Source organism: Halomonas campaniensis (assembly GCF_002211105.1).
In the GTDB taxonomy this organism is placed as follows: Bacteria; Pseudomonadota; Gammaproteobacteria; order Pseudomonadales; family Halomonadaceae; genus Vreelandella; species Vreelandella campaniensis_A.
Window position 1 is genome coordinate 1 of record NZ_JPUA01000003.1, and the last position, 112,486, is coordinate 112,486.

General features: G+C 54.2%; 114 protein-coding genes (1 of these 114 cut by a window edge). 60 read left to right on the forward strand and 54 right to left on the reverse strand.

All coding sequences use genetic code 11. The features are described from left to right. Positions 1-498: 498 nt before the first annotated feature. From JI62_RS23160 to JI62_RS01170, 4 genes are read left to right on the forward strand one after another with little or no spacing between them, the layout of a single operon-like run. On the forward strand, positions 499-798 hold the full coding sequence (locus JI62_RS23160; protein WP_088698643.1) for a DUF4236 domain-containing protein: 300 nt from the start codon (positions 499-501) through the stop codon (positions 796-798). Between the two features lie 56 nt (positions 799-854). Next, positions 855-1,187: a hypothetical protein gene (locus JI62_RS01160; RefSeq protein WP_088698408.1), complete on the forward strand. Its 333-nt coding sequence runs from the start codon at positions 855-857 to the stop codon at positions 1,185-1,187. A 19-nt stretch (positions 1,188-1,206) separates the two neighbouring features. Beyond that, entirely contained in the window at positions 1,207-1,524 is a 318-nt protein-coding gene (locus JI62_RS01165; RefSeq protein ID WP_088698409.1) for a hypothetical protein, read from the forward strand. Between the two features lie 58 nt (positions 1,525-1,582). Continuing rightward, entirely contained in the window at positions 1,583-1,927 is a 345-nt protein-coding gene (locus tag JI62_RS01170) for a helix-turn-helix domain-containing protein (protein WP_088698410.1), read from the forward strand. Between the two features lie 859 nt (positions 1,928-2,786). Here the strand turns inward: JI62_RS01170 and JI62_RS22545 are convergent. The 3 genes from JI62_RS22545 to JI62_RS01185 all read right to left on the reverse strand — a co-directional run bounded on the left by JI62_RS22545 (position 2,787) and on the right by JI62_RS01185 (position 4,068). Beyond that, entirely contained in the window at positions 2,787-2,996 is a 210-nt protein-coding gene (locus tag JI62_RS22545) for a helix-turn-helix transcriptional regulator (RefSeq protein WP_170938454.1), read from the reverse strand. A gap of 393 nt (positions 2,997-3,389) precedes the next feature. After that, a complete protein-coding gene (locus JI62_RS01180; RefSeq protein WP_205737474.1) occupies positions 3,390-3,614 on the reverse strand; it encodes a superinfection immunity protein in 225 nt (74 codons plus the stop codon). A 64-nt stretch (positions 3,615-3,678) separates the two neighbouring features. Next, positions 3,679-4,068: a hypothetical protein gene (locus JI62_RS01185; protein ID WP_088698412.1), complete on the reverse strand. Its 390-nt coding sequence runs from the start codon at positions 4,066-4,068 to the stop codon at positions 3,679-3,681. A gap of 104 nt (positions 4,069-4,172) precedes the next feature. Here JI62_RS01185 and JI62_RS01190 point away from each other — a divergent pair, with 104 nt between their 5' ends. The 4 genes from JI62_RS01190 (at position 4,173) to JI62_RS01205 (ending at position 8,315) form a co-directional block, all read left to right on the forward strand. Then, positions 4,173-4,352: a hypothetical protein gene (locus JI62_RS01190; protein ID WP_088698413.1), complete on the forward strand. Its 180-nt coding sequence runs from the start codon at positions 4,173-4,175 to the stop codon at positions 4,350-4,352. After that, positions 4,349-4,561 (forward strand): hypothetical protein, encoded by a 213-nt coding sequence (locus tag JI62_RS01195; protein ID WP_088698414.1) that lies wholly within the window; start codon positions 4,349-4,351, stop codon positions 4,559-4,561. Before JI62_RS01190 ends, JI62_RS01195 begins: the two co-directional genes overlap by 4 nt. A 97-nt stretch (positions 4,562-4,658) precedes the next feature. Next, entirely contained in the window at positions 4,659-6,776 is a 2,118-nt protein-coding gene (locus tag JI62_RS01200) for a hypothetical protein (RefSeq protein ID WP_141101291.1), read from the forward strand. A gap of 882 nt (positions 6,777-7,658) precedes the next feature. Next, the gene (locus tag JI62_RS01205; protein WP_088698416.1) at positions 7,659-8,315 is read left to right on the forward strand and encodes a hypothetical protein; all 657 of its coding nucleotides are present in this window, start codon (positions 7,659-7,661) and stop codon (positions 8,313-8,315) included. Between the two features lie 543 nt (positions 8,316-8,858). Here JI62_RS01205 and JI62_RS01215 read toward each other — a convergent pair. Continuing rightward, positions 8,859-9,182 carry a helix-turn-helix domain-containing protein gene (locus tag JI62_RS01215; RefSeq protein ID WP_088698418.1) on the reverse strand — a complete coding sequence of 108 codons (324 nt, stop codon included), beginning with the start codon at positions 9,180-9,182 and terminating at the stop codon, positions 8,859-8,861. On the opposite strand from JI62_RS01215, the gene JI62_RS01220 reads away from it, so the two are divergent. Beyond that, the gene (locus JI62_RS01220; protein WP_088698419.1) at positions 9,181-9,372 is read left to right on the forward strand and encodes a hypothetical protein; all 192 of its coding nucleotides are present in this window, start codon (positions 9,181-9,183) and stop codon (positions 9,370-9,372) included. The two genes, JI62_RS01215 and JI62_RS01220, sit on opposite strands and share 2 nt — an antisense overlap. On the opposite strand, the gene JI62_RS23165 is transcribed toward JI62_RS01220, so the two are convergent. Further along, entirely contained in the window at positions 9,287-9,475 is a 189-nt protein-coding gene (locus JI62_RS23165) for a helix-turn-helix transcriptional regulator (RefSeq protein ID WP_430750707.1), read from the reverse strand. The two genes, JI62_RS01220 and JI62_RS23165, sit on opposite strands and share 86 nt — an antisense overlap. Positions 9,476-10,203: 728 nt before the next feature. Here JI62_RS23165 and JI62_RS01230 point away from each other — a divergent pair. The 4 genes from JI62_RS01230 to JI62_RS01245 all read left to right on the forward strand — a co-directional run bounded on the left by JI62_RS01230 (position 10,204) and on the right by JI62_RS01245 (position 13,295). Continuing rightward, a complete protein-coding gene (locus JI62_RS01230) occupies positions 10,204-11,145 on the forward strand; it encodes a DnaJ C-terminal domain-containing protein (protein WP_088698421.1) in 942 nt (313 codons plus the stop codon). Positions 11,146-11,148: 3 nt separating this feature from the next. Continuing rightward, positions 11,149-11,472, forward strand: coding sequence for a chaperone modulator CbpM (locus JI62_RS01235; RefSeq protein WP_088698422.1), 324 nt, complete (start codon positions 11,149-11,151; stop codon positions 11,470-11,472). Between the two features lie 269 nt (positions 11,473-11,741). Beyond that, complete coding sequence (locus tag JI62_RS01240; protein ID WP_088698423.1) at positions 11,742-12,227, forward strand: hypothetical protein; 486 nt, start codon at positions 11,742-11,744, stop codon at positions 12,225-12,227. A gap of 66 nt (positions 12,228-12,293) precedes the next feature. Further along, complete coding sequence (locus JI62_RS01245; protein WP_088698424.1) at positions 12,294-13,295, forward strand: GGDEF domain-containing protein; 1,002 nt, start codon at positions 12,294-12,296, stop codon at positions 13,293-13,295. A 27-nt stretch (positions 13,296-13,322) separates the two neighbouring features. On the opposite strand, the gene JI62_RS01250 is transcribed toward JI62_RS01245, so the two are convergent. Together JI62_RS01250 and JI62_RS01255 are read right to left on the reverse strand one after the other, a co-directional pair. Beyond that, entirely contained in the window at positions 13,323-13,649 is a 327-nt protein-coding gene (locus tag JI62_RS01250) for a TraR/DksA family transcriptional regulator (RefSeq protein ID WP_170938456.1), read from the reverse strand. Between the two features lie 148 nt (positions 13,650-13,797). Beyond that, positions 13,798-14,382, reverse strand: coding sequence for a hypothetical protein (locus tag JI62_RS01255; protein WP_240513093.1), 585 nt, complete (start codon positions 14,380-14,382; stop codon positions 13,798-13,800). A gap of 327 nt (positions 14,383-14,709) precedes the next feature. Here JI62_RS01255 and JI62_RS01260 point away from each other — a divergent pair, with 327 nt between their 5' ends. Next, entirely contained in the window at positions 14,710-16,320 is a 1,611-nt protein-coding gene (locus tag JI62_RS01260) for a GNAT family N-acetyltransferase (RefSeq protein WP_088698425.1), read from the forward strand. A gap of 181 nt (positions 16,321-16,501) precedes the next feature. Here JI62_RS01260 and JI62_RS01265 read toward each other — a convergent pair whose 3' ends face one another. After that, positions 16,502-17,203 carry a helix-turn-helix domain-containing protein gene (locus JI62_RS01265; protein WP_088698426.1) on the reverse strand — a complete coding sequence of 234 codons (702 nt, stop codon included), beginning with the start codon at positions 17,201-17,203 and terminating at the stop codon, positions 16,502-16,504. 885 nt (positions 17,204-18,088) lie between these two features. Here JI62_RS01265 and hutC point away from each other — a divergent pair. Continuing rightward, positions 18,089-18,802: a histidine utilization repressor gene (hutC, locus tag JI62_RS01275; RefSeq protein ID WP_088698428.1), complete on the forward strand. Its 714-nt coding sequence runs from the start codon at positions 18,089-18,091 to the stop codon at positions 18,800-18,802. 65 nt (positions 18,803-18,867) lie between these two features. Here hutC and JI62_RS01280 read toward each other — a convergent pair whose 3' ends face one another. Further along, positions 18,868-19,764, reverse strand: coding sequence for a YjiH family protein (locus JI62_RS01280; RefSeq protein ID WP_346425896.1), 897 nt, complete (start codon positions 19,762-19,764; stop codon positions 18,868-18,870). Further along, a complete protein-coding gene (locus JI62_RS22800) occupies positions 19,646-20,203 on the reverse strand; it encodes a hypothetical protein (RefSeq protein WP_240513094.1) in 558 nt (185 codons plus the stop codon). The genes JI62_RS01280 and JI62_RS22800 overlap by 119 nt, the downstream gene beginning before the upstream one ends. Positions 20,204-20,511: 308 nt before the next feature. Between JI62_RS22800 and hutI the strand changes: the two genes are divergently transcribed. From hutI to hisD, 6 genes are all read left to right on the forward strand, one after another. After that, complete coding sequence (hutI, locus tag JI62_RS01285) at positions 20,512-21,726, forward strand: imidazolonepropionase (RefSeq protein ID WP_088698429.1); 1,215 nt, start codon at positions 20,512-20,514, stop codon at positions 21,724-21,726. Beyond that, positions 21,716-22,690 carry a formimidoylglutamase gene (gene hutG / locus JI62_RS01290; RefSeq protein WP_088698430.1) on the forward strand — a complete coding sequence of 325 codons (975 nt, stop codon included), beginning with the start codon at positions 21,716-21,718 and terminating at the stop codon, positions 22,688-22,690. The genes hutI and hutG overlap by 11 nt, the downstream gene beginning before the upstream one ends. A gap of 96 nt (positions 22,691-22,786) precedes the next feature. After that, positions 22,787-24,466: a urocanate hydratase gene (gene hutU / locus JI62_RS01295; protein WP_088698431.1), complete on the forward strand. Its 1,680-nt coding sequence runs from the start codon at positions 22,787-22,789 to the stop codon at positions 24,464-24,466. A 31-nt stretch (positions 24,467-24,497) separates the two neighbouring features. Continuing rightward, on the forward strand, positions 24,498-26,036 hold the full coding sequence (hutH, locus tag JI62_RS01300) for a histidine ammonia-lyase (protein ID WP_088698432.1): 1,539 nt from the start codon (positions 24,498-24,500) through the stop codon (positions 26,034-26,036). A gap of 388 nt (positions 26,037-26,424) precedes the next feature. Continuing rightward, positions 26,425-27,762: a Na+/H+ antiporter family protein gene (locus JI62_RS01305; protein ID WP_205737475.1), complete on the forward strand. Its 1,338-nt coding sequence runs from the start codon at positions 26,425-26,427 to the stop codon at positions 27,760-27,762. A 95-nt stretch (positions 27,763-27,857) separates the two neighbouring features. Then, positions 27,858-29,198, forward strand: coding sequence for a histidinol dehydrogenase (hisD, locus tag JI62_RS01310; RefSeq protein WP_088698434.1), 1,341 nt, complete (start codon positions 27,858-27,860; stop codon positions 29,196-29,198). Between the two features lie 397 nt (positions 29,199-29,595). Here hisD and JI62_RS01315 read toward each other — a convergent pair whose 3' ends face one another. After that, positions 29,596-29,751 carry an IS3 family transposase gene (locus JI62_RS01315; protein WP_088698647.1) on the reverse strand — a complete coding sequence of 52 codons (156 nt, stop codon included), beginning with the start codon at positions 29,749-29,751 and terminating at the stop codon, positions 29,596-29,598. A 156-nt stretch (positions 29,752-29,907) separates the two neighbouring features. Between JI62_RS01315 and JI62_RS01320 the strand changes: the two genes are divergently transcribed. After that, positions 29,908-30,399, forward strand: a complete 492-nt coding sequence (locus JI62_RS01320; RefSeq protein ID WP_088698435.1) for a CreA family protein — start codon at positions 29,908-29,910, stop codon at positions 30,397-30,399. Positions 30,400-30,410: 11 nt separating this feature from the next. Here the strand turns inward: JI62_RS01320 and JI62_RS01325 are convergent, their stop codons facing one another. From JI62_RS01325 to JI62_RS01335, 3 genes are all read right to left on the reverse strand, one after another. Next, the gene (locus JI62_RS01325; protein WP_240513095.1) at positions 30,411-30,974 is read right to left on the reverse strand and encodes a CAP domain-containing protein; all 564 of its coding nucleotides are present in this window, start codon (positions 30,972-30,974) and stop codon (positions 30,411-30,413) included. Continuing rightward, positions 30,967-31,455 carry a pyridoxamine 5'-phosphate oxidase family protein gene (locus JI62_RS01330; RefSeq protein WP_088698437.1) on the reverse strand — a complete coding sequence of 163 codons (489 nt, stop codon included), beginning with the start codon at positions 31,453-31,455 and terminating at the stop codon, positions 30,967-30,969. Before JI62_RS01330 ends, JI62_RS01325 begins: the two co-directional genes overlap by 8 nt. A 141-nt stretch (positions 31,456-31,596) precedes the next feature. Continuing rightward, positions 31,597-31,986: a lysozyme inhibitor LprI family protein gene (locus tag JI62_RS01335; protein ID WP_088698438.1), complete on the reverse strand. Its 390-nt coding sequence runs from the start codon at positions 31,984-31,986 to the stop codon at positions 31,597-31,599. Between the two features lie 126 nt (positions 31,987-32,112). Between JI62_RS01335 and JI62_RS01340 the strand changes: the two genes are divergently transcribed. Then, positions 32,113-32,373, forward strand: a complete 261-nt coding sequence (locus tag JI62_RS01340) for a putative hemolysin (RefSeq protein WP_240513096.1) — start codon at positions 32,113-32,115, stop codon at positions 32,371-32,373. Here the strand turns inward: JI62_RS01340 and JI62_RS01345 are convergent. The 7 genes from JI62_RS01345 to JI62_RS01375 all read right to left on the reverse strand — a co-directional run bounded on the left by JI62_RS01345 (position 32,370) and on the right by JI62_RS01375 (position 38,677). Beyond that, positions 32,370-32,702, reverse strand: coding sequence for a hypothetical protein (locus JI62_RS01345; RefSeq protein ID WP_088698439.1), 333 nt, complete (start codon positions 32,700-32,702; stop codon positions 32,370-32,372). The genes JI62_RS01340 and JI62_RS01345 overlap by 4 nt on opposite strands. Before the next feature lie 102 nt (positions 32,703-32,804). Then, positions 32,805-33,086 (reverse strand): amphi-Trp domain-containing protein, encoded by a 282-nt coding sequence (locus JI62_RS01350; protein ID WP_088698440.1) that lies wholly within the window; start codon positions 33,084-33,086, stop codon positions 32,805-32,807. Next, positions 33,087-34,418, reverse strand: a complete 1,332-nt coding sequence (locus JI62_RS01355; protein WP_170938457.1) for a metallophosphoesterase — start codon at positions 34,416-34,418, stop codon at positions 33,087-33,089. A gap of 27 nt (positions 34,419-34,445) precedes the next feature. Continuing rightward, the gene (locus tag JI62_RS01360) at positions 34,446-35,135 is read right to left on the reverse strand and encodes a histidine phosphatase family protein (RefSeq protein WP_088698442.1); all 690 of its coding nucleotides are present in this window, start codon (positions 35,133-35,135) and stop codon (positions 34,446-34,448) included. Then, positions 35,135-36,244: an HprK-related kinase B gene (locus JI62_RS01365; protein WP_088698443.1), complete on the reverse strand. Its 1,110-nt coding sequence runs from the start codon at positions 36,242-36,244 to the stop codon at positions 35,135-35,137. Before JI62_RS01365 ends, JI62_RS01360 begins: the two co-directional genes overlap by 1 nt. Then, positions 36,244-37,158 carry a GAK system ATP-grasp enzyme gene (locus JI62_RS01370; protein WP_088698444.1) on the reverse strand — a complete coding sequence of 305 codons (915 nt, stop codon included), beginning with the start codon at positions 37,156-37,158 and terminating at the stop codon, positions 36,244-36,246. Before JI62_RS01370 ends, JI62_RS01365 begins: the two co-directional genes overlap by 1 nt. Next, positions 37,151-38,677, reverse strand: a complete 1,527-nt coding sequence (locus JI62_RS01375; protein ID WP_141101292.1) for an aminoglycoside phosphotransferase family protein — start codon at positions 38,675-38,677, stop codon at positions 37,151-37,153. The genes JI62_RS01370 and JI62_RS01375 overlap by 8 nt, the downstream gene beginning before the upstream one ends. A 264-nt stretch (positions 38,678-38,941) precedes the next feature. On the opposite strand from JI62_RS01375, the gene JI62_RS01380 reads away from it, so the two are divergent. The 3 genes from JI62_RS01380 to JI62_RS01390 all read left to right on the forward strand — a co-directional run bounded on the left by JI62_RS01380 (position 38,942) and on the right by JI62_RS01390 (position 42,225). Then, positions 38,942-40,105, forward strand: a complete 1,164-nt coding sequence (locus tag JI62_RS01380) for a GAK system CofD-like protein (protein ID WP_240513097.1) — start codon at positions 38,942-38,944, stop codon at positions 40,103-40,105. 33 nt (positions 40,106-40,138) lie between these two features. Next, entirely contained in the window at positions 40,139-41,119 is a 981-nt protein-coding gene (locus tag JI62_RS01385) for a GlxA family transcriptional regulator (protein WP_088698447.1), read from the forward strand. 107 nt (positions 41,120-41,226) lie between these two features. After that, the gene (locus JI62_RS01390) at positions 41,227-42,225 is read left to right on the forward strand and encodes an ABC transporter substrate-binding protein (RefSeq protein ID WP_088698448.1); all 999 of its coding nucleotides are present in this window, start codon (positions 41,227-41,229) and stop codon (positions 42,223-42,225) included. Between the two features lie 26 nt (positions 42,226-42,251). On the opposite strand, the gene JI62_RS01395 is transcribed toward JI62_RS01390, so the two are convergent. From JI62_RS01395 to JI62_RS01410, 4 genes are read right to left on the reverse strand one after another with little or no spacing between them, the layout of a single operon-like run. Then, complete coding sequence (locus JI62_RS01395; RefSeq protein ID WP_088698449.1) at positions 42,252-43,073, reverse strand: alpha/beta hydrolase; 822 nt, start codon at positions 43,071-43,073, stop codon at positions 42,252-42,254. Between the two features lie 14 nt (positions 43,074-43,087). After that, positions 43,088-43,543, reverse strand: a complete 456-nt coding sequence (locus JI62_RS01400; RefSeq protein ID WP_088698450.1) for a thioesterase family protein — start codon at positions 43,541-43,543, stop codon at positions 43,088-43,090. After that, positions 43,543-44,496: an L-carnitine dehydrogenase gene (locus JI62_RS01405; protein ID WP_088698451.1), complete on the reverse strand. Its 954-nt coding sequence runs from the start codon at positions 44,494-44,496 to the stop codon at positions 43,543-43,545. Before JI62_RS01405 ends, JI62_RS01400 begins: the two co-directional genes overlap by 1 nt. Beyond that, the gene (locus JI62_RS01410) at positions 44,493-45,401 is read right to left on the reverse strand and encodes a 3-keto-5-aminohexanoate cleavage protein (protein WP_088698452.1); all 909 of its coding nucleotides are present in this window, start codon (positions 45,399-45,401) and stop codon (positions 44,493-44,495) included. The genes JI62_RS01405 and JI62_RS01410 overlap by 4 nt, the downstream gene beginning before the upstream one ends. Before the next feature lie 252 nt (positions 45,402-45,653). Here JI62_RS01410 and JI62_RS01415 point away from each other — a divergent pair, with 252 nt between their 5' ends. Together JI62_RS01415 and JI62_RS01420 are read left to right on the forward strand one after the other, a co-directional pair. After that, positions 45,654-46,931, forward strand: a complete 1,278-nt coding sequence (locus JI62_RS01415; protein ID WP_088698453.1) for a PQQ-dependent sugar dehydrogenase — start codon at positions 45,654-45,656, stop codon at positions 46,929-46,931. Positions 46,932-47,032: 101 nt separating this feature from the next. Beyond that, positions 47,033-47,350, forward strand: coding sequence for a c-type cytochrome (locus JI62_RS01420; protein ID WP_088698454.1), 318 nt, complete (start codon positions 47,033-47,035; stop codon positions 47,348-47,350). 62 nt (positions 47,351-47,412) lie between these two features. Here JI62_RS01420 and JI62_RS01425 read toward each other — a convergent pair whose 3' ends face one another. The 4 genes from JI62_RS01425 to JI62_RS01440 are packed head-to-tail and all read right to left on the reverse strand — an operon-like array spanning position 47,413 to position 53,373. Continuing rightward, positions 47,413-48,603 (reverse strand): lipocalin-like domain-containing protein, encoded by a 1,191-nt coding sequence (locus JI62_RS01425; protein WP_088698455.1) that lies wholly within the window; start codon positions 48,601-48,603, stop codon positions 47,413-47,415. Further along, positions 48,600-51,101, reverse strand: a complete 2,502-nt coding sequence (locus tag JI62_RS01430) for an FtsX-like permease family protein (RefSeq protein ID WP_088698456.1) — start codon at positions 51,099-51,101, stop codon at positions 48,600-48,602. Before JI62_RS01430 ends, JI62_RS01425 begins: the two co-directional genes overlap by 4 nt. Then, the gene (locus tag JI62_RS01435) at positions 51,098-51,763 is read right to left on the reverse strand and encodes an ABC transporter ATP-binding protein (protein WP_088698457.1); all 666 of its coding nucleotides are present in this window, start codon (positions 51,761-51,763) and stop codon (positions 51,098-51,100) included. The genes JI62_RS01430 and JI62_RS01435 overlap by 4 nt, the downstream gene beginning before the upstream one ends. Positions 51,764-51,813: 50 nt before the next feature. Next, positions 51,814-53,373, reverse strand: coding sequence for a sensor domain-containing diguanylate cyclase (locus JI62_RS01440; RefSeq protein ID WP_088698458.1), 1,560 nt, complete (start codon positions 53,371-53,373; stop codon positions 51,814-51,816). Between the two features lie 355 nt (positions 53,374-53,728). Here JI62_RS01440 and JI62_RS01445 point away from each other — a divergent pair, with 355 nt between their 5' ends. The 11 genes from JI62_RS01445 to JI62_RS01490 all read left to right on the forward strand — a co-directional run bounded on the left by JI62_RS01445 (position 53,729) and on the right by JI62_RS01490 (position 64,328). Then, positions 53,729-54,460, forward strand: a complete 732-nt coding sequence (locus JI62_RS01445) for a GntR family transcriptional regulator (RefSeq protein WP_088698459.1) — start codon at positions 53,729-53,731, stop codon at positions 54,458-54,460. Positions 54,461-54,567: 107 nt separating this feature from the next. After that, complete coding sequence (locus JI62_RS01450; protein ID WP_088698460.1) at positions 54,568-55,527, forward strand: C4-dicarboxylate TRAP transporter substrate-binding protein; 960 nt, start codon at positions 54,568-54,570, stop codon at positions 55,525-55,527. Positions 55,528-55,624: 97 nt separating this feature from the next. After that, positions 55,625-56,119 carry a TRAP transporter small permease gene (locus tag JI62_RS01455; protein ID WP_088698461.1) on the forward strand — a complete coding sequence of 165 codons (495 nt, stop codon included), beginning with the start codon at positions 55,625-55,627 and terminating at the stop codon, positions 56,117-56,119. After that, the gene (locus JI62_RS01460) at positions 56,116-57,405 is read left to right on the forward strand and encodes a TRAP transporter large permease (protein ID WP_088698462.1); all 1,290 of its coding nucleotides are present in this window, start codon (positions 56,116-56,118) and stop codon (positions 57,403-57,405) included. Before JI62_RS01455 ends, JI62_RS01460 begins: the two co-directional genes overlap by 4 nt. A gap of 36 nt (positions 57,406-57,441) precedes the next feature. Then, a complete protein-coding gene (locus tag JI62_RS22550) occupies positions 57,442-57,582 on the forward strand; it encodes a hypothetical protein (RefSeq protein WP_170938458.1) in 141 nt (46 codons plus the stop codon). 30 nt (positions 57,583-57,612) lie between these two features. After that, complete coding sequence (gene manD, locus JI62_RS01465) at positions 57,613-58,824, forward strand: D-mannonate dehydratase ManD (RefSeq protein ID WP_088698463.1); 1,212 nt, start codon at positions 57,613-57,615, stop codon at positions 58,822-58,824. Positions 58,825-58,838: 14 nt separating this feature from the next. Beyond that, positions 58,839-59,861 (forward strand): Zn-dependent oxidoreductase, encoded by a 1,023-nt coding sequence (locus JI62_RS01470; RefSeq protein WP_088698464.1) that lies wholly within the window; start codon positions 58,839-58,841, stop codon positions 59,859-59,861. Positions 59,862-59,937: 76 nt separating this feature from the next. Further along, positions 59,938-60,906, forward strand: coding sequence for a TRAP transporter substrate-binding protein (locus JI62_RS01475; RefSeq protein WP_088698465.1), 969 nt, complete (start codon positions 59,938-59,940; stop codon positions 60,904-60,906). Between the two features lie 93 nt (positions 60,907-60,999). After that, a complete protein-coding gene (locus JI62_RS01480; protein ID WP_088698466.1) occupies positions 61,000-61,578 on the forward strand; it encodes a TRAP transporter small permease in 579 nt (192 codons plus the stop codon). A gap of 2 nt (positions 61,579-61,580) precedes the next feature. Continuing rightward, positions 61,581-62,861, forward strand: a complete 1,281-nt coding sequence (locus JI62_RS01485) for a TRAP transporter large permease (RefSeq protein ID WP_088698467.1) — start codon at positions 61,581-61,583, stop codon at positions 62,859-62,861. Positions 62,862-62,864: 3 nt separating this feature from the next. Further along, positions 62,865-64,328: a mannitol dehydrogenase family protein gene (locus JI62_RS01490; protein WP_088698468.1), complete on the forward strand. Its 1,464-nt coding sequence runs from the start codon at positions 62,865-62,867 to the stop codon at positions 64,326-64,328. A 98-nt stretch (positions 64,329-64,426) separates the two neighbouring features. Here JI62_RS01490 and JI62_RS01495 read toward each other — a convergent pair whose 3' ends face one another. From JI62_RS01495 to JI62_RS01510, 4 genes are all read right to left on the reverse strand, one after another. Then, positions 64,427-65,926, reverse strand: a complete 1,500-nt coding sequence (locus JI62_RS01495; RefSeq protein WP_088698469.1) for a sodium:solute symporter family protein — start codon at positions 65,924-65,926, stop codon at positions 64,427-64,429. A 248-nt stretch (positions 65,927-66,174) separates the two neighbouring features. Then, entirely contained in the window at positions 66,175-66,567 is a 393-nt protein-coding gene (locus JI62_RS01500) for a RidA family protein (RefSeq protein WP_088698470.1), read from the reverse strand. Next, the gene (locus JI62_RS01505) at positions 66,564-68,051 is read right to left on the reverse strand and encodes an N-acyl-D-amino-acid deacylase family protein (RefSeq protein WP_088698471.1); all 1,488 of its coding nucleotides are present in this window, start codon (positions 68,049-68,051) and stop codon (positions 66,564-66,566) included. The genes JI62_RS01500 and JI62_RS01505 overlap by 4 nt, the downstream gene beginning before the upstream one ends. 1 nt (position 68,052) lies before the next feature. Continuing rightward, entirely contained in the window at positions 68,053-68,916 is an 864-nt protein-coding gene (locus JI62_RS01510; protein WP_088698472.1) for a MurR/RpiR family transcriptional regulator, read from the reverse strand. A 113-nt stretch (positions 68,917-69,029) separates the two neighbouring features. Between JI62_RS01510 and JI62_RS01515 the strand changes: the two genes are divergently transcribed. Then, positions 69,030-70,253, forward strand: coding sequence for an amino acid deaminase (locus JI62_RS01515; protein ID WP_088698473.1), 1,224 nt, complete (start codon positions 69,030-69,032; stop codon positions 70,251-70,253). Positions 70,254-70,292: 39 nt separating this feature from the next. Here the strand turns inward: JI62_RS01515 and JI62_RS01520 are convergent, their stop codons facing one another. From JI62_RS01520 to JI62_RS01570, 11 genes are all read right to left on the reverse strand, one after another. Next, positions 70,293-71,087, reverse strand: a complete 795-nt coding sequence (locus JI62_RS01520) for an IclR family transcriptional regulator (RefSeq protein ID WP_088698474.1) — start codon at positions 71,085-71,087, stop codon at positions 70,293-70,295. Positions 71,088-71,148: 61 nt separating this feature from the next. Beyond that, on the reverse strand, positions 71,149-71,901 hold the full coding sequence (kduD, locus tag JI62_RS01525) for a 2-dehydro-3-deoxy-D-gluconate 5-dehydrogenase KduD (protein WP_088698475.1): 753 nt from the start codon (positions 71,899-71,901) through the stop codon (positions 71,149-71,151). A 24-nt stretch (positions 71,902-71,925) separates the two neighbouring features. Continuing rightward, positions 71,926-72,756: a 5-dehydro-4-deoxy-D-glucuronate isomerase gene (gene kduI, locus JI62_RS01530; RefSeq protein WP_088698476.1), complete on the reverse strand. Its 831-nt coding sequence runs from the start codon at positions 72,754-72,756 to the stop codon at positions 71,926-71,928. A 33-nt stretch (positions 72,757-72,789) separates the two neighbouring features. Further along, complete coding sequence (locus JI62_RS01535) at positions 72,790-74,064, reverse strand: TRAP transporter large permease (RefSeq protein WP_088698477.1); 1,275 nt, start codon at positions 74,062-74,064, stop codon at positions 72,790-72,792. Beyond that, entirely contained in the window at positions 74,061-74,603 is a 543-nt protein-coding gene (locus JI62_RS01540) for a TRAP transporter small permease (RefSeq protein ID WP_088698478.1), read from the reverse strand. Before JI62_RS01540 ends, JI62_RS01535 begins: the two co-directional genes overlap by 4 nt. Continuing rightward, positions 74,603-75,601, reverse strand: a complete 999-nt coding sequence (locus JI62_RS01545) for a TRAP transporter substrate-binding protein (protein WP_088698479.1) — start codon at positions 75,599-75,601, stop codon at positions 74,603-74,605. Before JI62_RS01545 ends, JI62_RS01540 begins: the two co-directional genes overlap by 1 nt. A 318-nt stretch (positions 75,602-75,919) precedes the next feature. Beyond that, a complete protein-coding gene (locus JI62_RS01550; protein ID WP_240513098.1) occupies positions 75,920-76,597 on the reverse strand; it encodes an HAD family hydrolase in 678 nt (225 codons plus the stop codon). Then, entirely contained in the window at positions 76,594-77,568 is a 975-nt protein-coding gene (locus JI62_RS01555; protein ID WP_088698480.1) for a 2-hydroxyacid dehydrogenase, read from the reverse strand. Before JI62_RS01555 ends, JI62_RS01550 begins: the two co-directional genes overlap by 4 nt. A 62-nt stretch (positions 77,569-77,630) precedes the next feature. Continuing rightward, entirely contained in the window at positions 77,631-78,614 is a 984-nt protein-coding gene (locus JI62_RS01560) for a sugar kinase (protein WP_088698481.1), read from the reverse strand. 86 nt (positions 78,615-78,700) lie between these two features. Further along, complete coding sequence (locus JI62_RS01565; RefSeq protein ID WP_088698482.1) at positions 78,701-79,717, reverse strand: LacI family DNA-binding transcriptional regulator; 1,017 nt, start codon at positions 79,715-79,717, stop codon at positions 78,701-78,703. A 100-nt stretch (positions 79,718-79,817) separates the two neighbouring features. Further along, positions 79,818-81,548 (reverse strand): HD domain-containing phosphohydrolase, encoded by a 1,731-nt coding sequence (locus JI62_RS01570; protein ID WP_088698483.1) that lies wholly within the window; start codon positions 81,546-81,548, stop codon positions 79,818-79,820. Positions 81,549-81,910: 362 nt separating this feature from the next. Between JI62_RS01570 and JI62_RS01575 the strand changes: the two genes are divergently transcribed. From JI62_RS01575 to JI62_RS01590, 4 genes are all read left to right on the forward strand, one after another. Then, the gene (locus JI62_RS01575; RefSeq protein ID WP_088698484.1) at positions 81,911-83,428 is read left to right on the forward strand and encodes an amidase; all 1,518 of its coding nucleotides are present in this window, start codon (positions 81,911-81,913) and stop codon (positions 83,426-83,428) included. A gap of 35 nt (positions 83,429-83,463) precedes the next feature. Further along, on the forward strand, positions 83,464-84,303 hold the full coding sequence (locus tag JI62_RS01580; protein ID WP_088698485.1) for a methyltransferase domain-containing protein: 840 nt from the start codon (positions 83,464-83,466) through the stop codon (positions 84,301-84,303). Beyond that, the gene (locus tag JI62_RS01585) at positions 84,300-85,304 is read left to right on the forward strand and encodes a methyltransferase (protein WP_088698486.1); all 1,005 of its coding nucleotides are present in this window, start codon (positions 84,300-84,302) and stop codon (positions 85,302-85,304) included. The genes JI62_RS01580 and JI62_RS01585 overlap by 4 nt, the downstream gene beginning before the upstream one ends. Before the next feature lie 120 nt (positions 85,305-85,424). Beyond that, positions 85,425-86,153, forward strand: a complete 729-nt coding sequence (locus JI62_RS01590) for an SIMPL domain-containing protein (RefSeq protein ID WP_088698487.1) — start codon at positions 85,425-85,427, stop codon at positions 86,151-86,153. An 11-nt stretch (positions 86,154-86,164) separates the two neighbouring features. Here JI62_RS01590 and greB read toward each other — a convergent pair whose 3' ends face one another. Further along, complete coding sequence (gene greB / locus JI62_RS01595) at positions 86,165-86,695, reverse strand: transcription elongation factor GreB (RefSeq protein WP_088698488.1); 531 nt, start codon at positions 86,693-86,695, stop codon at positions 86,165-86,167. Between the two features lie 183 nt (positions 86,696-86,878). Here greB and JI62_RS01600 point away from each other — a divergent pair, with 183 nt between their 5' ends. From JI62_RS01600 to JI62_RS01630, 7 genes are all read left to right on the forward strand, one after another. Further along, on the forward strand, positions 86,879-87,538 hold the full coding sequence (locus JI62_RS01600) for a hypothetical protein (RefSeq protein WP_088698489.1): 660 nt from the start codon (positions 86,879-86,881) through the stop codon (positions 87,536-87,538). A 72-nt stretch (positions 87,539-87,610) separates the two neighbouring features. Continuing rightward, the gene (locus tag JI62_RS01605) at positions 87,611-88,345 is read left to right on the forward strand and encodes an NUDIX domain-containing protein (protein ID WP_088698490.1); all 735 of its coding nucleotides are present in this window, start codon (positions 87,611-87,613) and stop codon (positions 88,343-88,345) included. A 2-nt stretch (positions 88,346-88,347) separates the two neighbouring features. After that, entirely contained in the window at positions 88,348-88,794 is a 447-nt protein-coding gene (locus tag JI62_RS01610; protein ID WP_088698491.1) for a DUF1249 domain-containing protein, read from the forward strand. Then, positions 88,794-89,558 (forward strand): phosphodiesterase, encoded by a 765-nt coding sequence (locus JI62_RS01615; protein ID WP_088698492.1) that lies wholly within the window; start codon positions 88,794-88,796, stop codon positions 89,556-89,558. Before JI62_RS01610 ends, JI62_RS01615 begins: the two co-directional genes overlap by 1 nt. Positions 89,559-89,719: 161 nt before the next feature. Next, positions 89,720-90,712 (forward strand): sulfate adenylyltransferase subunit CysD, encoded by a 993-nt coding sequence (gene cysD, locus JI62_RS01620; protein WP_088698493.1) that lies wholly within the window; start codon positions 89,720-89,722, stop codon positions 90,710-90,712. 1 nt (position 90,713) lies between these two features. Continuing rightward, complete coding sequence (gene cysN / locus JI62_RS01625; protein ID WP_088698494.1) at positions 90,714-92,165, forward strand: sulfate adenylyltransferase subunit CysN; 1,452 nt, start codon at positions 90,714-90,716, stop codon at positions 92,163-92,165. Between the two features lie 71 nt (positions 92,166-92,236). After that, positions 92,237-93,199 (forward strand): Rpn family recombination-promoting nuclease/putative transposase, encoded by a 963-nt coding sequence (locus tag JI62_RS01630; protein ID WP_088698495.1) that lies wholly within the window; start codon positions 92,237-92,239, stop codon positions 93,197-93,199. Positions 93,200-93,280: 81 nt separating this feature from the next. Here JI62_RS01630 and JI62_RS01635 read toward each other — a convergent pair whose 3' ends face one another. From JI62_RS01635 to JI62_RS01645, 3 genes are read right to left on the reverse strand one after another with little or no spacing between them, the layout of a single operon-like run. Then, positions 93,281-94,090: a substrate-binding domain-containing protein gene (locus tag JI62_RS01635; protein WP_088698496.1), complete on the reverse strand. Its 810-nt coding sequence runs from the start codon at positions 94,088-94,090 to the stop codon at positions 93,281-93,283. Between the two features lie 44 nt (positions 94,091-94,134). Next, entirely contained in the window at positions 94,135-94,866 is a 732-nt protein-coding gene (locus JI62_RS01640; RefSeq protein WP_088698497.1) for an ATP-binding cassette domain-containing protein, read from the reverse strand. Then, positions 94,863-95,567 (reverse strand): ABC transporter permease, encoded by a 705-nt coding sequence (locus tag JI62_RS01645; RefSeq protein ID WP_088698498.1) that lies wholly within the window; start codon positions 95,565-95,567, stop codon positions 94,863-94,865. Before JI62_RS01645 ends, JI62_RS01640 begins: the two co-directional genes overlap by 4 nt. 157 nt (positions 95,568-95,724) lie before the next feature. Between JI62_RS01645 and JI62_RS01650 the strand changes: the two genes are divergently transcribed. The 4 genes from JI62_RS01650 (at position 95,725) to JI62_RS01665 (ending at position 99,249) form a co-directional block, all read left to right on the forward strand. Further along, on the forward strand, positions 95,725-96,639 hold the full coding sequence (locus tag JI62_RS01650; RefSeq protein ID WP_240513099.1) for a helix-turn-helix transcriptional regulator: 915 nt from the start codon (positions 95,725-95,727) through the stop codon (positions 96,637-96,639). Positions 96,640-96,748: 109 nt separating this feature from the next. Then, on the forward strand, positions 96,749-97,312 hold the full coding sequence (locus tag JI62_RS01655) for a type 1 glutamine amidotransferase domain-containing protein (protein WP_088698499.1): 564 nt from the start codon (positions 96,749-96,751) through the stop codon (positions 97,310-97,312). Then, complete coding sequence (locus tag JI62_RS01660; protein ID WP_088698500.1) at positions 97,312-98,430, forward strand: App1 family protein; 1,119 nt, start codon at positions 97,312-97,314, stop codon at positions 98,428-98,430. The genes JI62_RS01655 and JI62_RS01660 overlap by 1 nt, the downstream gene beginning before the upstream one ends. Positions 98,431-98,574: 144 nt before the next feature. After that, positions 98,575-99,249, forward strand: a complete 675-nt coding sequence (locus JI62_RS01665; RefSeq protein WP_088698501.1) for a zinc metallopeptidase — start codon at positions 98,575-98,577, stop codon at positions 99,247-99,249. A gap of 19 nt (positions 99,250-99,268) precedes the next feature. On the opposite strand, the gene cmoB is transcribed toward JI62_RS01665, so the two are convergent. Next, a complete protein-coding gene (cmoB, locus tag JI62_RS01670) occupies positions 99,269-100,279 on the reverse strand; it encodes a tRNA 5-methoxyuridine(34)/uridine 5-oxyacetic acid(34) synthase CmoB (RefSeq protein WP_088698502.1) in 1,011 nt (336 codons plus the stop codon). 2 nt (positions 100,280-100,281) lie between these two features. Then, entirely contained in the window at positions 100,282-101,025 is a 744-nt protein-coding gene (gene cmoA / locus JI62_RS01675; RefSeq protein WP_088698503.1) for a carboxy-S-adenosyl-L-methionine synthase CmoA, read from the reverse strand. Positions 101,026-101,166: 141 nt separating this feature from the next. Here cmoA and pgi point away from each other — a divergent pair, with 141 nt between their 5' ends. The 5 genes from pgi (at position 101,167) to serB (ending at position 110,239) form a co-directional block, all read left to right on the forward strand. Next, positions 101,167-102,849, forward strand: coding sequence for a glucose-6-phosphate isomerase (gene pgi, locus JI62_RS01680; RefSeq protein WP_088698504.1), 1,683 nt, complete (start codon positions 101,167-101,169; stop codon positions 102,847-102,849). A 147-nt stretch (positions 102,850-102,996) separates the two neighbouring features. Continuing rightward, positions 102,997-104,892 carry a DNA topoisomerase IV subunit B gene (parE, locus tag JI62_RS01685; RefSeq protein ID WP_088698505.1) on the forward strand — a complete coding sequence of 632 codons (1,896 nt, stop codon included), beginning with the start codon at positions 102,997-102,999 and terminating at the stop codon, positions 104,890-104,892. Positions 104,893-105,003: 111 nt separating this feature from the next. Next, on the forward strand, positions 105,004-106,968 hold the full coding sequence (locus JI62_RS01690) for a methyl-accepting chemotaxis protein (protein ID WP_240513100.1): 1,965 nt from the start codon (positions 105,004-105,006) through the stop codon (positions 106,966-106,968). 74 nt (positions 106,969-107,042) lie between these two features. Further along, a complete protein-coding gene (parC, locus tag JI62_RS01695) occupies positions 107,043-109,298 on the forward strand; it encodes a DNA topoisomerase IV subunit A (RefSeq protein WP_240513101.1) in 2,256 nt (751 codons plus the stop codon). 20 nt (positions 109,299-109,318) lie between these two features. Continuing rightward, on the forward strand, positions 109,319-110,239 hold the full coding sequence (gene serB / locus JI62_RS01700; RefSeq protein ID WP_088698507.1) for a phosphoserine phosphatase SerB: 921 nt from the start codon (positions 109,319-109,321) through the stop codon (positions 110,237-110,239). A gap of 50 nt (positions 110,240-110,289) precedes the next feature. Here the strand turns inward: serB and JI62_RS01705 are convergent, their stop codons facing one another. The 4 genes from JI62_RS01705 to JI62_RS01720 form a co-directional block, all read right to left on the reverse strand. Next, complete coding sequence (locus tag JI62_RS01705) at positions 110,290-110,676, reverse strand: Na+/H+ antiporter subunit G (RefSeq protein ID WP_088698652.1); 387 nt, start codon at positions 110,674-110,676, stop codon at positions 110,290-110,292. Positions 110,677-110,743: 67 nt separating this feature from the next. Further along, complete coding sequence (locus tag JI62_RS01710) at positions 110,744-111,013, reverse strand: K+/H+ antiporter subunit F (protein WP_008958594.1); 270 nt, start codon at positions 111,011-111,013, stop codon at positions 110,744-110,746. Continuing rightward, positions 111,007-111,504, reverse strand: a complete 498-nt coding sequence (locus JI62_RS01715) for a Na+/H+ antiporter subunit E (RefSeq protein ID WP_088698508.1) — start codon at positions 111,502-111,504, stop codon at positions 111,007-111,009. The genes JI62_RS01710 and JI62_RS01715 overlap by 7 nt, the downstream gene beginning before the upstream one ends. After that, positions 111,501-112,486: the 3' portion of a monovalent cation/H+ antiporter subunit D gene (locus JI62_RS01720; protein ID WP_088698509.1), read on the reverse strand. The gene runs 529 nt beyond the window's last position; only the last 986 of its 1,515 coding nucleotides appear in the window; the start codon falls outside the window, past its right edge; its stop codon occupies positions 111,501-111,503. The genes JI62_RS01715 and JI62_RS01720 overlap by 4 nt, the downstream gene beginning before the upstream one ends.

The window sequence follows — 112,486 nt, forward strand, 5'->3', positions numbered from 1 at the left end:
TGTTCTTAGGTGAATACTCAAGAGCACTAGAAACCGCAGGTGCTGCACTTATTAGTTGAATTCAGGGATCCAGCCAAAGACCCCGAGATGGTTGAGATAATGAATAAGCACCTAAAGCCGGTGGGTATTAGGCTAGGGTGAGCTAAACCCCATGAGGGGGTGATAAAAGTTGGTATTGAGAGGGTGATTTCTGTCGATTAGATGAAGATTTTTGTGCAGTCGTTACGCGAGTAGAGTCATTAAGGTTGATGATTTGCCGACACCTTGTCGCGTGAGCAATATTTTCAGTCTGATGATTTTCGGATCAGTACGCGCGCGTACAAGCATGGGCCCTTGAGGCAAGGTCGGCGAGCGTAAAGAGGCTGCACTCTTAACGGAACGGCACCAAAAAAGATGTTATTCAACACAAGTCCTATGGCTAGCAATTAACTTGTAACGCTAAGATAGATTAGAGCGCTCATAGCGGCGCATAACAAAAAGATTCAAGGGGAAATGATCATGGGCCTAAAATTTCGAAAGTCAGTAAAGGTCGCTCCGGGAGTGCGAGTCAACTTTGGCAAGAAAAGCTCTAGCGTGAGTATTGGCAATAAGTACGGTGGCTACAACATCGGCTCAAAAGGCACGCGAGCACGAGTTAGCGCCCCAGGGACTGGGCTTTCTTACTCAGATCGCATTGATAAGCCTAGGTCGCAGCGCGCACCACAAAAGCAAAAGCATTACTCGGGTGCTGAGTGGGCTGTGGCTGTAGTCGTCGGCGTGGTCTTTTTCTTTCTTCTAATCTGGTTGTTCGGTTGGTAGTGGCAGCGAGGTGCTTACATAAAGCTTTTACTCTGATTATCAATAAAGGTGGAAAGATGAGGCTAATTATCGCGGCGGCACTGGCGCTATGTGCAACTACGGCAAGCGCGCAGGAAGATATTTCTTATCACTTTGGCTATGCGCTGCAAGCGGCTGGTATGTGCCCTGGCTTGCAAGTGCGCGTTGATACTGAGCGTAAAGTGGATGCCAGGTTTGGAGTGGCTGTGCGTGATGGCGCCCAGTATATGGATGGCCTATACGCTGCTATGGATGATGCAAGTAATGCCTGTGATATCGCCTGGCGACGTTATGGCTGTAATGGGAATACTGAGCCACGCCTTATCCAAACTAGCAGCAGGGCTCCCAGCACTGTGCTTTGCGAGTATTGACACAAAGGGGCAGCACAACATGAAGCGCAGTTTTATGATAGCCATAGCAGTTACCCTGATAGTTTTCTCAAGCAATGCCCAGGCCCGTCAATTTAACGGCAATGGCCAACCGGCTTGCCTTACCGAAAACCTACTTGATCAAATAATCGATGCTGCCGTAAGTCGAAACACAGCCGGTATTGAGTATCTGCTTAATAATGGATGCGTTGTGCCGCGCTCTGGTATTCAGGTATCAGTAATCGATACTAAGATTTTGAGGGGTAAAGTTAAGGTACGCGCCTTCATTGGAGGCCAACCTGTAGAGCTGTGGACGACGATAGAAGCTTTATCGCGGTAGCATGTTAAACCAAATCCAAGACCCGCTACGGCGGATTTTCCTATACGAGGAAGCGCAAATGAAAGCGCTGGTTACGTACCGCGAAGCCGCCGAAATGCTCAGTGTTTCCCACTGGACTGTTCGCCAGATGGTACGCGATGGGCGACTTAACGTCGCGGGCGAAGGGAAAGGCCGGCGCGTCACTATGGGAAGTATTTTAAGGCTCGGTGAACTCGACTCTCGTGCCTTTGAGGAAACCAGTCACACCGCATCTACCGCACCTGATACGCATAATCGAGGAAAAGCTGCACGTCACCACGTACAAGGCAATTCTCGCAGCGAGAATCACGCCAGTGCGGCAAGCCAAGCATCTAATAGTCTGGATGAGCTGCTGAAGACGCTAACGACTGCTCCAAAAAAATAATTGCTGGTAGTGAAAAGTCACGCTTCATAAGCGAATCGCGTTGCGCTTAGAACCTCATAAAACCTCAAGTGGGCGTAGTGTTTTCTCTACACCTTTCTAGCTCTATTGCTGGTGGTTTCCATCAGCAAGTTTCCACGCTGGTTTCCACCAGATCGCCAGTATCCACTTGCTGGTATCCAGGGCGGTATCCACCAGATGGCTAGTGCTGGTAACCAACAACTAACCAGTAAAGGTAATCACTTTGAGATGGTAACCAGATGAAGGTACGAATTTTGGCACGAGCGATTGGTACGAATTGGTACGCAGCTTGGTGCGCACGATAGGTGCGCAATCAGAAGTGCGCACTGGTGGTAAGTTCGCATCATGGTTCGCAGCAAAAGTTCGCATTCGTCAGTATGAGCCAACTCAAGGCGTGTATTTGAAGCCATATTCAAATTGGAAATAATGCGCATTATGTCCAATTTGAGCTTTACGTATGGAAAGCGCGTCGTCCAGCTTTCACGCACTATCTTCACGCAGCGCATTTGCTCAGGAATGCTCAGGTTTAAGCTGTGATTCAAGAGCGCATGAAAGCGCCAGCTAGCTCTATCTCAAAAGAGGTTATGCGGTTTGAAACCTCGAAACCTTATAGACGCGAAACTGCTCACTCTAGTTTGTTCCCGCCTGTTCCCGGTGAATAATAAGCAGTGGGAACAGAAAACATCATATCAATCAACATTGTTCCCGCTGTTCCCACTGTTCCCGGTCAAAATCAACAGGCGCGGGTTAGGCGCTGCTCTGAGGTTCACACTCTGCGCTAAGCGTCTCAAACAGTAATCGGCGAAAAGCTGCGCCCGTTGGCGATGCTATCTCCGTAGCATCACTTTGATTGGTTAAGCTCTTCAATGGCTTCCTTCATGCGATCCTGCATCCACTGCTCAATGTAAGATTGCAGGTAGCCAGTACGGCCGATACTGAAACGTGCTGGCGGCGCAATCATTTTGTACTTCGCGTGCATGCGCCAGAGTGTCGTGCGATCTACGCCCAGCATCTTGGCTGCTTCACCTACATTTAGAATATTTTCTTTCATGGCAGGCCTCATTACTTGGTTGAGATAAGAATGAGTCAGGCTGACATTATTGATTAGAGCGTATAGAGCGTATAGAGCGTATAGAGCGTATAGAGCGTATAGAGCAGTTCTAGACAGCGATACACTCAACGCTAGGCGAGCACCTGCAAAGATCGAGAAACGGCTTAAAGAATGCTCACATGGCGATTATGGATAGAGGATGGCGGGATGGTTTTCTAGCTTTGGGGCGACTGGCGTTGGCATACCGCCTGTTGGGTATGGATGTGCGAAAGGCTGCCGGGGTATAACTTTTAAACCCCATGAGAAGCTAAGAGCGGCTAAGGTAATGCATAAATAAAGGCCGGGATTTCGGCCTCATCTTTCGTGTTCGAGACATGAATGGATATGAAAGCTTCACTCTTCCTTCTTGGGTTCAGGCTTGTCCATGCACGCCCAAACCAAAGCAACTACCCAGCCTACGAATGTCCAGCCGGCTACTACGGTCAAAACACTGATAGCCACGGCATGCCGCATATTACGAACGGCAGCAATGATTATCGGCAGGAAGTAGACCGCGATCACGATAGCCATTAACAGCATTGGGTGTATCGGCAGATTGTAGGCCATGTTCACGTCCATAAGTGAAATCCTAATTTCATCGTACAAGCCCCTAGTTATTCAGATCAGAGAGTTAACGTAGCAGCTAATCATGCTCATTAGGAGCGCTAATCTCGCGTTCAAAGCGATCTAGGTTGCCAGACTGCGTCTTGACGAAATCTAATAGCACCGGGTTTTGTTTCAACGCCTCTGCTCCTAATTCAGGTGTATAGGCAGGTGTTTCACCATTCACGCCCACGTCTTCCCAATCCTTGAGCATCCCTAGGGCGATGGCCTCGCAATGCATAGCCATTCGCTGATCTGCTGTTAACTCATTGCAGTATTTCCGGCTGTATTTCTTCTCTACCTCCATGAGGTGATCCAGGTACTCAGCGTTCCCTTTGTAAGCCACTTTCAGCCGGCTTGTGCCTTCTATGGTAACCCACTTACCAGATGCAAATTTCTCGTGCTCGTACTTATCAATTCTATAAGTCATGCCTTTCTCCTGTTATTAATTACACCCTGATATAAAACCAGTATATGAGCTATTATATTGCTTGTAAGCGTAATTTTGTGGAATTTAATTTCTAGGAAACTCAAATGAACAGAGCAAAAGGGAAGCGCGGTCTCAACCGGCGCCCGGGAAAAGGCGCTATTGATCAATGCTGGCTGACACTGCGTAAGGCTGCGGATAGTGGCGACGTGATTGCCGCTGCCAAGCTGATTGAGCTGGACTACATGCTTAGCGTCAGCCATGAACGCCAGGAGGTTCGCGCATGATTGGCCAAGATATCAACGCGATGGTGCTCTCTTTGGAATGGATGCGAGATACCGGGAGTCAGGAGCTTGACGAGATGCGAGAGGCAACTGCTGGGATGGTGAGAGCAATGGCTAATATGCAACTAAAGATGGGCCAAATGAATCATGCCGACCATCGTGACCTATTGAAGCGTGCGGAAGGGTTGCTCCCTTCGCGGCTGGATAACTGAGGGCTAGGCTATGGGAAGCAGTTCAAGGCTTGAACTTATAATCAGTAGCCGCAATGCCGAGCAAAGCCTCAATAGAATGGAAAAAAGGCTGAGTGAGGTGGACCGCGCCGGTGATGACGCCGCTGATTCTATGACGAACATGCAGCGGCGCCTGGCGGGAGTTGAGAGGTTCGCCACGGTCGCGGGTGGTGCGATAATGGGTCTGAGTGCTGGAGCTGGGGTGTTCACTGCTATCGCCCATTCAGCGTCACAATCAGCCGCAGAGATCGACAACTTATCACGCCTGGCTAACACCAACGTCGAGGATTTTCAGCGCCTATCCTTCGCCTCGCGTGCTTATGGGGTGGAACAAGACAAGCTAGCCGATATTCTCAAGGATACCAACGATCGTGTTGGCGACTTCCTGAGTACCGGCGGCGGTGAGATGAAGGATTTTTTCGAGCAGATAGCGCCACAAATTGGCGTGACTGCCGAGGAGTTCCGCAACCTTTCCGGGCCCCAGGCGCTGCAAAAGTATTATGACGGCTTGCAGGCGGCGAACCTCAGCCAAGCAGAGATGACGTTTTACATGGAAAGCGTCGCTGATGAGGCAACCGCCCTGATCCCGCTGTTACGTGATGGCGGTGCCGAGATGAGGCGGCTCGGGCAAGAGGCAGACGACCTAAGTGCCATACTGAGCCAAATGGAGATCCAGCGCCTAAAGGATATTCGCGGCGAGTTTGGCCAGTTAGGGCAGCAACTAAGCACTGAAACAATGCGCGCCGTCTCGCAATTCGATGACCTCATGAAATCGTCTCTGGAAGGCATTAGCTACGGCATTAATAACGTGGCTCGGGGCTTCAACGTCTTTATGGATTCGTTCCGTGATGGCGAGGCTAAGCGCTCGATTGCAGGCATAGACGCCGAGCTAAACGCCCTTTTTGATACTAAGGCGCGGCTTGAGCAGCGCATCGATATGTTTGGGGCGGACGCACCTCAGGCGCAAGACTCTATCGTAGCCCTTGGCGAGCTAAGAGGGGAATACACCGCCCTGATCGACCGCAAAAAAGAGCTGCAACAAGCTGGCTTGCCAGTCACCGAGCCGGAAATAGTGCAGCTAGATCGCGCTGTCATTTCAGCCGATGAACTGGCTAAGGCTCAAAAGGACGCCCAAAAAGAAGCCGACCTATTCTCTGATTCGCTCCAATCCATACAAGATCGATTATTCCCGCTGGAAGCCTCGCAGCGAAGCTATCGCGACGATCAAGAATTGCTAACCATGGCATGGGCTAAGGGCGAGATGGGCGTTATGCGCTACCTAGAGGCGCTTAATCGGCTGCAGCAAGCCCAAATGAGCACGCAAACGGCAGCCGATGCCTACGGTGGCGGCGGTGGCTTTGGCTCTGAGATCGGCAGCCGTGGCGGAGTGGGCGCGCCGACTGATCCCATGGCGGACGTGGTCGGCAATCAGGGTCAGGATTATTGGGGCAAGTGGCTCGAATCCGCTGAAACGGCTTTTACTGACTTCGACCAGATGGCTGCTAATACCGCCGAATCATTCCAGCAAGGGTTTGGTACCGCGTTTGAGCGAATGGTCTTCGATAGCCAGACAGCCCGTGAAGCAGCACAAAACCTATTTGAGGGCATGGGGCGTACGGCGATCAATACGCTGGGACAAATGGCGGGGCAGTGGGCTGCCTATCATGGTGTGCAGTTGGCTTTAGGTAAGAGCACTGAGGCGACTGCCATCGGCTCAGCCATTGCCACCGGCTCATCGATTGCAGCGGCTTACGCACCGGCAGCGGCTGCGGCGTCCCTTGCGTCATTCGGTGCCAACTCAGTACCGGCCATGGCGGGCATGTCATCGGCTTACGGGCTAAGTAGCACTTTAGCCCTTACTGGTATGGCCCACGATGGTATCGACCGCATTCCCCGAGAAGGCACCTGGCTTCTAGATAAGGGCGAGCGGGTACTCAATGCACCCCAAGCTGATCGCCTTGATAACTATATTGCACGGGAAGAGCGCGGCGGCGAGGGAGGTGGTGCCGGGCCTATCAACGTCGATGTCCAGGTGATTAACAACGGCAAGCCACAACAAGCATCCGCCGCCGTGGAGCAAAGAAACCAGCGAGATTTTATTGTCAAGGTGATGCTAAACGACCTGAACAGCGGCAGCTCAAGGTCATATACAGAGCAATTGGCGTCAACTTTCGGAATGTCACGCCGAGGCAGGTAGCCCGCAGCCCTGGCTAACGCCGGGGTTCTAATTGTGAGCCTGGATCACTTTTCGATGTGAGATTATCCCACTTCAAGCCGTGGTCAAATCGACCACCCTGCACGGTCACACTGACCGGCCAGCCTGATATGACTCTGAGTCACTTCTAGGTGTACCCGGTCTAGGTGCGCCCACAACGCCAAATTGGCGGGCTCGGCTCAACAGGAAGCCACACGCTCACGCTTCGTGGACAGTTGGCGAGGTTTCCACAATGATGATTATTGGAGCCCACAAAAGGGCGATTGAAAAACAATCAACGGCTTTCAAAGTGCCGACATAGGTGCCAGATGGACGATCAGGCAGGGTTAAGGAGGCGGTAAAAGGCGTGGTGCAAAGCGCAAAGGCAAGGGATACACCTACCGTATGATCAAGACTTGCATGAGCTTCATTGCGGCGCTATGACGGGAGCAGGTACGCCCTGCAAGCGTCGTGACGTAGGTGTCGGGTGCATGGCGGGCTGCCCACAGGGCCTAAGGAAGATCGTGCAGCCTGCTGAGCCATAGCAACCATACAACCTCGAGCATAACCAGGCGCTTTTAGACCTTCTTGATCGTCAGTTTAGAACCGTGAGAGATTAAACCCCCACGAAGGGGGGATAAAAGCATAGGTTGAGAGTGCGTTTTCGGGCGGGCGGCGTCGCACATGCCAGTGTCGGCATTGATAGTTTTCGGAGCAGTAACGTGCTCGCAGCAACGTCATGTTTTTTGTAAATGAAGTAATTCCCCACAAGTACGATAGCTAGTGGGTGGCATAAAACGCTAGGATGGTTTAGTGCATCTTAGGTGTATATGAGATTAAAAAAGCCCCTTTGATGGGGCTACTCTAATAAGCAAGGGATATAGAATGAAAAAAGCGATTTTTGTTTTACTAAGCCTCATTTCTCTAACGGGCTGTACAACAGTTTCCTACAATGGGGGGGAAGAGCTGGTTAATCGGGTGAGTTATCCTGAGATCGGTGAAGTTATGACCGTGGGCGTGGGAGAGCACATGGTTGAGAAAGGCTCGATGGTTGAGGTGGGCGTTCTCCGAGTAAACCAAATGATTGATGGGGCTATGTATGACATCCCTAATAGAACCTATCGTCAGATTGGGCACGATACGGAAAATGATTTTTATGAACCTACAGGCGTGGTCAGAGGAGCCTTTGCTGATCCAATTCAAGCGCTAGCAGTTGCCAAAAAAGACGATGCTGAAATATGTGTAATAACTACTTTTGGAGGTAGTGCTTGCTATGCTGGTGCCTACACAAAGGCGAAAAGACTATCTGAGCAAGAAGACAGCTTTCAGCAGACACTCATATACAATGGTCGCATTGGGGATAAGATCAACATTGGTTATAGAGAGTTTAGCTCAAGCCTCGCCAGACCAGCTTTCAATAATGAAGTAGAATATGATTTAAGTACCTCCGACGAGATAAGTTACAAAGGAGCCTCTTTAGAGGTAATTGAAGCTGGAAACACTGGTATTACCTACAAGTTAATCCGAAACTTTCCTGATTGATGCAACTGTCACCTTCGAACCCGCCGCAACGGCGGGTTTTGCGGAGGGGAGGAGGGATGGAAAAACCTCTATACACTTAACAAGAAGCCGCTTACCTGCTCGGAGTTTCTCGCTGAATCGTCCGACGCTGAGTGCAGCTCAATCGACTGTCAGTCACAGGTAATGGCGGTGATCGCTGAGTTACTTAAATTTATACCCAGGTTTCCATTCAGGTTTTCAGCAGGAAGCACTCATCCATTAGCAGGTATCCACCAAAAGCACACATTGTCGGTGCAGGCTGATACTTGAATAATAATGTCAAAGGGGTCGCAAATTGCGTCGGCCTATCGCAACGATCAAGGCCACAAAACGCAACGCCCAGCCAAGAAGCCGCTAGTATTAGCCTAATCATATACCTGCTTATCCTCCCAAGCCTTGAGGTCACTTTCGCGCCAGCGTGATTCTGCGCCGTGGCCACCCTGGATTACAGGCTTGGGAAAGCTTTTGCTTTTCTGCCAACGAAGCATAGTATTGCGGCTGCGGTCATAGCGATTGCAAAGCTCACTAGTCGACACGTAACGTTCTTGCATGCTGTGACTCCAGCTTCTCTTTCCTCTTTTGGTCTAGGAGCGCTTTGATATCCGCTGCAGTGACATGCTTGCGGGATGTTGAGCCTGCTGAAGCCCCTACTCGTGCTTCCCACTTGCTGTGCTGGTCTGGTAGTGGGCTCCTTTTACAACTTGCAATATATGCCTCAACAGCTTCAACTTCGAAACGGATATTGCCCTCGATTTGGACATAGCCAATAACTCTCTTCAGTGAGTAAGCTTTGCGCTGGCTGATTGACAGTTTTTTGGCAACATCCTTGGCGGTAAGAAGATTCGCCATGATGACTCCTGTGCCAGGTTATAATGTTGAGCGTAAAGAAATTTATAGAGCTATTGCTGCAGTGCGTATGGTGAAAGCGCTTAAGCGGAAACCTGTGCTATTTATTATCCATCGTCCATCCGCTTTTCTTCCCATGCCTGAATATCGCTTTCACGCCATCGAGATTCCGATCCATTGCCTCCAGGAATAAGAGGTTTCGGGAACCCTATGGTTCTTTGCCAGCGGTATATGGTTCGCGATGAACGGCCGTAGCGTTCGCATAGCTGGCTGGTGCTTACGTATTGGTGTTGCATTGTATATCCCCCTGCAAAAAAAACCGCTATGAAAAGGTAGATGGCTTTCCAATGGCAGGGTAGTAGAAAAGGGCCTACCAAATTACAAATGGTATGCGGTAAGGTATGCGAAGTATTTTTATAATTAGTATTTTTGTTTTTTATCAATCATTTGAGAGTTAAGTTGTACTCCTGCCAGGGACGCCAACTGGGGTTCTTTACAAGTCCTGGGAAGGCATAAAAAAGAGTAAAATACTCTGAAATACATGGTTTTTTAGCTCTCCGTTGTTCCTCGCTGTTCCTTCCAGATCCCGCTGCCAAGTGGCATACAGTCCGGTATAAGCCTCCATGGCACGAACCGCTCTACAGATAAACTCAACCAAACCGAGCACGAAAATTTTAGCCCTCAACGATGGCCAAGGATTAGAACTTATAATCTGGCCCAATGCAGCCAACCCCGGCACCGCTGCGCGCTGCTTTCGCGGGTGCGCCTTAGGCTTACCACGCGCTACGAGAACCCATCGTTCCAGCTTCGTGCACATCCCGTAGCGCGTGGTAACGAGAAAGCGAGTTCAGCGAGCGTTTGAGGCACCCGCGGGAGGCGTCGGCACGACGCCCAGTGGCTCCCGACCAAACTTGTAAGCATGCAAGGTGAACCTCGACTATCCTTGAGTCATTTACTGCTTGTTACCCGGGATACTTGGCGGAACAGTGCCTGGAGCCCATTCCGACTGCGGGAGGCTCTTAACATGGAGTTTAAGGATTATTATCAGATGCTCGGCGTGGAGAAGTCCGCAACGTCCGAGGAGATTAAAAAAGCCTACCGCAAGCTGGCTCGTAAGTTTCATCCCGATGTGAGCAAAGAGCCGGATGCCGAGCAGCGTATGCAGGAAATCAATGAGGCCAAGGCAGTGCTGTCTGATCCCGAGAAGCGTCTCGCCTATGACCAACTGGCTGAGCAGTATGACGCTGGCCAGGATTTCCATCCCCCTCCGGACTGGGATGCAGGTTTTGAGTTCAGCGGCCGTGGCTTCGAGGAGGCTGACCTCGGTGAATTCAGTGATTTCTTTGCGAATATTTTCGGCCATGCGCGCCGCCCAAGAAGAGGCGCCGGCGGCTATCAAATGCGTGGCGAAGATCGTCACGCCAAGGTAGTTATTGATCTCGAAGATGCCTACCTCGGTGCTACCCGGCCGATCACGTTGCTTGTGCCACAGGCCGATGCCCAAGGTCGCGTCAGTTCTAAAGAACATACCCTCAACGTGCGCATACCCAAAGGCGTTAAAGCGGGCCAGCATATCCGTCTTACGGGGCAGGGCGGCCCCGGTGTCAGCGGGGGATCTCCGGGGGATCTGTTCCTTGAGATCCACTTTACCCCCAACTCGCTTTACCGTGTTGAAGGGCGTGATGTGCATCAGACGGTACCGGTCACGCCCTGGGAGGCTGCGTTAGGTGCCAGCATTGAAATCCCTACCCCTTCCGGGGGTGTGAAACTAAAGGTGCCTCCTGGCTCTCAAACAGGGCGCCGGTTGCGCTTGAAGGGGCGTGGTATTCCTGGGCCTGAGCCGGGCGATCTGTATGTGGAATTAGAGGTCGTACTGCCCCCAGCCAATAGCGATAAGGCACGGAAACTCTATGAAACCATGGCGCGGGAAATGGCTTTTAATCCGCGCCAACGCAAGGGAGGCTAAGCCATGGTACAGCGGGCTACTATTAGCGGTGATCTAATTGATGAGGCGACCCTGTCCCTTGAAGAGTTGGCGCGTGCCTGCTCAGTGGAAACCTCCTGGGTCATCGAGCGTATTGAGCGTGGCTTACTGGCTGATGGCTCGCCTTTTGTGGCGAGCTGGCGTTTCACCAGCTTTGATTTGATCCGTGCCCGGCGGATGCATCAGTTGGAACGCGATTTTGAGGCCGTGCCCGAACTTGCCGCACTAACGGCCGACCTAATTGAGGAAAACCAGAGACTTAAAGATCGATTGCGCGCTGCTGGGCTTTGCGGAAATCCTGCCCGATAGGGGGCGCAGGCAGTGGTGTCGCCCGTGCTACTTAGTGCTTTTGTTTATGCGAAAATGCAATATTAGCATTAATACGATAATCCTAATCTTGTTGAAAGCAAACAATAAAAAATTAAGGGTGGTGGTTGGGCCTTTTTAATTGGTTTTTTGTATATTTTTAACCGCGATATAAAAGTTGACCTATGTCATAGAAAGCTGGCTTTTATCCACTCTAGTATGCACCCGTGGGTACCACTTTGTCTCTTTCTCATTACCCAAAGGTCGTAAACATGAATAATCTAGCAGCTCTTTCTCTTCTGCCTCAAGAGCAGTTAAATTTAGCCTATTCTAATGAAGCTAGTGAGCTAAAACGCTATAAATGGCTAGCCCTTACTTTTCTGCCTTTTGATTCATCGGTTAGTCGCTTGATGACGGCGATTAGCATGGAGTGTGTGCACCGCCTTTGTAATTTACAAGAGGTGGCTAGGAAAATGGATCTCTGTGCTTGCGTTAATACTGAGGCGTTAGAAAAAAGCCCTTTGCTCAATACAAAAGAACCGCATTTTTTTGTAGTGGATGATCAAATGGGAGATCAACTTCTTGCCCGCGCTGAAGAGGCTGCTAAACTTTCGTGTACTTTTTTTGGCTGGTTGCTAGAGACCAATGCCACTCCTGAGCTACATAATACTTTATTCGAATTTGTAACGCAGAAGAGTAATGAGTTTCGCATCATACAGGAGTGTCGCGAACAGCGGGCTATAGGTTTTTATAAGTAGCTTGTTGCATTCAAATCTGAAATAGAGTTTTGTACATATAGGTGCTCATATCCGTGAGGTGTGTTCATGCTTTCTTCAGTATGTAATAAACCGGATTTTTTTAGCTGTTTTGATTGCGATTTTAATTCAGTGGCTAAAAGCCTTTGGGAGTGTTTCCCTAAAGAGATGATGATCGTACGTGTTACTGAACGAAATCACTATATCATTGAAGAGATTAAGCATCTGCAACCTGCTGAATTTAGCAATCATCTAATAAGTGTGGGTAAACCTTTCCGAAATCTACTTCCATCACCTCTAGCTGAGGAGTTGATCGTAAACTGCACACGCTGCGTAAAAGGGGGAGTGCCTGTTAATTTTGAAGTGGCGGGTGGGTGCTTCAATACAGGGGGTAACCAGCGCAGCTTTAGGCTTCTTCTATTTCCTATCATGCACCAACCAGGGGTAGTGTCGCATCTGCTCTGTATCGTCTTGAACTCAGATATGACCAGCATGACGCAGATTGCGACATACTCCGAGCAAGAAGTGGAGCGCCGGGTTATAGAGCGTACCGCTGAGTTGGTAGCTACCAATTTGCATCTGACCTACCTGGCTACCCATGATGGCCTCACGCAAACTTATAATCGGCGCCATCTCCTTGATTTGGCTAACACTGAGTTCAAGCGGGCTGCTCGTTATGGCTTATCGCTCTGTGTGATGATGTTGGATATTGACCACTTTAAGACTATCAATGATGAGCAGGGGCACGCGGCGGGTGATCATATGCTGAAAACGCTTGCCCATGCGATGCGCTCTACGGTGCGCGATTGGGATTTGGTGGGTCGGTACGGCGGGGACGAATTTATCATCATCTTACCTGAAACAGATATCCAAGGCGCCCAGGTGATAGCAGAGCGACTGAGTAACACTCTGCAGAGTGCCAGGCTATCTGTCAGCATTGGCATTGCCACGCTTGAACTGAATGATCGCTGCATTGATGATTTGATCAACCGTGCCGATCACTTGCTACTGAATGCCAAGCGAAACGGCCGCAACCGTATTGAATGTACTTCTTATGCGCTCACAGCCTGATAAGTACTGAATTAATAGCGCATCACTTTATAAAATGGCGCACTCGTTGCAACGCGTCGCGTAAGGTAAGGCCTGGAGGCGGTGAATGTCGATTACTTCGCCACACACCTCACAGAGCTCTCCCTCGTGGGCGTCAATACGAGAGATAGCTTTTTCGATTTGCGTAAGCTCAGCATGCGCTTCATTTTCCAAAAGGTCGACGATATCATCACTCTGAATTTCGGACGCCTGTTCTTCCAAATCTTTATCTAAGGCATCCCTTCTCTGGTGCTGATGTGCTTCGTAGCGTTGTATACGTTCGAGCGTTTCTACCCGGAGTTCTACAAGCGCTCTTCTTCTTTCATTTGTAATCATGGTACACCCTTAGTGCTTAATGAAAAGCAAAGTAATCTTCACTTTATTTTGTGTCATTGTCTAATGTCCATGTATTGGGCAGAAATTATTTTAATGCAAGGTTAGCTTTGTTAATTTATAAAACTCGTGAGTACCTTTATTTAGAGTGCTAAAGATCTTCAAGCTCTTGCGCGTCACGAACTATGCGCATTGCTTCGTGCTGTTCAAGAGTGAGGAGGTTGTTCAGTAGCTCATTTGCAACTACTGACTCTGCACGTAGCGCCAAATAGCGATAAAGCTCTATGATTTTGTTATGTATGGTGACGATTGAGCGCATGATTTCTGCGAAGGTCATGTTGCTGTAGTCAATGTTGTCGAGGGCGATAGCGTGCTTGTCGAAGTACTCAATACACCATGTGTGAATGGCAGCTGACTGGGCATCTTGCTCGCTCAGTGCCAAGACACGGCTCAGCTCTTTTTCATGTAGTGATAGATAATCAAGCAGCATGAGCACTTTTTCATTTTTTGTTGAAAGCGATGCCTTTTCTAAGCTATTAGCTAAGTTAGTGTGTAATAAGCGCGTCATCTTCAACAATTGTTGAACAGTTTCGACTGACATGATTTTTCCAGCTTTGGTTAGAGTTTTGATTTCTTTAGCTTTTAGGTGTGCTATATTTTGCACCTGCGACACTCTTGCAGTTTCCATGTTAAACACAGAGACCTTGTGTATTCGCCTCTTGGTTACGTCAATCATAGCACTCGTTACTTTCTACTTGAATCCATTCAAGTTTTTGTGAGGTGTTTGACTGTAACGTTGTTATGGTCCTCGATTTTACCTCCCAGGGCTGAAAAATAGTATAGAAGCTAATAGGCTTCCTGCGTATCTATTAATCAATGCTTTGATGCTGTAGATCAATATTTTGCTGTTAATAAACAGTTGCTGCAACAAGTAGTGTCATACAATGATTTAGTCCATGTCATTTCTCACTCAAAGCGAGTGTGAGGATCAATCTTCTTGCTTCAGATGGCTTTACGAACGAGGTGAGGCGTCCCGAAATCCCACGATGATCGGAGATGTTAGATGTCGATTCGCAATTTAGACGTACTGTTCTCTCCTGAAACAATTGCGCTCATCGGTGCTAGCAACCAGCCTTGGTCGGTGGGGGCCGTGTTGGCACGCAATTTACTCTGTGCTGGTTTTGCCGGGCCGGTGCTCACCGTCAACCCTAGTGAGCGTGCTATTCGATCAACCCTGAACTACCACTCTGTTAGTGAACTGCCACTGACTCCTGACCTGGCAATCATCGCGACCCCGCCGGAGAGCGTGCCGGGCTTGATCAAGGAACTTGGCGAGCGGGGCTGTCGTGCGGCGGTGGTTATTACCGCAGGCTTTGGTGAAGGAGAGCAGGCGGATGGCAAGGCGCTTCAGCAGGCAATGCTTGAGGCGGCACGCCCTTATCTAATGCGCATTGTAGGGCCCAACTGTTTGGGTATTTTGGCTCCTCACAAGGGTATCAATGCCAGTTTCGCTCATCTTACCCCTCTGAAGGGCGATATCGCTTTCGTTACCCAGTCGGGGGCTGTGGCAACATCAATCCTCGACTGGGCGTCGGCGCGCGGGATCGGCTTCTCGTATATCATTTCGCTAGGCGCAATGAGCGATGTTGATTTTGGCGATGTGCTCGACTTCCTGGCGCTTGACCCAAAAACGCACTCCATTCTGCTCTACGTCGAGGCCATTTCCGACGCACGTAAATTCTTGTCGGCTGCACGCATGGCTTCACGAAACAAGCCGGTCGTGGTGGTGAAAGCCGGCCGCAGTGATGCAGGTGCCAAAGCGGCGCTTTCGCATACTGGGGCTCTGGCGGGATCCGATGCTATCTATGACGCTGCCTTTAGGCGCGCGGGAATGCTTCGGGTGAAAACCCTGGATGAGCTATTTCAGGCGGCAGGAACGCTTGCCACGGGCATCCGCGTGCAGGGAGATCGTCCGGCCGCTGATTTGGAAGCGATCACGCTCACGCTGATAAAATTGTCACAACTGGCCAGCGACTTGGAGCGCGTAGTCGAACTGGATATCAACCCGCTGTTGGCTGACGCCTCTGGTGTGATGGCTTTGGATGCGCGCATCGTGATTAGATCCAGTCAGCGACAACGGCTGCCTATGGCCATCCGCCCTTATCCCAAGCAGCTCGCCCAAACAATCACGACACGCAGTGGCCAAGCCTATTGCTTGCGCCCCATACGCCCCGAAGATGAATCGGCGCTGGTTCACATGCTGGGCCAGTCTTCTCCCAGTGATGTGCGGTTGCGCTTCTTTGCAGCCATCAGAAAGTTTGACCATGCTTTTGCGGCGCGACTAACTCAGATAGATTACGACCGGGAAATGGCCTTTGTAGCGATACCTTCTGGAAGCGACGAGATTGTGGGGGTAGTGCGCCTGTCTGCCGATCCCGATAAAGAGAAAGCGGAGTTTGCGGTCATGGTGCGTAGTGATTTTAAAGGAACCGGGCTGGGTTATAGCCTTATGCAGCAGATAATTCATTTTGCCCGCATGAACGCGATTAAGCAGCTATTTGCGGATGTGCTACGGGAGAATCACCCCATGCTCAAGATGGTAAAAGAGTTTGGTTTTCTGGTGCTACCAACGAACCATCAGGCAGACAGCGTGACCGTTGTGCTTAATCTGTAATGAAAGCTCGTCGCCGAACCGATGGTTAACTCTTTGGCCGATAAAAGTGCTTTTAAAGTTGCGGTGACGAGCGACCAGGATGTTGTTTTTTATAATGCGTACTGTGTAAAAGGAAAGCAATAAAGCACGCCTGTACCCAGCATAGAAGTGGTTTCTTAGAAGAGTGTTGTCTGCGATAAGTTCACTTACTTCTTGCAGCTATAGACGCTAACGCATCAGGATCCACTATGCAGTACTCATGACCTCGTGCTGTTAATATACCTTGCCGCTGAAAGCGGCTGATGAGGCGACTGAGTGTCTCTACTGCCATACAGAGATAGTCGGCCATTTCTTGTCGCGACATGGCCAGTCTGAAAGAGTAGGGCGAATAACCCCGAGCAAAAAAATTCCTCGACATTGCAGCAAAAAAACAGGCTAATCTGACGTCTGCAGGCTGGCTAATCATTTGCCACATTCGTGAGTGTTCAAGGCTCATGGCCCGACTCAAGCAGCGCAGCAATTGCATATGGCTAGTTTGAAGGTCGGGAAATTCTTCAATTCGTCTAAAGGGGATGTGCAGTAAACCGGATGTTTCAATGGCAATCACGGTACCTGAATAAAATCCCTCGCCAATAGCATCTAGGCCAATAATGTCTTCAGGTAGAAAAAAGTGTGTGAGCTGCTCATTGTCGTTTTTACACTGCAGCGTTTGTTTTAACATGCCAGATTGTACGATGTATAAGCCTTGAAAAGTATCCCCTTGGTATAATAGCGTTTTTTTTCTACGCAAGATTAATATGGGTCGAGATAGGTTTTTCAACTCTTGTACAATTAACAGAGAGGGGTGACTGGAAGTCGCTCCTTGTTCGATATATGGCTTATCCAAACCAGTAGACGTTTCCATACGTTTCACCCCAGGTTCTGCAATCAAATTCAGTGCAAGCTCCGTGAGCCACGAACGATGTTTAAAAATGGTTTTACCGTAAGTATTATAATTCAGTTAGTTATGTGTTTTTTTGATTTTTTAGACGCTGGCGAAATTAAGCGTAGAAGAGATTTTGAGTTGTGCAATACGAAAAAAGTAGGTATTTTTATATTTGAAGTTTATTTAAAGAAATGGCTGTTCGTGATGATTCTTAAGTTAAAAAAAGGGGGGAGTTGTCAATAGTAGGTAACACCATGAAGGTGCACCTTGCCTGTTTATTCAGTCTTGGCGTTTCTCTGGCGAACCAGTGTTCGACTGGTCTTGTCGAAAAGAAAGCCTTGTGCATGGCTGTTTCACGTAGCTTCGCGGTGCATCTTCTAATGGCGGATAGTCGTTTGATCCTAGAGTTGGCTTTCTAACCAGAGGCCCTGAGCGCTTCTCAAGCCAGATATGCCACTCTTCCCACCAGGAGCCTGGCTGTATGGTTGTACTCTCAAGCCAAGTGTCGGGGTCAATATAACTATCGTTTTCATGGATCACCGTCATTCGGTAGTGCCGGTGAGAGTGCTCAGGAGGGCTAATAATGCCCGCATTATGGCCACCACTGCTGCTGCAATAAAAAACTTTGATAAAGCACGTTGTATGGATAGACGCGCCAGCTAGGGTCGCGAAAGCGACGATCCTGAGGTAAGGGGATAATACAAGGGGGGGGGGAGCGACGACCCTTTGTCTTTATGGCTCCTTGATAAAAATTGCACCTTGGGTTGGCAAGTAGCAGGTGTTGTCCTGGTACTAGTGTGCTTTGTTCACCAAGGCGAGTAAGATAGCTGTATAGACAAACGGTCTTAATTACAAAGGAGTTTCATGACTAGTCCTCCTCTCTACCAGCAGATCCGTCAACACCTGCTGGATAAGATTCAGTGTGGAGATTGGCAGCTGAATCATCAGATACCTACGGAAGAGCGGCTGGCGAAAGACTTTGGCGTGAGCCGGATGACGGCCAATAAGGCCATCAGGGATTTGGTGCAGCAAGGGTACCTGGTACGTCAACCCGGTGTCGGTACCTTCGTTACCGACCGTAAGGTTGAGTCCTCTTTGGTGGAGGTATACAACATTGCCGAAGAAGTACTTTCGCGTGGGCATCGATACAGTAATAAGGTCATCACCCAAGAAGCGATTGAGGCAGATGATGAAGTGGCGCTGCGGTTAGGCGTGAGACTTGGAAGCCGGGTGTTTCATACCCTCTTGGTGCACTATGAGAATGACATTCCGATTCAACTTGAGAACCGTTACGTCAATCCTCGTTGGGTGCCGGATTATTTGGACACAGATTTTTCGCGCCATACACCTAACGAAGTGCTGGTCGCCGCTTGCCCCATAACGGATATGGAGCATATCGTTGAAGCGGTGCTCGTGGATGAGCAAACTGCAAAGTGGCTAAGTATTGATACCCAGACCCCCTGCCTGAGCATGGTGAGGCGTACCTGGTCTGATGAGCATTTGATTAGCTATGCGCGCCTGCTCCACCCTGGCGACCGCTATAAGTTACGCTCCTCCCTGCAACGAAAAACCGCCTAAATCGATGTTAAGCGCTCAGCGAGGTCGGTTCCTTCGACCTCGTGATTTGTCATTAATGCCAGCATTCAACTGATCAGTGACTGAACCAGGTAGCCCGCGGGCACCGCAAGTAGCAAGCTCAAGGCAACGCGAATGAACCACACGATCAACATGCGGCCTACCGAAAGCGGAATAGTGGTAGAGAGAATGCAGGGGATGGAAGCAGAAAAGAACAGCACAGCAGAGACTGATACCACGCCTGCCGCGAAACGGGCGACGAATTCGGCCTCGGCCATCAGTAGAGCCGGTAAGAACATTTCTGCTAACCCGGAAGCAGATGCCTGGGCCAGTGCCGCGGCGTCATCTAACCCCCAAATGGCGACAAAGGGGTAAAACAGCCACCCCAACCACTCAAATAATGGCGTGTATTTGGCGACGAGCAGCCCGATTAAGCCTACCGACATGATCGACGGCAGGATGCTGATAGCCATTATCAACCCTTCTTTAAAATTGAACGCTACGCTGCGGTGAAGGCTTGGCGCGTTGGCGGCAACCTCCGTGCCTGCTTGCCAGGCAGTACTTAAGCGCTTCACCGCGATTGCCTCCGGTTCTCCGTCACGCTTATGGTCATCCATGTTTGCCAGAGGCGGCAGTCGTACCGTGACCGCCGTGACGATGAACGTAATCACCAGGGTGAGCCAGAAGTACAAATTCCAAACGCTCATAAGATCCAGCGTACGCGCCACGATGATCATGAACGTTGCCGACACCGTGGAAAAACCGGTGGCGATGATGGCGGCTTCCCGGGCTGAATACTGTCCCGCTTGATAAACCCGATTGGTAATCAATAGCCCGATCGAGTAACTACCCACAAAAGAAGCAACGGCATCGATTGCCGAGCGCCCAGGGGTTCGCCATATGGGCCGCATGACCGGCTGAACCAGTACGCCAATCAACTCCAGCAATCCATAGCTGATCAGCAGTGCCAGGAAAATAGCGCCGATTGGTACGATCAAACCTACCGGAATCACCAGTTTCTCGAACCAGTTTCTCGAACAAGAAGGGCAGCATGTCCGGTTCATGCAGAAACGCAGGCCCCCAGCCCGTTAACGCCATGACGGCAATAACAACACCGATGATTTTCAGTACGGTAAAAATGCTTTCGGTCACTGTTCGTCGCCAATAGCCTTTGAAAAGTGGGTAGGCGGCGCCCGCCACGATCATCACTAACGCATAAATGCCGCTGTAATCGCCCATCAAAGAGCGCAGCCCTGTGACCATATGGTCAAGCAGGATAGTGCTTCGCCCACCTATCTCGATGGGAACAAAGAAAATCAGGATACCCAGTGCGCTAGGCACAAACAGTTTAAAGATAGTGGCAGCGCTAGTTCGCTGCTTGGAAGGCGGGTTCATGGGCTGCATGGGTAGGCCTCTCATTGTGAGGTTATCGTTCTGATGACTTGGGCTTTTTTATGTATATACAATAAGCTAACCCCATACAGCATTTGCGCATAGCACTTGGCAATAGACATTAGTCTAGTGAGGTGGACGTTAGACGATCTTCTGTTTGTCAATTTATTAAGATAAGTATTTGTTATTTATGTGTTTTACTTATTTTTTGGCGTTTTTTTTAACTTTGCAACTGCTTATTTGCTTAGTTCATTGCTTGACGAAGTAATCCGGCATGGGCTTAATTGTATATACATTGTGTTTGCTCCAAGGAGACCTCCATGGCTAATAACAAACAACGCTACATTTGGCGCGATATCAGTCTCTTCGATGGTCTGAAAACATTGCCTAAGCCCATGGCTGTGATTACTCAAGGTGAGCGTGTTGTCACCATGACGCCCATGGATGGCTTCGATGAGTCACAGGCTGATGGTTGTCATGACATGGGGCGGGGCGGCGTGATGACACCCGGCCTGGTGGATTGCCATACGCATTTGGTGTTTGGCGGAGCGCGCGCGGACGAATTCGAGGCGCGTTTGGAGGGCGCCAGTTATGAAGAGATTGCCCGCCGTGGCGGGGGCATTCTAAGTACCGTTTATGCGACCCGGGAAGCGAGTGAACAAACGCTCTTTAATGCTGCCTTGCCACGTCTTAAAGCGCTGGTTGAGGACGGCGTCACGACGGTCGAGATCAAATCGGGCTATGGCTTGGACGTGGCTAATGAACTGAAGATGCTGCGGGTTGCCCGGCGTTTAGGTGAAGCGTTGCCAGTGCGGGTATTGACGACCCTGTTAGGCGCCCATGCCTTGCCGCCGGAGTATGAGAACGATAGCGACGGCTATATCGATCTGGTCTGCAATGAAATGATTCCTGCCGCAGCGGCGGAAGGGTTGGCCGATGCTGTCGATGTCTTTTGTGAAAAAATCGCCTTTTCAGTAGCGCAGTGTGAGCGGGTTTTCAAAGCCGCCCAAGCTCATGGTTTACCCATCAAAGCGCATGCCGAGCAGCTCTCAAACTTGGGGGGCGCCGCGATGGCAGCCCGCCACGGGGCATTGTCCGCTGACCACATTGAGTATCTTGACGACGCCGGTATTGCTGCCATGCGCGAAGCAGGCAGCGTGGCCGTCATTCTCCCCGGCGCTTTCCACACCCTGCGTGAAACGCAGCAGCCGCCCATTGCGGGGCTGCGCGAAGCGGGCGTGCCGATGGCTGTGGCCACCGACGCCAATCCAGGCAGCTCGCCGCTATTTATGCCCACGTTAATGCTCAACCTGGCGTGTACGCTGTTTCGCATGACGCCCCAGGAAGCACTGGCGGGAATGACCGCCAATGGTGCTGCCGCACTAGGATTGAAAGGGCAGGGGCAGCTTCACGAAGGCGCGGTGGCGGATCTGTGTGTCTGGGGTATTGAGACTCCCGCTGAGCTGGCCTACGCGGTGCAGCCAGGTCGCTTACGGCAGCGTGTCTATCAGGGGGAGTTAACCCATGGCCGCTGATACGCCCATTGATATGGCGCTCTGGCAGGGGCGCACGGATCCTGAACCCGATAGTGACCGTTGGCACCAGCGTATCGAGCCGCTAACCAACAACGCCGCGCCGGGTTGTGCACTGCTGGGCTTCGAAAGCGATGCAGGTGTTGCGCGTAACCAGGGCCGCACCGGCGCTGCTGAAGGCCCTAATGCGTTACGTCGTGCGCTGGCGCCGTTGGCTTGGCATCGCATTGCGCCTGTTTACGATGCCGGCAATGTGCGCTGTGTTGATGATGCGTTAGAGGCAGCGCAACAGACGCTGGCTGATCGCCTGACGTCATTATTAACCGCTGGTCACCTGCCTATTGTGTTGGGTGGTGGCCATGAAGTGGCTTACGCCAGCTGGCTCGGTTTGGCGCAGTTTTTTATGCCAGAAGCGTCAGCTTCAAAAGAGTCTGCGCCAGAAGCGCCGCCGCGGATCGGCATCATCAACTTGGATGCGCACTTTGATTTGCGCGATCCAGCGCATATTCGCTCCTCAGGCACACCCTTTGCTCAGATAGCCGATCAGTGCCAAAAGCACGGCTGGTCGTTTCGTTACGCCTGCTTGGGGGTAAGCCGCGCTGCGAATACGCGCGCCTTGTTTACCCGCGCCGCCGCGCTCGGAACATTGGTTCGGGAAGATCGCGAGATCGATGCGCTACGCCTGGATTCTATCGTCAGAGACGTGCAGCGCTTCATCGCCAGGTGCGATCACCTTTATCTGACCATCGACCTGGATGTACTCCCTGCCGCCGAAGCCCCCGGCGTGAGTGCGCCCGCCGCACGCGGCGTTTCGCTTGCCTTGATTGAACCGCTGGTTGAAGCCGTGCGTGACAGCGGCAAGCTCCGCCTGGCGGACTTGGCAGAACTTAACCCCCGCCTGGATATCGACGGCCGCACCGCCAGAGCAGCGGCTCGGCTCGTGCATTTGCTGAGCTTAGATAGCTGAACGTAGAAAGCTGAATTTAGGGAGCGAGCCCTGGATAACTGACAGAGCGCTTCGATAACTCAATTAATAATGAACAGAAACACAAGGAATGACGCCATGCCCACCAACGATAAACGTCACGATGCTTCACGTAAGATCATTGCCCCGACCGGTACGGAACTCAGCTGTAAGAGCTGGCTGACCGAAGCGCCGCTTCGTATGCTGATGAACAATCTCCATCCGGACGTTGCTGAAAGCCCGGAGGATTTAGTGGTTTATGGCGGTATCGGCCGTGCTGCCCGTGACTGGGCGTGCTACGACAAAATCGTCGAAACGCTGCAGCGCTTGGAAGATACCCAGACGCTGCTAGTCCAGTCTGGCAAACCCGTCGGTGTCTTCGAAACCCATAAGGATGCCCCCCGGGTATTGATCGCCAACTCCAACCTGGTACCCGCCTGGGCTAACTGGGAGCACTTCAACGAACTGGATCGCAAAGGCTTGATGATGTACGGCCAGATGACGGCGGGTTCATGGATCTATATCGGCTCCCAGGGGATTGTCCAAGGCACCTACGAAACCTTTGTTGAGGCGGGTCGCCAGCACTACGACGGTGAGCTTAAGGGGCGCTGGATTCTGACCGCAGGGCTTGGCGGTATGGGCGGTGCTCAGCCGCTGGCGGCTACGTTGGCCGGTGCCTGTTCACTGAATATTGAGTGTCGGCAGGCGAGCCTCGACTTCCGCCTGCGCACCCGTTACCTGGATGAACAGGCTGACAATCTTGATGATGCCCTGGCGCGTATTGAGCGCTATACCGCCGAAGGTAAAGCTATTTCTATCGGCCTGTGCGGTAACGCCGCGGATGTGCTGCCGGAACTGGTTAAGCGCGGCATCAAGCCGGATATGGTCACGGATCAGACCAGCGCCCACGACCCGCTGCACGGCTACCTGCCCTCCGGCTGGACATGGGAGGAGTACGTGACCCGTGGCAAGTCCGAGCCTGAAACCACCGTGAAGGCGGCCAAGCAGTCGATGGCGGTGCATGTGCAAGCGATGCTCGACTTCCAGAAGATGGGCGTACCCACGTTTGATTACGGTAATAACATTCGGCAGATGGCAATGGAGGAGGGGGTTGCCAACGCCTTTGATTTTCCGGGTTTTGTGCCTGCCTATATTCGTCCTCTCTTTTGCCAGGGTATCGGCCCCTTCCGCTGGGTGGCGCTCTCCGGGGATCCTGAGGACATTTATAAGACCGACCAGAAGGTCAAAGAACTCATCCCAGATGACCCGCACCTGCACAACTGGCTCGACATGGCGCGCGAGCGGATTAGCTTCCAGGGACTGCCGGCACGTATTTGCTGGGTGGGGCTTAAAGACCGTGCCCGCTTGGGGCAGGCCTTCAACGAAATGGTCAAGAACGGTGAGCTAAAAGCACCGATCGTTATCGGTCGCGACCATCTCGACTCGGGATCCGTTGCCAGCCCCAACCGCGAAACCGAGGCGATGATGGATGGTTCTGACGCCGTTTCCGACTGGCCACTGCTCAACGCACTGCTCAATACCGCAGGCGGTGCCACCTGGGTATCGTTACACCATGGCGGCGGGGTAGGCATGGGCTACTCCCAGCACTCTGGCGTGGTGATCGTGTGTGACGGTAGCGATGATGCCCACGCCCGTTTAGGCCGTGTGCTGCGCAACGACCCGGGCACCGGCGTGATGCGCCATGCCGATGCTGGCTATGACATTGCTAAACAGTGCGCTCAGGAAAACGGTCTAGATTTGCCGATGCTAAACAATTAATTCAATAAGTATTTCCATTCACGGAGCAAATATGAATTCCATCGAACTCGTACCTGGCGAAACAACATTGGCACAGTTGGAGAGCATCTATTGGAACGGCACGCCTATCACGCTAGCCGCCAGTTGCCAGCCGAAAATCAACGACGCCGCAGCACGTATTGCCGCGGCTGCAATGGGTGAAAAAGCGGTGTATGGCGTGAATACTGGTTTCGGAAAGCTGGCCAGCCTCAAGATCGCACCCGAGGACACCGCTACCCTGCAGCGTAACCTAATTCTGAGTCACTGCTGCGGCGTGGGCGAAGCAATTCCGTCGCGGATATCCCGCCTGATCATGACACTGAAACTGTTGTCTTTCGGCCGAGGCGCTTCTGGTGTGCGCTGGGAGCTGATTGAGCTCTTGCAGGACATGCTGGCAAAGGGCGTCATTCCCGTGATTCCAGCTCAGGGTTCGGTCGGGGCTTCGGGCGATCTGGCGCCCCTCGCCCATATGACCGCTGTGCTTATCGGCGAAGGCATGGCTGAGTACGACGGTAAGACTCTGTCTGGTGCAGAAGCGCTGTCACAGGCCGGGCTAACACCGATCACGCTGGGCGCCAAGGAAGGTCTCGCCTTTATTAATGGCACTCAATTCAGTACTGCCTTCGCACTAGCAGGCCTATTTGAAGGCTGGCGAGCGGCGCAGAACTCGCTGGTTATCTCTGCCATCTCGACAGATGCCGTCATGGGCTCCACCGCTCCGCTGCTACATGAAATCCATTCGCTGCGCGGCCATCGCGGCCAATGCGAAGCTGCGGAGGCTATGCGCGAAGCATTGGCCGGCTCGTCGATCAGGGAGAGTCACGTTGAGGATGACAAGCGAGTTCAGGATCCATACTGTATCCGCTGTCAGCCACAGGTGACCGGCGCGGCTATGGATGTGTTGCGTCAAGCCTCAACAACACTATGGATTGAAGCTAATGCCGCTACCGACAACCCCCTAGTACTCACCGAAGCAGATCTGATCGTATCTGGTGGCAACTTCCACGCTGAGCCGGTCGGCTTCGCTGCAGACATGATCGCGCTGGCTCTCTCCGAGATAGGAGCGATTGCTCAGCGCCGTATTGCCCTGATGGTCGACCCAACGCTGAGTTTTGATCTACCGCCATTTCTAACGCCGAATCCGGGACTTAACTCTGGATTGATGATTGCTGAAGTGACCGCGGCTGCTCTGATGAGTGAAAATAAACATCTAGCCAATCCTTGCGTTACTGACAGCACACCGACCTCCGCCAATCAGGAAGACCACGTCTCCATGGCCGCCCATGGTGCACGGCGCTTAATGCGCATGATCGACAACTTGAATCACATTCTGGGCATCGAACTGCTATGTGCAGCACAGGGCGTCGAGTTTCGCGCGCCGCTTACCACCAGCCGACCGCTGCAGCGTGTCATCAAGCGGCTGCGTGAAGATGTGAAGATGATTGAGGAAGACCGCTACCTGTCGCCCGACCTGACGACTGCCAAGCAACTGGTGGCGAGCGCTGCCATGTTAGAGGCTGCGGATGTTTCTTTACCGGAACTAAATCACTAACGTATGAAAGGCCTAAAGGGTAAATTAAAATTGGTTTTTTCATTTAAAATCAGACAGCTAATTAGGCATCTTCTGTTCGCAGGGTTGACACTACAATCGGTATTCGCTGATCCATCGTCTGCTGTCGACATTCCCCATAAATCGACAGAAAACTAGGCTTCCCCACGTCTTGATAAGTGCTGATCACATTCATGGCATGGTGTCTTCCAGACAATGTAACTTCATGGCTCTAGCATAAACCAATACAAAAAAGGAGAATGTTACAATGCGATGTTCACAATCATTGCAGCATGGCAACGCCCCAGATGCATTCGTCATGCGCCGAGTGCTTCCTAGCTTGGTCATCTTTACCGCAATTTATCTGATTGCACTTGCGATCGACTATCACATTAATGCGGTAGTTCTGACGATCAGCCTAATGATCATGCTATGTCTGTTGCAGACCCCGGTCGCCATCGCACTAATCACGGCAGCCCTGATCGGCGGTTTGCATAGCGGTCTGGAAATAACCGATGCCATTGCTGCCTTTAATGACAGCCTATTGATTGGCTCCCAAGTTGGTATTACCTACATAATGATCGGTGCCTTTGCTGTGGCACTTGCACGCAGCGGCCTGCTAGATCTTCTCGCCCACAGGATAGCCTTACGGCTCGACCTCAGAGAAGGCGCCACAAACAAAGGGATCAAGTGGGTCATCTTCTTGACCTTCATAGCTGCTTCCGTAATGTCCCAGAACTTGGTGCCGGTACACATCGCGTTCATACCCATCCTGATCCCACCACTACTGGGAGTGATGAACAAGCTGCATGTGGATCGCCGAGCAGTTGCTTGTATCCTCGCCTGCTCGATTAGCGCTAGCTACCTGTTGCTGCCTACCGGCTTCGGTGCAATTTACTTGAACGAGATCCTCCTGGCCAACGTCAATGACGTCGGTCAAGCTTATGGCCTTACGGCAACAGCTAGCATGGTGCCCAAGGCTATGTTCCTGCCGGTGATGGGCATTTTGCTAGGCATGTGTGTCGCTGTTTTCTACACTTACCGCAAGCCACGTGAATACCAGACCGTCCCATTGACAGACCTGCAGGTCGAAAAGTCGCCAATAACACTCAACCTCACACAGTGCCTATCCACGCTAGTGGCGCTTGCCGTGGCATTGATCTGCCAGCTGAAATTTGACTCCCTTCTAGTGGGGGCTATGATCGGTTTCATCATCCTCAGCTTCACGGGCATCTTCCGCTGGCGCGAACAGGATGATGTTTTCACTGAAGGCCTACGTATGATGGCGCAGATAGCAGTCATCATCACCATCGCTTCAGGCTTCTCCGGCGTATTGAACGCTACAGGCGAGATCGCTCCACTGGTCGCAGCTACAGCCGATATGATCGGAGGAAATATGGCGCTCGGCGCGGCTCTGATGCTGCTTGTAGGTCTGTTCATCACCATTGGCTTCGGCGATTCGTTCGCCAGCGTGCCTATCCTTGCATCAATTTACGTTCCATTAGCCCTTACGCTTGGTTTTTCCCCAATGGCCACGATAGCCCTCCTTGGTGCTGCCGCTGCGCTTGGCGATGCTGGCTCTCCCGCCTCTACCATTACGCTTGGCGCTACCGCCGGGCTCAATGCCGATGGCCAGCACGACCACATCAAGGACAGCGTGCTTCCTACCTTTTCTCACGCCAACTTCGGCATGCTGGTATTCGCTTGGGCAGCATCGATGCTGCTTTAATCCGTGCCATTTCACACTAGAGATGCATGCATTTATTACGGGGCTGCAGTCTACCGATGACAGGCTTCCAATGAAGATTTAACGGGTAACATACAATGAATGACTTCGCACGTATCAAGGTCTCTTATCATGAGTTGTCAAAGCTCGACAGCACGCAGCGCAATTCCCTGTTGACCCGTCCGGAAGATGACCTGAGCTTCTTTCTGGAGAAAGTTCAGCCGATCATCGAAGAGGTTCGAATGAAGGGCGATGAGGCGCTGGTTCGCTATGCTGCACAGTTCGACAACGCTCACTTCTCCATTGACGAGGTCGGTGCTAGCAAGGCCGAGTTCGACGCCGCCTTTGACCAACTTGATCATAAGATGATCGAGACACTGGAGTATGCTGCTGACAACATCCGGCGCTACCATCAGGAGCAGATGCCGGGTGAAATGTGGATGAAGGAAGTGCGTCCCGGCATGTTTGCTGGTGAGCGTCATCTACCTATCGATAGTGCCGCCATTTATTCCCCACGCGGTAAGGGCTCCTTCCCGTCTGTGACTTTAATGGGCGCAATTCCAGCAGTGGTGGCTGGCGTTGCTACCCCTATTATTCTGACGCCTGCCGGGCCTGACGGCAAGATCGACCCTGCTACGCTGGTCGCTGCCCGTCTGTCTGGAGTAGAGCACGTCTATAAGGCCGGTGGAGCACTCGCAGTTGCTGCAGCGGCATTCGGCACACAAAGCATTCCCAAATGCCTCAAAATCGAAGGTCCAGGCAGCCCGTGGCTAGTCGCCGCCAAGCGCCTACTTGCTGACAGGATTACCTCACGCCTGCCTGCGGGCCCCAGCGACACTATCATTTTTGCTGATCACACTGTCGATCCACGTTTGGCTGCTATGGACCTGCTGATCGAATCGGAACATGGTACCGATAGTTCGGCTTTCCTGGTGACTAATTCACGCGAAGTGGCCGAAGGTGCAATTGCCGCCCTACCTGAGTTCTGGCGCCAGATGGGAGAGCGCTGGGTGGAGCATTCCAGTGCTGTGCTGAGCGGCAAGAATGGTGGCGTCATTCTTACGGACGACCTGCAGCAGGCATACGACTTCATTAATGATTACGCTCCTGAGCACTGTCAGGTACTTTCTAGCGAGCCTTTCGATCATCTAACGCATATTCGAAATGCCGCGGAAATACTGTTGGGCAATTACTCCGCTGGCTCTATCGCTAATTACGTACTAGGGGCCAACTGCGTTTTGCCGACAGGTGCGCATGCCAAGGTGCATTCACCTCTGGGCGTACATGACTTCATGAAAAGCGGTACTGTCGCGCACATCACCCACTCCGGCTACACAGAGGCGGCTCCTATCACGCGCCGGTTCGCACAGTATGAAGGATTTGATGGTCATGCCAATGCAGTCTCGGATCTTCGGCTCAGCATACTCAATAAAAAATAACTAGGTTTAGTTAGGGGTGTCGCTAGCCTTACAGCGTTAGTCGCTTTTTATGGTTTAAAGATATAGCTTAAACTATTATTCGTAACAACCATTGTGGAAAAAGCGAGCCCCTCCGCCTCTATGAATTCTATGCCAATAGAGGCTTTGGCTGTTGAAGCAATCATATAGTTAATCCTTGCATACGCTGACATGAAAGAACACAGCCTGATGCCACTGACCTTTCTCCTGGATTAGTACCATCGGCTCAATGAGACTTTCCACATTATGCCGCCTTTTGAGCATATTCAACGGGCGGCAGGTCATTGAGTGAACTGTGAGGGCGAATGCGATGTGGCAACAGTCTTCCGGACATCTTTTTAGGCAACTACTGGTAGCGCTGACTCATAGTCAACTAGACTCATATAGTCATTGCTGAAGTGCAGCTGCACCGGTTATAAAACACTTCGATATACGCGAAGATCACATGCTTCGCTTCAGCCCGCGTTTTGAAGTCTCCATAGTGAACCAGTTTCGTCTTCAGCGTATGGTGGAAACTTTCTGTTGGGGCGTTGATGCTCCTATGTCAAATATTCTCACGTAATTTTCCAAGATCCCTCATCGTCAACGGGAAGAATTCTCGAACAATGTATCTTTTTTCAGGCAGCGATGAATTTCCTTAAACTTAAGGCCTGCCGTTTCCACCGGTTTACAGTTACCAAGGACGTTCCCCATGCTTTTCCCAAAACGCGTTGCCTGCACATCGCTCATTGCTATGTTTGCGCTATTGCCGCCCACGCTATTTGCTCAGGATGCTCACATTGGCAGCGTGCGTACCGAGTTCAAGCTGCTGGGCCCGAACAACACCATTGAAGTGGAGCGCTTCGATGACCCGGATGTTCAGGGAATCTCCTGTTACCTCTCCTACTCACAGATTGGCGGGATCTCCGGTGCGGTGGGGCTTGCTGAGGAGGCCAGTGAGGCGAGCGTGGCGTGTCGGCAGACAGGCGAGGTCGTCTTCGACCCTGCGGAAGTAGAGGAGCAGGAGGTGATTTTTAGTCAACGCCGCTCGGCGCTTTTCAAGAATATGCGCGTGGTGCGAATGCATGACGCCGAAACCCAGACCTTTGTGTACCTGACCTATAGCACCAAGCTGGTTGATGGCTCGCCTAAAAACGCGATTACGGCTGTCCACTACGGTGAGTTAGGGGCGGGCAGTAATTGACTCGTGGGCGCTTAGCGCGGGTTGCCTAGCGTTTGTGTCCAGTAGGTTGAGTAGCGCGACTCTGGATCTTCGGCTTTCGCCATGCCCATCTCGGTAAAGGCGTCATTCATAAGGTTGCGGCAGTGGCCGGGGCTGTCTAGCCAGCCTTCCACCACGGCAGAGACTGAGGTGTGGCCAGCGGCGATATTTTCCCCCACGGCTTGCCATATGTAATCTTGATTGCCCACCCGTTGCTCGATACCTGCGCCCTCCGGGCCGGTATGGCTAAAGTAGTCATTCTCGGCCATATCTTTGGAGTGGCTTTCGGCCGCTGCTTCCAGCTTGCAGCTCCATGTTAGCGGCTCTGCGGCCTCAAGCTGTTGGTCACCGCATTGGCGTGCTTGGCTACGCGCTTCGTTGACTTGAGACAGCATTGCTCGCTGCTGATCGTTGAGTTCGCATTCGCCTTGACTGGGAGCATTATCACTCTGAGACGGATCATTGGCCCATGAGGTGGATGAACCCATGAGCAGTATGATAACGGTTAGGCCGTAAAGCGCCCCGGCAGCGGGGCGCTTGGGAAGGAGGTTACCCACCGAACTTCTCATTCTCACCAAGGTTCGGAGTGGCATCCTTTTTGAGGTTGGCTTTGGCGATTTCGTAGAGCTGGAACGTCTTGCTCTCTTTGACTTTCCAGTGCTCGCCCATCTCAACTTTAATTTCCAACAGGGCGACGTCTGGGTCGTCTTTACCTTCTGGGAACCAGGCGGCGATGAAGGGGTTCCAGTATTTCTCGATCAGTTCGCGGTTATCGGTCAGGTTGGCTTTACCCGATAGTGAGACGTAGACGCCGTCCTCCTGGTCGGAGAAGCTAAGGCACACATCGTGATCGCTTTTGGTTTCAAATACTTTTTCGGCACTGCGGCGGGTGAAGAACCACAGGGTGCCGTCATACTCATCTTGCACCAAGTGCATGGGCCGGGCGCGCGGTGTGTCGTTATCCAACGTCACCAGCATGCCGACTTTAATATCTTTGATCATCTTCCAGATCTTCTGCTTATGCTCTGGGCTGGACATAATTTCACTTTCCTTATGAAATGGGTTTATATATGAACACGACCATCTTTGTGTATATGGCCTGTATAAGGCTAGCTGCTATTTTCGATAACAGCAAACCGAGTCTCCCGCATGCCTCTCGGAAGATGCAGGCTCTTATTCCTAGGGTTGCATGAGTGCTTCGAGCTCATCTGCACGATTGGTCGTTTCGGTGAGTACGCAAGCGTTGGCACTGATCCGCGCCAGGGTGCCCCCTTCTGGGTTGGCATAAAAATCACAGTTAGCCTCCTTATACGCAATCCAAGCTCGCTGGGCGGTTAGCAGTTGCTCTTTACGACTATCACTCAACTGGCTGCGCAGTTGCTGGTAGTTGTCGTTAAGCCGCTTGTCTTCACGTTCAAACTCTTCCGTAATGCATGCCACAATGTCTACGGTGGTGACCGCGCTTTCCAAACAGTCATCATGAGACTGCCGGGCTTCTTCACCATAAACGACAGCACTCGCCAGTAGGGTAGTGCTGAACAGGCAGAGCGGAAGTAGGAGGTGTTTCATTAGGCTTTTTCTCTATTTCGGTGCTGACACTGAGCCGACACTGGGTTATTGGGATTGGCAACTTCGTCATTGTTCTACGAATATGAAGGGTAGTCGATGAATGGCTAGGGACGAAGGAAGATCACAATGTCGGTATGTATGGGTAACCTCTATCGCTACTTAGCAATGCCAGCAGTACTGGTGCTCGTCGGTTGTGCCAACGGCGGGGGTGGCCCGGATTCTGAAAATCAGATGACGCAATATGCCGCTGAATACTGCAGAAGCCTCGGCGGGGAGAATGATATTCGCGAAAGCAGCCTGGGCACGGGCCGCTACTGTCGCTTGCCTGATGGGCGGGTTGAAAATGAGTGGAAGCTATACCGTACTGAGCGTCTCGATAATGACTAGCTGGCGTTTTTTATCGCATTCTTGGCGGTACGCCGTTTTTTAAACTCAATCAAAAGGGCTAGCAGCCCGCACGCCAGTGCTGGCAGCAGCACATCAAGCACTGAGTCTAACGTCCAGGCACGCCAGACGCCTTCAAACATACCGACCGGTAGCGTTTCGCCCCACGCCCATCCACGTTGAATGCCTAGCCGGTATTCGTGCTGCGCGATCTCGCGCCCGAGCAGTATTGCCAGCGGAATAACGCCGGCCACGCGAGCAGAAACAAACGGCAGTAGTGAGAGTTGAATAAGTAAAGCGATAATGACGTGCTCTAAATGTGTAACGTCCATTTCCATGCTCCTACCGCCTTTCCTGAGCCGAAAGGGCTCTGGCGCAAACATGGGCATCATACTCCCATATTCATATAGTAGGGCACGGGGCGTCTGTGGCGCCTAGCGTTTACCCGCCTTGGTTTTAATTTTGGGTGGCGTATCGGCAAGCGCTTTCTCTTTGGTGCGCCATTTAATCTTTACTTCCACCTCCTGTTTATCGCCTTCATCACTGGCGCGTAGGGAGACTTGGAGCAACTGCTGGGGCGTCAACGCTAGCTCGCCTTCGCTCTCCTGGAAGGCTAACTCGCCCTTATTGATCGCATTTGCCAGGGTGATCAATAGCTCCTGAGTTGCCTGACGATCCAGCAGCGAGTCGTGGCTGAATTTGGTTTTAGACTTCATTTAGTGGGCTCCCACCCGTTTCCCTTTGAGGCCGGGGTTGAACACTTTTACCTGAGGATAATCACAGCTCAGGCCGATGACCCCGCGCTTTTTGTCGATTAACGTTACCCCTACACCGCAGCCATCGAGCCCCTCGTTTTTACGCGAGTGGGCGTCCAGGGTGATATCGGCTTCGATATGGATAAGGCCGTTTTTAAGCGACACCCGCTGGCCAAAGTGTTGGTTGATATGGCCGTGAACCAGCACCTGAATGCCTGCCTGACGGGCGGTATAGGCGCCGCGGGGTGTAAGCGGCAGGTCGGCTTTACGGTATTTCGTTCTGAAGGTATTGGCCAACGAGCCGTAATAGAAACTGAACAGATTCTGGTGCATCAGGTTTTGTTTGAAGGCGCGGTTGGCATACTTGACGCCATGATTGGCGAGTAGTTCGGCCATGTGGTCATCGAGGCCTGCATGCAGAAACAGAAAAGAGCCGCGCTTTTTGACCAGCCGCATGCGGCGGAAAAACCAGCTGAACTCCCCCGACTTTTTCAGGAACAGCGAGCGGCACTTCATAGCGGCGGCGTAGACTTGGGAGAGCGAAAGGCCGTTTTTTGCGCTGTGCGCTTCAAAGTTCTGGGCTTTGGTCGTCATCTTACTAATTTCACGCGCTATGCCTTCATCCGTTAGAAATCCAGCGGCATAGAAGGGGAAGTTCTCGAACCAGTCGCTGCCAGGAAATAGCGCTTGTCGGCACGCCTGCTCGGACGGTAAGCCTTTGTCCCACTGGGTGTCGGCCAGATATTGATCGAAGACCTCCTTGAAGAGTGGCACCACCTTTTTACCCATGCGAACAAAAAGGTGCTGGCTGCCGGCGTCCGTGTCGCGTTCCAGAGAAAGCAGCCCCATCAGCAGGCGTAGATCATGGTTACCGGCCAGCAGGGTGACCTTCGCGTTGAGGCGGTATAAGTGGGCCAGGCTGCGCAGCATCATCAGATTACTGGGGCCTTTATCCAGGCAGTCGCCGCCCACCACGATGTCGGCTTTTTTGCCGAATTTGGTCAGTGCATATTCACACAGGTGAGCACCGTCACGTTCGATCACCCCGGCGGCAATCAGCGATGCCTCAAAGGCCTCGGCATCCGCATGGGGGTCTGAGATAAACACCACCGGCTTTTTGGGCCAGGTGAAGCCCTTTTTCTGTGCGCGCCTAACAAAGGTGCTTAGCGCCTCATCATGATTGACCGAGCTGGAATCATCGGGCCAGGGCGTCCACTCCGTGGGCAGGCGAGCCAGGATGGCATTGTGATAGGGGTGGTCGGTCACTTTTGGAAGAACATTGAACGCGGTCATGGAAGCCATCTTATAGGTCGCTATTGTTTAATCGAGTGGGTCTGCCGACTGGCGCTGTTTCCAGTTGCCGTACCGTCGGCTCCAGCCTTGGTGATGCCGCTCGAAAACGACCGGATGACCATGAAACATACTTAACCGTTTAATATCGCTGAAGGGGATGACATTTAAATGATAGCTCGCATGGCGAAGGGAGGCGCCGTGACCCACCACCAGTTGCAGTTGCTTACCCGCAAACCGTGGCGATGGCGCTAAAAGCGTTTGTAGATGGGCAGCAACCCGTTCGCCAGCCTCTAACAAGGACTCCGCGCCATCGAAAGGTAGTCTAAAGTCGCTGGTTGATTTCCAGCCCGCTGGAAGCGGCTCAAGGCGGGGGTCTAAAGCAACGATGCGCTCTATTTCTTGAACGCTCAGGTTGGCCAGTGCCCCTACGCTGCGTTCACATAGGGCTGAAAAGCTGCGCGAGCAGGATGACTCTATAAAAAACGGGGCTAGCTCTTCCCGGTAGATCTCGGCGGTTTGCCAGGCTCTTAGTAGCGTCGAGCAGTGTATCTCGGCATTGAGCTGATAGCCTGATGTGGCTAGCCATTCGCCGAATTGCTGCGCCTGCTCTCGAACCTCTTCCGCACCCTTTTCCGTGAGGGGGTAGGGCTGCAGGGCGCTGGGCGTATTCGCCAACTGCGCATACTCGCCGTGGCGAATCAGTGCCAGCGCCACCATTAGAGAATGCCCCTCTCTTGGAGTAGCGCAATGGCCCGTGCAAAGTCGATAGCGCCGGTGAGACGCAGTACTTCAACGCCCGCTAGGTGGTCTGCATAGATCTGGGCAGATTGGGCTTGTTCAGTGGGAAAGCTGCCATCCGCGTGTTGAAAAAATGGTCCTGGGCTTTTGCGTAACCCCTCCAGAGCCTCTGGCGTGGTGGCAATATCCACGCTGCTCAGCGCGGTGGGTGCGGTTGAGTCTAGTGCCCAGTCCAGCAGAACCAAGTGTTTTAGCGTGCCGGATAGGGCGGTTTTATCCGCACCGTAGGCGTCAGGGATCAGCACATCGTACTTCTGCTCGATACCCCATAGCTGGCTGCTGGGCATGTGCTCAAACCGGACGCGCTCCTGCGCGGGTAGGAGGTCGATCAAGCGTGGAGAGTTGATCAGCGTGCCCGGGTTAACCCGGGGGTGTTTGGCGACCCCGAGAACGCTTACTTGGCCGTTGTCGGGTTTAAACAGAATCCGGTCATTGGAGAGAAAACGCGCCTGTGCGGTTTCCAGCGCTTTCAGCATCAGGGTGGATTTACCGCCACCGGAACTGGCGGCGATGGCCGTGACGTTGCCATCAATAGCAAACGCCGAGGCGTGGCCAAGCAGATAACCATCGCGTTGATGATGATTAAGAAACTGGTTGTTAATAAAGTTGATGACTTGTGAGGAGTGCTGGGTTAATTCACCCACCGCGACCGGCGCCGTTAACGACTGGAACAGCACCATTCCGGTGCGTACTTTATGAATCCAGCGCCCTTGAGGCGTATCCACGTAGGCCTCTTTCAGCCCTAGCGCGCTGGTTTTGGCCCGCTTGACCGCTGTCCACTCGCGGCTGCTGGTATCCACCTGCTGATCCAGAAGCCATACCGGTAGTTCCGGCTGATCAACGGTAGGGACTTCTTTTGGGAGCAGACCCGACGCCGTTAAGCCAGCATAGTAAACCTCCAGGTGGTCAAGAATGGCCGGTTGGTCGGCCAGCACGCGCACCGTTAAGCCATTGAACGTCAGCGGTAGCGCATAGTGACAGGCGGCCTTGGCCTGAATGATGTGCTGGTCGTCAAAAAGGTTGATCATTAGCCTGCCTCTGCTGTCGCTGCCTCTGTCTCGAGTTGGCTCAGCACATGGTCACCCAGCTTTTCGGCGGCATCGATGCCACAGCCTTTTTTTGCCCCGCTAAATCCGCCAAAGGCGGAGACCTCAAACACTACGGGGCCTTCGTCGGTCAAGGCTATGTCCACTGTGGTAAAGCTGAGCTCGAAGCATGCCTGGGCTTTACGGCCGAGTTCAATCAGTTCAGGGCTGGCCTCATAGCGTTGGTATTTGCCGCCGCTGTGGATCGTCGTGTTCCAGGCTTTGCCATCGCTAACACGGGCATAGGTGCACAGGTACTCGCCGCCTAGAAATACCATGCCTAGATCCTGTCCGCCCAGGTTAACGAACTGCTGAAGGTAAAACAGGCCATGCTTAGCCTTAAACTTTTCAAGCTTTTGGGTGTTGGCTTTAACACCGTCTGCCGCTTTTAGCACCACCATGCCGCGGGCTTTAGTTGAGTAGAGCGGCTTTAGGATCGCTTTGCCGAACGCTTGAATCGCCTCCAGCGCTGCAGCCGTGCTCTCGGTAACCCGCGTTGGGGGCAGCGGGACGCCGCCTGCCGCCAGGGCGGCGGTGCCTTCCAGTCGATTAATCAAACGGCTTACCTGGTGTGGGCTGCTAAAGCAGCGCACACCATCCGCTTCGAGGCTGCTGAGCATGCGCAGCCGGTCGTCTGCGGCAGGTGAGTAGTCTTCACTAATCTTCTTGATGATCACCCCGTCGAGTGCATTGAGCAGAGTGTCCTTATAGCGCAACTGGCCGGTTTCAAGTTCCAGCACGACGTCCGCCATATCGACGACGCAGCGGTAGCCGGTGCGCTGCTCTAAATGATTCGCCAATACGTCGGTTGACCATTTGCCAGGTATCCCGATGACTGCAATCCGCTTATTAATCACTAAAAATGTCCTCTAGGGGAAGCCGGTACTTCTCAATATTTGCAGGGTTTAGAAGCGTTACGGCTTCTAGCAGATAGCTCGCTCTAAGGGCGAGCCTGGTGGCAAAAGGCTTGTCATAAATAAAGCGTGTGGAGGTGGCAAAGGAGCGACCTAAGGCGATCGCCAGCCGGGCGTCAAAGCTTGTATCGCTATTCTCCTTGGCAAACCGGCCAGCAAACTGATAGAGCTGCCCGATTAATGCCATTAATTCGGCTCTAGGGCCAGCATCCATAATGGGCAGCCGATAAATCGACGCCATCAGTACGGAGAGATCCTGTACATAATCAGAGTAGGAGGCGCGGTGCAGGTCAATAAAGTAGATGCGATTTTTGAGGTCGTCGTAGATGAGGTTATCGACGTTAAAGTCGCCGTGGATCAGCACTGAGAATGGCGCCCTAAGCTGACTCTCAAGGGGCTCAACCCGATCAATCAGCTCGTCAAAACTGGGGCGGGGCAGTCCGCAAATCATCTGGTGTTCGTTAAACAGCGTGGGGTGTGTGTGGCGGGTCTCCGGCATGCGTTTACGCAGCTGCTGCATATACTCGGCCTGCGCGGGCTCTGGAGTGCGCGAGCTCTTCCAGATTTTTCTCAACGTCCGCTGGAGTGTGCGCATCAGTTGCTTGGCGGATTTCCACTGGCCGTTTAACAGCAGTGATTCGAGGGTTCGGCCTGGGAGGTGTTCGATGACCATCGAGCCCAGCTCGCCCCCTTGCTCCACATGGTGCGAGAGCACCGTGGGCGCCACCTTGGGGTAGACCCGCTTCCATTGATCGACCCCATACAACTCTTCAATGACTTTCTGGCTTTCACCCTCTTTGTAGACGGCCATCCTGTTGCCGGAGGCGGCATGCTCGGCTTTCAGTGTGGCGATGGTGCTGCCGCTGCGGGTAAGCGCCAGCCGCTCAACGGTAAATTCTTCGCTCTGGGCGGTCATCGCATGGGCGGCGTTTTGCAGCTGCTTGTAGTTCTGTAAGCGAACGGCGGGGCCAAAGTTGGCGGCGAGTAGCGCGTCGGCGAGTTCTGAGAGCAGGTGGATCATGCGGTGAAGCTGAAAATCCACCACGGCGCTGTTTTTGGCGCCTGAATTGTCAGGGGCGAAAGCCGTCGCTAAACGGTGGGTTATTTTGGGTATCCGACGGCCTATTTTAAGACCTTGGCGAATGTTCGCATCATCGATGTTAATGATCACAAGCTTCAATGACTTACCTACCAGCCGAATCAGCTTGGTGTACTCTTTTCGTGACTTATCGGGAAGCTGTTTTAGTGCCTTGATTGCGGTGAACTCAAGGCAGGCTTGGCCAAGCTGGTCAAGCAACCGGGCTAAGCGCTCAAGGGATTTGGATTGTTGAAAACCCTGTCCATCGACTTTGCGTCGCTGCACATCCATGGCGACGGCAAGCTCGACCTTCTCCAGCAGCGTGTTTCTATACCCTTTACGATTGATGAGACGCTGCGCGAGCGATTCACTAGGCTGGGTCACATAAACTTCAACTAACTCGAAGTGATTTTCAACTTCGAATCGTAGAAAATAGAAATGCTCCAAAATCGACGTATTGATACGCTGCCTCACCGAGATAAAGTGCGCTTGGATAGCCACTGTATTTTAGTGTAACCAGTATAAATAACCGTGCCGTCATTTACGTTACATGTTTCTTACAGTTCAAAGAGTTGTATGAAAAAAAGACGTTTTAGCTGTAGCCGGCTGTGTCTGCCCCGTGCGCTTGACAGGGGATGGGATCTACGCTTGGCCAGATACCGAAAAGCTCCCGAGCTGGGGCCGAAAATACTCTTCTTTAGTGGCGGTACGGCACTGAAAGGCTTTTCAGAAGTGTTGACGGACTATACCCATAACTCCATTCATCTGGTGACGCCGTTTGATTCTGGGGGCAGCTCGGCAGAGTTGCGCCGGGCCTTCGCAATGCCTGCCGTGGGCGACTTGAGAGCGCGCCTGCTGGCGCTGGCTGACGACTCAGTCACTGGTCACCCAGAAGTGGCGGCGCTTTTCTCTCATCGGCTAGCGGCGCAGGGGCGAGACGACGCCGCGGTAAAGGCAGCCCTTGAGCAAAACCTGCAGGCCCTTGTCACTGCCAAGCATCCGCTGCTTAAAGCGATCGCGGAACCCATGCGTTCGCTGATCCAGAGCTATATCGCTGCCTTCTACAAACATATGCCAAAGGATTTTAATCTCGCTGGCGCCAGCGTGGGGAACCTTATCTTGACCGGCGGCTATCTGATTCATGAACGCTCTCTTGATCCCATCGCCTTTTTATTTGGCCAATTGATCAAAACCCGCGGCACCGTTCGCACCACGACAGACGCCAACCTTCAACTGGAGGTGTTGCTAGAGAATGGGCGAAAAATTATCGGCCAGCACCGCTTTACCGGCAAAGAGATGGCTGAAATCGATTCGCCTATCCAAGCGATAAAATTATCCGGTGAGGCGGATGATATCGATACCCTGGATGCCTCCAAGGTGTGCAAAGAGACCCGTAATCTTATCGATTCGGCAGAGCTGATTGTCTTCCCGCCGGGCAGTTTTTACAGCAGTGTCATTGCCAACCTGCTGCCCAAAGGGGTGGATAGAGCATTGGCTAAGAACCCTTCCGCCAAGGTGTATGTGCCGAGTTTGGGGACTGATCTTGAAACGCTTGGCATGACCCTGGTGGATCAGGTTCAAGTGCTCAATGCACACTTGTCTGGCACACTGGAGCTCTTGTCGTCTAAGCGCTCTTGCATTGATTTTTTACTTTTTGATTCGCAGCTGCTCAGTGTTTCTCCCCAACAGATTGAGACGATCCGCGATGAAATGGGAATACAAGTGATTGACCTGGATCTTGCGCCGGAGGACGCCGACAGCCACCGTTATGATGACGTTAAGCTGGCTGAAGCGCTGCTGGGGTTGACCTGATATCCATACACTCTAGAAATTTTAGGCATTGCCATGCGTCTTAGTTATCAGGGCCCACTGCCTGAAATGGTCGGATTTTTACTGCTGCCGCAGTTTTCCATGATGGCCTTTTTTGCGGCGGTGGAGCCGCTGCGAATTGCCAACCGCATCGCCCATCGCCCGCTGTTCGACTGGACATTGATTAGCGCGGATGGCGGGCCGGTGACGGCGTCTAACGGCATGACCCTGATGGCCGACCAAGCAACGGCGGAGGTGCACCATCTGCCTTCTCTGGCTGTGTGCAGCGGCTTCACTCCTGAGGCGCACCTTACCCGGCCGTTAATGGCCTGGCTGCATCAGTTGAATCAGGTGGGCTGCTGTCTGGGCGGTATCGATACCGGGGCGTTTCTGCTCGCCGCGACAGGATTGTTAAAACACGAACGGGTGGCGCTGCACTGGGAGAGCCTGCCCGCCTTTCGCGAGCGTTTTCCGGGCATTGATACCACTGATGAGCTTTACGAGTTGGGTGAGCGGCGTTTCTCCTGCGCGGGTGGGGCAGCGGCGATGGATATGGCGCTTGAAGTGATTGCGCGGCGGCATGGCGCGAAGTTGGCCATCGATGTCTCCGAGCAGCTTATTCATGACCGGATTCGTACCCGAAGCGATCAGCAGCGCATGGCGTTGGTGAAGCGCTTAGGTACGCATAACCGACGGGTTGTGGAGGCGGTGGCGTTAATGGAGCAGAACCTTGAAGAGCCGCTTCCCCTCGAAGAGATAGCCAGCCGAGTAGACGTATCGGTGCGCCAACTACAGCGCCTGTTTGAGCAGGAGCTAAACGTAACCCCGCGCCAGTGGTATTTGCAGCTGCGCGTTAAGCGCGCCCGACGGCTGCTGGCGGAGACCGATCTCGCGGTGCTGGCGGTGGGCGTAGCCTGTGGGTTTAATTCCTCGTCAAGCTTTGCGCGTTCCTTTCGTGCCCATTACGGCTACTCGCCTCGCCAGGTACGTTCTGCTATCGCGGAGAAAGACCTTTAAAAACGCAATGAATGTCGTGTAAGGCCTGATAAACGTCGCCTTATGCCTAGTAGTAGGGAGGCAGCCGCGCATACTGACTAAACCCAACGAATAAGAGGTTTAGCTAAATGTCTGCCACGACTATCTTTCCCAAGACTATCTCTCCCAAAGCCATCTCTACCAAGACCCTCTCTCCCACCACCAAGTCATTGTCGGTAACAGCTGGCTTTTTGCTCTCTGCGTTTGCTGCCACTCCGGCCATGGCGGAGCTTGATGAACTGCGTTTTGGGGTGCCGCCGTGGCCTGGAGTGACGGTGAAGTCCGAAGTGGCCGCCCAGCTACTCGAGGCCATGGGGTATGAGACCCGCCAGCAGGATTTAGCCGTGAGCGTTATTCTGGAAGGCCTAACGCGTAACGATCTGGAAATTTATTTAGGCGGCTGGTACCCGGTTCAGACCGATATGGTCGAGCCCTTGGTGGCCGACGGCAAAGTAGAAAAAGTCGTTTCCAATATCCGCGGCGCCAATTCCGGGCTAGTGGTTCCTCAGTATGTGTACGATGCCGGCGTTACCACGGTCGCTGAACTGGCAGAACACCGTGACCGCTTTGATGGTGAAATCCAGGGCATTGAAGCGGGCACCGGCATCAACGATGCCATTCTCAACGCCATCGATAATGACCTTGCCGGGTTAGGCGATTGGCAGCTCCGTGAAAGCTCCACGTCGGCCATGCTGGCCCAGGCTGAGCAGAAAATGGCCGATGAGGAGTGGGTGACCTTTGTCGGCTGGGAGCCCCACTGGATGAACGTGAGCTTCGATTTGGCCTATTTAGCCGATAGCGATGATGCGGGCATTGCCTCCATTGAAAGCACGGTATGGACGATTACCCCAGCCAGCCTGGCGGACGAAGCGCAGGAGGTTCACCGCTTCCTGTCGCAATACGTGATCGATATCGAAGACCAGAACGAATGGGTACACGAGTATAGCTACGAAGACCGCCCTGCGGATGAAGTGGCCCATGAGTGGATTGGTAATAATCTTGACACCGTGGCTGAGTGGCTCGACGGTGTTGAAACTCGCGATGGCGAATCCGCCATTGAACAGGTGCGGGCCCAGTTCGATTCTTAACCCGGTTCGGTTCTTAAATAGTTTATTTATCCATCAAGCCGCTGCTTGAGTGCGTGGCAGAAATCCTGCCACGCACTGCCCATTTCGGGGAGCTGCGATTGGGCGTGAAGGGCGGCGTGTACCATCTGCGGCGCTCTACGATAGCCCACGGAGGCGCCTGCTGCTCGCCAGTTGGCCACTGCGGCTTCGATGGGCTGAGTTAGCGGGTCGTGCTCTACTGTCAGGATTTCCATGCTCTGGGCAGGAGAACGGCCATCCCGCTGTGTGGCGATAATCTCCGGGCACTGTTCGCGAATGCTGAGTACATCGTGGCGCGAAAGCAGTGGGGCATCTTCACCCAGGCAGGCTGGCGAAAGTTCGCCAACGGGCGGGTAGATTAACCCCAGCGGCGGCGCTTCACTTAGCGGGTGGGCAAGGTCGATAGCTAGTCGCCCGCCTGCGCTGTCACCCACCAGGGCAATAGGTTGAATGGCTGTTAACACCGTTTGGCAGTCTGCCAGCATGGTGGGGTACGTTACTTCCGGTGCCAGCCGGTAGTTAACGCTGACCACTTCGCGCTCAAGCTGCTGGGCCAAATTGGCAGCGGGACCATGATGGCTCTCTGTTGAGCCGATGGTAAAACCGCCGCCATGTATAAACAGCACGCCACCCGGCGCTTGCTGCTGAGGAGTAAAACAGCGCACGCTAACGCCATTAATACTGCCATCTTCGACCCGCATACCGTCTGGGTCGGGTGGGGCGAACGAGCGGCAGAGCTTGTCGTAAGCGCGCCTTGCCTCAGGCAGGGGCTGCTCCTCCATGACTGCCAGCCCTGCGCTAAAGCGCTGAATAAAGGCGTCTACGTTCATCGCTACTGTAATCTCTAGCGCCGAATACCGATGGTGCGACCGGCAAGTTCTGGCCAGGCACCGCTATCTGGTTTGGGCAGTGTTGCAATGCGATTCGCGACCGCTTCAGGAAACGGACTTGGACGCCCAGACGCTTGTTTCATGCCCATCAGCATCTGCTCGCTGGTCGCTACCAGGTTGTCTTCGTCATCGAACAGGCTGAAAAAGACATGCAGGCGCTTTGTGTCGCTATCGAGCAATGTAAGACCTACGTTTAGCGCTTGGCCTTGGTGGGCCTCGCGGCGGTAGCAGAGGTGCGTTTCCAGGGTATAGATCGTATAGCCGTAGTGCTCACGGCCCGCTTCATCCAGCCCAATGTGGTCAATCAGTGCTTCACAGGCCAGGGAGAAGACGCGGGCGTACTCCGCGTCGTTCATATGGCCGTTGTAGTCGACCCACTCGGGAGCGACCTGGGTTTTATAAATGATCATTAAATGCGTCCTTCCAAGCCTTCGGCTTCCGGCCAGTATTTTTGCACTACTTCAAGCAGCTCGACCAGAAAGTCATCCCGGCGGCGGTCAAGGGTGGCTACTGAACGACCCGCGGCCTGATGTTCACAGCCTGCTACCACTTTATCAATCAGTTCGTCGGTGAGTTCCGGGGCTTCCAGTTTGGTCCAGGGCAGTTTTAACGCCGGGCCGAACTGCTCCAGCATATGGCGCATGCCTGGCTCGCCGCCCGCCAGGTGGAAGGTCAAAAAGGTACCCATCAACGGCCAGCGCAGCCCACAGCCGTAAACCACCGCCGCGTCGATCTCTTCGGTGGTGGCGACGCCGTCGTTGACCAAGTGGAGGGCTTCCCGCCACAGCGCTTCCATTAGACGGTCGGCGATATGGCCCTCTATTTCACGGCGAACCACTAATGGCCGCATGGCGAGGGCCTGATAGAGTTTCTGGGCGGTGGCAATCTGCGCGGTCTGGGTTGATTCGCCCCCAACAAGCTCCACCAATGGCAGCAGATAGACCGGGTTGAAGGGGTGAGCGACGATCACGCGACCAGGCGCTTTCTGGCACTGCTGCTGCAGGTCGGTAGGCTTAAAGCCGGAGGTAGACGAGCCAATAATAACGTCCGGCGCGGCAGCGGCATCAATGGCGGCCAGAATTTCTTGCTTGAGCGGTAGGCGCTCGGGTACGTTCTCCTGAATCAGGTCAGCGCCATCCACGGCCTTTTCAATCGTATCCGCAAAGGTTAATCGCTCAGGGCTAGCATCGGGTGCTAAGCCGAGCTGGGTTAAAGAGGCCCAGGCGTTGTCGATAAACGATTGGGTGCGCGCTGGTGCTTGAGGATCTGGGTCAAACGCCACCACGTCCCAGCCTTGAGCGAGGGCGCGGGCAATCCAGCCATTGCCGATCACGCCGGTACCAATAACGGCTAAACGGCTCATACGTCACCTCCTGCCGGGGTGCGCAATTCTGGGTCACGTAACCTAAGATGGGCACGAGTTTCCGCAGGTGTCATTACCCGGGCGCCGAGGTTTTCAATAATGGTTGACGCTTTCTCGACCAGTTGGCCGTTGTTGGCCAGCACGCCTTTTTCTAAAAACAGATTGTCTTCCAAGCCGACACGGGCGTGGCCACCCAGCAGCACCGCCTGGGCGACCATGGGCATTTGATGGCGGCCAATGCCGAAGGCGGCCCAGTTGGCGTTTTCTGGCAACTTGTTGCGCATGGCAAGCATGGTTTCGGTATCCGCTTCGGCGCCCCAGGGGATACCCAGGCAGAGTTGATAGAGCGGGTCGCCGTCAATCAAGCCCTCTTGCTGAAGCTGGCGGGCAAACCAGACATGGCCCAGATCAAAGCACTCAAGCTCCGGCTTAACGCCTGCGGCTTGCACCAAACGGGCGTGCTCGCGCAGCCAGTCGGCGGGGTTTACGTAGACCATGTCGCCAAAGTTGAGGCTGCCGCAATCCAGCGTACACAATTCTGGAAGCAGCTCACCCACCGGGGCATGACGCTCGGCGGGCGTTTGAATATCGGTGCCTGGGCCGCCGCGGGTGGGGTCGCTTACATCGGGTATCCAGTCACCGCCGCCGCCCGCGGTGATGTTCATCACGATATCCACATCCGCTTCGCGAACACGCTCCATCACTTCGCGGAATTGCTCGGTCGAGTGGCTGATGCCGCCGGTTGCCGGGTCGCGAACATGGATATGCGCGATGCTGGCCCCGGCGCGTGCAGCTTCAATGCAGGAAGCGGCGATAGCCTTGGGCGTGACGGGTACGTTGGGGTTTTTAGCGGTGGTATCACCTGCGCCTGTTACGGCGCAGGTGAGAATGACATTGCGATTCATGGCGAGCTCTCTAGTCAGCAGTTTATTCGCTTACCAGTGTGTCGCGGTGGGCAAACATTAGTTGTCGTAAAGCGACATTCGCTATACATAAAATGCAGTTTTGATCCTCGCTAATTAATTCACTACTCCGTACTCCTCACTCCTCACTATGGGAGCGGTAAATATTGACCGCCATGGCTGCCGATCTAAACTAAATAAGCCCATAGCCAAGCTGATAACAAGTACAAACAACGTTATGAAGGAGTGCCTTCAATGTCCTATAAACCCGTTCTGCGGCCGCTATCTACGTTCATCGCTTCTGCGGTGATCATCGGCTTACCCGCCGTTGCGACTGCCAATGAGCCTGAACTCAGCCAAACTGAGGTGTTAACCGGTCTTGAAAACCCGTGGGATATGGCCTTTCTACCTGATGGGACGATGTTTTACACCGAACGCTGTCGAGGGCTGTCGGTAAGGCTACCCGATGGTGAGGTAGAGCACCTGCTAGGCATGGAAGGCACGGACGACTATGCCACCACAGCGGATGATCTTGTCTGCGAGGGGCAGGCTGGTATGAACGGTGTTGCTGTCGATCCTGATTTTGACGAAAACCGGACGATCTACGTCTACTCTGCTTCCAACATGTCTGAGCCACGCACTAATCGCGTGCTGCGCATGACAGTGAACAGTGATTTTGATGAAGTTTCTGATCGCACTGATATTGTCGATGACATCCCGTACAAACCCGCTGCCACTGATCATCCGTTTGGCGACGCTGGCGCTCATAATGGGGGCCGTATCCGCTTCAGTCCCGATGACGGTTATCTTTATGTGACCACTGGCGATAACCATAACAGTGAGCTCCCTCAGTCACCGGAACTCCTTGGTGGTAAGGTGCTGCGTATTGACCGGAATGGCGAGGCTGCCGAGGGCAACGAACCGCCTGAGGGTTTCGATCCACGTATCTATACCTACGGTCATCGCAACGTACAAGGCATCACTTTCCACCCGAGCACAGGTCAGCCGATCGTGACCGAGCATGGCCCCTGGCATTCGGATGAGATCAATGCGCTCGTTAATGGTGGCAACAGTGGCTGGGATCCGCGTCCTAACATGGCGGGGCGTGGTGATTGCCCGGACGATTACTGCGGTTATGAACCCAACCAGACCGAAGGGATGGATCCCAAAGAGCGGGCTGCTTATATGCCGGTAACCGACTTGGAAACCTACCCCGATGCCATGAAGCCTGCCTGGGGTAATGATGGTCTTTCGCAAGGTATGGTGGCTACTGAGTTTTTAACCGGTGAACAGTGGGGGGATTGGGACGGACGTCTGCTGGTTGGCTTTATGGGGATTGGTTTTGGCGGAACGCCGGTGGGGCAACGCATTAATCTGATCGATATCGCGGAAGATGGCCTTTCGGTCAACGACGTTGCCGAAATGCCGGTGCCCATGGGGGCGGCCCGCTTCCGGTCATTGGTGCTGGGCCCTGATGGTGATCTCTATACGGCAGTTGATGAAGGCAGCATTTACCGTATCGCTCCGGAGTGAGCTATAGGCAGCCGCGCTGGCGTTTGGCAGTGCGGCTGCGCACTCACCTTAATCTGGCTCAAGCTTACTGTTAAAGACCACTCTACCGGGAAAAGGTCACCATGAAGATATTTCTGTTTTGCGTCACTGCGACGGCGCTGGCGATGGGGTCGGCTACTCTACAGGCGGCAGATAAGTCCGCTGGAGCTACACTCTATGCGGACGCATGCGCTCAGTGTCACGGCCCAAGCGGAAAAGGAATGGCGAGCTTTCCATCGCTGAGCGGGCGGGACGCGGATTACATCACTTCGCGTCTTGAGACGTACCGGGCGGGGGAAAAGGTGGGATCAAACTCCTTCTTAATGATCCCCAATGCCACTGATTTGTCTGATGATGATATCGCTAACCTCGCCGCTTACATCGTAGATAATGCCGAGTGAATTAGCTTTGTGAATTAGCTCTGTGTATTAGCCCTGTGCATTGGCAAAACAATTCGCCATTGTTAATACCCGGTCATTTCCAGGTAACCTACGCCACGTGATTCGCCGCTGGTGCGGTCGGTGACCACTACTCCGCCTTCCCAGTAGGGCACGCTGGTGGTCATCCAGCGGTTGGCGTGGGGCGCTTCGATAGTGATATCGAGCTCTACTGAGGCTATTTCCAGTCGCCAGCGGGTGGGTACTTCGCGACCGGCAACGGACGAGGTTGCCAGCGGTGTGAGGGTGATGTCGTCGGTGGCTAAAGGCGTGGTATCTCCCTGCGGCGAAATCCAGGTGCCGGAGCGGTAGTTCGCGCCTTGCTCGGTTTCATTGTCGTCATCACTGGCACCACCCCCACGTAGCTGAAACGCCATCAGTTTATGGCCGTCATTCAGATGGAGCGAGAACCAGTCCCAGCCGGACTGGCGGGCATCAAGCAGTTGGCTACTCCATTCACGATCCAGCCAGCCGCGGCCGCTGACGGCTTTGGTCTCGCCATTGAGAGTAACGTCGCCCTCTATGCGCCAGAAGGGTTGGCTATAGTACAGAGAGCCCTGGCCATTAGCGGCTTTCTGGCTGAATCCCTCTTCGCCATGTAAGACGAGCGGCCCCTCGGCGGTAAGTTCCAACGTATAGCCAAAACGTGAAGAGTCTTCACCGCTGTAAGCAGTGAGGGTGAGATCATTGAAGCCGGCATTATCGACCTCTTCATTTGCTTTAAGCTGCCAGTCGTCTAACCATACGTGGAACGGATTGGCGATGACGCCAGCCTGGGCATCGTGGGGTTGCTCAAGCGCGGCTTGGGAGTGGCTGCGCCCAAAGCGCTCGGCTACCTGATGCTGCTCGCCTTGGTAGATCGCCATATGGGCCATCCAGAGTTGATCGGCGGCCCAGGGTGTTGGTTCAGGGCGTTCGTTGGGTGGCATAAGCGCCTGACGAAACAGCGTCCACTGCAGGCCGAGGGGCGCACCGTCGGCATCTTCCAGATTAGCGGTGAGATACCACCACTCGATACGGTAATCCGGATGAGCGGCATGGTCTTGGGGAAAGCGAATGGCTTGATTGGGTTCTGCATGCTGAAAACCATCAGCCGCTTGCCCCAAACCGGCAAAGCCTGCGCTGCTGCTGTCGGTTGGCTGCTCTTCTCCACAACCGTAGAGCGTTAGCGAAGCGCTGATTAGTAGGCTGAGAGTTAACCATTTATGTAAGCTCATTGGTTGGCCTCTTCTGCCAGTAAGGCGCGTGGGGAGGCGCGCCAGAAACGCAGCGTGGGCAGTGCGGCCGCCAGTAGGGCGACACCCACGGCGGTCGCCAGGGTAACGGCCATTTCCCAGGGGAATAGATAGAGCGGCAGACGCCAGCCAAACGCGGCCACATTGATGATGGCCACTAAGCCCCAGGTGATTGCAATGCCCAGAGGAACCGCCAGCAGGCCGGTGACTAATGCTGTGCCGCCGAGTTGTGCCAGATTCAACTGTGCCAGCTGCGCGCGGGGAACGCCCAGTGCCCATAGCGGTGCTAACTGTTGGCGCCGGCTGCGCGCCTGGGTCAGCAGGCTGGCGAACAGAGCCAAAGCTGCCACCGCTAGGGTCAAGCCATTGAGGGCGCGGGTAATGGTAAAGGTACGCTCAAAAATCTCGGTAGCGATGCGCTTGATCTCCCTTTGATCACTCAGCGCATCGCTACCGAGGTCAAAGCGTTCGCCCAGGGCAGCGCGCAGGGCATCAACATCCGCGTTATCACTCAGGACTAAGCCCATGGAGCTGGGCGGCGCATCAAACCGAGCGGCAAGCTGGGGCGATGCCATCAACACCTGCCTGCTGGGGTTGCCGTAATCGGGATAAATAGCGGCGATGGCCAGCGTTTCATTGGCGCCCGGCGCGCTAAGGGTTAGCTGGTCGCCGGGGGAGAGGTTCTCTGCGGTGGCTAGCTGCTCATTAATAAAAATTGCCCCCTCGCTAAAGGCTGCCCAGGCGGATGAGCGGCTCTGTAGGGTGGCCAGTAGCGGCCAGTGTGGGGTTAATGACTCACCTGGGGTAATGCCGTAAAGCTCGATAGGCGAGCCTATTGAGCGGCTGCCTTCTGGCGTGGTGGCGGCCTGCAGGGCTGCCTCACTGCGCCGAGTCAGCAGCCGTTCAGACACCTCCGGGCGGTCAGCGAGCCAGGCGTCAATCTCTGCGTACTGCTCGCTGGGAGCATTTAAATAGAGCGGGGCGACCAGGCGCTGATCCAGCCACTCTAAAAAGGTGAGGCGAAAGCCGCCAACCATACTGCCGACGCCCAGGTTGGTCGCTAGCGCAATGAGAAGCGCCATCATGGCCAGTGACAGCCTGGGGAGCTGTAGCTGCATATCCGCCATTGCCCAGTGGATAAGCGGGCGCCGACGGGCAAGGTAAGCCAGCCCTTTCAGCAGTAGCGCTAACAGGGGCGGAAGCCATAGCGCGCTGGCCAATAGCAGCGCGGCAATCAGCCCAAAGCCCGCCACCAAACCATCGCCAGGGGGCTGAAAGCGCAGCCAGGTATACAGCGCTAGCGCAATACTCAAGGCGAGAGCACCGCTGATGCTCATCAGCGTTAATTGACGCCGGTAACCGCGGCGCCAGGCCTGCATCTGACCTAACTCCAGCATGTTCAGGCGGGCAGCGCGCCATAACACACCGCTGCCCGCCAGCAGTAGCCCGCCAAGGCTAACCGCCAGCCCACCGACCCAGTAGTGCCAGGGCAGGTTGAGTTCTTGCCCCACACCTGCGCCATAAAGCGAGCCCAGGGTTGCCGCGACATCGGGCAGTAAAAAATGTGCCAGCCAAACGCCGCTGGCAATGCCGGCAAGTGCCCCGATCAGACCGAGCAGGAGTAACTCAACGCTTAGCGCCACCACTAAACGGCGCCCTGAGACACCCAGCACCCGTAGGGTGCGCAGCATGCCCAGGCGTTGCTCCAGCGCCAGGCCTAGCGCTGCCTGAACAATAAATAGCCCTACCACCCAGGCCAGTAGCCCTAAAGCGGTAAGGTTGAGATGAAAGCTTTCTGTAAGCTGGCCGGGGGAGGCAAGCGTCGTGGCGTGGGTGAGGGTTAAGCCGGCCGGTGCTTCAGAGAGCGCCCCCGGGGCGGCTACCATGCGGGTAATCTCGTTACCGCTTTCAAGCAACCGCGCCGCCGCCGCTATATCCATAATCAGCGTGTTAGGTGGGAGCGCTGACGATAAAATCAGCGGTGGCAGTTGCTGGCCCTCTGCTAGGGTCGGGGTGGCGCCTGATGCATCTTCGCGCTCTATCCCTAAGGCTGCCAAGGTGTCAGGCGCTAGGCGTGTTTGCCACGGAGGGGTTAGAAAGTCGTTTAGCGCCGCAGAGGTATCTGCTTGAGCAAACGGGTTGTCGCCGGACAGGGTTAGCGGATCAATGCCGATCAGCGTGAGCCGGGTGCCATCCTGGCTAACGACTTCACCCTCGAGCATAGGAGAAACAGGCAGGCCTGCTTGGCGCAGGGCGTGATACTCGGCGCGGGTGAGTGGGGCGCCATCGCGCCGCTCAAGCTGATCCAGCTGGGTGGCAAACAGCGCATCGGCGCGGGCGTAGCTGTCCCTTGCCGTGGCATTGATCGCCTGGATGCCGCTCCATAGGGCGCTGGCCACCCAGAGGCCGAGTAGCAGCATGATCAATTGGCCAGGATGACGCCGGTAGTGGCTAAGCAGCGTGGATAGAACCTGGGTCATAGCACCGTGTCTAGTAAATGGCCGAGGCGCAGGCTTAGACAGCGATCGAGGGGGGCCGCCACTTGCCGGCTATGAGTGACAACGAGCAGGGCGCACTGGGTTTCGTGGACGAGGCTTAATAACAGATCAAGCACTTCACCTGCGCTGGTTTCATCTAAGTTACCCGTGGGTTCGTCGGCCAGCAGGAGGGCCGGACGGGGAGCCAGGGCGCGACCGATCGCTAAGCGCTGCTGCTGCCCACCAGAGAGCTGTTCCGGGTAGCGTTTCTCCAAGCCCGTCAGCCCTAGCCGCTCAATTAAGTAGCTTGCCCAGTCGGCGTCATCGCGCTTGGCTAAGCGCGCCTGCAAGCGCAGATTGTCGATCACCGTAAGGCTGGGGACTAAATGAAACTGCTGGAAGACTAACCCTAATTGCTCGCGGCGTAGCTTGGCGCGGGCGGGCTCAGGTAATGAGGCGACGTTCTGGCCTTCAAGGGTAATTGTCCCTTGGTCGGGGAGATCCAAACCAGCGGCAAGATGCAAGAGGGTGGATTTGCCGCTCCCGGATTCACCCATTAACGCCAAGCTTTCTCCTGCGGCCAAGCGTAGGGAGACATCTTCGAGTACCCTCAGCGGGCCTTGTGGCGTCGCGTAGGTTTTATGTACCTGACGAAGTTCCAGCATAGGCGACTCATATATTGCTATAGAGGGAGGCGTTCCAGTAATGAAAAGGGCTAGTCGTTAATCGGCGTTACCGTCGCACCCCGATCTCCGTATACCGCTATGCCACCGCGTCCTGTGTGCTTGATGAAATACATACTTTTATCGGCCGCATCAATAAGCTCATCCGCACTGCCAAATCCACCGTCATCCAAACAGGCGATACCGATGGAGACGGATACATGAATGGGATCCTGATCATCGTGAGCCATCGGTGTTTTTTCCAGACGCTGGGCAATTCGTTTGGCGAATACCTGGGCTGACTGGGCATCTTCATCCGGCAAAACGACCAGAAACTCTTCGCCACCCCAGCGCCCCGCAAGGTCACCGTCACGAACGAGCGACTGTAGCGTTTTGCCAAATTTTTGCAGCACATTGTCGCCCATTTGGTGGCCGTATTGATCGTTTAGCTTCTTAAAGTGGTCAAGATCAATAAACACTACGGACATGATGCGGGACTGTTGCTGGCACAGGACAAAGCGCTTGTGCATCTGCTCTTCCAGCCAGGATCGGTTGGCAAGTCCGGTGAGTACGTCTGTTCGTGAGCGCTCTTCCAACTCATCTTGCCGCTGGCGGAGTGAGGCGAGCTCCACCTGGTGGGTATCCAGGCGCGCTTTGAGCTGTAGCGTTTGTTGAAACAGCAGTTGCTGAGCCTCAGCCAGTAGCGATTCGTTATTCTGTAAAGGGGGAGCCGTCATCTGCAGCATGTCGGCCAGTGCTGGCAACTGCTCCTGAATATTCTCCAGCAACTGCCGTAAAGAGATCGTTTGGGCGCTCTGGTAGGTTTCAAACTCCCGCACCACGGCGACGAGCGATTGCGCTGGGTGGGACGAGAGCCAGGCATCGGCAATGGGGCCAGATAGCTGAACGCACAGCTTGTCAGGGGTGGTAATGTCGTATTCGCCGTGACTGTCGCAGATTCGCTGTGCCAGTGGCGTCGGGACTCCCCACTTGGCGGCAAGCCAGGCGCCTACCTGGGAGTGATCACAGCCAAAGAGCCGCTGTTCCGACTCCGATAGCTGCCGATGAGAGAGTGCGATTTCTGTATATAGATTGTTGCTCTCTTTAGGGTAGGTCGCCCGTAATGCCATGATGCCAATGTCCTGGAGCAAGGCGGCCGTAAACACGGGCCCCGCCATGTCGGGGCAGAGATAGACGGCAAGATGCCGTGCTGCTAACGAGGCAATGATGGAGCGCATCCATACACGCTGGTAATGAACGTCAATGCCCCGGTTTTGAAGCAGGCTGAAACTCATTACCGCTGCTAACGTGGTGTCTAACCCCAGGCGGGCCGCTGCTTCCTGGCAGGCGTATACCTTTGTATGGCTACGCGAGAAAAAGGCGCTGTTGGCAAGGGTAATGATCCGCATGGTCAAGGCGGGATCACGCTCTATCGCATTGGCGTACTCGTTTACTGACGGGTGCTCAGTCCGGGCTATTTTCAAGATGTTGATAGCGACCGATGGCAGACTGGGAAGAGTCGGGCAGTTAATTAGATCTGCTACCAAAAATGGCGGTAATTCAGTCGATAAGACCAAGTCTTTCGAATTATCACTTGCCTGGATGGCCTGCATTATTCTCTCCTGGCTCTCGTTGGCTCGCAGCAGCCCAGCCTCAACTTTTCCATGTCACTTGCCACCTTAGGCAGTGATAATAGAATTCATTCGTTTGTATTAAACCATTTTAGGCGACTAGCTGGTTAAATACCTACACATAAATGCCTGCAACGTTACAGAACTACAGTCAAAAAATACGCTAAGCCACGCTGTTATGTAAGATATTTCTTCGAATTTGGCTATTGGTCATTCGCCAGGCTGTGCGACTAAAGGGTAAATCATTCTCCCTTTTTTTATTTCCATACAACTACCATACTAGTCATATCAGTTGTGGCTGCTACCGCCACGAACTTCGCTATCAGGATCAGGCGCAATGCACACAACCTTACAATCGCTATGGCAGGAAACCCGCGATGGAGAATCGGTACGCCAACGGCTATTTCATGTGCTGAGGCAGTCGATTATCCAGATGGTGCTGGCGCCGGGGCAGGCGCTATCGGAGAAGGAGATTGCGAATTTGTTTACCGTCAGTCGCCAACCTGTGCGAGAAGCATTTATTCGCCTTTCTGAGTCAGGTTTGGTGGAGGTTCGGCCCCAAAGAGGCACCTATGTGGTGCGCATTTCGCGCCAAGCGGTGTTGGAGGCACGATTTATTCGTGAGTCTCTAGAAGTTGCCATTGCTTTAGAGGCAGCTAAACGCACGCTCCCATCGAGCATTTTGATGGAATTAAACGAACTGATTGAGCGCCAGCGCAGCTGCATTGAGCGGCAAGATCATGACCGTTTTTTCTTTCTTGATGAGATGTTCCATCGCACCTTGGCAATCTCTACGGGGCAAACCATGGCATGGAACGTGATTGAAGATGTTAAAGCACAGTTGGATAGGGTGCGGTATTTGAGTATTCCTGATTCCACACCCATCCCCAAACTGGCAGATCAACATCAGGCCATAGTGGACGCGATATCTGCTGGGGATACTGAGGCGGCGGAGCAGGCAATGAGTATTCACCAGCGTGAAATACTTCATTCGCTACCTGAACTAGAGCGCCGCTTTCCAGAATTGTTTGAAAATGTGGGCATCGATGCTCATGCGCTATCTATATAAAACCCGCTAGACAACAACACAAAAGCAACATAGGCCGCATTACGAAGGATCAGCCTGAACTGGCTGGTGAATTATCAATAATAAATGAATGCCTTTAGGAGCCTGAAATGAAACTCACAAAATTACTTCCTGCTGTTGCACTGGTCGTTGCAAGCCATTCGGCCCATGCCGCTTACCAGCTTAATGTCTCAATAGCGTTGAGCCCTCAAGACCCCATCGCCCAGGCAATGGAGAGCGCTAAACAGGCAATAGAGGAGCGTTCAGAGGGGGAACTGACCATTCAAATTTTCCCCAACAGCCAGCTTGGTTCTGACGAAGACGTGATCGAACAAATTCGTAGTGGTGCCAATATCGCTATCTTAGTCGATGCGGGGCGTTTGTCGGAGTATCAACCCGAGCTGGGTATCTTGAGTGCCCCTTATTTAGTCGAAGACCATCGCGACTATAGCCAAATCACAACATCTCCACTTTATCTGGATTGGGTCGAGGGTCTTGCAGAATCAAGTGGGCTACGACTGCTCAACTATAACTGGTTTCAGGGGTCACGGCAGATGCTGACCCAAAATGAAGTAAACACACCTGAGGATTTAAATGGTGTGCGGGTGCGCACTATCAACTCCCCTGTATGGGTGAAAACCATTGAAGCCATGGGTGCCACTCCGACGCCGCTGCCTTGGTCAGAAGTTTACTCAGCGCTACAGCTAGGTTCGATTGATGGAGCCGAAGCGCAGCTAACCGCTGCTGAAGGTCAAAACTTACATGAAGTCATTACTCACGTGGCGCTAACCAATCACATTCATTTGATGACCGGTATTGCGACTTCCGAGCAGTGGTACCAGGCGTTACCTGATGAGTTGCGCTCAATTCTCGATGAAGAACTGATCAATGCTGGCGATGCTGCTAGCCAAGCGACGTCAGACGCCCAAGCTTCGGTGCGCGAGCGGATGGAAGCGGCAGGCGTTACGTTTTCTGAAGTGGATATGGAAGTATTCCGCGACCGAGTGGGCAGCGTCTATGAAGAGCTAGGTTACGACCAGTACCGTGATCAATTGCTTTCTTCAGAGTGAGTATCAGCCCTCTGCCTGCTAGGGCAGGGGGCTTCAGCCTTTTGTCTTTTGCTATTACTTAACTGTCCAAATCCCCTTTTAGGGGGAGGAACGCTGTATGTGGCATTGGTACGATAAAGGTGAGGAGTGGTTGGCTATTATGCTACTCGGTGGCACCTCTCTCACCATGTTTGTTAGCTCGACGGCTAGAGCAATAGGAAATCCTTTTGCAGGGGGTGCTGAGCTTGCGCAATTTCTGTTTATTTGGACTGCTGTATTAGGTGCTGATATTACCCTGCGCCAGGGGGGGCAGGTGCGAATCGATGCGCTTGTCATTCGTTTACCTATTAAATGGCAGCTTCTTATTACCAGTTTGTGCATTGGAATGATGATGCTATTTCTGGCTCTTTTAATCTGGTATGGCTTTGTTTTAGCGGCTTCAAACTGGCAGCGCCCCATGGGAGTGGCAGGACTTAGCTATGGGTATATCACACTTGCGCTTCCTGTCGGAGCATTATTAATGATGCTTTCGCTAGTGCGGCGATTGTTCACAAATGGCGTTATCGGGAGTTTGGTTGCTGACGATGACGAGATTGTGGAGGAGGCGCTATGACGGCAGCTTTGTTATTAGGATTCGGCCTGCTTCTTATGGCGATAGGGATGCCCGTTGCCTTTGCTATCGGAATTGCGGGTTTCTCCTATTTTTTATTGCCCGAAACATTCTTACCGACGAGCATTGCCGTCCAGCGCATTGTGTCTTCGACACAATCATTTCCACTATTAGCTGTGCCGTTGTTTATTTTTATCGGCCACCTAATGAACGCCAGCGGTATTACTCCCCGCTTGGTGCACCTTTCTACGCTTTTAGCTGGGTGGATGAGCGGAGGTTTAGCCCAGGCAAGTATCGTGCTGAGCACCCTAATGGGCGGGGTTTCCGGTTCTGCCGTGGCCGATGCCGCAATGCAATCCAGGGTGCTGGGAAAAAGCATGATTAAGGGCGGCTACTCCGCGGGGTTTACTGGTGCGGTGCTCTCTATTGGAGGGCTAATCACTGCAACCATTCCGCCAAGTATCGGCTTGATTCTCTATGGCTATCTGGGCGAAGTTTCGATAGGACGGCTGTTTATCGCAGGCCTCGTGCCGGGTTTTTTGCTAATGGTAGCGCTCATGGTGACGACTTACATCATGGCCAAACGGCGGGGCTATCAGCCGGTAAGAGAGCGGCTACCCACTGGCCGTGAAGTGCTGAAGGCCCTGCGTGGCAGTATCTGGGCAATTCTCTTCCCCGTATGGCTCTTGGTAGGGATTCGCTATGGACTTTTTACCCCCTCTGAAGCGGGTGCTTTTGCGGTTGCATACGCCTTGTTGGTGGGCTGCGTAATACACCGAGAAATGGGTGTTAAAGAGATACTTAATGCCATGCGTGCCAGCGTAAGGGATATTGGCATGATAATGCTGATTATTATGTTCTCAGGCATTATCGGTTATGTCGTCTCTTTTGAAAGGGTGCCGCAAACAATAGCAGAGCTAACACTCGGCGTATTCTCTAGTCATATAACACTGTTGCTGGCAGTTTCCGTCATACTTGTTTTTCTAGGCATGCTGTTAGAAGCCACGGTTGTCGTCATGTTGTTAACCCCCATCTTGGTACCCGTGATTAAAGCCGCGGGTGTTGATCCTGTTCATTTTGGGCTGTTAATGATGACGCTGGTTACCTTTGGTGGCATGACGCCTCCCGTGGGGATTTCTATGTATACAGTATGTGGCATTTTACGGTGCTCTTTTTATGACTATAGTCGTGAGTTACTGCCGTTTGCTTTAGCGGTATTGGTTGTGGTGCTGGGCATTCTCTTCTTTCCCAATATCGTACTGTTTTTGCCTAACTTACTGCTTGGCTAAATCTACCTATAACACTCTTATAATGAAGGAGTAATGATGAAGGTTGATAATAGTGTTGAGTTAATGGGTAAAGCATTCCTGTTAGAAAATGAAGTGGCCCATCGGCTTTATCATAACGGCGAGATGATTCGGGCGGCGTGTTACCACAAAGTGCAGCGCTACCTATTTGAGCGTTAACTTCTTTTTACTTCTTGTGATGGATTTCTCATGATTATTAGCGATGCATATTTAATCGTAACGTCCCCAGGCCGCAACTTTGTCACACTGAAAATTGTTACCGAATCAGGCGTGTATGGGATCGGCGATGCCACATTAAACGGCCGCGAACTGTCGGTGGTCGCCTACCTGGAAGAGCATGTATTACCAACACTGATTGGGCGTGATGCTAGCCGCATTGAAGATATCTGGCACTACCTTTATCGCGGCGCTTACTGGCGGCGAGGCCCAGTAACGATGACGGCTATTGCGGCAGTCGACGTAGCCCTATGGGATATCAAAGCGAAGGTTGCGGGCATGCCTCTGTATCAACTGTTGGGTGGCAAGAGCCGTGACCGAGTGATGGTGTATGGCCATGCAACGGGGCGAGATATTGAAGCGTGCCTGGAAGAGGTCGCCCGCCACGTGGATGAGGGCTACAAAGCCGTGCGCGTTCAGGCGGGTGTGCCAGGCATTGCCAGTATTTATGGTGTCGCCAAAAAAGAGGGTGAGCCCTATGAACCTGCAGATTCTGATTTGCCCGCAGAGCATGTGTGGAGTACCAGCAAATACTTGAATCATGTACCCAAGCTGTTTGCCGCCGTGCGTGAACGCTTTGGTGATGATTTACACGTGCTACATGATGTTCATCACCGCCTGACGCCCATTGAGGCCGCCCGCTTAGGCAAAGAAGTTGAGCCCTATCATCTATTTTGGCTTGAAGACTGTGTACCGGCTGAGAATCAGGAGGCGTTTGGTCTTATCCGCCAGCACACCACCACGCCATTGGCGGTGGGCGAAGTCTTTAACAGCCTGTATGACGCCAAAGCGCTAATTGAAAATCAGTGGATCGACTATATCCGCGCCACCCTAACCCATGCCGGGGGGATCACCCATGTACGCCGCATCGCCGATTTAGCGGGTCTTTATCACGTGCGTACCGGCTTCCACGGGCCAACGGATCTTTCGCCGGTGTGCCTGGGGGCGGCGATTCACTTTGACACCTGGGTACCTAACTTCGGCATCCAGGAGTACATGCCGCATACCAGCGCTACTGACGAGGTATTCCCCCACGATTACCGCTTTGAAGATGGGCATTTCATTGTCGGTGAAAAGCCGGGGCATGGCGTCGATATCGATGAACAGTTAGCCAAGCAATACCCCTATAAGCGCGCCAGCCTGCCGGTGAACCGGTTGGAAGACGGCACCCTGTGGCACTGGTAAGGAGAGTTTCATCAATGAAAGCATTTCAGGTCAAAGCGCCACACGACTACCAAGTGGCTGAGGTTGAAGTTCCTGAGGTTGCCAGCGGGGAGGTGCTTGTTCGAGTGGCCTTCGCCGGTATCTGCGGCTCGGATATGCATATTATCCATGGCGACAACGCCTTTGTGCGCTTTCCGCGCATCACCGGGCATGAGTTCGCCGGGGTAGTGGAAGCGATAGGGGAAGGGGTGGCTGACGTAGCTGCTGGGGATCGCGTATGTATTGACCCGGTCATCAGTTGCGGCACCTGCTACCCATGCCGCATTGGGCGCCCCAACGTGTGCAGTTCGCTTGAAGTGATCGGCGTGCATCGTAATGGTGGTTTTGAAGAGTTTGTGGCTGTCCCTGCGGCTAACGTACACCGCCTACCTGAACATATCGGGCTAGATGCTGCTGCCTTGGTTGAGCCTTACACCATTGCCGCCAACGTGCTTGATCGCATGCAGCCACACCCGGGGGATCGGCTAATGATTCTGGGCGCTGGCGTTATTGGCATGACGATTCTACAGATGGCCCGGGCCAAGGGTATCGACGAGATCATCGTCACTGACGTTATTAATGAGCGATTAGCGGCGGCAAAACAGCTTGGGGCAACGCAGGTATTGAATAGCCGCGAGCAGGACGTGGAAAAAGAGGTGCTTGCCTTAACTCAGGGTGAAGGCGTACCCCTGATTGCCGATGCGGCCTGCGTGCCAGCGCTGTTACCGCAAATGCTGCGTCTAGCGTCGCCAGCAGGGCGTATTGGGTTGCTGGGCTTTAGCGTTCAGCCCAGTGACCTTGTACAGCTGGAAGTCATTAAGAAAGAGCTGACCCTGGTCGGGTCGCGGCTCAACAACCGTAAGTTTCCGGAGGTGCTTGAGTTAATGGCAAGTGGGCAGTTGGATCCGTTGGCGTTAGTTAGCCATCGGCTGCCACTAAGTGACATGCCCAGCGCCATTGAGATGCTTGATCACCGGCCAGAAGAGGCCCGTAAGGTACTGATTCAAATTAGTGCTTAAGGGTAACCACGCCAACTCGCGCGCAACTAACAGCCGCAATCAATAATTAACAACATCCGTGTGTAGGAGAAAGATAATGATCAAACAACTTATCACCAGCGCTGTTATTGGGGCCGCCATGCTAGGTAGCCACTCATTAATGGCGGCAGATTTCACCCTGCGTTTTGGCCATTTAGCCAATGAGCAGAATATTTGGCACCAGGCCGCCGAGAAGTTCAAAGAGGAGGTCGAAGCAAACTCTGACGGGCAGATTGAAGTACGCCTCTATCCCAGTGAGCAGCTTGGCAATGAAATGGACGTGATCAACAGTATCCAGCTGGGCACGGCGGATATGACCATCACCGGTGAAAGCTTACAGAACTGGGCGCCGAAAGCCGCAATGATGGCGGTACCCTACGCCTTTAGAGATTCAGAACACCTGCATGCCGCCGTTAGCGGAGAAATCGGTGCTGAGATTGAAGCGCAAATCACTGAACGCACTAATCTGGTACCGCTGGCATGGTTTGAGCGAGGCCCACGTGAGTTGACCTCCAATCGTCCTATCCGCACGCCTGATGAGCTTGATGGGCTGCGTCTTCGTGTGCCTAACGTGCCGCTGTTTGTTGATACATGGCAAGCAATGGGGGCACGTCCAACCCCGATGGCGTTCAGCGAAGTATTCACCGCGCTTCAGCAAAACACCCTGGAAGGACAAGAAAACCCGCTTAGCCTGATTGAAAGCGCCAGTTTCAACGAGGTGCAGGATTACGTCAACATGACCGGGCATGTGCGCAGCTGGATCTATGTAGTGATTGGCCGTAATCAGTTGGAAAGTATGCCTGAAGAGCTCCAGCAGGTCGTTCGCGATGCTGCCCAGACGATGCAGGCATATGAAGCTGAGCTGTTCACTGAAGACCAGGCACGCCTTGAGCAAGCGTTACAGGAGCGTGGCATGGAGTTCGTGGAAGTAGATGTCGACGCCTTTGCAGAGAAAGCGCGTCCCGCTGTCCTTGAGGCTTTAACCGAAGAGCAGCGTGAACTCTTTGACGCTATCCAAGACCTGTAAGGTCGGATTTGTAGTCAATCGGTAATGACGATGGGCTGGCACACGCCAGTCCATTTTCTAAGGCACAAGCTGCTTGCCCATGAGGATACGGTTATGAACTCGGATCAAAAAGCGCTTGAAAAGGAAGCGTTGGAGAGTCTGGTTTCAATGTCGGCGGTGCCGAAATTCAAAGGCCCTATCGGGCGCATGATTGGCTGGGGGGATAAGTGCTTTCTGACCTTAGCCGTCGTCGCGCTGGTGGCGATTGCCGTCACGGTGCTGCTGCAAATTTGTTCACGGCTATTTTTGCCGTTTTCGATAGCCTGGACTGAAGAACTCTCACGTTATTTATTTATTTATATGGTGGCACTATCCGTTGGTGTGGTGCTGCGACAGAACCGAAACATCAGCGTTGAGCTTTTCCATCACCTGCTGGGGCCACGCGTACAGGCGGCGGTTCAAGTGTTGCTCTGTGCACTGATTGGCTTGTTTGCCTTTTTGGTGCTGCCTTACGCTTGGCAGTATGCGCAAAACGGCGCTTGGCAAACCTCGCCAACGCTACATGTTCCCATGCTGTATATCTTTTTCTCAACGGTAGTCACCTTTGCGCTTCTCCTGGTTTACAGCTTGCTGGGGTGTCTTGAGGGAATTATCGCAATGTGTCGCTCCTCTGCCTCCCTTCAGGAGTCGTAAGCATGGAAGTTATTATCCTCTTTAGCGTTTTCTTGGTTTTGCTCTTGGTGGGAATGCCCATTGCGTTTGCGTTGGGGCTAGCCTCGCTCTCTTATCTGCTGCTTGAAGGTATTTCATTAACCATCGTTCCGCAGCGCATGTATGCGGGTATCGATACCTTCGTGCTGCTGTGTATCCCCGGCTTTGTGTTGGCCGGCAATTTAATGAATGTGGGCAATATCACTGATCATATTGTGCGTTTTTCCAATGCTTTGTTAGGCCATATTCGCGGCGGTCTTGGCTTGGCCAATGTGGCAGGGTCGATGATTTTCGGTGGTATCTCCGGCACGGCGGTTGCGGATTCAGCTAGCATCGGTTCGGTGATGGTTCCCGGTATGGCTCGCTCAGGCTATGACAAGCCGTTTGCCGCTGCAGTTACCGCCGCTTCGTCAACTGTTGGGCCGATTATACCGCCCAGTGTTCCCATGATCATCGCCGGATCTCTCAGCGGTATTTCAGTCGGGCGTATGTTCCTGGCAGGCGCAGTACCGGGGCTTCTAATGGGCCTCGCCATGATGGTTACGGTGTATATCCTGGCTGTTCGGCGTGGATATCCCAAAGAGCAGTGGGTACCTTTTTTGCAGCTGCTGCGCGAAGCCAAAACGGCCTTCTGGGCACTGCTGATGACCGTGATTATTCTCTACGGCATTATTGGCGGGTTCTTTACCCCCACCGAAGCGTCTATTGTGGCTTGTCTCTATGCCTTGGTTGTCGGCATGTATGTGTATAAAGGCCTGTCGTGGAAAAAGCTTCCGGCGATTTTGTCAGATACTGTATTAACCTCGTCGGCACTATTACTGATGGTAGGCTTGGCGAACCTGTTTGGCTGGATACTCACCAGTGAGCAGATTCCCCAAATGATCGCTGCACTTATTCTTTCCATTAGCGATAACCCGCTAATTGTTCTGCTGATTCTTAACCTGATTCTGCTATTCGTCGGCGCTTTTATGGAAACCATCGCCGCGCTGATTATTCTATTCCCAGCCTTGGTGGGAGTGGCGACAGGAGTGGGTGTTGACCCGGTACATTTCGCTGTCATTGCGGTGTTGAACCTGATGATTGGGCTGACAACACCACCGGTGGGGGTGTGCCTATTCGTGGTGGCGGGGATTGGCAAGCTACCCATGTTGACGGTGGCAAAAGCCATCGTGCCTTTTTTGCTGTGCAACTTGGCGGTACTGTTGTTGGTGACCTATGTCCCCGCGATTTCGCTTTGGTTGCCTAACTTGCTGATGGGAGAGTAGTTAATGATGGCTCCAAAGCTGATTGAAGCATCGCCAAAAAGTGGCCAGATCGGGATTGTTCATCTGGGGTTGGGCGCTTTTCACCGCGCCCATCAAGCGGTCTATTTAGAGCGTTATCGCCAACGCAGCGGTGACGGTGAGTGGGGAGTATGCAGTGCGAATTTACGCTCTAGCGTTGGTTTAGTCGACGGCTTATGTGCGGCAGGGCATCGCTACCATGTGGCGGAGTACGCCGATAGCAAAAATATCACGCTGCGCGAAATTGGCGTGATTGAAGAGGCGCTCTTTTCAGGCCGTGATGCTGACGGTCGTTGGAGTCGTGACCGTGAGGCGTTGCTGGCGCGAATGGCCTCTGTGGATACCCGTATCGTGACGTTAACGGTGACCGAGAAGGGTTACTTTTTAAACCCCGCCAGCGGTGAGCTAAGGATCGATGACCCCATGATCATTGGCGATATTGCTTCTCCCCAGCAGCCGCGCACCGCACCAGGATTAATCGTCGAAGCGTTAGTAAGGCGGCAAGAAGCGGGTATTGCCCCCTTTACCGTGCTCTCTTGCGACAATATGCCGGCTAACGGTAAGCGGACTCGCCAGGCGGTGGTGCAGCTGGCCGAGCAGCGTGACGCAGAACTGGCCAGTTGGATAGCTAACAAGGTGGCATTTCCCAGCAGCATGGTGGATCGCATCGTACCTGCGATGACCGACGCGGATTTCGAACGGTTAGCGGCGCTGGGCGTTACTGATCCCAATGCAGTGGTATGCGAAGCTTTCTCTCAGTGGGTAGTGGAGGATCACTTTCCGCTTGGACGGCCGAGCTGGGAAGCTGAGGAGGTTGAAATGGTGGCAGATGTGGCGCCGTTTGAAACCATGAAACTGCGCATGCTCAACGGTAGCCACTCCTTGCTTGCCTATCTTGGTGCGCTTGCCGGTATCGAAACGGTCTATGACGGCATCAATCATGACGAGCTACGGGCGTTGTTACGCCGCTATATGCTTGAAGAGGCAGCACCTACGCTAGAGATGCCCGAAGGCATCGATTTAGAGGCTTACGCTGACTCGCTGCTGGCGCGCTTTGCCAATGACAGTTTGCGTCATCGTCTGCAGCAGATCGCTATGGATGGCAGCCAAAAGCTTCCTCAGCGGTGGCTCTCCGGTGCGCTGAAACGTAGTGCCGCTGGTCAATCATCGCCCTGCGTGGCGTTGGGAGTAGCAGCCTGGATTCGCTATACCGCGGGTCAAGACCTACAAGGCAATAGTTACCCCGTGGATGATCCGCTAGCCAAGCGCTTTGCAGAGTTGCACCAGAGGCATGGTCGCGATCCAAGCACGCTGGTAGCGGCCTATTTAGCCATGGACGATGTGGTGCCTAACGCTTTGGCACAAGACGAAGCCTTTGCGCAGGAGGTGCTGGCGGCATATCAAGCACTAAGCCATGGTGGATTGAGTGAAACACTAGCGGCGCTATAGCTCTGTTAAATAGTTCTGTTAAATAGTTCCGTTAATCGCAAAAACCCACTGATCGATTCAATCAGTGGGTTTTTTTATTGCGCACTTATGGCTAACGCTTAGTGAGGGGCGGCGGGCGCTTCGGCGTTCGTGAGAGTTGGTTCGGGCACTTGCTCCATACGCTTGCGCTCTTGGTCAAGAATGGCCAGCGCCTGGGCGGAAGTGACTCGGGAAGCGGGCGTCACTAGGCTTACAATCACACCGGCTACCAGTGCGACTAGCACAGCGGGAATGCTGGGGTTGCCCCAAAAAGCTGTCCAATCGCTATTGGCAATAATCATCAAGGAGGTGACCGACGCACAAATCAGCGTCGCAATAGCCCCTTGCCAGTTATAGCGAGGCCAGAAGCGCCCCAGCATGGCGCTCACAAACAGCCCTGACAGGATCGTTGAGATCATCCGGGTGATGTAGGTGATGACATTGTCCGAGGCCAGTGCGAATAGCAGCGCCAGACCAATGGTTGCCACTAGCGCAATCCGCGAAAAGCGCACCACGTTACGCGCTGATGGGGTGCGGCCTGTGGCCAGCACATAGAGATCCCTAATCAGCGTGGAGACACCGGCAATCGCATCGGAACTGGCACTAGACATGGTAGCGGAGAGGCCTGCTACCAATAGCAGTAAACCCAGCCCAAGCGGCATGATCTCTGTGGCCAGGAAAGGGAAGGCGAAGTTGCTATTTTCAAGCCCGGGGTTAAGGGCGTGGGTGGCCATACCAATAATCGCCGGGATGATCGAAAAGCCCAGGTAAAGAACGCCAGTGATTAAGAACGAACGGCGTACCGACCCAACGGATTTACCTGAATAGATGCGCTGACGAAAGGAGGGCGTAGCAAGCACGCCAATGGCAATGACGGCAGCCAGTGACAGCGCTGGCAGCGCACCAATTTGACCAATACCAAGAAAGCTAGTGGCACCTGCATCCATGCCCGCTGTAAGACCTGAAAAACCGCCAACTTCTATCAGTGCCAGTACCGCCATCAAAATAAACCCTGCGAACAGCACAACCGCTTGGATGGTGTCCGTCCAGATAACCGCAAAATATCCCCCCACCACGCAGTAGATGCCGAAGCCTAACGCCACCAGAATACGCGCCGTGGTGAGATCGATACCCGCCATCCATGAGAGGTAGAGGCCGCCGCCAAGAATGTGCGCACCCAGCCACCCTATACAGGCGATATAGATCAGCAGCGCGACGACATTGCGCACCAGCCGGTTGGCACCGACGTAATAGGCCAGTTCCTCACTCATGGTCATAAAACGCAGCTTGCGCACTGGCGCAAAGCAGACGGCGAGCAATAAAATGCCCACGGCGCCCCCAAGCCCGTATAAAGCACCCGCCCAGCCGTTGGCGTAACCGAACCCAACGGCGCCCATGCTGGAACCGGTGCCCACCATGGTCGCGACCGTGGTTCCCACGGTTAGAAAGAGTGGAACGCTTCGCCCACCGAGTAGAAAGTCGTCACCGCTACCGCGCTTATGCCTTGAGATCCACCAGCCGAAGACGATCATGGCGATAATGTAGAGCACGAAGGTGACAAGGAATATTTGACTGTTCATGTTAACCTCTTATCGTTGTGTATCCGGCCGTTGCCGCGGCCGAAGGTAGACAATGGAAGCGATTACCGCGGGGCTTTTTATCCTAATCACGCGGTAATCTGGCGCTGCACCCTTGCCGGGGTGTGGCGCTTTTTTTGGGCTTTTTTTCGTGATGCTTTTTTTTAGTGTTTAGGCTTTCTTAGCGTCTGGATTTGCCTAGGCCGAATTTGCATAGACCTGAATTTGCATAGCTCTTAACTTACTGAGTGCTAGGCGCGATCAGCGCGGTAGCACTTCACGTCGACCTCCACTTTGCAATCCACCACTAAATCTTGAACGCTGCAGATGCGTGCCGGTGGGTTGTCGCCAAAGATCTCCTTAAACACCTTATTGAACGAGGTGAAGTAGCGCGCATCGGTGAGCACGGTGGTGACATGTACAACGTCTTCAACGCCGAAACCTGCTTCTTGCATAATGGCCAGGCAGTTATCGAAGGCGAGACGGGTCTGCTCAACAATGCCGCCTTCAACCACTTCGCCGTCGGTCATGGGGGTTTGGCCGGAGACGTACAGCCAGCCACCTGCCTCTACAGCGCGGGCAAAGGGCAGTTTCTGGCCGCCGGTGCCTACACCGCCTTCGGTGCCGTATCGCGTAATGCTCATGGGGTTTGCTCCTGATTGGATGGAAAAGAAGTGATTTTTTGAGAAATACGCTCTGTTCTGCGCAGCATGCGGCCAGAGCGCTGGTCGCTAATAGCACCTTGGTGATAGGCAATCTTGCCGTTCACCACCACCATATCGATCCCTTTCGCGGCCGCGATGGGGGTCTCATAATTCGCCGTATCTTCCAGCACCGTGAGATCAAACAGGGTGAGATCTGCGTAGGCGCCAATACGGATGACGCCGCGATCGGTTAAGCCAAAATTGGCCGCTGAAAGGCTGGTCATTTTGCGCACTGCTTCCGCCAGTGGCATTAGCTTTAAATCGCGGCTGTAGTGGGCCAGCACGCGGGGAAACGCACCCCAAAGGCGCGGGTGAGGATGCGGGTCGTTCGGTAATCCATCGGAACCCACCATGGAGAGCGGATGCGCTAACACTTGCTGCATATCCGCTTCGCTCATATTGTGGTAGACCGCCCCCGCCGGCTGTAGCTGCCTGGCAGCATCTAGTAGGGACATCCCCCACTCGGCGGCTATCTCTTTTAACGGGCGCCGCGCCTGCTCCGGATGAGGGGTCGACCAGGTAATGGTGATCTCGATTTCATCTGTCACCTGGCCCAGGTCTAGGGTTGAAGAGCCCGCAGTATAGGGGTAGCAGTCGCAGTGGGCATGCTGGTGCTGGGCGGCAGACTCTAACTTACCCAGCGCTTTACCAGCACCACCCCAATTGCCTGCGCCTGCGCATTTAAGATGCGAGATCACTAGCGGCACTTGGCCATCACGAGCGGTGGTAAACGCTTCGTCCATGGCCCCCAGCAGGCCCGCAAACTCATCACGAAGGTGTGTTGTATAAACGCCGCCTGACTTACCGACGGCTGCTACCAGGGGAGCCATTTCGCTGGTCGGCGCCTGTATCGCATTCCGGTAGGCAAGCCCAGAGCTCAGTCCCAGCGCGCCTTCCTCAAGCGCTTGGCGAAGCAGGGTTTCCATTTTGGCGATTTCTGCTGCAGAAGCGGGGCGGGCAAAGCTATCCATTACCTGGCTGCGCAGACTGGTATGCCCCACCAAAGCGGCAACGTTAATACTCGGCGAGGCGGCGTCTACGGCGTTAGCGTAATCGGCGAAGCTTGGATAGCGGAAATCCTCCAGCTTGCCCAGTAAATTCATGGGGTCGGGGACTTCACCGGCCAGTGTCACCGGACTTGCGCTGATACCGCAGTTGCCTACGACTACGGTGGTGACTCCCTGGGTCAGCTTTGGCAGCATTTCGGGTACACGAATGACGTTGGTATCGTCGTGGGTATGCACATCGATAAAGCCTGGGGATAGATAGCGCTCATTGGCATCGATAATCGTCGTTGCGGTGGCATAGGGCATTGCGCCGATAGCGCAGATACGCTCTCCCTGAATAGCCACATCGGCACGAAAATGAGCAGCACCTGAGCCATCCAGCACGTTGGCATTACGAATCAGCAGGTCGTAAACCATCCTAATCTCCAAGTGGCTGGCGGTTATCACCACCGCGATGGTCATCCAGGCTCAGCTTGAGGCGGCGCAATTTAGTTCGTGAGCGCTCGCGATGGCGCATGGCAAGTTCAAGCGCCAATACGTCGATGACCGCCAGCATGGCGTAGCGGGAAGCCGAAGGGTGATAGATGAAGTCGGTCTCCCGCGAGGTAACCGGTAGTACAATGTCGGATGTTTCGGCGAGTGGAGAATTCATTGCGGTTATCGCAATCACCTTGGCGCCGTACTGCTTTGCAATCTGTGCTGACTCCACCATCTCTGGGGTGTAACCCGTCACCGACAGCACGACGACGACGTCATCAGGCTCAAGGGTGGACGCCACCATGCGGGGTAGCAGCGCTTGAGGGTAAGCACAGATGGCATAGCCAAGGCGTACCAGGCGAAACTGAAGCTCTTGGGAGAGAATGCTGGAACCACCACCGGCGCCAAACACCAGTATCTGGCGCGCTTTATCTAACTGTTCAACCGCCCCGGCCACATCGGCTTGGGCGAGTAAGTCGCGGTTAAGCGCGAGGGTTTGCGTGGCAATGTCATACACCACGCTTGAACTGTCTTCAGGCGTGGCTTCTTGAATAAAACGGCGGCCAGCGGCTAAGGCGCGGGTTAAGCGCGTTTTTAAGTCGCGCACATTTGTGCAGCCGATAGCGCGGGCAAAACGGGTGACGCTAGCATCGCTAACCCCGGCGCGCTGGGCGATGTCACTGATACTCGCTTCAGTGACGAACTCGATGTCAGCAAATATCAGCTCAGCAACCTTCTTTTCAGCGTCGCGCAGCGCGGCAAAGTCAGTGGTAATACGTGACAAAATGTCGATTTCTTGGCTCACCGTGGACTCCTAATGGTTGCCTGATTTAAAAAGTATGTTAGTTTCTAACTTGAAGTCAATGGTTGTGAAAATATCTAACATTGATGCTTGTTAAAAAATGAGGATGCGGGCGAATGCAGACAATGGCGTTAGCGGTGGATAAAGGCAGTGTGGAATTGGGTTCAAACCTTCTGTCAGGTGTCAGCCTGCCCACCGCTGTGGTGCATGAAGGCCCACTGGCCCATAACGTAGCGTGGATGCAACGATTCGCAGAAGCTCACGGCGCTCGCTTGGCGCCCCATGGCAAAACCACCATGACGCCCGCGCTTTTCAATCGACAGCTCCAGGCAGGTGCGTGGGGGATCACACTGGCCACTGCGCCCCAATGTCGTGCTGCCTTCACCAATGGTGTCACCCGAATATTGATGGCGAACCAACTGGTGGGCCAGGCAAATATGGCCATTATCGCCAGTCTGATCGAACAGGGCGCTGCGTTTTACTGTGTAGTCGATAGCCAGGAGAACGTACGCCAGCTTGGGCGCTTTTTTGCTGAACGATTCTTTGCAGAGCAGGGCTTGACATTATCGGTGCTTATCGAGGTAGGCGTGGAAGGAGGGCGGTGTGGCTGTCGCAATCAGCAGCAAATTCTTTCGCTGGCGGAGGCGATTGCTAGTGAGCCAGCACTCTCTCTGGTGGGCCTGGAGGGCTATGAGGGTGTGGTTCACGGAGATAATCCTGAATCCGGCATTCGGGCCTATGCAAAATACCTGGTGGATGTTGCCGTAGAGCTCGAAGCTGTTGGGCGCTTTGCTGAACAGAACCCGATTGTCACCGCGTCCGGCTCTGCCTGGTACGACGTCATTGCGGAAGCCTTTCAGGGTGCGCCGCTACAGGGTCGATTTACCCCTGTATTGCGGCCAGGTTGCTACGTCGTCCACGACCATGGGCTCTATCGTGAAGCGCAAGCAGCGGTATTAGGCCGCCGGCCGGATTTGCAGCAGGGGCTTGAGCCTGCCCTGGAAGTCTTTGCCCAGGTGCAGTCGCTTCCCGAACCTGGGCTTGCCATCGTGGCGCTAGGTAAGCGTGATATCGGTCATGACCAGCTACCGATTGCCCTGCGTCGTTTCCGGGAAGGAGGTGAGCCCTCTCAGTCAATGCCAGTTGCTGGCTGGGAGGTGACAAAAATTATGGATCAGCACACCTTTGTGCGCCTTCCGCAGGGGGCTCAAGATGTCGAGGTCGGTGATATTGTCGCCTTTGGCGCTTCTCATCCCTGTTTAACCTTTGATAAATGGCGCCAGATACTGTTAGTGGATGATCAGCTAAACGTGAAAGAGCGTATGGCGACCTACTTTTAGAGTGTTGTTATTAGAGAGCACCGTTATAGAGAACATCATTTAGCTCGTTGTGCTTGCTGGAAGGCGCCCACCAATAGCCAGGGTCAGGGCGTCTGCCAGCTCCCCTAGCTGCTCACGGCAGCGGTCAATGCTGGGCACTTCCCGGTGCATCGCCTCTGGAATCAGCGTGAGATAAGGGATGGTGATAACGGCTTCGATAACGTCATGAACCCCATAGACGGGGAAGCTGATATTGGTTAACCCCTGAACCTGAGGGCTTGGCCCCACGTGGTAGCCCTGCTGGCGAATCGGATCAAATAACGCCCGCGTTCGGTCAACCTCTTGTTGGGTTGCATCGCTGGCGGCGAGAATGCGCTCCCGGCGTTGCTCATCCAAAAAGGCCAGCATGACGGCCCCTGAACCGGAGCCGCATATATCGATTTTTGCCCCCAGACGTAGCCCAAAGCCCATCTTGTCGGGATTTTCGTACTGGGCCACTACCAATAGATGGCCAGGACGAGCGACGCTAAGGTGACACGACTGGGAGATCTCATGACACAGCTCTTCCATGCGCGGTAGTGCGGCCTGTACTAACCGCTTGGTGGGCGGGAAGCGGTGGGCCATCTCAAACATCTTTAGCGTTAGCTGATAGCGGCTACCGCTATCATCCATGCTGACGTAGCCACGATCCCGCAGCACCATCAGCATGCGGTACATCTCATTGGTTTTACGGCCGATCTGCTCGGCAATCGCTTGGGTGCTTAGCGGCTGGGGAGATTGGGCAAGCAGCTCCAAAATATCTAACCCTTTCTCTAAGGCAGGGGCGTGGTACTGCGTTTCAGCCTTCTCCTTCATTCAAGCTCCCTTACGTGATTGCCTATCGCTCGTTGATCGTGGCGTTAACCAAAATGCTTGGTTAGCGTGCCAGCCAGCCACCGTCTACCGCCAGGGTATGCCCGTGCACGTAGCGGGCGGCATCGGAGCATAAGAATATCACAGCGCCGGCTAAGTCTTCTGGCGTGCCCCAGCGTCCGGCGGGGATTCGGCCAAGAATTTCAGCATGCCGCTGGGGGTCGTCGCGCAACGCTTGAGTGTTGTCGGTGGCCATATAGCCAGGAGCGATGCCATTAACGTTGATGTCATGGCCCGCCCACTCATTGGCGAGCAGGCGCGTTAGACCGAGAATACCGCTTTTGCTGGCGGTATAGGAGGGCACACGGATGCCGCCTTGAAACGACAGTAATGAAGCGATATTGATGATCTTGCCCGGCGCTTTGCGCTCGATAAGGTGTTTGGCAACCTGCTGGGCGAGAAAGAAAGCGGCTTTCAAGTTAACGTCAATGACGTCATCCCAATCTTGCTCTGAAAATTCAACGGCTGCTGCCCGACGAATAATCCCGGCATTGTTGACCAGAATATCCACCTTGCCCGCTTTCGCGATCGCCTGTGAGACAATCTCGCCAGGCGCTTGGCTGCCTAGCTCAGCGGTAATGTCGTCAAACTTGCGCCCTAGGGCCTCGACCTGCTGGCGGGTGTCATCAGCAGCGCTTCGGTTGACCCCCACGATATCGGCACCCGCCTGTGCCAGTGCAATGGCAATTCCCTGGCCCAGCCCTTTGTTGCACCCCGTCACCATGGCAACTTGGCCGTTCAGCGAAAATAGTGTCATTGGTCACTCTCCCTGGGTAGTGGTTTAGCGCAGCTCTTTAGAAGCGATAAAGTCCATATCATCGTAGGTCAGGTTTTCACCGCACATGCCCCAAATAAAGGTGTAGCGGCGAGTGCCAAAGCCGCAGTGAATCGACCAGCTGGGGTGAATCACGGCCTGTTCGTTGGCCACCACGATATGCCGGGTCTCTTGGGGTTCGCCACACAGGTGGAAGACCACATCGTCTTCACTCAGGTCAAAGTAGAAGTACACTTCCATGCGCCGTTCGTGGGTATGACAGGGCATGGTGTTCCACATACTACCGGGCTCTAACTGGGTAAGCCCCATGGAGAGCTGGCAGGTATCCAGTACATCGGTATGCAGGTACTTATTGATGGTACGCACATTACCAGTTTCGGGATCGCCAAGGGTGGTGGGCGAGGCATCTTCCGGGCGGATATGGCGAAGCTGGTAACGTACATGGGCAGGTGTTGAGTTGATATAAAAGCGCGCAGGCTTGGTTGCATCGAGGCTCTCAAAGCTGACGTCACGACTCTCTTTGGGAATATACAGGCCGTGGTGGGTGCCTAGTTCGACCGTTTCACCGTTGACAGTAATGCGTCCGGGCGCGCCAATGTTAATAACGCCCATTTCCCGCCGCTCTAGAAAATAGTCAACGCCAAGCTCTTTGCCACCGCTCAGGGTAAGCGGCGAATCAGTGGGTACCGCGCCACCAATAATAATGCGGTCAACGTGGCTGTAGGTTAGCGACAGTTGGCCTGGCACCATAATTTTGGTGACCAGCATTTTGTCACGCAGGCCCTGGGTATCGAGGGTTTTAAAATGATCGCTATGAAGCGCTTGGCGAATATCCATATGAATTTCCTTTAATGGTAAAAGTAAATGGGCTCACGAGAACAGCGTGAGCGGCCACAGGGTGATAGCTGGAAAGGCAATGATCAGCAGTATCACCAGGAGGTTAGCGAGCAGAAACGGCAGGGCGCCGCGGAAAATACGCCCAATCGAGAGGCCGGTGATGGAGGAGCAGACGTTCAGACACATGCCCACCGGCGGCGTGACCAAGCCAATCGCCAAGCCGCTGATCAACAGGACACCAAACTGCACGGGTGAAATATTGGCCAGGGCTAGCACTGGCAGCACCACTGGGGTAATCAGCAAGATCGCGGGGGTTACATCAATAAAGGTGCCGATCAGTAGCACGGCAGCAGCAATCACCAGCAGGAGTAAGATCGGAGTAAGATCCAGCCCGCCTAAAAAGCCTGCCAATAGCTGGGGAATCTGCTCCATCGAGAGAATCCACACGTACAGCTGGCTCATGGCAATAATGATCATCACCGTTGCGCTGGTCATGACGGCAGAGCGAAACAGTGCAGGCAGTTCACGCAGTTTGAGACTTCTGAAAACCACCATTGCTAGAAACAGCGCGTAGCCAACGCCTAACGCGGCGGATTCAGTGGCCGTCGCAACCCCGCCAACCACCGCTCCCACGACAAACAAGGGAATTAACAGTGCAAGCACGGCACGTTTTATGACACTGCGGCGCTCTACAGAGGTGAGTCCTGCGTGGGCACGGGGGTAGCCTTGACGACCGGCCATTAGCGCAATGATGCCCATCATCAGCACGCCAATCAGTAAACCGGGCACAAGGCTTGCCATAAACATGGTGCCGATAGACTGCTGTGCGGTAACGGCGTAGATCACCATGGGCACACTGGGAGGAATGATCATGCCCATGGTGGAAGAGGCTACGGTAATGCCGCTGGCGGTTTCGACGCTGTATCCCTTGCGTGCCATCTCCGGAATCATGGCGGAACCCACCGAAGCTGTATCAGACACAGAAGAGCCCGATATGCCGCCAAAGATCATCGATGTCGAGATATTGACATGCCCCAATCCACCTGGAAAACGGCCTACCAGCATCAAACAGAAGTCGATCAAGCGCGCGGTAATGCCTGAGGCGTTCATCACCAGCCCCATCAAAATGAACAGCGGTAGGGCAATCATGGTGTACAGATCCATACCGGACAGTACTCGCTGGGGCAGTACGCCAATCAAGCCTGGCTGCATGATCAAAAAGTAGACCAACCCCGAAAGCCCTAGCGAATAGGCGATGGGCACCCCAATCAACAGCAGCACCATCAGGCTAACAAGCAGTAAAATCATGCCTGGCCCTCCTGCGCGTCTTCTCGTTGAGCGGAGGGGCGCTCTCCACCCACTAGCACCGCTAAGGAAAATAGAATGACCAGTAGCGCGCCAATGGGGACACTGATTTGCACTACCCAATTAGGCACATCCAGAACGGCGGAGCGGAAACGACCGACTTGCCCAATCCAGCTGATGCTGAGCCATGCCAAATAGCCATTGAATAGCATCACAAGACAATGACGTAAGCGGTTCAGCCAGACGGCTATTGCCGTAGGCAGTGCATCCACAAGCACGCTGATACGGATATGCTCGCCGCGTAAAATGGCGACCGATGCCCCTAGTGCGGTGGAATACACAAATAGAAAGCGCATCACTTCTTCAGCACCGGCAAAGCCAATGCTGAATACGTAGCGCAGTATCACCAGTGCCAAGCAGAGCAGGAAAACCGCCGCAATTAATGCGGCGATCAGATTTTCCAGCAGGCTAGCGAAGCGGCGCATTACCCGCATCAAGGCGGTATCTTCCGCCATCGGCTGCGCCAGTGGAGGTGGATTCATTACTCCAGTACCTCGGCTTGATCGGTCAGGGCGAGCACTTGCTCTAACTGCTCCTGGCTAAAGTCACCACGCTCAACAAAGTGCTCCCAGACAGGAACGACGGCATCTACAAAGCCTTGGCGGTGTTCGTCAGTGATGTCATTAATGCTCATGTGCTCGCCCAGGGTTTCGAGGTAGTTGGCTTCGGAGGCTAGCCAAATTTCGTTGGAGCGGGTCATCGTCTCCTGAGCGACGTCGTCGACGATCAACTGCAGCTCTTCAGGTAGCTGGTCGTACCACTGGGCGCTAATAAAGAAGGGGTCAGGATGGATTTGCCAGTTCAGTAATGACATGTACTCCTGAGCTTCATGGAATTTCATATCGGCGATATTGGAGGGCGGGTTTTCTTGCCCATCGACCACGCCTGTGCGTAGCGCCATATAGGTCTCGGTGTAAGGCACTTGCTGGGGGGAGGCTCCCAACGCGTCAAATGCCCGCAGCGTGGGGGCCAGTGGCGGGGTGCGAATTTTCAAGCCACGGAGGTCGTCAACTTGATTTACGGCGCGAACGTTATTGGTTAACTGGCGCATACCGCCGGCAACACCGGTCACCGGTATATGCAGCTGGCTTTCACGTGCGCCTTCATTAATGGCCTGGCCAAGCTCGCCCTCCATCACATCAATAGCTTGTTCAGGCGTGGTGAACAGGAACGGCATGGTATAGATCAGGTAGGCGGGGTTAGCTTGGGCAAACAAGCCACCACGATAGCCCTGAATAAGCCCCATTTGGACTTGCTGAAGTACGTCCTCCTCCTTCCCCAGGGTGCCATTGAAATAGAGTTCTACGGCGATACGCCCATCACTGCGCTCTTCAAGCGCTTCTTTGAAGTAGCGCATGGACTCAGAGCGAGGCGCCTCATCGGTTTGCGAATGAGCGTACTTGAAGGTGAAATCGGCAGCTTGGAGCGACGTGGTGAAGCCAATAGCGAGGCTGGCCATCATTAAGTGGGTTAGGCGCATGGAAGGTTCTCCGTTTTATTGTGATGTTCTTGTTGCGATGCGATGCGATGCGATGCGATGTTTGTGATGTGATAGTTATTTTCTCAAATATAAAATCTGTTTTTATATTTGATTTAAGGCCAAGCTTAACGTCATTCCTGTGTAGGTCAATGCTTGGGCTATGCGACATTGGTCGCGATGCGTATTTTCGGTACAGAGAGAGAGGGGGTTATAAGCGCACAGGGAGGGATCGTCGGCAGGCATGGAAAACATGCCTGTCGAGAGCGGGCGTTGGAGAGTTGATTGGCGGCAGTTGATCAGTTAATCAAGCAACCGTGATCAGAGGTTTAGGCGCGCAATGGCGGCGGGAAGCTCGCTGGCATGGTGGATACCAATCGCGCCCTTAGGTGTTACTTCCTCGTTGGGGAAGTGGTTGAGGTGAATGACATGCATGCCCGCCGCTAGCCCAGCTTCCACACCCACCGCTGCATCATCGATTACGACACACGCTTGTGGTGCGTAACCCATGGCGGCAGCCGCCTTGCGATACAGCTCGGGGTCGGGTTTCCAGACGTTGAGGGTATAGGCGCTGAAGAGCCTGTCGGCAAAATGGTGGCCTAGCTCAGTGCTTTCCAGGGCGCAGCGAATTTTGCGTTCGGGACCATTGGATACCACGGCTTTGGGGTGGCTGCTTAATTCTTCCAGTGCGGCGGTCATGCCAGGGATGGACACTAGCTCAGCGCGCATACGGGCTTCCATGCGCGCCCGCATACCTGCCTCAAGCTGGGGAAACTTGCCTTCTTCCAAGGCCTGAAAACGACTTTCTAGAGTTTGCACGATGGTCTGAAAACGTACCCCGCGAAACTCATCCATATATTGCCGTGCTGAGAAAGGTAAACCGAATTCGGGCAGAATCTCGCCCATCACCTCGGCAAGCAGTATTTCGCTATCCACCAGGGTACCATCGCAGTCAAATAGTAGGCAGAGAGGTGTGGTCGTATTCATCGCAGAATTCATGGATAGACTTCCTTGTTGACTAAGCTGATAGGGCGTTCACCCTGAAGCGCCAAGCGGATATTGTCCACCGCCCGTTGGGCCATGGCGTCACGGGTTTCATGGGTGGCAGAGCCGATATGGGGCAGGGCGACCACATTGGCCATCCTTGGCAGCGGTGATGAGGCAGGCAGTGGCTCCTGCTCAAAGACATCCAGCCCGGCCGCGTGAATAACGCCGTTCTCCAGTGCGTGTATTAAGGCGCGCTCATCGACCACTTTGCCGCGGGCGATATTGATAAAAATACCCGAAGGCTTCATTTGCGCGAACTCCTGGGTGCCGATCAGGTGTTCGGTCTCGGCAGTTAGCGGCACCGTGACACAGACAAAATCGGCCTCGGCCAACAGCGCGTTGAGTTCGCGGCGCTGCGCGCCAAGTTCACTCTCTAAATCGGGCTTGGGTGAAGCGTTGGAGTAGAGCACCCGCATGCCAAACCCTAGGGCGCCGCGCCTGGCAACGGCTTGGCCAATGCGTCCAAACCCCACCATGCCCAGGGTTTTGCCATGTATATCGCTGCCAAACAGCGCCGGGCCAATACTCGCCTGCCACTTATCTGCTTTGACCCACTCGGCTAATTCAACCACTCGTCGTGCGGTGGTCATAATGAGTGCAAAACCGGTATCGGCGGTGGTTTCGGTCAGCACATCCGGCGTATTGCACAGCATAATGCCGCGCTTGGTCAGTTCATCAACCGGGATGTTGTCGTAGCCAACCGAGATGGTGGCAATGACGTTCAGGTTTGGCGCTGCGTCCAGCAACTGGGGGGTAATCGCCAGGCCGGAGCCAATAATGCCGTGTGCCTCCGCTAATAGAGCGCGGTTTTCAGGGGCATCAAGGGCGGTGGTTTTCGGCAGTACAGCCACTTCAAACAGATCGCGAAGCTCAGCCAACTGAGCATCGCTGAGCCGTCCTTGAACCACGAGGCGTTTTTTCATTGTTATCTCCTTAGTGAAAACCTGCTTTTGAGAACCTGTGTATCAGAATACGACTTGGTGCATTAGACGTTAGGCAGCTCCGCTTCAAGCGCTTGGAGTTGCGCTCGGTTAGGCAAGCCTTCCATATCTCCCACTACCTGGATAGCCTGGGCGCCAATTAAGTTGCCGCGCTGGGCTGCCTGGCGAGCCGTGCCTCCGTCCAGCAGCGCACTGATGACACCAACGGCAAAACCATCGCCTGCGCCTACGGTATCCACCACCTCCGCTACCCGGCAGCCAGGTACGGTAAAGTTCTCCTCTTGGCCGTCCAGGTTGCCACGATAATAGCTGCCTTCCGGGCCTAGTTTGATAATCACCGCTGAAGCACCTTGATCCAGATAGTAGCCTGCTATGTCATAAGGCGTCTTCTGCCCAGTGAGAAGCTGACCCTCGGAAAGCCCAGGCAACACCCAATCGGCGCGGCCGGCGAGTTCATTGAGGGTCGAGCGCATAACGCTTTCGCTGGGCCAAAGTGACGGCCGTAAATTGGGGTCGAATGAAATAGTAGCGCCCTGGGCGCGGGCCTGTTCCATCAAGTGATGGCTCAGCTGGCAGGCGCTCTCAGATAACGCCGGGGTAATGCCCGTCGCGTGAAGGTGGTTCAGCGCCTGAAAGTCGACACTTCGGGCATCGTCAATAGTGAGATGGCTGGCGGCACTGCCACGTCTGAAATATTCGACTCGCGGGTCGGCGCCGTTCTGGGCACGCTCTTTAAAGAGCAGCCCCGTGGGGTGCTGTGAGTCGGCCTGAATATAGCGGTCATCGATACCTTCCGCCGTTAAAGCCGCCTGGATAAACTCCCCAAAGCTATCGGTTCCCACTCGGCTTAACCAGCCGACGTGAAAACCCAGCCTTGAGAGGCCGATGGCGACATTGTTATCGGCACCGGCCAGGCGACGGTGGAAATGCTCGATACCGGATAAATCGCCCGGCGTATCAGCGACAAACATGGCCATGGCTTCGCCAAAGGTAAGAACTTTTGGCGGGTTAGGGAGTGTGTGAGGCATGGTCAATTATCTCTTTGAGTTGTTTATTTTCATTCAATGGGAACGATACCATTTTTGTGACCCTTTTTTAGTACCACCTTGGAAAATTATGGGTGAGTAGAACCCCGTTCAATCAGGGTAGGTGAAAAACTCAGCTCTGTTGGCATTGAAGATGCGTGGGGCGCAATGCGATGCATCAAGCATTGAACAGCCGTTTTGCCAATGGTGTCGGTAGGTTGAGCAAGCGTGGTAATACCCGGAGGAACCAAGGCGCACCAATCGAGTTCATCAATCCCCATCAAGCCTACCTCGCCAAGTGGTAAGCCCAATTGCTGAAACAGGCGGGTCACTATTAATGTGGCATTGCCGTTACCACATAAGACGGCACAAGCTGATGGTTGGTGGGTGGCTAAAAAGCTGCTTAGCGCTTGAAGCGTTGCAGCGCTATCTGAATTAGCAAGCAGTGAGGTTGCGTATGCCAGCCCGTGCTGCTTGGCAGCGTGGCAAAAGCGGGCCAAGCGTTTTTGTCGGGTGCTTGACTGCTCGGGAGCTTCGCTGACATACAGCACGGCCTGGTAGCCTTGATCGGCTAAGTGTTCGAGCGCCATATCAATCGCCAGGTGATTATCGAGCCCGACCACTTCCGCCGCCACATGGTCGACTTCCCGATCTAGCAGCACGATAGGGGTTCCCTGGCTGATAAAGGTGTGCAACTGACGTTCGGGGCTGCCGGAGGCATTCACCACCAGCCCTTCGACTTGGTACGCACCAAGGAGGTCTAGGTGCTGGTGCTCCTGTTTCGGGTCATTGTCGGTATTACACACCACCAGCGAGTAGCCGTATTGGCGGCACGCTTGCTCGACACCATGGGTGATGGCTACGGAAAATGGGTTGCGAATATCGGCAACCAACATGCCGATCAATTTAGAGCGGCCCCCTTTTAGCCCGCGTGCCATTTGATTCGGCTGGTAGCCAAGGGTACCTGCCGCATGCGCGATTCGCGCCTGAAGAGAGGGCGAGAGCCGGTCTCGCTCTTCGCCAAAATAGCGCGATACGCTGGTTTTAGAGGCACCCGCGAGGCGGGCTACTTCAATAATGGTGGAACGGCGGGAGATCGAAGACATAAACCACTTAAGGTAATGGTATCGGTTCCATTTTGAGCAATCCTATATGGCTTAGCAACGACTTTTGAGAATAGTTGTCGTTGAGCACGGTTAAGCCTCGCTATGCTTTTTTCATGCTCACATTGTAATCGCTTGGATTAACCGTGCCTTCTAGTCGACCTATCTGGTTAAAATCGTTACTAAACAGCACTGTATCGATGGAAGTGTCCTTAAAAGCCAAATTTTTAACAACGTCTACTTTGCAAGGCATGCCCTTTGCATCTACATCCACAATCCAGGCTAGAAAACCGTTTGAAAACCTAGCCAGGCTACCAATAGGGTAAAGGCCAAAATGTTGGATATACTCAACCAACAATGACTTTTCATACGTTTCAGGGCGGCTGTTGACCCACCGGTAAGCATCCAGGGGTTGTTGTGGGTGCTGTCCATTGCGTTCATGGGTCAGTTTGTTGATTATTTTGATAACACTCATTAAACGAACAATTTCTGACAACGCCTCGGCTTGAATTCCCTTGGGGTAGCCACTGCCATCGAGCCGTTCGTTTGCATTGAGGATAATGTCGCTGCACTTTGGGCTGGGTGTCCAGTCAAGAGCCGACAGTTTTTTGCTAAGGGCATCTACATGCTGCTTGAGTATCTCTGCGTGTGACGGCGACATGTGGATTTTCAGCGAGGGCAACTGTTCACTAATGAGCAGTGGTTTGCCCATGGTATGAAGTAAAGCGCCCGCTACTGCTTCCCGCGTTTTGTAGGCGTAGGGATCGCGGCTAATCAGCATCATGGCGAGTTGGCTGCCCACTTGAATGGCGTGGCGTACCCACTCCGGCTCATCGTGCAAATACGTCAGGGCATACTGTAGGGCTTTGCGGTCATGGTTGACCATGTACAGGATGCTATCCGCACACTCATATAAAATTTCTGCTGGAAATAAATGTTTATTTTTCATAAACATCAACATGATTTGGAGCTGCTGGGCTATTTCGAGGACGCCTCTCAGTAAGGGGGTATGTTGCGTACTGACTACCTGGTCATGCTCTTCTTGACGCTGCATTTTTTTCTCTTTCGCATCGGCTATAAACAGTTTTGATCTTGCCCGCGCGTTATGTTGAGTGCCCGAGCGTAAAGCGGCCTCGAATTCAGCTTCAGCAACGTAATGGAATAGCGTTTCCGTGGAGGTGGGACTCATATCGATGAACTCTATACCAACGGCGGCATGGCCATGATTGCCAAAAGGGCGCATATGACGTATGCGCCCTTGAGTATTAAATGCCTCTCCATTTGGAAATTTTAGCGTTACGCCTGGAAGTATCTGATCGACAGACAGCGCAATGCTATCTTCGAGGCGCACATCCACCATACAGCCGCCCACTGAAAGGTTGCGCACTTTACCTTCTATATTAAGTTCATGGGCAAACACTTCCAGGTAAACGCGAGCCTGCATGCCAAGGACAAAAGGGACTCTTAACGCACCACGGTTATCGGAGGAAAAGATCGAGTGGGGGAGTTGGCACGTTAGGTGGTAAGTGTCGGGGTCTATTTGAATAATATGAGCAGGAACGTGCTCGATATTATAAATTTCTTCAGCATCATACCCATGCCGTGAAGCTTCTATATCAAACGATATGGTGTCGTTATTTAGGTAAGGAGAGAGCGAAAGACCCGCGTACTTTATCTCTAACGTGATTTTTCTATTATCGGGCTCAACTTTAATAGCTGTCGCCGCTATGGATTGCGCAGCTTCCTTAGAAAAAATCGTAATGGTGTGGTCTTTATCGAACAACGATTTCATTATTTGGCTGGTAGTATTGTGAATAGTCGTATCGATAAGCATGCAAATTCCACCCTTTGTATTGTTTTTGTAAAGCTAGGTGACTTTGGTTGTCTTTTTTGATCAGCCCCCGTCGGAAATATTAATGAGATACCTGCTAATAACCTTCTAGTTGATTAGCTAGTATTCCGAAAGCATTTGCAAACCTATATCAATAGATTTTTTTATCAGTAATCGTTTTTTGATAGTTTTTTGTTTTGTAGTGGATTGCAATGACACCAGCCAGGGTGACATTGAAAGCCAGTTTCGAGCAAATAAGGTAACTACCCGCCTTAAATGTTGGTACGACAGCGCATATGCTGGAGTGATGATGGGAGCGATATGCATGCTCTCTGCTAGGTTGAGGAAAATATAAGGCTACTATCATGCACCTTGACGAGTACCAGCAGTATGACGCGATGGGCTTAGCCGAGCTAATCCGTTGCCGTGAAGTCAGTCGGGAGGAGGTGCTTGAAGCGGCCCTAACGGCTATTGAGAAGCTTAATCCTTCATTAAATGCTTTGGTAAGAACGCGTTACGAGCGTGCCAGACAAGAGAGTCAAAAACTTCCGACTGATACTCTATTCGGCGGAGTGCCCACCTTAAGTAAAGATCTGTTGATGGGCCTAGCCGGTGAGCCACTGGCCTTTGGAAGCGCATCTCTATCCCTGTGGTGCCCCAAGGAAGATGCGTTACTGATTCAGCGTGCAAGAGCCGCTGGCTTGGTCATCGTAGGGCAGACAGCCACACCTGAACTTGGTTTGATGGGGATTACTGAGCCGAAAGCTTATCCGCACCCCCAAAACCCTTGGCGGGCTGGGTACTCGCCTGGAGGCTCCAGTGGTGGGGCCGCGTCAGCAGTGGCGGGGGGAATCGTACCCATGGCCCTCGCCGGGGATGGTGGAGGCTCTATTCGTATTCCTGCCAGCTATTGTGGGCTCTTTGGTTTTAAGCCTTCGCGGGGCCGGGTTCCCCTCGCGCCTGCTCATGGTGAGGTATGGCAAGGTGCGGTCATTGAGCATGCCGTGACGCGTAGCGTTCGCGATAGCGCCGCCCTCCTTGAACACACCAACGGTATGGCGGCGTCGGGGCCCTATCCGGTGCTGAAGGAAACCGGCTATGTGGCCGCGTTGTCGGTTCAGTCTCCGCCGTTGCGCATTGCCTTCTCGCTGGGTGAGCCGTTAAGCCGAGGCTTGGGAACGACGTTAAGCTGTGAGGTTCGCTTGGCGGTTGAGAAGGCGGCTACGGCGCTGGCAGCGATGGGACACGAGGTCGAGTGGTGTGACCCGCCCGTTGATGGAGAGGCGCTCGCCGATAGTTATCTCACCCTCTATTTGGGCCATTTGGCCGCGGATCTTACCTGGGTGAGTCAGCAAACCGGGGTACCTGTCCACAAGCTCGATATTGAGCCCTCAACCCGTGCCATTGGTCGGTTAGGCACAAAGCTTTCCGCACGGGATTACGAATTGGCTAAACGCTATTGGCATATGGCAGCCGAGCAGATGAGTCGGTTTCATCAGCGCTATGACGTCCTGATCATGCCAGTCGCCGCAGACTCAGCTCCAAAAATTGGCGAGCTTTACCCGTCAGTAGCGCGAGAGCGGATGATGGGCCTGTTGGCGATTCCGGGGTTGCCATCTCTGGCGTTGAAGGCGGGTATGCTGAAACGTTTGGCGGTAGACGCCCTCAGCCGAACGCCGTATACCCAGCTAGCCAACCTCACTGGGCAACCTGCCATGTCAGTGCCTATGCATGTAGCGGCCAACGGTTTGCCGGTTGGCGTTCAGGTGGTGGGCCGCCTTGGTGAGGATAAACAGCTGCTTCAGCTTGCTGCTGCCATGGAGCAGAATGAGACCTGGCAACACTTCTCCCCCCAGCAGGCGTTTCGCGCCCAAGCAGGGTAAACTACGCCGCTTTGATGCGACGCTTGGTCTTATGCATGCACCCCAACGATAAATTAATCAATGCCGAATTTAAAAGCTATCAATTAACCCAGGCTGGGGATCGCTATTTTGATGGTTTAGCCGATAAGTTTTCGCGTTCGCTCTATCAAGCGCCGCGTGGCGAGCTGCGTTTAGCCATGCTGGACTATCTGTTGCCGCAAATGCTCACTTTGAGCCACCAGAAAGTACTCGATGTCGGTGGTGGTCTGGGCCAGCAAGCGGCATGGTTTGCTGAGCGTGGGCACCGGGTAACGATGGCTGAGCCTTCAGCGGATATGCTGAACTACGCAAAAACCTGGCACCGAGACGCTAAGACATTGCCGGAAGAGGCCATCACTTACCTGCAGGCGCCGCTGCAACAGTTAACCCAGCATGTCCCAGGCTCATGGCCGCTGATTACCTGCCATGCCGTGTTGGAGTGGTTAGGTGACCCGCAAGCGGCGCTGGCTACCTTGAGTGATTTATTGGCACCGGGTGGTCAGCTTAGCTTGATGGTGTTTAACCGCGATGCGCTGCGCTTTTCCAATGTGGTCAAAGGCAATCTTGAGAAGGCGTTGAGCGACCGCTTGGCGGGGAAGGGCAAGCGCCAACGGCTGACGCCTATTTCGCCGGTTAGTCATGCCGAGATTGAGCAGTGGAGCGCGGATAACGGCTTAGTGATAGACGCCGTTGCCGGTATCCGCGTCTTTCAAGACTACTTGCGTCACTCTCCCGCCACGCCCGCAGAAACGGAAACGCTGCTGGCACTGGAGAAACAGTACTGCCGCTATGACCCCCACTGGCGGCTGGGCCGCTACCTGCTTTATACCCTAATTAAACCGGAGATCGTTGAATGAGTGCCCAAGCCCCAGCGTGCCAGCTGTTAGAGCGTCAAAAAGATAACTATGCTGCGCTGTGGGCCATTGGCCCGCCAGTCGATAGCTGGCTGATTGATCAATCGACGGGGGTGGTCAGTGGCGATTTTGACGCACTGCGTGAGTGGCAGGCGAAAGGCAAGCAGGCCCGAACGCCTTTTGACTTAGCCGCGGGCGAGCCCTTTGGCAAAGAGATTGTGCTGTTTTGGCCGAAGGCGCACCAGTTAGGTATATGGTGGCTCAAGTGGTTATGCGAGCAGCTGCCTGAAGGGACAGCCATTGAAATTGTCGGTGAACACCAAGGTGGCATCAAACGCGTTCCTAAGATGCTTGATGAGTTGGGTATGCCTTGGGATAAACGCGACAACGCGCGGCGCTGCTCTTTATTCGCTACGCGTACTGTTACATTGGATTCCTCCAGCGACAGCGCTTGGCAAACGTTTGAGACGTTAGGTTTAATATTACTTAGCCACCCAGGCGTATTTGGCCACGGCAAAGTGGATGAAGGCACGCTGTTACTGTTGGAGAGCTTGGAAAGTAGCTTGCCGAAAAAACCGCTCAAGGTGCTGGATATGGGCTGTGGTGACGGCATCATTAGTGCCTGGCTGGCCCAGCGCGGCCACCATGTGACCGCTGTAGACGTCAGTGCCTTTGCGGTAGAGGCGTGCAAGCGCACTTTGGCAGCAAATGGACTAGAGGGACGGGTGTTCAGCAGCGATGTATTCAGCGCGCTTGAAGGCGAGCAGTTTGACTGGATCGTTAGCAACCCGCCTTTTCATAAAGAGCGCGACATCAGCTATGGCCCCAGCCAGCGTTTGATCAGCGCGGCGCCAGAGCATCTCAACGTGGGAGGGCGGTTGATCCTGGTAGCCAATGGCTTTTTGCCCTATCCAGACCACTTGCAGCGCGCGTTTCAGGATTTCCAGACCCTGGCGGATAACCGCCGCTTCAAGGTTTACGGTGCGATTAAGTCGGGGCGTTAGAGCTAACGCATAGATATTTACTCAAACTTGCCACAATCAGCTGCCGACGACCGTACCTTTAAGGACTATGATGCAAATAAGTAGTCGTTAATTTAACGGTAGTGAGCGGGAGTGACGGAGATGGCGGGAAGTACTCGAAATACGGTGGTATTGGGCAGCGCTGTTCTGCTGGGTGGGCTGCTGGCGCTGGGGTTGGTATGGAGCGGTAGCTATATCAAAGGCGCTGCGGAAGTGTGGCAGCAGTCGTCACGAAGCGTCACGGTACGCGGCTTAGCCGAGCGAGAAGTGCCAGCGGATTTGGTGCTGTGGCCGTTCAACTACAGCGTCAGCGCCAATAGCTTGAGCGACCTTGAGCAGCAGTTAACCAACGACGAGCAGGCAATTCGCAATTTCCTGGAGGCGCAAGGGTTTGCCTCGGAGCATGTTAGTTCCACTCCGCCGCGGATTACCGACCAGTTTAGCAATCAGTACGGTGGCCAGCGCCCGGATGAGCGCTACCGCGCGGAAGCGACGCTGCTGCTGCGCTCCCCGGATGTTGAGGGTGTCATCGAGGCGATTCCCAATGCGACCTCTCTGGTGCGAGAGGGGGTACTGCTCTCGCCCAGCTACGAATACCGCACGGAGTTTCTCTTTACCGGGCTTGACGCGATCAAACCTGAAATGATTGCGGCGGCCACGGCAGATGCGCGTAACGCAGCCCAGCAGTTTGCTGAAGATTCCGGTAGCCAGGTGGGCCAGATTCGTCAGGCGACCCAGGGCTACTTTTCCATCGAGGATTTGGACAGCTACACGCCGCAAACCAAACGTGTTCGTGTTGTCACCACCGTGGACTACGCCTTACAAGATTAGCTCTTCCAGGGCTAGGCGGTGTAATCAATGTTGGTAATGGTATAAAACGTATCACCGTTAGGCGTGAGCACTTTTGCTTCATCACCCACCTGTTTGCCGAGCAGTGCTTTGGCCATGGGGGCATCGATACTGATCCAGCGCTTTTTGGTGTCGATTTCGTCGTGGCCAACGATTCTGAGGTGCACCTCACCGCCATTTTCATCCTCAAGGCTGACATAGGCGCCGAAGAAAACTTTACTGGTGTCGGCGGGAAGGCGATCAACGATTTGCAATTCATCCAAACGTTTTGTCAGGTAAGTGATGCGGGCGATAACGCGGTTCAGCTCTTTTTTGTTATAGGTGTAGTCGGCGTTTTCACTGCGGTCGCCCTGGGCTGCTGCTTCGCCGACCTTGGCAGAAATAGCCGGACGTTTGACCCGCGACAGGTGATCCAAAATAGCGCGCAAGCGAGCCGCCCCTTCTGGGGTAATCAGATTGCTCTTAGGGGCTTGACGCGGATCTTTGGCTGGATCACGCCAGCGGGTCATGTTGCGGCCTTTCATTTACCTATTCCCCTTATGTTTCGAGCTATCTACCTTACGTTAATTGCGCGAAGCAACCAAGCAGCATGCTAGTGGTAAATCATTCAAACGTTCGTTACATTTTTTGCTATATTGAGCGAGAGGCCCGCTATGGGTAGGTCTCATGAACGGTTTCAGCAGGACAACAATAATTTAGGAGTAACTATGCGCAGTCTCTCTTTTTCAATTAACGCTTTACCACGCTCATTCATCGCCGCCGTCATTGGCAGCGCGTTGATGTTGTCACCGCTTACCGCTTCTGCGTTTGAAGGTGAGCTCTTCTCGCTTAAAAACAGATGGGAGCATACCGTGACGGAACTCCCCGCCAACGAGCGGGAGCGCACGTTAAAGGCGTTGGCAGGTGAGGCGGAGCAGTTGGCCGAGCAGCACAGTGATGAAGCTGACGTACTTGTCTGGCAGGGGATTATTCTGGCTTCTTATGCCCGGGAGCGTGGCGGTTTAGGCGCGTTAGGCATCGCAGGCGATGCGCGTGATGCTTTAGAAAAGGCGATTGAACTTGACCCCCAAGGGTTGAATGGCTCTGCCTATGTGACGCTCGGTGCTCTATATGACCGCGCACCGGGGCGACCACTCGGTTTTGGCAATAGTGATACCGCTGAGCGCATGTTCCAGCGTGCCCTGGAAATCCGCCCAGACGGTATTGATGTGAATTACTACTATGCCGCCTTCCTGAAAGAAGAGGGCAACGAGCAGGCCGCTCGCGAGCACGCCCAGCGTGCGGTTAACGGTACTGCCCGTGACAACCGGCAAGTCTCCGATGAAGCGCTACGTCGTGATGCCGAGGCGCTACTTAATCAGCTGTAATCCCTCCGCTGAATTGGCATTCCCGGTGGCAAGCATTGATAATAGCGCGATTATCACCACTGGGAGTGCCTTATGGCGTCCAACTCCAAGAACGAATCTGTTCAGAATACCCCTTTTCAGAACTCCCCTTTTAAAAACACGGCGCTTAGTGTTCCTGACTTCAAGCGCGATGATGTTGAGCTGCTGAAACGGGAAACGCTCCACCAGGGGTTCTTCCGCCTGGAAGCCTTGGAGCTTCGCCATCGGCTGTTTGAAGGCGGCTGGAGCGAACCCATGCGTCGCGAAGTGCACAATCGCTTTGATGCGGTGGGGGTACTGCTCTACGACCCTGAGCGTGATGCGCTGGTACTTATTGAGCAGTTTCGTGCCGGCGCCATTGATGACGCCGCCTCTCCCTGGAAACTCGAACTCGTAGCCGGTTTGGCAGAAAAAGGTGAATCGCTGGAGGATGTGGCGCGTCGGGAGGCGTGGGAAGAGGCGGGTTGCAAAGTAACTGAGCTGACCAAACTTCACACTTATTACCCAAGTCCGGGCGCCTGCAACGAGCAAGTGACACTATTTTGTGGTTTGGTAGATACCTATGGGTTAGGGGGAGTTCATGGCTTGGATGAGGAGCATGAGGATATTCGTGTTCACGTTATGCCGTTTGCCAACGCCTGGGAACTCTTAACACAGGGGCGGCTCGACAACGCCATGTCGTTAATTGGTCTACATTGGCTGAATAGCCAACGAGCCTCACTACGTGCCGCTTCTCAGCGAGCGTTGCCGAAAAGTGAAACGACGAAAAGCGAAACAGACAAGGAGTGAACATGGCGAGAACGGCCTATGTCACCGATTTAAAATCGCTCCAAGGGGAGTGCAGCGCCAACTATCTGCGTTTGGTGCGCCTGGTGGGCGATATGGAGGCCGGCCAGCGTCGTGATATCGCCCTGCGCGGTGATAAACACTATTTCGGTGATCTGCATCTCTATATTCAAGAGCAGGCGCCTTACACCACCATGGTGGATGTTTCTCAGACCGGCCCGCTTGATACAGTGTTGGAGGGGCCGCGCATGCGTGTGCATCTCTATCACGATGTGCGCATGGCGGAAGTCACCGATTTTCAGCGCGAACGCCACTTTAATGGCCGCTACCGCTACCCCAATGCCCGAATGCATCAGCCGGATGAGAAGCTGCAGCTCAACCGCTTCTTAGGTGAATGGCTGGCTCATGGGCTTGCTCATGGTCATACCATCGATGTGCCGGAGATACCCTAATGCGTGTGGTGCAAATTACCGACGCTCATCTCTACGCCGATATCGAAGCGCGTTCCCGAGCGGGAATTCCCTGGCGACAGTTTCAACAGGTATTGAGCGCAGTCGTCGCCGAGAAGCCCGATATCGTGCTGTTTACCGGTGATATTAGCCAGGATGAGTCAGCCGCTTCCTACGCCTTGGCAGTACAGGCGCTGGAGCAGTTGCCTTGCGCTTGGTACTGGCTGCCGGGTAATCACGATCAGCCTGCGTTCATGGCGGCCGAACGGCCGATGGTCGATCAAGTGGACTTGGGGTCGTGGCGCATTCTGCTGCTCAATACCCAGGTAGCGGGCAAGCCTTTTGGGGAACTGGGCAGCGAGCGGCTAGCCAAGCTGGCTGAGCAGTTAGAGGAGGATGACAGGCCCACCCTGATTGCCATGCACCACCCGCCGGTAGATGTGGGCGCGGTGTGGATGGATGCTATTGGCCTACAGGATCGCGATGCATTTTGGCAGCTGCTAAGCCGATACCCGCAGGTCAACATCATCCTGTTTGGTCATACGCACCAAGCTTATGCCGAGCATCATGTTGTAGGCGTAGGTAAAAGCAAAGGTGAGGTGACTGTTGATGTTTATGGCTGCCCGGCGATGGCGGATCAGTTCCTGCCCGGCGCTGAGCAGTTCGCTATTGATGAAGCTTCCCGCCCTGGCTATCGGGTAATTGATTTGGGGTGGAGCGATGCCTTGGGAAGCGAGTGGCAGAGCTGGATTGAGCGCATCGATTAATAGCCTTATCGCACTATTAATCTTCTATAGGTGATTTGGGAATAAAAAGATAGTTATTAATTCTTTTGGGTTATTATCAACTCGGCGTTACCCTACCTCCATTCGAACATACAATATTCTTTAGCTTAAGTGACGAGCTTGTTCTTGTGAGGTAAGGGGCCATGACCCAATTGTCTACTATTTCTTCAAAGGAGCGGTCTTCAGCGACACGCTCTGCCGCGCCACAGCAGGAGGCTTTCAATACCCCTGATGCCGCGCGCTTGACCCACCTCAAACAGTTAGAAGCCGAGTCTATCCACATTATCCGTGAAGTCGCCGCCGAGTTCGCCAACCCGGTGATGATGTACTCCATCGGCAAGGACTCATCGGTCATGCTGCATTTGGCGCGGAAGGCTTTTTATCCTGGTACACCGCCGTTTCCGTTGATGCACGTGGACACCACCTGGAAGTTCCGCGAGATGATCGAGTTCCGCAACCGCATGGCTGAAGAGGCGGGTATGGAGCTGATCGTGCATACCAACGAAGAGGGGCGGGCCGCCAATATCAACCCTTTTGATCACGGCAGCGCCAAGTACACCGATATCATGAAAACCCAAGCGCTCAAGCAGGCGCTGGATAAGTATGGGTTTGATGCCGCTTTTGGTGGTGCGCGTCGGGATGAAGAGGCGTCCCGGGCCAAAGAGCGCGTCTATTCGTTCCGCGATAAGTATCACCGCTGGGATCCCAAGAATCAGCGCCCTGAGCTTTGGAACGTATATAACGCCAAGGTCAATAAAGGTGAATCAATCCGCGTGTTTCCGCTCTCCAACTGGACCGAGCTGGATATTTGGCAGTACATCTATTTAGAGTCGATTCCCATCGTGCCCCTCTACTACTCGGCGAAGCGGCCGATCGTCGAGCGCGACGGTATGCAAATTATGGTCGATGATGACCGACTGCCGCTGGCGCCCGGCGAAGTGCCGGAAATGAAGTCAGTGCGATTTAGGACACTGGGCTGCTATCCGTTGACCGGTGCGGTGGAGTCTGAAGCGGCGACGCTGCCGGAAATTATTCAAGAGATGCTGCTGACCCGAACCAGTGAGCGCAGTGGCCGTGCCATTGACCGCGACCAAGTGGGCTCAATGGAGAAGAAAAAGCGCGAGGGGTACTTTTAATATGTCTCACCAATCCAATTTAATTGCCGACAATATCGAACAGTACCTGCACGAGCACGAAAACAAAGATCTGCTGCGCTTTATTACCTGCGGCAGCGTCGACGACGGCAAATCGACGCTGATTGGCCGCCTGCTTCACGACTCGAAAATGATCTTTGAAGACCAACTGGCAGCGATCACCCAGGCCTCTAAAACCAGCGGCACCACCGGCGATACCGTTGATTTGGCGCTGCTGGTGGATGGTCTGCAATCGGAGCGCGAGCAGGGCATTACCATCGATGTGGCGTACCGCTTTTTCTCCACCGATAAGCGCAAGTTTATTATCGCCGATACGCCAGGGCACGAGCAGTACACCCGCAACATGGCCACTGGTGCTTCAACGGCCAGACTGGCGATTATTTTGATCGATGCCCGCTACGGTGTGCAAACCCAGACCCGCCGTCATAGCTTTATTGCCGACCTGCTGGGTATTCAGCACCTGGTGATTGCGGTTAATAAGATGGATCTGGTGGACTTCTCCGAGCAGCGTTTTAACGAGATCGTCGATGAGTACCGCGCTTTTGCCACTAACCTGCAGGCGCCGGATATTCGCTTTGTGCCGATGTCGGCCCTGAATGGCGACAACGTGGTCAATCGTAGCGAACAGACGCCCTGGTATTTTAGCGACGGTTACCAAGGGAAAACGCTGATCGAGCTATTAGAGAGTGTCGAAATCACCCGCGATCAAAACCTCAGCGATTTGCGCTTACCGGTGCAGTACGTGAACCGCCCGAACCTTGATTTTCGCGGTTACTGCGGCACTTTGGCCGCGGGTGTACTACGCCCTGGTCAAGCCGTTAAAGCACTGCCTTCGGGTAAAACATCCCGGGTTGCACGGGTAGTTACTTTTGATGGCGACCTTGCGGCCGCTTATCCCGGTCAGGCCATCACGGTAACCCTGGAAGATGAGATCGATATCTCCCGTGGCGACTGGCTGGTGGCAGCAGATAGCGAGCTGCCGCTCTCCAACACCTTTAAAGCCGATATTGTCTGGATGCAGGAAGAGGCGTTAACGACGGGTAAGCTCTACGATTTCAAGCTGGCGACCCGCGATCTTTCCGGCCAAGTCAGCGCGATTGATTACCAGATCGACGTCAATACCTTGGAGAAGCATGCGACTCACTCGCTTGGGCTAAATGCGATTGCCCGCTGTGACGTGGAGCTGACCGCTGCTATTCCGGTGGATGATTACCGCACCAGCCCTGGAACCGGCAGCTTTATCATCATTGACCGGTTGACCAACGTGACCGTAGGCGCTGGTATGATCCGCGGCACGGCAAGCGCCCCAGGCAATGCTTCAAACACCACAGATTGGGCCGCCTTTGAGCGTGACTTGAACGCCCTGGTGCGTAAGCATTTCCCTCACTGGGAAGCGAAAGATATCAGTGGATTGCTGGGCAATCAGTTAGGCTAAAAATCGTTGTGATATGCTAAGGGGGCGCTCCAGGCCCCCTCACGGCCTAATGCAGCTAATTAGAGGCATCCGTGAGCATCAATCATCACGATACCGGCTACAAAGAGTTATTCAGCTACCCGGAGTTTGTTCAGCAACTGATTGAGGGCTTTGCGCCTGACGAGCTTGCCGCCTTAATGGATTTCTCCACGTTGAAGAACCACAGCGGCAATTACATTACGCCGCTGTTTGAGGAAAAGTTCGAGGATGTGGTGTGGTCGGTCAGTGTCACTTGGGAAGGTGTGACGCAGGAAGTATTTCTTTATATTCTGCTGGAGTTCCAGTCCACAGTGGATCGCTCCATACCGATTCGTTTGATGCATTACGTTGCTTGCTTCTACGATCATCTGCTTAAACAAAAAGCCACCACATTTAGTCAAGGCTTACCACCGATTTTGCCCATTGTGCTCTATAACGGCTCGAAGTCCTGGACAACGCCACCCGATATCTATGACATGATAACGCCAGAACCGCCGGGTTTTCTCCAGGTTTACCAGCCTCGACTACGCTACTATCTAGTTGATGAAGGGCGCTATACTGATGAACAGTTAGGGCTAGTAAGGACGCCGCTCAGTGGGGTGTTTAGTGTTGAGAATGCGGGTGAAAGCTGGGAGGCCTTGCAACAGGCGGTAGATCGCATTGTGGCTATCATTCAAGCAGATCCTAACAAGGAGCGCATTGACCGGATCGTTACCCGCTGGATCAAGCGTCACTTGCAACGGCTTGGGGCTGAGGTCAATCTGGGGCAGCTCAACAGTTTGGTGGAGGATAAGGATATGTTGGCAGAGAACTTAGAGAACCTAGTAAAGAAAGAGCGTCTAGAAGGGCGCCTAGAGGGTTTCGCGGGGCTACTTCGCATGCAACTGGCGTTCAAGTTTGGTGATTTGCCGTCATGGGTGGACACAAAACTCGCAACGGCAACCGACGAACAACTCGGTGAGTGGGGAACCCAGATGCTGACCGCCAGCTCCCTCGATGAACTGTTTAAAGGCTAAGGTTGCGTTATAAAAATGCAATTATGCCAAACACAGCGGCACGCCTCCCAGGCGTGCCGCTGTGTTTAAGGGGCGCAAATATCACTCAGCATTAGGGAAAAATAGCTGCTGATCATCTACCTCAAAATCCGCAATCGCTTGCTGGCCCTGTTCAGAAACCAGCCACTCGTGCCACTGGGCGGCGAGGTCGTGCTTCAAGTGCGGATGACGCTCTGCCGAAAGCAATAGGCTGCCATACTGATTGAATAGCGCTTCATCGCCCTCAAACAGCAAGGTAAGGTCTTGTGGGTTGTCAAAGGCGACCCAAGTGGCGCGGTCGGTAAACGTATAGGCATCCATGCCCGCGGCGGTATTCAGTGTGGGGCCCATACCGCTACCCAGTTCGCGGTACCACTCACCCTGTGGCGTAACCCCGGCATCTTCCCACAAGCGCAATTCCGCGCGGTTTGTGCCGCTATCGTCCCCGCGTGAGGCGAAGGGGGACTCGCTCTCGGCAATGCGCTGCATGGCATCGACAACGGTTTCGCTATCGCGGATGCCCGCTGGATCATCGCTGGGGCCAACAATGACGAAATCGTTGTACATCACATTGAGTCGTTCGGTGGCGTAACCATCGGCCACAAACTGCTCTTCACCGGCGGTGTCGTGAACCAGCAGGCTATCCGCATCGCCACGGCGGCCAATTTCGAACGCTTGACCGGTGCCTACAGCGACCACGCGCACATCAATCCCGGTTTCTTCGCTGAATGCGGGGATGATAGCGTCAAACAAACCTGAGTTTTCGGTCGATGTGGTCGACGCCAGCGTAATGTAGTCATCGGCTGCCATGAGTGTTGCGCTGAATGTAAGTCCCAGTGTTCCTGCAGTGATAAGCGCGGTAGTCTTATTCATGTTCGTACTCCTTGTTGATAGTTTATTTCACGGCCAATTCAGGGCTACCAAACCAGTTCGCCCCGAATAAATGCCCCCGCTTCACGCGAGGTGGGGGCGGTTAAAAAAGCGTGGGCCGAAGTGTGTTCGAGCAGTTCCCCGTTATGCATAAACACAATGTCATCGGCTAGACGGCGTGCTTGGTGCAAATCATGGGTGGTCATGACGATACGAGTACCGCTGTGATGAAACTCCTGTACCGCATCTTCGACGGCCTTGATGGCCGCAGGGTCGAGTGCCGAGGTGGGTTCATCTAAAAACAGTACTTGGGGGTTGAGCAGCCAGGCCCGCGCCAACGCCAAACGCTGTTGCTCGCCGCCGGAAAGCACCCGCGCAGGCCGTTTGGCTAGGTGTGCTAAGCCAAACTTCTCAAGGGCACTCATCGCCTGGGCTTTTCGGGGTAATGTAGTCAGCTCTGGACGTGCTGCTTTGTTGATGGCCAGCACATAGGTGAGATTATCCAGCGCTGAGCGGCGTAGCAGCACCGGGCGCTGAAAAACCATCGCTTGCGCGGGCTGCTCACCTTGCCAGCGGACTGATCCGCTGGTAGGCGTTAATAGGCCATGGGCCAAGCGCATTAGTAGGCTTTTGCCTGCGCCATTCGGCCCCATTATTAGCGTTCGCTGGCAGCCAACCAAGCGTAGTGAGGTAGGTTTGAGCAGCGTATGGCCGCGATGGATGAAGCCCACGCTATCGAGTTCAAGGGGAGCGACGGGGGGCATATGACGTGCGTTCATCCCAGCCGCCTTTTTGCCGTTTCACCAATGATATGGGCGATCGCGTTAATCATGGTGACCAGGGCGAGCAGGATGATCCCCAAACCTAGCGCCATGGGCAGATTGCCCTTGCTGGTTTCCAGCACAATGCTGGTGGTCATCACCCGGGTGACACCATCAATATTGCCGCCCACAATCATTACCGCGCCCACTTCTGCGCTGGCCCGGCCGAAGCCTGCCAGGATCACCGTTAATAGCCCAAAGCGCGCATCCCATAGCAGGGTGGGGATCATACGCAGGCGCGTCAGTCCCAATGAGTTCAATTGTTCGGCATACTCGCCGTGGAGCGCCTCGACCTGCTGGCGGGTAAGGGCGGCGATAATGGGCATTACCAGAATCACCTGAGCGATCACCATCGCCGTGGGGGTAAACAGCAGCCCCCACTCGCCCAGGGGGCCTGCGCGCGAAAGCAACAGGTAGACACAAAGACCAGCCACGACGGGCGGTAAGCCCATTAGAGCATTCAGGGCGACAATCACGACGTTACGTCCAGGAAAGCGCCATAGCGCCAGGGCGGCGCCTAAGGGCAGGGCTATCAGGCTGGCGATCACTACCGCCATCAGCGATACCTGCAGCGAGAGCGTTACAATGGAGATGAGCGCACTATCCATACCCAGGATCAGGGCGAGGGCGGTGCTAAAAGCGTTGTCACTGGTCAGCATTGAACGTCGGCATCATTGTTGTTTGGGAGCTGTTGTTTGAGAATTGGCGTGTAAAAACAATTGCGCAATAAGTGGCATGATGTACCGTTAAGGGACTAAATGCACCCAGACCTGAAATGGGTGCAGTTTTATGCAGTCTTAAACAAGGGGCAGCGGTGTGCCACGCAATGAGGTTTCCATCGCGATGTTTGAACGACATGCTTATTTGACTACCGCAGAAGTCGCTGACTACCTGCGCTTAAAAGAGCGCAAAGTGTATGACCTGGTGCGCCAAGGTCAGATTCCGTGCAGCCGGATAACGGGAAAGCTGCTGTTTCCCCGCCAACAAATAGACCTATGGGTGTTAAATCACTTGGAAGGTGATCAGGCGCAGCGCTTAACAGTGCCGCTCGTGGTGGCTGGTAGTCAGGATCCGCTGTTGGAGTGGGCTATTCGGGAAAGTGGCTCTGATCTGGCGATGCTCTGCCAAGGCAGTGGCGACGGCGTACGGCGATTGCTTGACGGCAAGGCGATGTTAGCGGGTATTCATCTGCTCGATGCTTCCACCCAACGCTACAACGAACCCGATGCACTCGGCTTAAGCGGCATGCGTGATCTATTGATAGTGCGCTGGGCCAAGCGTCGCCAGGGGCTGCTTCTGCCAGCTGGCAATCCGCTGAAGATCGCCAGGCTGAGTGATTTAAAACGAACCGGCGTCCGTGTGGCTCATCGTCAGCCAGATGCTGGGGCAGCAAGGCTGCTGAGCTGTTTGCTAAGCCAAGCAGGGATAGAGAGCACGGCGCTGAACTGGGCCCCACACGCCTCCTTAAACGAGGATGATTTGGCGCTCAGCATTGGTCAGGGCGAGGCCGATGTTGGGCTGGGGGTTGAAGCCGCTGCCCATCGCCAGCAATTGGACTTCGTTCCCCTTTGCGAGGAGCCGTTTGATTTAATCATGCGGCGTCGCAGCTATTTCGAGGCTTCTATACAGCGTCTGTTGGCGTTTGCGCATCAAGCCCGCTTTGCGGAGCGTGCAGCACAGTTAGGTGGTTATCATCTCGCTGAAATAGGTAAAATCGTACATAACGCTTAGCGCAGGGCCGATAGCCTCGATTCATTAGCAGGGTAGCTTGACGCTGTTACTATATGCGCCACACTAGTGGAGCGTTACAGACGCAAATCATCACGAAAAGGAGAGCATGATGAAACAAGCACTGAATGGTAAACGAGTGGCTATTTTAGCCGCCGCTGGTTTTGAAGAGTCTGAGTTGAGCGTGCCGCGTGCCGCGCTGCAGAAAGAGGGCGTTGAGGTTCACGTGGTCACTCCCGATGGCAAGGGGATTAAGGCTTGGGCGGAAACCGACTGGGGTGATACCTACGAAGCTGATAAAGCCCTTTCAGATGTCAATGAGTCTGACTACCACGCGTTGGTACTGCCCGGTGGCTTATTCAATCCCGATGAGCTGCGCACCAACGACGAGGCATTAAGCTTTGTAAAGGCGTTTTTCCAAGCAGGTAAGCCCGTGGCAGCGATTTGTCATGCCCCATGGATATTGATAAATGCAGGCGTAGTGGAAGGACGTCGTATGACCTCCGTTCCTAGCGTTGCACAAGACCTGCTCAATGCTGGTGCTGAATGGGTGGATGAGCCTGTCGTTGTTGATAGTGGGCTAGTGACCAGCCGCACACCGAAAGACTTGGATGCCTTCAATGCCAAGTTACTTGAAGAGCTTCAGGAAGGGCGTCACTCCGGTCAACACGCTTGATGGGCATACTGCGCCAGTGGGCAAGCTTTGTTAAAAGGCTTGTCCACGTTATTGCCAAACCTATTAAAGGAGAGAGTGGCCGCGGTGGCATGGTGGTTCATCCCTATCGTGGCTACGGTTCCCAGCAGGAAATATTTGTCATGGGGAGGGTGTTTCGCCAGGCGGCGCTTGGCCGGGCGATCCCACGCCATGGCATTTGGCGCGATACCGCAGATGTAGCGCGGCGAATTTTGCGCCGTGGCCTTGCCGATGCGCAGGTGGAAATACACATAGGCGACAATCAGCTCTGCGTGGGGACGGATCGCGATGGATATTTCGATGTGCACCTGCCGATCAGTCATGCGCTACCCATTGATGTCTCCTGGCACCGCGCCGATATTTTGGTGCACTGCCCCCATCAAACCCCAGTGCGCACTCACGTTGAAGTATACGTACCGCCTCCCGAAGCAGATTTGCTGGTGATCAGCGATATCGATGACACTGTGATGTTTACCGGCGTGGCGGAAAAGCTCAAAATGCTTTATCGCCTATTTGTCAAAAAACCCCACCGCCGCACCGCTTTCCCTGGAGTGGCCTCGCTCTATCAAGCACTGCATCGTGGCGTGAGTGAGCGCGCCGAACGGCCCATTCTGTATGTCTCCCGGGGGCCTTGGGCCATTTATGAAATGCTCGAAACCTTTTTTCAGATCAACCGCATTCCCGTTGGGCCGATTATTTTTTTACGCGAGTGGGGCATCTCGTTGCGCCGCCCATGGCCGCGGCGTGCCGAAGAGCACAAGCGTGATCTGATCGACCGCATGTTGACCCTCTACAGCGAGATGCCCTGCATTCTGATCGGCGACAGCGGTCAACACGATCCAGAAGTCTATTTCGAGATCGTGAAAGCCTACCCTGACCGGATAAAAGCCATCTATATCCGCCGGGTGGATAAAAACCCCAAGCGTGAGCAGGCTATCCAGCGGTTGCGGGATGAGTTGGTGGGTACCCAGTGTGAGCTGGTGTTAGCCGCCGATAGCGTTCTGATTGCCGAGCATGCCCACGCCCAGGGCGATATCTCTGCCCACGGCTTAGCGGCGGTCAAGCGCGACGTGGAGGAGCATCGCAACACGTCTGCATAACCCCACCCTCACACAACGCTGTTGCCGAGCCAGTCCCCATGGTAAAAGCTAAGCTGATAAGCACTCATCTGATAAGCGCTAGGCTGAGAAAAACCTGTTGACCGTCGGTTGTCTAACGGCGGTTGTTGATGAATAGAGACTGCCATGGTTGTTCTGCTGATCATTTTCGCACTGGTTGTTTTTGTGCTTCCCAATGCATGGGCCAAGTGGGTGCTCAAACGCCATACTCGTGGTCGTGACGATTATCCTGGCACTGGGGCAGAGCTTGCCGATCATTTGCTGCGCCGACTGGGTATTGAGGGCGCGAGTGTCGAGCGCACCGAGTTCGGTGACCACTACGACCCGGAAACCCGCTGCGTGCGGCTCTCCCCGGATAATTACGACGGTCGTTCGCTAACCGCCGTCACCGTCGCTGCCCACGAGGTAGGCCACGCTATTCAGCACTATCAGGGTTATGCGCCGCTGCTGGCGCGTAGCCGGTTAGTGGGCGTGGCGCAAAAAGCCGAAAAACTCGGCGCTATACTGATGATGGCCGCGCCTTTTCTATTTCTACTAACGCGTTTGCCGGGTGGTTTGGCGATAGTGATAGCCATCGCCGTCATTAGCTTTGGCACTGCCGCATTGGTGCATCTAGTGACCCTGCCGGTCGAGTTCGATGCCAGTTTTAACCGCGCACTGCCGCTGCTTAAAGAGTACGTGCCGCCTTACGATATGCCCGGCGCCCGCCACGTACTCACCGCTTGCGCCTTTACCTACGTAGCCGCCTCGCTCGCCAGTGTTATGAACCTGGGGCGCTGGCTGGTGATTTTGCGACGGTGAGTTTGAAAGCGTGCAGCGCCTACCCCGATTTATTCGCCAAAATCACCGCCCTTCTGGGCGCAGGGTAACCTTCGATTGTGCGGCTGCGATCGTTCGGGTCAAGAAAATCCGCCAAAGATTGGTAAGTCATCCACTCCGTCGATCGCTGCTCTTCTAACGTAGTAACGGCTTCGTCCACAACACGCACATTGGTAAAACCACAGCGTTCCAGCCAGTGGCATAGCGCTTTGGAAGAGGGCAGGAAGTAGACGTTGGGCATGGCGGCATAACGTTCGCCGGGCACAAACACGGTCTGCTCGTCGCCTTCGACCACCAGGGTCTCCAGCACCAGTTCGCCACCCGGTGTGAGCACCGCTTTTAGCTGCTGAAGATGCTCAAGGGGGGCAGGGCGATGGTAGAGCACGCCCATGGAAAATACCGTATCGAAAAAGCCCAGGTTCTCGGGCACATCTTCGATGCCTACTGGCAAGAACTGCGTTCTACCGTCATCGGCATCGCCGACGAAGTGGCGTACCGCCTGAAACTGCCAGTAGAAACGCGGCGAAGGGTCGATCACCAACACAAAGGCCGCGCCAGCACCTGCCATCCGCCAAGCGTGGTAGCCGCTGCCACCGCCGACATCGAGCACTTTGCGATATTTTAGCGGTGCAAGGTGTGGCGCCACTCTTTGCCATTTCCAGTCCGAACGCCACTCGGTATCAATATGAATGCCACCCAGTTGAAAAGGGCCTTTACGCCACGGGGCGAGCTTTCTCAGTAGGTTAAAGCACTGGCGCTGCTGGCTATCGCTAAGTGCCAGATCAACGCTGACGATGTCGCTGTTCAAGTCTACATGCCGTTCGGAAGGGAGCGAGGGCAGTTTAGCGACGGCTTTTTCCCAGGCGGATAAATCGCCATGGCGGTTACGGTCAAGCCCGTGAGCTAACTGCTCGGGCAGCTTCGCTAGCCAGGGTGTTAGCGAGGCATCCAGCGTGGCTTGATCTAAAAACGCCTGATAAATTGCGCGATGATCGTCGGATAGCGGCGCCACCTTTAACCCTCCTTAAACGCAATGAGCGAGGCAAAGTTGAGGTACTGGAACCAGGTCATCGAGCGTGGGAAGCCTGCCTGCTTCAGGCGCCCATGCAGTGCGTCAAGCGTGTCCGGTACCAGCACGTTCTCTAGTGCCGTGCGCTTTTGGCTGATTTCCAGATCGCTGTAGCCGTTGGCGCGCTTAAAGTCGTGGTAGCGCTCTACCCGCCAGGCGTTGTCCCGCTCGTCGGCGTCGACGGTTTTCTCAGAGAGAATCAGCACGCCGCCGGGTTCCAGCGCTGCATACAGCCGGGTTAATAGCGCATCACGGTCTGCTGCAGGTAGAAATTGCAGCGTAAAATTGAGAATGATCATGCCCGAAGGCGCATACTCCAGGGTACGAATGTCGGCTTCTTCCACCTGCATGGCGTACGCTGGGCACTCGTCAGCAAAGGTTTGCCGTGCTTTAGAGGTCATGGCGGGAGAGAGGTCGACCCCTGTGTAGCGAAAGGCGTCAGGCGCCAGCGCGCCTGCCAGTGCAAGGCCGGAAGCGCCCAGCGAACAGCCCAGATCATAGACATGGGCGCCATGGCGCAGGTGTCGCTGGGCAATTAAGCTCAACATGCCGAGAATTTGCCCATAGCCGGGTACCGATCGGCGGATCATATCAGGGAAACAGGCGACCACCTTTTCGTCGAACGAGAACCGTGCAACTCGGTCAAGGGGTGTCGAAAAGATAGCGTCACGGTAAGATGCATCACTCATGGGCAAGCCGGGATCATGGAAAAGGCGTGCTAGTTTACGCGCCCTTAATTGACTAGAACAGGCCTGGCTAGCACAGACTCGCCTAGAACAGCCCTGTTTAATGAACCCCGCTGCAAGGATCGACGCCACTGGAGAAGCTAAATGGCCTCAGCATCAAGCGCTACACCCGATACGTTGCCAGCATGGCAAACGTTAAAGCATCACGCTGAAACGCTGCAGCACGTTCACCTAAAAACGCTGTTTGGCACCGAGCCCTCGCGCTGGGAGAGCTTTACTCGCCAGGTGGCGGGCTTGACGCTGGATCTCTCTAAGCAGCGCTGGGATGACGATACGCTCGAGCATCTGTTTACGCTGGCCAGCGAAGCGGGCGTTCCCTCTGCTATTGAAGCGCTGCTGAGCGGTAAGCGAGTGAACGTCAGTGAGAATCGCCCGGCATTACACACGGCGCTGCGTTTGCCCGCCGATGCGACGCTTGAGTTGGAAGGTGAAGATATCGTCGCCGCCGTGCACGAAAGCCTTGCCCAAATGGAGCGTCTGGTGTGTCGGCTGCACGCAGGACAGTGGCGCGGTGCCACCGGCAAGCCGATTCGGCATGTGGTTAACCTGGGCGTAGGCGGTTCAGATCTGGGCCCATTAATGGTTACTCATGCCTTGGGGGATTTTCGGCCCAAAGATATTCATCCGGTGGAGGTGCATTTTGCTTCCACTATGGATGGCTCCCAGTTAGCGGATTATCTGAGCCGGTTGAATCCTGAAACCACCATCTTTGTGCTGTCGTCCAAATCGTTTACCACTATTGATACGCTCTCTAACGCCAACACTGCCCGTGAGTGGCTCTTGAGCCGCTTGACCCAGCATGGGGCGACGCCGATTAGCGCTGAGCTGGTGGTGCGTCAGCACTTTATTGGTGTATCGGCGAGCCCTGAGAAAATGACCGAATGGGGCATTGCGGAGGATCACCAGTTAACCTTCTGGGAGTGGGTGGGCGGACGCTACTCGCTATGGGGCACCATTGGGCTACCGATTGCGTTGGTGGTCGGCATGGCGAATTTCCGCGAGTTTTTAGCTGGCGCTCACACGATGGATCGCCATTTTGCTGAAGCGGAAATGTCGGAGAACCTGCCCGTGCTGTTGGCGTTAGCGGGCATCTGGAACGTCAATTTTCTGGATATTCGCGCGCACTCCATTCTGCCGTATGATGGCCGCTTGGAGTATTTCGCCGCCTACCTTGAGCAGCTTGAGATGGAGTCCAACGGCAAATCGGTCACTCGCCAAGGCCAACCGGTAAACTACTCCACCTGCCCGGTGCTCTGGGGTCAGCTTGGCCCCAATGCTCAGCACGCGTTCTACCAGTTGCTGCACCAGGGCACTCAGCCGGTAGTATGTGATTTTATCGCGCCGCTCAAGCGTTATGACGAGGTGGAAGACCCGGATACCCGCCGTCACCTTAAAACCCAGCACCGTTTGGCACTGGCCAACTGCTTTGCTCAGTCCCGTGTTCTTATGCTTGGCGATGACGCCTTGGAAGATGACGGCCCACGGCCGGAACACAAGCGCTACCGCGGAAACCAGCCCTCGACAACGGTGCTGCTTGACCAGCTCACCCCTGCGACCCTGGGATCACTTATCGCGCTTTACGAGCACAAGGTCTTTGTTCAGGCGGTGATTTGGGATATCAATCCGTTCGACCAGTGGGGCGTTGAGTTGGGTAAACAGATTGCCACCGATACCCAGAAAATCATCGACGGTGATGGCGACCTATCGCGGATGGATGCCTCAAGCCGTGGGTTGATTGAAGCATTTTGGGCGGCGGAGCAGGAGTGACCTATCCCCGGCGCCCCTATTATGAAACATGGCTAGATATACAGCTTTTTGCTTTTCCGCTATCCTGTGCGTCTTTGCAAGCCGCCAATTACTCGTTTCAGCATTCAATATGGCTGCCAGTACGATTTTTCAGGGAACCGACGTTACATGACCCAGTTTGATGCCTCCCAGTACGGCGCGAGTTCCATCGAAGTCCTGTCGGGCCTCGAGCCGGTACGTAAGCGTCCCGGTATGTATACCGACACCACTCGCCCCAACCACCTTGCCCAGGAAGTCATTGATAACAGTGTCGATGAGGCGCTAGCAGGCCATGCCACCCAAATCAGCGTTGTGCTGCATAGCGACGGCGGGATCGAAGTGCAGGACAATGGCCGGGGTATGCCGATTGACCTGCACCCTGAGCATGGCGTATCCGGCGTTGAGCTGATTTTTACCAAGCTGCACTCGGGAGGCAAATTCTCCTCCACCAGCTACCGCTTCTCCGGCGGCTTGCACGGTGTTGGGGTTTCGGTGGTGAATGCGCTATCACGCCGACTGGATGTCGAAGTCACCCGCGATGGCGCCCGCCATGCCATGGCCTTCGAGTTTGGTGAGAAAGTCGAAGAGCTGCATGAAATTGGCAAAGCGGCCAAGCGGGCGAGTGGCACGCTGGTGCGTTTCTGGCCCGATGAGAGCTACTTCGATAGTCCCAAGCTAGCGCTAACCCGGCTGAAGCATTTGCTGCGCGCTAAAGCGGTGCTCTGCCCCGGCTTAAAAGTCACCTTGGTAGAGCCTGATGGCACTTCTACCGAGTGGGAGTTCGCCGATGGCCTGCGCGACTATCTCGTTGAAGCCACCGACGGCTATGAAGTGTTGCCCCGAGAGCCCTTTGTTGGCCACTTTAACGACGACGAACACGGCGTGGACTGGGCGATCCAATGGCTACCGGAAGGCGGCGAAGCGCTGCTGGAGAGCTACGTTAACCTGATTCCTACGCCCCAGGGCGGCACCCATGTAAACGGCTTCCGTTCCGGGCTATTGGACGCACTGCGCGAGTTCTGCGAATACCGCAACCTGTTGCCCCGCGGCATCAAACTCACCGCCGATGATCTCTGGGAACGCACTTCCTTTGTGCTCTCGGTGAAGATGCTCGACCCCCAATTTGCCGGGCAAACCAAAGAGCGGCTCTCGTCGCGAACGATTGCCGGTTTTGTTTCCGGGGTGGTTAAAGACGCTTTCTCGCTATGGCTGAACCACCACGTGGATCAAGCCGAGGCGATTGCCGAGCTGGTGATCAGCGCGGCGCAGAATCGCCAGAAAAAAGCCAAAAAAGTCGCCCGTAAAAAGGTCACCTCCGGCCCGGCGCTACCCGGCAAACTGGCGGACTGCTCCGGCCAAGACCCCGCCCAAAGCGAGCTGTTTTTAGTCGAGGGGGACTCCGCCGGCGGCAGTGCCAAACAGGCCCGCAACCGGGAAACCCAGGCGATACTGCCGCTGCGCGGTAAAATCCTGAATACCTGGGAAGTGGAGACCCACGATATCTACGGCTCTCAGGAGGTGCACGATATCGCGGTTGCCATTGGTGCCGACCCTGGCAGCGCTGATCTGGAAAAACTGCGCTACCACAAAATCTGCATTCTCGCCGATGCCGACTCCGACGGCCTGCACATCGCCACGCTGCTGTGTGCGCTGTTTGTACGCCACTTCCCGAGCTTGGTCGATGCCGGCCACGTCTATGTGGCGATGCCGCCGCTTTACCGCATCGATCTGGGGAAAGAAGTGCACTATGCCCTGGATGAGAGCGAAAAGGCCGCCATTCTCAAGCAGTTGGCCAGTAAGCGCGGCACACCCAATGTGCAGCGCTTTAAAGGCTTGGGTGAGATGAGCCCGCTGCAGCTACGTGAAACCACCATGTCGACGGAAACCCGCCGCTTGGTGCAGCTCACTCTAGCAGAGGGTGATGGCACGATAGAGATGATGGATATGTTGCTGGCTAAAAAACGTGCCGGTGATCGCAAAAAATGGCTGGAAGATTATGGCAACCTCGCCGACATCGAGGTGTAGATAAAAAGTAGATAAGCTTTAACAATACGTGGTTATAGTAACGCGCACTTGAGCCGATAGTTGAATGTGGGGCTTAAAAACACATAAACGGGCATTCATAGGGGAAAGACGTTGTTTAAAACCATATCTCGACAGTTAACGCTATCGGCATTTGTATTAATGCTTCTCATGGCGGCCAGTATCTACGCCGTGATGGCGTGGCGTGGTCAACCGCTGGTGATTGCAGCAAGCCAGTCATTGGTGGATCGAACAGGCGGTTCGATCGTTAACGCTTTGGACGCGCAGTTGTCGCGGGTTGAAGGTAATACATCGAGCCTTGCCGCCTTGGCTGAGTCGTTACCTCGCGAAGAAGAACTTTATTTGCAAGCCTTCCCAACAGTGGTAGATGACAATCGTAATAGCGTCATTGTCGGCGGCGGGATTTGGCCAGAGCCCAATGCATTTGAAGCGGGGGTTGAGCGTTTTAGTTTCTTCTGGGCAAGAAACGAGCAGGGCGGACTTGAGTTTTTAGATGACTATAACGCCCCCGGTATGTCGCCTTATCATGATGAAGAGTGGTACAGCAGTGCCCGTAATGCCGAACCGGGTCAGTGCGTATGGTCAACGGCGTATCGTGATCCTGCCACGGGCGTGGCAATGGTGACCTGCAGCGTCCCTTACTATCTTGATGATGAGTTTGCGGGCGTTGCCACTATTGATATGCAGTTAGAAGGTGTGGCCGAGTTCTTGACTGAAAACGGCGGTGCGACCGGTGGTTATGCGTTTGTGCTTGATAGCGCAGGGAATGTCATTCATTTCCCCGGGGCTGACCTGGAAACGGATGAGATGCAGGGTTTAGCGAATTTAACGGGCAATATGCCCTGGCTGCAGCCGGTTATTGATGGCTTAAATGAAGGGCGCGATGAAATCAGCGTTGAGACCGCAGGGATCCTGGATGCTCCCGCTTCGGTGCGCTTGTTTGATATGCAGGATACCGGTTGGACGCTTGGGTTAATGACGCCGCAAGAGGAAGTGACGGCGCTGGCACGTACCCTAACGCGTGATTTGCTGGTTGTCATTCTGCCCCTGTTAGCGCTGTTGCTTGCACTTGGTTGGTGGGGTGGCCGCATCCTGTTGCGGCAAATTCGCAGTACCACCCTGCAGATTGATCAGTTAGGGCAGGGTGGCTCTAGCCGTGAGCTGACTATTTATCGCGATGATGAGATTGGCGAGCTACGCAGTGCTGTAAACCGCTACTCGGATAAATTGCAGCATCTGTTTGGCGACGTGCGCAGCGTAGCGGATGCCATCGCCAGTGAATCGTCGGAAATTGCCGCGGGCAATACCGAGCTTTCTAGCCGCACCGAGCAGCAGGCAGCGTCGTTGCAAGAGACCTCTTCCACGATGGAAGAGATGGCTGCGACGGTGAAGCGCAACGCTGATAACGCCCAAGAGGCGGATCAGCGGGCGAAAGAGTCAGCGGAAAAAGTTAAACAAGGTGGTGAGCAGGTATCGCGGCTGGCGCAATCCATGGAAGCGATCAACGAAAGCTCTACTGAGGTTTCGTCAATAGTCGATGTGATTGAAAACATTGCTTTTCAAACCAATATATTGGCGCTTAATGCCTCCGTTGAGGCAGCGCGTGCGGGTGAGCATGGCCGTGGGTTTGCCGTGGTGGCCAGCGAAGTTCGCGAGCTGGCGTCACGCAGTGCTGCCTCGGCCAGAAACATTAATGGGCTGATTAAAACCACCTCTGAGCAGATTGCGACCGGTAGTGGCTATGCTCAAGCCGCTGAATCTGCCATGAAAGATATAGTGGTGGCGATTGAAGAGGTAACCGCGCGGATTAGTGAAATCAGCCAAGCGTCTGGCGAGCAGACCAACGGCATTGATGAGATCAACCGGGCGGTTACCCAAATGGACACGGTAACTCAACAGAACGCTGGCTTGGTCAGCCAGGCCGCTGGTGCTGCCAATGAGCTGTCGCTCCAGGCCCAGCGCTTGAAAGGGTTGCTGGATGAGTTTCACGGCAATTCTCAAGCGGCTTCGCTGCCACACGAGACGAAGGCACCAAACGAAAGGTATCAATTAACATAGCGAGCCATGTTAAGTGGCCGCGCGTCCGCTTATCAGCCGCCCCGACTGGGGCGGTTTTGTTGTCAAGGTAGGATATGATCGACATGGATATTCAAGTAGCGGAGGGCGACGTCGAACGTCTCTCCCTGCGCGATTACACCGAAAAAGCGTACCTCGACTACTCGATGTACGTCATTCTCGACCGCGCCCTGCCCAACATTGGCGATGGCATGAAACCCGTGCAGCGGCGAATTATTTACGCCATGCGCGAACTGGCGCTGCACGCCAACGCCAAGTACAAAAAGTCGGCGCGTACCGTCGGTGACGTACTGGGTAAATTTCATCCCCATGGTGACAGTGCCTGCTACGAAGCCATGGTGCTGATGGCGCAGCCGTTTAGCTACCGCTATCCACTGGTGGACGGTCAGGGCAACTGGGGGAGTCCCGACGACCCTAAATCCTTCGCCGCCATGCGTTACACCGAGGCCAAACTCTCCAAGTTTGCCGAAGTGCTGCTCGGCGAACTAGGCCAAGGCACCGTCGATTGGGTGCCCAACTTCGACGGCACCATGCAGGAGCCGCTGGTGCTGCCTGCAAAGCTACCCCATGTACTGCTCAACGGCGGTACCGGGATTGCCGTGGGAATGGCCACCGATATTCCGCCCCATAACGTCTCGGAAATTGTCGAAGCGACCTGCCACCTGCTGCGCAACCCCAAGGCGACCACCGCCGATTTGATGGAATTCGTGCCCGCGCCGGACTTTCCTACCGATGCGGAAATCATTACCCCGCCGGCTGATCTGCGTAAGCTCTACGAGTCCGGCCGGGGCTCGGTCAAACTGCGTGCGCGCTATGAGCGCGAAGAGTCCAATATTGTGATTACCTCGGTGCCCTATCAGGTCAGCGGTGCCAAGGTGCTGGAGCAGATTGCGGCGCAAATGCAGGCCAAAAAGCTGCCCATGGTGGCTGACCTGCGCGATGAGTCGACCCACGAAGAGCCCACCCGCCTGGTGATCGAGCCTCGCTCCAACCGCATCGACGTTGAATCGCTGATGGCCCACCTGTTCGCCACGACGGATCTGGAAAAGAACGTGCGGGTGAACATGAACGTGATTGGCCTGGATGGCCGCCCGCGGGTGATGCCATTGCCCGAAATGCTGGGTGAGTGGCTGCAGTTCCGTCGTAGTACGGTGCGCCGCCGGTTGGAGCACCGCCTGGGCAAAGTCGAAGATCGCCTGCATATCCTCGAAGGCCTGCTAATTGCCTACCTGGATCTGGACGAGGTGATCCGCATTATTCGTGAAGAGGATGATCCCAAAGCATCGCTGATAGCGACCTTTAGCCTCTCGGAGCGTCAAGCGGAAGCGATTCTAGAGCTACGCCTGCGTCACCTGGCCAAGCTCGAAGAGATGAAAATTCGCGGCGAGCAGGATGAGCTGGAAAAAGAGCGCAAATACCTACAGGGCCTGCTGGGCAGCGAAGCCAAGCTCACCACCCTGATCGAAAAAGAGATTCGTGCGGCGGGTAAAGAGCACGGTGACGAACGCCGCTCACCGCTGGTAGAGCGCGAAGAGTCCAAGGCGCTCTCTGAAGTCGAACTGATGGGCGCTGACCCAATTACCGTGGTGCTTTCCGATAAAGGCTGGATTCGTGCGGCCAAGGGGCACGATATCGACCCCGAGGGCCTCTCCTATAAAGCCGGGGATAGCTTCCAACTGGCGGCGAAAGGTAAAACCAACCAGCCGCTGGTGCTGCTGGATGACACTGGGCGCGCCTATACGCTATCGGCACATAATCTGCCCAGTGCCCGGGGGCAGGGTGAACCGGTGACCGGGCGCGCTAATGTCGCCGCCGGGGCGAAAATGGCAGGGCTAATGTTTGCGCCACCCGAACGACGCTTTGTGCTCGCTACCGACGGCGGCTACGGCTTTGTGGCGCGGCTCGATACGCTCACCGGTAAAAACAAAGCCGGTAAAGCGGTGCTTAGCCTGCCCAAAGGCTGCAATGTCATGGCGCCGGTTGAAGTGCCAGAGGGCGACGAACTGTGGGTTGCCTCGGTTTCTAACGAGGGCCGATTACTGCTGTTCCCCTTGGATCAACTACCAGAAATGTCCAAAGGTAAAGGCAATAAGATGCTTGATATCCCTGGCCCGCGCGCCGCCCGCCGGGAGGAGTTTGTCACTGGTATCGTGGTGCTCGCCGCCAGTGATGCACTGATGGTTCATGCCGGTAAGCGCAAGCTAACCCTAAAAGCCGACGACCTGGCCTACTATCGTGGCGAGCGCGGCCGACGCGGCAGTAAGCTGCCCCGTGGCTTCCAAAAAGTTGACCGTTTAGAGGCAGGGGAATAAATAATGGTAGGAGCTAATTGATGGCAAACGGTGACTTGATCCTAACCGTTTTAGCGCCGCGACTCACCGCGGAGATTCGGGCTCAGGTAGACGCGCTTATCGTGCAGTTTGGTCTACAGGAGAAGAGCACCCAGCGCCTGGCCGACATACAGCTGGGCGAGGGCATCGACTGCATTGAGCATCGTTTAGTGGGTGAGGTGGGTATCGAGGCCGTGCGCAACGCCGCGCGGGTACTGAGCGAAAGCCTGGGCGTGGATATCGTTATCCAAGACGATACTCGCGATCATGTTCAGCCCCGTTTGGTCTGTTTCGATATGGACTCCACGCTGATCAAAGCTGAAGTGATTGACGAACTGGCCCGCCGCCATGGCGTGGGGGATGAAGTCGCTGAAGTCACCGAGCGTGCAATGCGTGGCGAGCTGGATTTTAAGGCAAGCTTTCGGGAGCGGATGAGCAAACTGGATGGTTTGGATGAGTCCGTGCTGGCGGAGATCGCTGAGGAATTGCCGCTAATGGAAGGCGTAGAGCGCTTAATGGTTAACCTGAAGCACTTAGGTTTTCGCACCGCCATCCTCTCCGGCGGCTTCACCTACTTTGCTCGCCACTTACAGGAGAAGCTGGGCTTTGACGAGATCCATGCCAATGAACTGATCATCGAAAATGGCAAGGTAACCGGCGAAGTAAGTGAGCCGATCGTCGATGCCGAGCGCAAAGCCGAACTATTGGAGTCCATTGCGCTAAGAGAAGGTTTTACTCTGGATCAAACGGTTGCGGTGGGTGACGGCGCCAATGATCTCAAAATGCTTGCCAAAGCGGGGATGGGGATTGCGTTTCGGGCCAAGCCCCTGGTCCGGGCCCAGGCACGCCAGGCGATTTCAACCTCGGGCCTTGATGGTGTGCTCTATCTACTGGGCTATCGCCAGCAGGATTTAACCCCGTAAAAAAACGGGCGGTGCTATCAAGCACCGCCCGTTTTCTATCTTATGCCGTTTCAGCCATGGCCTTTATCCGGGTGGGGAACCGGTTTATCGCCGACTTCTTCTGGACGCAGCTCTATCGGCTTACCCTGGGTTTTATCAGCGTGCTTTAAACGCAGGTGCAAGCCGGACTTGGCCAGCAAGTGGGCACTAACGGGGGCGGTAATGAACAAGAATAGCGTAATCAACATTTCCTGAATATCGGGTTTGCCCTCCACGCTCCAGAAATACATCATCGAAGCGATCAGCATACAGCCGATACCCAGAGTGGTGGCCTTAGTTGGGCCATGCAGGCGCATATAAAAGTCACGCAAGTGGGCCATCCCTAGCGAACCAATAAACACAAAGATGCCGCCAGCAACCAGCAGCAGCGAAATAACCGCCTCTATTAATCCTGACATAACGCCCCCCGGCATAATCCTTTCTGGCATTGCGGCTGCCTCTTTTGGGAGGCGATGATCACGTTCATCATTCGATAATATCTCCGCGCAGAATATATTTGCACACCGCTACAGTACTGATGAAACCTAGCATCGCGATCAGCAGCGCTGACTCGAAATAGGTTTTGCTGTTCAGCCATAGCCCCAGCAGCACAATCAGTGCAATCGAGTTGACGTACATAGTGTCCAGGGCGAGTACCCGGTCGGGCAGGCTGGGGCCGATGGTAAGCCGGTAGAGATTCATCAACAGTGCCATCACCACCAGCGCTAAGGTGATATAAAGCGCAATGCTCAGCATTCGTAAATCTCCTTGAGCGGACGTTCGTAGCGCTCACGAATCTGGTTAATCAGCGCCTCCTCATCGTCCACGTTTAAGGCGTGAATCAGCAGCGACTTGCCATCCATGCGTAGATTGGCCGATACGGTGCCCGGTGTCAGGCTGATCGTGCTGGCCAGCAGCGTAATGGTGAAGCGCTCTTCGAGCATAAGTGGATATTCAATGAAGTGAGGCTTAAGTTTGCGCCATGGATTGGCGATCAGATAAGCCACTTCAAAGTTGGCGGTGATGATGTCGCCCAATACCCGGAAGATAAACCGCAGCAGCATGAAGGGCTTGCCGATCAGTGGGCGGGCATCCCAAAAGCGGTGGGTCAGCAGGGGGATTAAAATGGCTAATGAGCCGCCGAGTACGAATTGACCAAAGGCGTAACTGCGTACCAGCAGCAGCCAAACCACTAGCAGCAGTATCGATAAAACGGGCGTGGGTAGCCAGGAGCGCGGGGCGATCATGGGGCATCTCCAGCAGCATTGGGGAGTAGCGTGCGAATCAGCACCTGGGGGTTGGCAAGTTGATCAGCCGTGGCTTGAGTGTAGCTGCTCACGGGCCCTGCCAGGGCGACTAATAGCGGGGCTGCGCTCAGTAGCCAGATAATGCCAAACCACTGACGACGGGGTAGCGGGGTGCCGCTGCTGGTGCCCCGGTGGCTGCGCCAAAACAGCGTCGAGCCCGCTCGGGAAAGGGCAATTAGCGAGGCTAAGCTGGTTAGCAGCAGCAGCGGCCAGAGCCACAGGCGCTGGGTGCCTTCAGCGGCATTAAGCATCAATGCCTTGCCGAAAGCGCCGGAAAAGGGCGGGACGCCTGCCACGGCGATAGCACCGACAAAGAACAGCATGGCGAGTGCTGCGCCCTGCACCATAGGGCGGCCCTTGACTATACGAGTGCCCGCTTTGCCGCGCTGGAGGCCAATCATTTCCGCTAGCAGGAATAGACCACCGGTGATCAACGTAGTGTGAATCAGATAATAGAGTAGCGCAGAGACCGCCTGGGGTGAGCGCATGCCGATACCTGCCAGCAGCGTGCCTACCGATACCAGCACAAGGTAAGCCACCAGCAAGCGCAGATCTCGCGCGGCCATCACCCCAATGCCAGCGGCTGCCAGGGTAGCAAGCGATAGCCACCATACCCAGGGTTGTTCCAGCGCCTCCAAGCCACCAGCGCTATCGCCAAAAATAAGTGAGTAGACGCGCAGGATGGCGTAGATACCCACTTTGGTCATGATGGCAAACAGCGCCGCTACCGGTGCAGGAGCAGACGCGTAGGCTTTGGGCAACCAGAAATAGAGCGGCAGTATGGCGGCTTTTAACCCAAACACGACCAGCAGCATCAGTGCCCCTGCGCTGACTAAGCCGTCTCGCTCTGCCGGTAGTTCGGCGACACGAATCGCCATATCGGCCATATTGAGCGTACCCGTGGCGCCATACAGCACACCTA

Excerpts from the sequence above, each read along its gene's own strand:
- JI62_RS23160 (WP_088698643.1), top strand. The coding sequence starts at position 499 with ATGGGCCTAAAATTTCGAAAGTCAGTAAAGGTCGCTCCGGGAGTGCGA.
- JI62_RS01160 (WP_088698408.1), top strand. The coding sequence starts at position 855 with ATGAGGCTAATTATCGCGGCGGCACTGGCGCTATGTGCAACTACGGCA.
- JI62_RS01165 (WP_088698409.1), top strand. The coding sequence starts at position 1,207 with ATGAAGCGCAGTTTTATGATAGCCATAGCAGTTACCCTGATAGTTTTC.
- JI62_RS01170 (WP_088698410.1), top strand. The coding sequence starts at position 1,583 with ATGAAAGCGCTGGTTACGTACCGCGAAGCCGCCGAAATGCTCAGTGTT.
- JI62_RS22545 (WP_170938454.1), bottom strand. The coding sequence starts at position 2,996 with ATGAAAGAAAATATTCTAAATGTAGGTGAAGCAGCCAAGATGCTGGGC.
- JI62_RS01180 (WP_205737474.1), bottom strand. The coding sequence starts at position 3,614 with ATGGACGTGAACATGGCCTACAATCTGCCGATACACCCAATGCTGTTA.
- JI62_RS01185 (WP_088698412.1), bottom strand. The coding sequence starts at position 4,068 with ATGACTTATAGAATTGATAAGTACGAGCACGAGAAATTTGCATCTGGT.
- JI62_RS01190 (WP_088698413.1), top strand. The coding sequence starts at position 4,173 with ATGAACAGAGCAAAAGGGAAGCGCGGTCTCAACCGGCGCCCGGGAAAA.
- JI62_RS01195 (WP_088698414.1), top strand. The coding sequence starts at position 4,349 with ATGATTGGCCAAGATATCAACGCGATGGTGCTCTCTTTGGAATGGATG.
- JI62_RS01205 (WP_088698416.1), top strand. The coding sequence starts at position 7,659 with ATGAAAAAAGCGATTTTTGTTTTACTAAGCCTCATTTCTCTAACGGGC.
- JI62_RS01220 (WP_088698419.1), top strand. The coding sequence starts at position 9,181 with ATGATGACTCCTGTGCCAGGTTATAATGTTGAGCGTAAAGAAATTTAT.
- JI62_RS01215 (WP_088698418.1), bottom strand. The coding sequence starts at position 9,182 with ATGGCGAATCTTCTTACCGCCAAGGATGTTGCCAAAAAACTGTCAATC.
- JI62_RS23165 (WP_430750707.1), bottom strand. The coding sequence starts at position 9,475 with ATGCAACACCAATACGTAAGCACCAGCCAGCTATGCGAACGCTACGGC.
- JI62_RS01230 (WP_088698421.1), top strand. The coding sequence starts at position 10,204 with ATGGAGTTTAAGGATTATTATCAGATGCTCGGCGTGGAGAAGTCCGCA.
- JI62_RS01235 (WP_088698422.1), top strand. The coding sequence starts at position 11,149 with ATGGTACAGCGGGCTACTATTAGCGGTGATCTAATTGATGAGGCGACC.
- JI62_RS01240 (WP_088698423.1), top strand. The coding sequence starts at position 11,742 with ATGAATAATCTAGCAGCTCTTTCTCTTCTGCCTCAAGAGCAGTTAAAT.
- JI62_RS01245 (WP_088698424.1), top strand. The coding sequence starts at position 12,294 with ATGCTTTCTTCAGTATGTAATAAACCGGATTTTTTTAGCTGTTTTGAT.
- JI62_RS01250 (WP_170938456.1), bottom strand. The coding sequence starts at position 13,649 with ATGATTACAAATGAAAGAAGAAGAGCGCTTGTAGAACTCCGGGTAGAA.
- JI62_RS01255 (WP_240513093.1), bottom strand. The coding sequence starts at position 14,382 with ATGATTGACGTAACCAAGAGGCGAATACACAAGGTCTCTGTGTTTAAC.
- JI62_RS01260 (WP_088698425.1), top strand. The coding sequence starts at position 14,710 with ATGTCGATTCGCAATTTAGACGTACTGTTCTCTCCTGAAACAATTGCG.
- JI62_RS01265 (WP_088698426.1), bottom strand. The coding sequence starts at position 17,203 with ATGGAAACGTCTACTGGTTTGGATAAGCCATATATCGAACAAGGAGCG.
- hutC (WP_088698428.1), top strand. The coding sequence starts at position 18,089 with ATGACTAGTCCTCCTCTCTACCAGCAGATCCGTCAACACCTGCTGGAT.
- JI62_RS22800 (WP_240513094.1), bottom strand. The coding sequence starts at position 20,203 with ATGCAGCCCATGAACCCGCCTTCCAAGCAGCGAACTAGCGCTGCCACT.
- hutI (WP_088698429.1), top strand. The coding sequence starts at position 20,512 with ATGGCTAATAACAAACAACGCTACATTTGGCGCGATATCAGTCTCTTC.
- hutG (WP_088698430.1), top strand. The coding sequence starts at position 21,716 with ATGGCCGCTGATACGCCCATTGATATGGCGCTCTGGCAGGGGCGCACG.
- hutU (WP_088698431.1), top strand. The coding sequence starts at position 22,787 with ATGCCCACCAACGATAAACGTCACGATGCTTCACGTAAGATCATTGCC.
- hutH (WP_088698432.1), top strand. The coding sequence starts at position 24,498 with ATGAATTCCATCGAACTCGTACCTGGCGAAACAACATTGGCACAGTTG.
- hisD (WP_088698434.1), top strand. The coding sequence starts at position 27,858 with ATGAATGACTTCGCACGTATCAAGGTCTCTTATCATGAGTTGTCAAAG.
- JI62_RS01320 (WP_088698435.1), top strand. The coding sequence starts at position 29,908 with ATGCTTTTCCCAAAACGCGTTGCCTGCACATCGCTCATTGCTATGTTT.
- JI62_RS01330 (WP_088698437.1), bottom strand. The coding sequence starts at position 31,455 with ATGTCCAGCCCAGAGCATAAGCAGAAGATCTGGAAGATGATCAAAGAT.
- JI62_RS01335 (WP_088698438.1), bottom strand. The coding sequence starts at position 31,986 with ATGAAACACCTCCTACTTCCGCTCTGCCTGTTCAGCACTACCCTACTG.
- JI62_RS01340 (WP_240513096.1), top strand. The coding sequence starts at position 32,113 with ATGTCGGTATGTATGGGTAACCTCTATCGCTACTTAGCAATGCCAGCA.
- JI62_RS01345 (WP_088698439.1), bottom strand. The coding sequence starts at position 32,702 with ATGGACGTTACACATTTAGAGCACGTCATTATCGCTTTACTTATTCAA.
- JI62_RS01350 (WP_088698440.1), bottom strand. The coding sequence starts at position 33,086 with ATGAAGTCTAAAACCAAATTCAGCCACGACTCGCTGCTGGATCGTCAG.
- JI62_RS01355 (WP_170938457.1), bottom strand. The coding sequence starts at position 34,418 with ATGACCGCGTTCAATGTTCTTCCAAAAGTGACCGACCACCCCTATCAC.
- JI62_RS01360 (WP_088698442.1), bottom strand. The coding sequence starts at position 35,135 with ATGGTGGCGCTGGCACTGATTCGCCACGGCGAGTATGCGCAGTTGGCG.
- JI62_RS01365 (WP_088698443.1), bottom strand. The coding sequence starts at position 36,244 with ATGATCAACCTTTTTGACGACCAGCACATCATTCAGGCCAAGGCCGCC.
- JI62_RS01385 (WP_088698447.1), top strand. The coding sequence starts at position 40,139 with ATGCGTCTTAGTTATCAGGGCCCACTGCCTGAAATGGTCGGATTTTTA.
- JI62_RS01390 (WP_088698448.1), top strand. The coding sequence starts at position 41,227 with ATGTCTGCCACGACTATCTTTCCCAAGACTATCTCTCCCAAAGCCATC.
- JI62_RS01395 (WP_088698449.1), bottom strand. The coding sequence starts at position 43,073 with ATGAACGTAGACGCCTTTATTCAGCGCTTTAGCGCAGGGCTGGCAGTC.
- JI62_RS01400 (WP_088698450.1), bottom strand. The coding sequence starts at position 43,543 with ATGATCATTTATAAAACCCAGGTCGCTCCCGAGTGGGTCGACTACAAC.
- JI62_RS01405 (WP_088698451.1), bottom strand. The coding sequence starts at position 44,496 with ATGAGCCGTTTAGCCGTTATTGGTACCGGCGTGATCGGCAATGGCTGG.
- JI62_RS01410 (WP_088698452.1), bottom strand. The coding sequence starts at position 45,401 with ATGAATCGCAATGTCATTCTCACCTGCGCCGTAACAGGCGCAGGTGAT.
- JI62_RS01415 (WP_088698453.1), top strand. The coding sequence starts at position 45,654 with ATGTCCTATAAACCCGTTCTGCGGCCGCTATCTACGTTCATCGCTTCT.
- JI62_RS01420 (WP_088698454.1), top strand. The coding sequence starts at position 47,033 with ATGAAGATATTTCTGTTTTGCGTCACTGCGACGGCGCTGGCGATGGGG.
- JI62_RS01425 (WP_088698455.1), bottom strand. The coding sequence starts at position 48,603 with ATGAGCTTACATAAATGGTTAACTCTCAGCCTACTAATCAGCGCTTCG.
- JI62_RS01430 (WP_088698456.1), bottom strand. The coding sequence starts at position 51,101 with ATGACCCAGGTTCTATCCACGCTGCTTAGCCACTACCGGCGTCATCCT.
- JI62_RS01435 (WP_088698457.1), bottom strand. The coding sequence starts at position 51,763 with ATGCTGGAACTTCGTCAGGTACATAAAACCTACGCGACGCCACAAGGC.
- JI62_RS01440 (WP_088698458.1), bottom strand. The coding sequence starts at position 53,373 with ATGCAGGCCATCCAGGCAAGTGATAATTCGAAAGACTTGGTCTTATCG.
- JI62_RS01445 (WP_088698459.1), top strand. The coding sequence starts at position 53,729 with ATGCACACAACCTTACAATCGCTATGGCAGGAAACCCGCGATGGAGAA.
- JI62_RS01450 (WP_088698460.1), top strand. The coding sequence starts at position 54,568 with ATGAAACTCACAAAATTACTTCCTGCTGTTGCACTGGTCGTTGCAAGC.
- JI62_RS01455 (WP_088698461.1), top strand. The coding sequence starts at position 55,625 with ATGTGGCATTGGTACGATAAAGGTGAGGAGTGGTTGGCTATTATGCTA.
- JI62_RS01460 (WP_088698462.1), top strand. The coding sequence starts at position 56,116 with ATGACGGCAGCTTTGTTATTAGGATTCGGCCTGCTTCTTATGGCGATA.
- JI62_RS22550 (WP_170938458.1), top strand. The coding sequence starts at position 57,442 with ATGAAGGTTGATAATAGTGTTGAGTTAATGGGTAAAGCATTCCTGTTA.
- manD (WP_088698463.1), top strand. The coding sequence starts at position 57,613 with ATGATTATTAGCGATGCATATTTAATCGTAACGTCCCCAGGCCGCAAC.
- JI62_RS01470 (WP_088698464.1), top strand. The coding sequence starts at position 58,839 with ATGAAAGCATTTCAGGTCAAAGCGCCACACGACTACCAAGTGGCTGAG.
- JI62_RS01475 (WP_088698465.1), top strand. The coding sequence starts at position 59,938 with ATGATCAAACAACTTATCACCAGCGCTGTTATTGGGGCCGCCATGCTA.
- JI62_RS01480 (WP_088698466.1), top strand. The coding sequence starts at position 61,000 with ATGAACTCGGATCAAAAAGCGCTTGAAAAGGAAGCGTTGGAGAGTCTG.
- JI62_RS01485 (WP_088698467.1), top strand. The coding sequence starts at position 61,581 with ATGGAAGTTATTATCCTCTTTAGCGTTTTCTTGGTTTTGCTCTTGGTG.
- JI62_RS01490 (WP_088698468.1), top strand. The coding sequence starts at position 62,865 with ATGATGGCTCCAAAGCTGATTGAAGCATCGCCAAAAAGTGGCCAGATC.
- JI62_RS01495 (WP_088698469.1), bottom strand. The coding sequence starts at position 65,926 with ATGAACAGTCAAATATTCCTTGTCACCTTCGTGCTCTACATTATCGCC.
- JI62_RS01500 (WP_088698470.1), bottom strand. The coding sequence starts at position 66,567 with ATGAGCATTACGCGATACGGCACCGAAGGCGGTGTAGGCACCGGCGGC.
- JI62_RS01505 (WP_088698471.1), bottom strand. The coding sequence starts at position 68,051 with ATGGTTTACGACCTGCTGATTCGTAATGCCAACGTGCTGGATGGCTCA.
- JI62_RS01515 (WP_088698473.1), top strand. The coding sequence starts at position 69,030 with ATGCAGACAATGGCGTTAGCGGTGGATAAAGGCAGTGTGGAATTGGGT.
- JI62_RS01520 (WP_088698474.1), bottom strand. The coding sequence starts at position 71,087 with ATGAAGGAGAAGGCTGAAACGCAGTACCACGCCCCTGCCTTAGAGAAA.
- kduD (WP_088698475.1), bottom strand. The coding sequence starts at position 71,901 with ATGACACTATTTTCGCTGAACGGCCAAGTTGCCATGGTGACGGGGTGC.
- kduI (WP_088698476.1), bottom strand. The coding sequence starts at position 72,756 with ATGGATATTCGCCAAGCGCTTCATAGCGATCATTTTAAAACCCTCGAT.
- JI62_RS01535 (WP_088698477.1), bottom strand. The coding sequence starts at position 74,064 with ATGATTTTACTGCTTGTTAGCCTGATGGTGCTGCTGTTGATTGGGGTG.
- JI62_RS01540 (WP_088698478.1), bottom strand. The coding sequence starts at position 74,603 with ATGAATCCACCTCCACTGGCGCAGCCGATGGCGGAAGATACCGCCTTG.
- JI62_RS01545 (WP_088698479.1), bottom strand. The coding sequence starts at position 75,601 with ATGCGCCTAACCCACTTAATGATGGCCAGCCTCGCTATTGGCTTCACC.
- JI62_RS01550 (WP_240513098.1), bottom strand. The coding sequence starts at position 76,597 with ATGAATTCTGCGATGAATACGACCACACCTCTCTGCCTACTATTTGAC.
- JI62_RS01555 (WP_088698480.1), bottom strand. The coding sequence starts at position 77,568 with ATGAAAAAACGCCTCGTGGTTCAAGGACGGCTCAGCGATGCTCAGTTG.
- JI62_RS01560 (WP_088698481.1), bottom strand. The coding sequence starts at position 78,614 with ATGCCTCACACACTCCCTAACCCGCCAAAAGTTCTTACCTTTGGCGAA.
- JI62_RS01565 (WP_088698482.1), bottom strand. The coding sequence starts at position 79,717 with ATGTCTTCGATCTCCCGCCGTTCCACCATTATTGAAGTAGCCCGCCTC.
- JI62_RS01570 (WP_088698483.1), bottom strand. The coding sequence starts at position 81,548 with ATGCTTATCGATACGACTATTCACAATACTACCAGCCAAATAATGAAA.
- JI62_RS01575 (WP_088698484.1), top strand. The coding sequence starts at position 81,911 with ATGCACCTTGACGAGTACCAGCAGTATGACGCGATGGGCTTAGCCGAG.
- JI62_RS01580 (WP_088698485.1), top strand. The coding sequence starts at position 83,464 with ATGCACCCCAACGATAAATTAATCAATGCCGAATTTAAAAGCTATCAA.
- JI62_RS01585 (WP_088698486.1), top strand. The coding sequence starts at position 84,300 with ATGAGTGCCCAAGCCCCAGCGTGCCAGCTGTTAGAGCGTCAAAAAGAT.
- JI62_RS01590 (WP_088698487.1), top strand. The coding sequence starts at position 85,425 with ATGGCGGGAAGTACTCGAAATACGGTGGTATTGGGCAGCGCTGTTCTG.
- greB (WP_088698488.1), bottom strand. The coding sequence starts at position 86,695 with ATGAAAGGCCGCAACATGACCCGCTGGCGTGATCCAGCCAAAGATCCG.
- JI62_RS01600 (WP_088698489.1), top strand. The coding sequence starts at position 86,879 with ATGCGCAGTCTCTCTTTTTCAATTAACGCTTTACCACGCTCATTCATC.
- JI62_RS01605 (WP_088698490.1), top strand. The coding sequence starts at position 87,611 with ATGGCGTCCAACTCCAAGAACGAATCTGTTCAGAATACCCCTTTTCAG.
- JI62_RS01610 (WP_088698491.1), top strand. The coding sequence starts at position 88,348 with ATGGCGAGAACGGCCTATGTCACCGATTTAAAATCGCTCCAAGGGGAG.
- JI62_RS01615 (WP_088698492.1), top strand. The coding sequence starts at position 88,794 with ATGCGTGTGGTGCAAATTACCGACGCTCATCTCTACGCCGATATCGAA.
- cysD (WP_088698493.1), top strand. The coding sequence starts at position 89,720 with ATGACCCAATTGTCTACTATTTCTTCAAAGGAGCGGTCTTCAGCGACA.
- cysN (WP_088698494.1), top strand. The coding sequence starts at position 90,714 with ATGTCTCACCAATCCAATTTAATTGCCGACAATATCGAACAGTACCTG.
- JI62_RS01635 (WP_088698496.1), bottom strand. The coding sequence starts at position 94,090 with ATGAATAAGACTACCGCGCTTATCACTGCAGGAACACTGGGACTTACA.
- JI62_RS01640 (WP_088698497.1), bottom strand. The coding sequence starts at position 94,866 with ATGAACGCACGTCATATGCCCCCCGTCGCTCCCCTTGAACTCGATAGC.
- JI62_RS01645 (WP_088698498.1), bottom strand. The coding sequence starts at position 95,567 with ATGCTGACCAGTGACAACGCTTTTAGCACCGCCCTCGCCCTGATCCTG.
- JI62_RS01655 (WP_088698499.1), top strand. The coding sequence starts at position 96,749 with ATGAAACAAGCACTGAATGGTAAACGAGTGGCTATTTTAGCCGCCGCT.
- JI62_RS01660 (WP_088698500.1), top strand. The coding sequence starts at position 97,312 with ATGGGCATACTGCGCCAGTGGGCAAGCTTTGTTAAAAGGCTTGTCCAC.
- JI62_RS01665 (WP_088698501.1), top strand. The coding sequence starts at position 98,575 with ATGGTTGTTCTGCTGATCATTTTCGCACTGGTTGTTTTTGTGCTTCCC.
- cmoA (WP_088698503.1), bottom strand. The coding sequence starts at position 101,025 with ATGAGTGATGCATCTTACCGTGACGCTATCTTTTCGACACCCCTTGAC.
- pgi (WP_088698504.1), top strand. The coding sequence starts at position 101,167 with ATGGCCTCAGCATCAAGCGCTACACCCGATACGTTGCCAGCATGGCAA.
- parE (WP_088698505.1), top strand. The coding sequence starts at position 102,997 with ATGACCCAGTTTGATGCCTCCCAGTACGGCGCGAGTTCCATCGAAGTC.
- parC (WP_240513101.1), top strand. The coding sequence starts at position 107,043 with ATGATCGACATGGATATTCAAGTAGCGGAGGGCGACGTCGAACGTCTC.
- serB (WP_088698507.1), top strand. The coding sequence starts at position 109,319 with ATGGCAAACGGTGACTTGATCCTAACCGTTTTAGCGCCGCGACTCACC.
- JI62_RS01705 (WP_088698652.1), bottom strand. The coding sequence starts at position 110,676 with ATGTCAGGATTAATAGAGGCGGTTATTTCGCTGCTGCTGGTTGCTGGC.
- JI62_RS01710 (WP_008958594.1), bottom strand. The coding sequence starts at position 111,013 with ATGCTGAGCATTGCGCTTTATATCACCTTAGCGCTGGTGGTGATGGCA.
- JI62_RS01715 (WP_088698508.1), bottom strand. The coding sequence starts at position 111,504 with ATGATCGCCCCGCGCTCCTGGCTACCCACGCCCGTTTTATCGATACTG.